This is a genomic window from Williamsia sp. z71 (assembly GCF_059553375.1).
Map to the genome: position 1 here is coordinate 1 of NZ_JCANWX010000002.1, position 115109 is coordinate 115109.

General features: G+C 65.9%; 106 protein-coding genes, 2 tRNA genes and 1 other RNA gene (1 of these 109 running past the window's edge). 74 read left to right on the top strand and 35 right to left on the bottom strand.

The annotated features are described in order from the left end of the window. Positions 1 to 20: 20 nt before the first annotated feature. Together AC51GR_RS04090 and AC51GR_RS04095 are read right to left on the bottom strand one after the other, a co-directional pair. Complete coding sequence (locus AC51GR_RS04090; RefSeq protein WP_496323328.1) at positions 21 to 1076, bottom strand: IS110 family RNA-guided transposase; 1056 nt, start codon at positions 1074 to 1076, stop codon at positions 21 to 23. 272 nt (positions 1077 to 1348) lie between these two features. Then, positions 1349 to 2902, bottom strand: a complete 1554-nt coding sequence (locus AC51GR_RS04095; protein WP_496323353.1) for a MinD/ParA family ATP-binding protein — start codon at positions 2900 to 2902, stop codon at positions 1349 to 1351. Between the two features lie 235 nt (positions 2903 to 3137). Between AC51GR_RS04095 and AC51GR_RS04100 the strand changes: the two genes are divergently transcribed. The 15 genes from AC51GR_RS04100 (at position 3138) to ahcY (ending at position 14371) form a co-directional block, all read left to right on the top strand. Then, a complete protein-coding gene (locus AC51GR_RS04100) occupies positions 3138 to 3449 on the top strand; it encodes a hypothetical protein (RefSeq protein WP_496323354.1) in 312 nt (103 codons plus the stop codon). Then, positions 3446 to 3766 carry a YbaB/EbfC family nucleoid-associated protein gene (locus AC51GR_RS04105; protein ID WP_496323355.1) on the top strand — a complete coding sequence of 107 codons (321 nt, stop codon included), beginning with the start codon at positions 3446 to 3448 and terminating at the stop codon, positions 3764 to 3766. Before AC51GR_RS04100 ends, AC51GR_RS04105 begins: the two co-directional genes overlap by 4 nt. A 149-nt stretch (positions 3767 to 3915) precedes the next feature. Next, complete coding sequence (locus AC51GR_RS04110) at positions 3916 to 4233, top strand: hypothetical protein (protein WP_496323356.1); 318 nt, start codon at positions 3916 to 3918, stop codon at positions 4231 to 4233. Positions 4234 to 4252: 19 nt separating this feature from the next. Beyond that, positions 4253 to 5602, top strand: coding sequence for a hypothetical protein (locus AC51GR_RS04115; RefSeq protein ID WP_496323357.1), 1350 nt, complete (start codon positions 4253 to 4255; stop codon positions 5600 to 5602). A 19-nt stretch (positions 5603 to 5621) separates the two neighbouring features. Next, on the top strand, positions 5622 to 5927 hold the full coding sequence (locus AC51GR_RS04120; protein ID WP_496323358.1) for a PE family protein: 306 nt from the start codon (positions 5622 to 5624) through the stop codon (positions 5925 to 5927). Between the two features lie 16 nt (positions 5928 to 5943). Then, the gene (locus AC51GR_RS04125) at positions 5944 to 6978 is read left to right on the top strand and encodes a PPE domain-containing protein (protein WP_496323359.1); all 1035 of its coding nucleotides are present in this window, start codon (positions 5944 to 5946) and stop codon (positions 6976 to 6978) included. Between the two features lie 5 nt (positions 6979 to 6983). Then, positions 6984 to 7826: an ESX secretion-associated protein EspG gene (locus AC51GR_RS04130; protein ID WP_496324073.1), complete on the top strand. Its 843-nt coding sequence runs from the start codon at positions 6984 to 6986 to the stop codon at positions 7824 to 7826. A 115-nt stretch (positions 7827 to 7941) separates the two neighbouring features. After that, positions 7942 to 8277, top strand: a complete 336-nt coding sequence (locus AC51GR_RS04135; RefSeq protein WP_496323360.1) for a WXG100 family type VII secretion target — start codon at positions 7942 to 7944, stop codon at positions 8275 to 8277. A 40-nt stretch (positions 8278 to 8317) separates the two neighbouring features. Then, entirely contained in the window at positions 8318 to 8602 is a 285-nt protein-coding gene (locus AC51GR_RS04140) for a WXG100 family type VII secretion target (RefSeq protein WP_496323361.1), read from the top strand. Between the two features lie 229 nt (positions 8603 to 8831). After that, entirely contained in the window at positions 8832 to 10373 is a 1542-nt protein-coding gene (locus AC51GR_RS04145; RefSeq protein ID WP_496323362.1) for an APC family permease, read from the top strand. Between the two features lie 193 nt (positions 10374 to 10566). Beyond that, positions 10567 to 11817: an alkane 1-monooxygenase gene (locus AC51GR_RS04150; protein ID WP_496323363.1), complete on the top strand. Its 1251-nt coding sequence runs from the start codon at positions 10567 to 10569 to the stop codon at positions 11815 to 11817. Continuing rightward, positions 11814 to 11984 carry a rubredoxin gene (locus AC51GR_RS04155; RefSeq protein WP_496323364.1) on the top strand — a complete coding sequence of 57 codons (171 nt, stop codon included), beginning with the start codon at positions 11814 to 11816 and terminating at the stop codon, positions 11982 to 11984. The genes AC51GR_RS04150 and AC51GR_RS04155 overlap by 4 nt, the downstream gene beginning before the upstream one ends. Then, positions 11981 to 12160 (top strand): rubredoxin, encoded by a 180-nt coding sequence (locus tag AC51GR_RS04160; protein ID WP_496323365.1) that lies wholly within the window; start codon positions 11981 to 11983, stop codon positions 12158 to 12160. The genes AC51GR_RS04155 and AC51GR_RS04160 overlap by 4 nt, the downstream gene beginning before the upstream one ends. A 35-nt stretch (positions 12161 to 12195) precedes the next feature. Beyond that, the gene (locus AC51GR_RS04165) at positions 12196 to 12855 is read left to right on the top strand and encodes a TetR/AcrR family transcriptional regulator (protein WP_496323366.1); all 660 of its coding nucleotides are present in this window, start codon (positions 12196 to 12198) and stop codon (positions 12853 to 12855) included. A gap of 40 nt (positions 12856 to 12895) precedes the next feature. After that, a complete protein-coding gene (gene ahcY / locus AC51GR_RS04170) occupies positions 12896 to 14371 on the top strand; it encodes an adenosylhomocysteinase (RefSeq protein ID WP_496323367.1) in 1476 nt (491 codons plus the stop codon). A gap of 91 nt (positions 14372 to 14462) precedes the next feature. Here ahcY and AC51GR_RS04175 read toward each other — a convergent pair whose 3' ends face one another. The 4 genes from AC51GR_RS04175 to AC51GR_RS04190 form a co-directional block, all read right to left on the bottom strand. Then, positions 14463 to 15182: a hypothetical protein gene (locus AC51GR_RS04175; protein WP_496323368.1), complete on the bottom strand. Its 720-nt coding sequence runs from the start codon at positions 15180 to 15182 to the stop codon at positions 14463 to 14465. A 43-nt stretch (positions 15183 to 15225) separates the two neighbouring features. Next, entirely contained in the window at positions 15226 to 15933 is a 708-nt protein-coding gene (locus AC51GR_RS04180; RefSeq protein WP_496323369.1) for an Rv0361 family membrane protein, read from the bottom strand. A 185-nt stretch (positions 15934 to 16118) separates the two neighbouring features. Beyond that, positions 16119 to 16634, bottom strand: a complete 516-nt coding sequence (locus tag AC51GR_RS04185) for an Rv0361 family membrane protein (RefSeq protein ID WP_496323370.1) — start codon at positions 16632 to 16634, stop codon at positions 16119 to 16121. A gap of 119 nt (positions 16635 to 16753) precedes the next feature. Then, entirely contained in the window at positions 16754 to 17389 is a 636-nt protein-coding gene (locus AC51GR_RS04190) for a dTMP kinase (protein WP_496323371.1), read from the bottom strand. A 103-nt stretch (positions 17390 to 17492) separates the two neighbouring features. On the opposite strand from AC51GR_RS04190, the gene mtrA reads away from it, so the two are divergent. The 10 genes from mtrA (at position 17493) to AC51GR_RS04240 (ending at position 30631) form a co-directional block, all read left to right on the top strand. Continuing rightward, positions 17493 to 18170, top strand: coding sequence for an MtrAB system response regulator MtrA (gene mtrA / locus AC51GR_RS04195; protein WP_496323372.1), 678 nt, complete (start codon positions 17493 to 17495; stop codon positions 18168 to 18170). Further along, positions 18167 to 19810 (top strand): MtrAB system histidine kinase MtrB, encoded by a 1644-nt coding sequence (mtrB, locus tag AC51GR_RS04200; RefSeq protein ID WP_496323373.1) that lies wholly within the window; start codon positions 18167 to 18169, stop codon positions 19808 to 19810. The genes mtrA and mtrB overlap by 4 nt, the downstream gene beginning before the upstream one ends. Before the next feature lie 49 nt (positions 19811 to 19859). Further along, entirely contained in the window at positions 19860 to 21632 is a 1773-nt protein-coding gene (gene lpqB, locus AC51GR_RS04205; protein ID WP_496323374.1) for an MtrAB system accessory lipoprotein LpqB, read from the top strand. A gap of 117 nt (positions 21633 to 21749) precedes the next feature. After that, entirely contained in the window at positions 21750 to 22433 is a 684-nt protein-coding gene (locus tag AC51GR_RS04210; RefSeq protein ID WP_496323375.1) for a ComF family protein, read from the top strand. Between the two features lie 403 nt (positions 22434 to 22836). Further along, positions 22837 to 23496 (top strand): ribosome hibernation-promoting factor, HPF/YfiA family, encoded by a 660-nt coding sequence (gene hpf / locus AC51GR_RS04215; RefSeq protein WP_496324074.1) that lies wholly within the window; start codon positions 22837 to 22839, stop codon positions 23494 to 23496. A 201-nt stretch (positions 23497 to 23697) separates the two neighbouring features. Next, positions 23698 to 26544 (top strand): preprotein translocase subunit SecA, encoded by a 2847-nt coding sequence (gene secA, locus AC51GR_RS04220; RefSeq protein ID WP_496323376.1) that lies wholly within the window; start codon positions 23698 to 23700, stop codon positions 26542 to 26544. 181 nt (positions 26545 to 26725) lie between these two features. Beyond that, complete coding sequence (locus tag AC51GR_RS04225) at positions 26726 to 27271, top strand: Rv3235 family protein (RefSeq protein WP_496323377.1); 546 nt, start codon at positions 26726 to 26728, stop codon at positions 27269 to 27271. 90 nt (positions 27272 to 27361) lie between these two features. Continuing rightward, the gene (locus AC51GR_RS04230; RefSeq protein ID WP_496323378.1) at positions 27362 to 28798 is read left to right on the top strand and encodes a wax ester/triacylglycerol synthase family O-acyltransferase; all 1437 of its coding nucleotides are present in this window, start codon (positions 27362 to 27364) and stop codon (positions 28796 to 28798) included. 34 nt (positions 28799 to 28832) lie between these two features. Then, positions 28833 to 29366, top strand: coding sequence for a DUF6912 family protein (locus AC51GR_RS04235; RefSeq protein ID WP_496323379.1), 534 nt, complete (start codon positions 28833 to 28835; stop codon positions 29364 to 29366). Positions 29367 to 29509: 143 nt separating this feature from the next. Beyond that, on the top strand, positions 29510 to 30631 hold the full coding sequence (locus AC51GR_RS04240; RefSeq protein ID WP_496323380.1) for a ferredoxin reductase: 1122 nt from the start codon (positions 29510 to 29512) through the stop codon (positions 30629 to 30631). 72 nt (positions 30632 to 30703) lie between these two features. Here AC51GR_RS04240 and AC51GR_RS04245 read toward each other — a convergent pair whose 3' ends face one another. Further along, positions 30704 to 32140: a DEAD/DEAH box helicase gene (locus tag AC51GR_RS04245; protein WP_496323381.1), complete on the bottom strand. Its 1437-nt coding sequence runs from the start codon at positions 32138 to 32140 to the stop codon at positions 30704 to 30706. A gap of 418 nt (positions 32141 to 32558) precedes the next feature. On the opposite strand from AC51GR_RS04245, the gene AC51GR_RS04250 reads away from it, so the two are divergent. Both AC51GR_RS04250 and AC51GR_RS04255 read left to right on the top strand, forming a co-directional pair. Further along, positions 32559 to 33860 (top strand): fatty acid desaturase family protein, encoded by a 1302-nt coding sequence (locus AC51GR_RS04250; RefSeq protein ID WP_496323382.1) that lies wholly within the window; start codon positions 32559 to 32561, stop codon positions 33858 to 33860. Positions 33861 to 33972: 112 nt separating this feature from the next. Continuing rightward, the gene (locus tag AC51GR_RS04255) at positions 33973 to 35226 is read left to right on the top strand and encodes a fatty acid desaturase family protein (protein ID WP_496323383.1); all 1254 of its coding nucleotides are present in this window, start codon (positions 33973 to 33975) and stop codon (positions 35224 to 35226) included. Positions 35227 to 35317: 91 nt separating this feature from the next. Here AC51GR_RS04255 and rsgA read toward each other — a convergent pair whose 3' ends face one another. Beyond that, positions 35318 to 36310, bottom strand: a complete 993-nt coding sequence (gene rsgA, locus AC51GR_RS04260) for a ribosome small subunit-dependent GTPase A (protein WP_496323384.1) — start codon at positions 36308 to 36310, stop codon at positions 35318 to 35320. Beyond that, complete coding sequence (aroA, locus tag AC51GR_RS04265; protein ID WP_496323385.1) at positions 36307 to 37569, bottom strand: 3-phosphoshikimate 1-carboxyvinyltransferase; 1263 nt, start codon at positions 37567 to 37569, stop codon at positions 36307 to 36309. The genes rsgA and aroA overlap by 4 nt, the downstream gene beginning before the upstream one ends. Positions 37570 to 37702: 133 nt before the next feature. Between aroA and AC51GR_RS04270 the strand changes: the two genes are divergently transcribed. The 4 genes from AC51GR_RS04270 (at position 37703) to AC51GR_RS04285 (ending at position 41018) form a co-directional block, all read left to right on the top strand. Then, the gene (locus AC51GR_RS04270; protein ID WP_496323386.1) at positions 37703 to 38449 is read left to right on the top strand and encodes a hypothetical protein; all 747 of its coding nucleotides are present in this window, start codon (positions 37703 to 37705) and stop codon (positions 38447 to 38449) included. 97 nt (positions 38450 to 38546) lie between these two features. Then, a complete protein-coding gene (locus tag AC51GR_RS04275) occupies positions 38547 to 39287 on the top strand; it encodes an SOS response-associated peptidase (protein ID WP_496324075.1) in 741 nt (246 codons plus the stop codon). Next, complete coding sequence (locus AC51GR_RS04280) at positions 39284 to 39679, top strand: DUF5313 family protein (protein ID WP_496323387.1); 396 nt, start codon at positions 39284 to 39286, stop codon at positions 39677 to 39679. Before AC51GR_RS04275 ends, AC51GR_RS04280 begins: the two co-directional genes overlap by 4 nt. A 10-nt stretch (positions 39680 to 39689) precedes the next feature. Beyond that, positions 39690 to 41018 carry a diacylglycerol/lipid kinase family protein gene (locus tag AC51GR_RS04285; RefSeq protein WP_496323388.1) on the top strand — a complete coding sequence of 443 codons (1329 nt, stop codon included), beginning with the start codon at positions 39690 to 39692 and terminating at the stop codon, positions 41016 to 41018. Between the two features lie 3 nt (positions 41019 to 41021). Here the strand turns inward: AC51GR_RS04285 and AC51GR_RS04290 are convergent, their stop codons facing one another. Next, positions 41022 to 41924, bottom strand: coding sequence for an NADP-dependent oxidoreductase (locus AC51GR_RS04290; protein ID WP_496323389.1), 903 nt, complete (start codon positions 41922 to 41924; stop codon positions 41022 to 41024). A gap of 125 nt (positions 41925 to 42049) precedes the next feature. Here AC51GR_RS04290 and AC51GR_RS04295 point away from each other — a divergent pair, with 125 nt between their 5' ends. After that, entirely contained in the window at positions 42050 to 42460 is a 411-nt protein-coding gene (locus tag AC51GR_RS04295) for a winged helix-turn-helix transcriptional regulator (protein ID WP_496323390.1), read from the top strand. A gap of 12 nt (positions 42461 to 42472) precedes the next feature. On the opposite strand, the gene AC51GR_RS04300 is transcribed toward AC51GR_RS04295, so the two are convergent. Further along, positions 42473 to 42955 (bottom strand): aminoacyl-tRNA deacylase, encoded by a 483-nt coding sequence (locus tag AC51GR_RS04300; RefSeq protein ID WP_496324076.1) that lies wholly within the window; start codon positions 42953 to 42955, stop codon positions 42473 to 42475. Between the two features lie 148 nt (positions 42956 to 43103). Between AC51GR_RS04300 and AC51GR_RS04305 the strand changes: the two genes are divergently transcribed. Together AC51GR_RS04305 and rsrA are read left to right on the top strand one after the other, a co-directional pair. Further along, on the top strand, positions 43104 to 43838 hold the full coding sequence (locus AC51GR_RS04305) for a sigma-70 family RNA polymerase sigma factor (protein ID WP_496323391.1): 735 nt from the start codon (positions 43104 to 43106) through the stop codon (positions 43836 to 43838). Continuing rightward, positions 43835 to 44146 (top strand): mycothiol system anti-sigma-R factor, encoded by a 312-nt coding sequence (gene rsrA / locus AC51GR_RS04310; RefSeq protein ID WP_496323392.1) that lies wholly within the window; start codon positions 43835 to 43837, stop codon positions 44144 to 44146. Before AC51GR_RS04305 ends, rsrA begins: the two co-directional genes overlap by 4 nt. A 52-nt stretch (positions 44147 to 44198) precedes the next feature. Here rsrA and AC51GR_RS04315 read toward each other — a convergent pair whose 3' ends face one another. After that, the gene (locus AC51GR_RS04315) at positions 44199 to 44273 is read right to left on the bottom strand and encodes a 50S ribosomal protein bL37 (protein ID WP_369758845.1); all 75 of its coding nucleotides are present in this window, start codon (positions 44271 to 44273) and stop codon (positions 44199 to 44201) included. Between the two features lie 121 nt (positions 44274 to 44394). Here AC51GR_RS04315 and AC51GR_RS04320 point away from each other — a divergent pair, with 121 nt between their 5' ends. Together AC51GR_RS04320 and AC51GR_RS04325 are read left to right on the top strand one after the other, a co-directional pair. Then, entirely contained in the window at positions 44395 to 44613 is a 219-nt protein-coding gene (locus tag AC51GR_RS04320) for a biotin/lipoyl-binding carrier protein (RefSeq protein WP_496323393.1), read from the top strand. A gap of 37 nt (positions 44614 to 44650) precedes the next feature. Continuing rightward, the gene (locus AC51GR_RS04325; protein WP_496323394.1) at positions 44651 to 46147 is read left to right on the top strand and encodes a sensor histidine kinase; all 1497 of its coding nucleotides are present in this window, start codon (positions 44651 to 44653) and stop codon (positions 46145 to 46147) included. Positions 46148 to 46306: 159 nt separating this feature from the next. Here the strand turns inward: AC51GR_RS04325 and AC51GR_RS04330 are convergent, their stop codons facing one another. Together AC51GR_RS04330 and AC51GR_RS04335 are read right to left on the bottom strand one after the other, a co-directional pair. Next, the gene (locus AC51GR_RS04330; protein ID WP_023955875.1) at positions 46307 to 46561 is read right to left on the bottom strand and encodes a WhiB family transcriptional regulator; all 255 of its coding nucleotides are present in this window, start codon (positions 46559 to 46561) and stop codon (positions 46307 to 46309) included. A gap of 267 nt (positions 46562 to 46828) precedes the next feature. Beyond that, on the bottom strand, positions 46829 to 47896 hold the full coding sequence (locus tag AC51GR_RS04335) for a diacylglycerol/lipid kinase family protein (RefSeq protein ID WP_496324077.1): 1068 nt from the start codon (positions 47894 to 47896) through the stop codon (positions 46829 to 46831). Between the two features lie 118 nt (positions 47897 to 48014). Here AC51GR_RS04335 and AC51GR_RS04340 point away from each other — a divergent pair, with 118 nt between their 5' ends. Then, positions 48015 to 48494 carry a hypothetical protein gene (locus tag AC51GR_RS04340; RefSeq protein WP_496323395.1) on the top strand — a complete coding sequence of 160 codons (480 nt, stop codon included), beginning with the start codon at positions 48015 to 48017 and terminating at the stop codon, positions 48492 to 48494. A gap of 31 nt (positions 48495 to 48525) precedes the next feature. On the opposite strand, the gene AC51GR_RS04345 is transcribed toward AC51GR_RS04340, so the two are convergent. Beyond that, a complete protein-coding gene (locus AC51GR_RS04345; protein WP_496323396.1) occupies positions 48526 to 49179 on the bottom strand; it encodes an acid phosphatase in 654 nt (217 codons plus the stop codon). Positions 49180 to 49269: 90 nt separating this feature from the next. Between AC51GR_RS04345 and AC51GR_RS04350 the strand changes: the two genes are divergently transcribed. Then, positions 49270 to 50061, top strand: coding sequence for a ParA family protein (locus AC51GR_RS04350; protein WP_496323397.1), 792 nt, complete (start codon positions 49270 to 49272; stop codon positions 50059 to 50061). Positions 50062 to 50064: 3 nt separating this feature from the next. Here the strand turns inward: AC51GR_RS04350 and AC51GR_RS04355 are convergent, their stop codons facing one another. Continuing rightward, on the bottom strand, positions 50065 to 51291 hold the full coding sequence (locus AC51GR_RS04355; RefSeq protein ID WP_496323398.1) for an Rv3212 family protein: 1227 nt from the start codon (positions 51289 to 51291) through the stop codon (positions 50065 to 50067). A 6-nt stretch (positions 51292 to 51297) separates the two neighbouring features. Beyond that, the gene (locus AC51GR_RS04360) at positions 51298 to 52926 is read right to left on the bottom strand and encodes a DEAD/DEAH box helicase (protein ID WP_496324078.1); all 1629 of its coding nucleotides are present in this window, start codon (positions 52924 to 52926) and stop codon (positions 51298 to 51300) included. Between the two features lie 316 nt (positions 52927 to 53242). Here AC51GR_RS04360 and AC51GR_RS04365 point away from each other — a divergent pair, with 316 nt between their 5' ends. Together AC51GR_RS04365 and AC51GR_RS04370 are read left to right on the top strand one after the other, a co-directional pair. Next, positions 53243 to 53938, top strand: a complete 696-nt coding sequence (locus tag AC51GR_RS04365) for a ferritin-like fold-containing protein (protein WP_496323399.1) — start codon at positions 53243 to 53245, stop codon at positions 53936 to 53938. A gap of 87 nt (positions 53939 to 54025) precedes the next feature. Further along, positions 54026 to 54259 (top strand): DUF3107 domain-containing protein, encoded by a 234-nt coding sequence (locus AC51GR_RS04370; RefSeq protein WP_496323400.1) that lies wholly within the window; start codon positions 54026 to 54028, stop codon positions 54257 to 54259. Positions 54260 to 54271: 12 nt separating this feature from the next. Here AC51GR_RS04370 and fasR read toward each other — a convergent pair whose 3' ends face one another. Beyond that, entirely contained in the window at positions 54272 to 54952 is a 681-nt protein-coding gene (gene fasR / locus AC51GR_RS04375) for an HTH-type transcriptional activator FasR (RefSeq protein ID WP_496323401.1), read from the bottom strand. A gap of 297 nt (positions 54953 to 55249) precedes the next feature. Here fasR and AC51GR_RS04380 point away from each other — a divergent pair, with 297 nt between their 5' ends. From AC51GR_RS04380 to AC51GR_RS04425, 10 genes are all read left to right on the top strand, one after another. Continuing rightward, entirely contained in the window at positions 55250 to 56251 is a 1002-nt protein-coding gene (locus tag AC51GR_RS04380; RefSeq protein ID WP_496324079.1) for a DUF3152 domain-containing protein, read from the top strand. 162 nt (positions 56252 to 56413) lie between these two features. Then, positions 56414 to 57580: an adenylyltransferase/sulfurtransferase MoeZ gene (gene moeZ, locus AC51GR_RS04385; RefSeq protein WP_496324080.1), complete on the top strand. Its 1167-nt coding sequence runs from the start codon at positions 56414 to 56416 to the stop codon at positions 57578 to 57580. Positions 57581 to 57686: 106 nt separating this feature from the next. Beyond that, the gene (locus tag AC51GR_RS04390; RefSeq protein WP_496324081.1) at positions 57687 to 58541 is read left to right on the top strand and encodes a TIGR02569 family protein; all 855 of its coding nucleotides are present in this window, start codon (positions 57687 to 57689) and stop codon (positions 58539 to 58541) included. Between the two features lie 199 nt (positions 58542 to 58740). Further along, the gene (locus AC51GR_RS04395) at positions 58741 to 60195 is read left to right on the top strand and encodes a nitrate/nitrite transporter (RefSeq protein WP_496323402.1); all 1455 of its coding nucleotides are present in this window, start codon (positions 58741 to 58743) and stop codon (positions 60193 to 60195) included. Beyond that, a complete protein-coding gene (locus AC51GR_RS04400; protein WP_496323403.1) occupies positions 60192 to 62330 on the top strand; it encodes a molybdopterin oxidoreductase family protein in 2139 nt (712 codons plus the stop codon). Before AC51GR_RS04395 ends, AC51GR_RS04400 begins: the two co-directional genes overlap by 4 nt. Continuing rightward, complete coding sequence (locus AC51GR_RS04405; protein WP_496323404.1) at positions 62327 to 63793, top strand: FAD-dependent oxidoreductase; 1467 nt, start codon at positions 62327 to 62329, stop codon at positions 63791 to 63793. The genes AC51GR_RS04400 and AC51GR_RS04405 overlap by 4 nt, the downstream gene beginning before the upstream one ends. Before the next feature lie 68 nt (positions 63794 to 63861). After that, the gene (gene nirB / locus AC51GR_RS04410; RefSeq protein ID WP_496324082.1) at positions 63862 to 66375 is read left to right on the top strand and encodes a nitrite reductase large subunit NirB; all 2514 of its coding nucleotides are present in this window, start codon (positions 63862 to 63864) and stop codon (positions 66373 to 66375) included. Beyond that, positions 66359 to 66724: a nitrite reductase small subunit NirD gene (nirD, locus tag AC51GR_RS04415; RefSeq protein WP_496323405.1), complete on the top strand. Its 366-nt coding sequence runs from the start codon at positions 66359 to 66361 to the stop codon at positions 66722 to 66724. Before nirB ends, nirD begins: the two co-directional genes overlap by 17 nt. A gap of 19 nt (positions 66725 to 66743) precedes the next feature. Further along, positions 66744 to 67910 carry a uroporphyrinogen-III synthase gene (locus AC51GR_RS04420; RefSeq protein ID WP_496323406.1) on the top strand — a complete coding sequence of 389 codons (1167 nt, stop codon included), beginning with the start codon at positions 66744 to 66746 and terminating at the stop codon, positions 67908 to 67910. Continuing rightward, on the top strand, positions 67907 to 68608 hold the full coding sequence (locus AC51GR_RS04425) for a sirohydrochlorin chelatase (RefSeq protein WP_496323407.1): 702 nt from the start codon (positions 67907 to 67909) through the stop codon (positions 68606 to 68608). The genes AC51GR_RS04420 and AC51GR_RS04425 overlap by 4 nt, the downstream gene beginning before the upstream one ends. A gap of 59 nt (positions 68609 to 68667) precedes the next feature. Here the strand turns inward: AC51GR_RS04425 and AC51GR_RS04430 are convergent, their stop codons facing one another. Both AC51GR_RS04430 and AC51GR_RS04435 read right to left on the bottom strand, forming a co-directional pair. Continuing rightward, the gene (locus tag AC51GR_RS04430; protein WP_496323408.1) at positions 68668 to 68967 is read right to left on the bottom strand and encodes an MGMT family protein; all 300 of its coding nucleotides are present in this window, start codon (positions 68965 to 68967) and stop codon (positions 68668 to 68670) included. Position 68968: 1 nt separating this feature from the next. Continuing rightward, the gene (locus AC51GR_RS04435) at positions 68969 to 69748 is read right to left on the bottom strand and encodes an alpha/beta fold hydrolase (protein ID WP_496323409.1); all 780 of its coding nucleotides are present in this window, start codon (positions 69746 to 69748) and stop codon (positions 68969 to 68971) included. 64 nt (positions 69749 to 69812) lie between these two features. On the opposite strand from AC51GR_RS04435, the gene AC51GR_RS04440 reads away from it, so the two are divergent. Next, a complete protein-coding gene (locus AC51GR_RS04440) occupies positions 69813 to 73178 on the top strand; it encodes an ATP-dependent helicase (protein WP_496323410.1) in 3366 nt (1121 codons plus the stop codon). Beyond that, on the top strand, positions 73171 to 76551 hold the full coding sequence (locus AC51GR_RS04445; RefSeq protein ID WP_496323411.1) for an ATP-dependent helicase: 3381 nt from the start codon (positions 73171 to 73173) through the stop codon (positions 76549 to 76551). The genes AC51GR_RS04440 and AC51GR_RS04445 overlap by 8 nt, the downstream gene beginning before the upstream one ends. Before the next feature lie 5 nt (positions 76552 to 76556). Here the strand turns inward: AC51GR_RS04445 and AC51GR_RS04450 are convergent, their stop codons facing one another. Next, complete coding sequence (locus AC51GR_RS04450) at positions 76557 to 76970, bottom strand: DoxX family protein (protein ID WP_496323412.1); 414 nt, start codon at positions 76968 to 76970, stop codon at positions 76557 to 76559. Positions 76971 to 77103: 133 nt separating this feature from the next. On the opposite strand from AC51GR_RS04450, the gene AC51GR_RS04455 reads away from it, so the two are divergent. Further along, positions 77104 to 78174 (top strand): potassium channel family protein, encoded by a 1071-nt coding sequence (locus AC51GR_RS04455; protein ID WP_496323413.1) that lies wholly within the window; start codon positions 77104 to 77106, stop codon positions 78172 to 78174. Here AC51GR_RS04455 and AC51GR_RS04460 read toward each other — a convergent pair. Further along, positions 78171 to 78377, bottom strand: coding sequence for a hypothetical protein (locus AC51GR_RS04460; protein ID WP_496323414.1), 207 nt, complete (start codon positions 78375 to 78377; stop codon positions 78171 to 78173). The genes AC51GR_RS04455 and AC51GR_RS04460 overlap by 4 nt on opposite strands. A gap of 303 nt (positions 78378 to 78680) precedes the next feature. On the opposite strand from AC51GR_RS04460, the gene AC51GR_RS04465 reads away from it, so the two are divergent. After that, on the top strand, positions 78681 to 80690 hold the full coding sequence (locus tag AC51GR_RS04465) for an aconitate hydratase (protein ID WP_496323415.1): 2010 nt from the start codon (positions 78681 to 78683) through the stop codon (positions 80688 to 80690). Positions 80691 to 80868: 178 nt separating this feature from the next. Next, positions 80869 to 81813, top strand: a complete 945-nt coding sequence (gene nudC / locus AC51GR_RS04470) for an NAD(+) diphosphatase (RefSeq protein ID WP_496323416.1) — start codon at positions 80869 to 80871, stop codon at positions 81811 to 81813. A 21-nt stretch (positions 81814 to 81834) separates the two neighbouring features. On the opposite strand, the gene AC51GR_RS04475 is transcribed toward nudC, so the two are convergent. Then, positions 81835 to 82059, bottom strand: a complete 225-nt coding sequence (locus tag AC51GR_RS04475; RefSeq protein ID WP_496324083.1) for a mycoredoxin — start codon at positions 82057 to 82059, stop codon at positions 81835 to 81837. A gap of 155 nt (positions 82060 to 82214) precedes the next feature. On the opposite strand from AC51GR_RS04475, the gene AC51GR_RS04480 reads away from it, so the two are divergent. Both AC51GR_RS04480 and AC51GR_RS04485 read left to right on the top strand, forming a co-directional pair. Beyond that, positions 82215 to 84299 (top strand): ATP-dependent DNA helicase UvrD2, encoded by a 2085-nt coding sequence (locus tag AC51GR_RS04480; protein ID WP_496323417.1) that lies wholly within the window; start codon positions 82215 to 82217, stop codon positions 84297 to 84299. A 510-nt stretch (positions 84300 to 84809) separates the two neighbouring features. Next, complete coding sequence (locus AC51GR_RS04485) at positions 84810 to 85133, top strand: WhiB family transcriptional regulator (RefSeq protein ID WP_496323418.1); 324 nt, start codon at positions 84810 to 84812, stop codon at positions 85131 to 85133. A gap of 74 nt (positions 85134 to 85207) precedes the next feature. On the opposite strand, the gene AC51GR_RS04490 is transcribed toward AC51GR_RS04485, so the two are convergent. From AC51GR_RS04490 to AC51GR_RS04500, 3 genes are all read right to left on the bottom strand, one after another. After that, on the bottom strand, positions 85208 to 86524 hold the full coding sequence (locus tag AC51GR_RS04490; RefSeq protein ID WP_496323419.1) for an ABC1 kinase family protein: 1317 nt from the start codon (positions 86522 to 86524) through the stop codon (positions 85208 to 85210). A gap of 48 nt (positions 86525 to 86572) precedes the next feature. Beyond that, on the bottom strand, positions 86573 to 87469 hold the full coding sequence (locus AC51GR_RS04495; protein ID WP_496323420.1) for a hypothetical protein: 897 nt from the start codon (positions 87467 to 87469) through the stop codon (positions 86573 to 86575). A gap of 121 nt (positions 87470 to 87590) precedes the next feature. Further along, positions 87591 to 88952 carry a zinc-dependent metalloprotease gene (locus AC51GR_RS04500; protein ID WP_496323421.1) on the bottom strand — a complete coding sequence of 454 codons (1362 nt, stop codon included), beginning with the start codon at positions 88950 to 88952 and terminating at the stop codon, positions 87591 to 87593. 138 nt (positions 88953 to 89090) lie between these two features. Here AC51GR_RS04500 and AC51GR_RS04505 point away from each other — a divergent pair, with 138 nt between their 5' ends. Continuing rightward, the gene (locus AC51GR_RS04505) at positions 89091 to 90146 is read left to right on the top strand and encodes a YlbL family protein (protein WP_496323422.1); all 1056 of its coding nucleotides are present in this window, start codon (positions 89091 to 89093) and stop codon (positions 90144 to 90146) included. A gap of 18 nt (positions 90147 to 90164) precedes the next feature. Here AC51GR_RS04505 and AC51GR_RS04510 read toward each other — a convergent pair whose 3' ends face one another. Further along, complete coding sequence (locus tag AC51GR_RS04510; protein ID WP_496323423.1) at positions 90165 to 90770, bottom strand: PPA1309 family protein; 606 nt, start codon at positions 90768 to 90770, stop codon at positions 90165 to 90167. A gap of 261 nt (positions 90771 to 91031) precedes the next feature. Between AC51GR_RS04510 and AC51GR_RS04515 the strand changes: the two genes are divergently transcribed. The 4 genes from AC51GR_RS04515 (at position 91032) to AC51GR_RS04530 (ending at position 95113) form a co-directional block, all read left to right on the top strand. Continuing rightward, complete coding sequence (locus AC51GR_RS04515) at positions 91032 to 94043, top strand: UPF0182 family protein (RefSeq protein ID WP_496323424.1); 3012 nt, start codon at positions 91032 to 91034, stop codon at positions 94041 to 94043. 86 nt (positions 94044 to 94129) lie between these two features. Then, a tRNA-Met gene (locus AC51GR_RS04520) sits at positions 94130 to 94203 on the top strand. Between the two features lie 206 nt (positions 94204 to 94409). Beyond that, positions 94410 to 94483, top strand: a tRNA-Met gene (locus AC51GR_RS04525). 147 nt (positions 94484 to 94630) lie between these two features. Further along, on the top strand, positions 94631 to 95113 hold the full coding sequence (locus AC51GR_RS04530; protein WP_496323425.1) for a DUF5709 domain-containing protein: 483 nt from the start codon (positions 94631 to 94633) through the stop codon (positions 95111 to 95113). A 170-nt stretch (positions 95114 to 95283) separates the two neighbouring features. On the opposite strand, the gene AC51GR_RS04535 is transcribed toward AC51GR_RS04530, so the two are convergent. The 4 genes from AC51GR_RS04535 to AC51GR_RS04550 form a co-directional block, all read right to left on the bottom strand. Next, on the bottom strand, positions 95284 to 95616 hold the full coding sequence (locus AC51GR_RS04535; RefSeq protein WP_496323426.1) for a transglycosylase family protein: 333 nt from the start codon (positions 95614 to 95616) through the stop codon (positions 95284 to 95286). Positions 95617 to 95951: 335 nt separating this feature from the next. Beyond that, positions 95952 to 96299 carry a hypothetical protein gene (locus AC51GR_RS04540; RefSeq protein WP_496323427.1) on the bottom strand — a complete coding sequence of 116 codons (348 nt, stop codon included), beginning with the start codon at positions 96297 to 96299 and terminating at the stop codon, positions 95952 to 95954. Between the two features lie 178 nt (positions 96300 to 96477). Then, the gene (locus AC51GR_RS04545; RefSeq protein ID WP_496323428.1) at positions 96478 to 97701 is read right to left on the bottom strand and encodes an acyl-CoA dehydrogenase family protein; all 1224 of its coding nucleotides are present in this window, start codon (positions 97699 to 97701) and stop codon (positions 96478 to 96480) included. A 64-nt stretch (positions 97702 to 97765) separates the two neighbouring features. Continuing rightward, the gene (locus AC51GR_RS04550; protein WP_496323429.1) at positions 97766 to 99133 is read right to left on the bottom strand and encodes an acyl-CoA dehydrogenase family protein; all 1368 of its coding nucleotides are present in this window, start codon (positions 99131 to 99133) and stop codon (positions 97766 to 97768) included. Between the two features lie 284 nt (positions 99134 to 99417). Here AC51GR_RS04550 and AC51GR_RS04555 point away from each other — a divergent pair, with 284 nt between their 5' ends. Together AC51GR_RS04555 and AC51GR_RS04560 are read left to right on the top strand one after the other, a co-directional pair. Next, entirely contained in the window at positions 99418 to 99837 is a 420-nt protein-coding gene (locus AC51GR_RS04555) for an NINE protein (RefSeq protein ID WP_496323430.1), read from the top strand. Then, positions 99834 to 100280, top strand: a complete 447-nt coding sequence (locus AC51GR_RS04560; protein ID WP_496323431.1) for a DUF2752 domain-containing protein — start codon at positions 99834 to 99836, stop codon at positions 100278 to 100280. Before AC51GR_RS04555 ends, AC51GR_RS04560 begins: the two co-directional genes overlap by 4 nt. Before the next feature lie 85 nt (positions 100281 to 100365). Here AC51GR_RS04560 and AC51GR_RS04565 read toward each other — a convergent pair whose 3' ends face one another. Beyond that, the gene (locus AC51GR_RS04565; protein WP_496323432.1) at positions 100366 to 101028 is read right to left on the bottom strand and encodes an MBL fold metallo-hydrolase; all 663 of its coding nucleotides are present in this window, start codon (positions 101026 to 101028) and stop codon (positions 100366 to 100368) included. Between the two features lie 27 nt (positions 101029 to 101055). Further along, positions 101056 to 101862 (bottom strand): histidinol-phosphatase, encoded by an 807-nt coding sequence (hisN, locus tag AC51GR_RS04570; RefSeq protein ID WP_496323433.1) that lies wholly within the window; start codon positions 101860 to 101862, stop codon positions 101056 to 101058. 67 nt (positions 101863 to 101929) lie between these two features. Here hisN and AC51GR_RS04575 point away from each other — a divergent pair, with 67 nt between their 5' ends. The 7 genes from AC51GR_RS04575 (at position 101930) to smpB (ending at position 107361) form a co-directional block, all read left to right on the top strand. Next, entirely contained in the window at positions 101930 to 102337 is a 408-nt protein-coding gene (locus AC51GR_RS04575) for a hypothetical protein (RefSeq protein ID WP_496323434.1), read from the top strand. A 48-nt stretch (positions 102338 to 102385) separates the two neighbouring features. Continuing rightward, the gene (prfB, locus tag AC51GR_RS04580) at positions 102386 to 103498 is read left to right on the top strand and encodes a peptide chain release factor 2 (protein ID WP_496323435.1); all 1113 of its coding nucleotides are present in this window, start codon (positions 102386 to 102388) and stop codon (positions 103496 to 103498) included. A 68-nt stretch (positions 103499 to 103566) separates the two neighbouring features. Then, positions 103567 to 104511 carry a mechanosensitive ion channel family protein gene (locus AC51GR_RS04585; RefSeq protein ID WP_496323436.1) on the top strand — a complete coding sequence of 315 codons (945 nt, stop codon included), beginning with the start codon at positions 103567 to 103569 and terminating at the stop codon, positions 104509 to 104511. Beyond that, positions 104508 to 105002, top strand: coding sequence for an Rv3103c transmembrane domain-containing protein (locus AC51GR_RS04590; RefSeq protein WP_496323437.1), 495 nt, complete (start codon positions 104508 to 104510; stop codon positions 105000 to 105002). The genes AC51GR_RS04585 and AC51GR_RS04590 overlap by 4 nt, the downstream gene beginning before the upstream one ends. An 82-nt stretch (positions 105003 to 105084) precedes the next feature. Beyond that, positions 105085 to 105774, top strand: coding sequence for a cell division ATP-binding protein FtsE (ftsE, locus tag AC51GR_RS04595; protein WP_482135295.1), 690 nt, complete (start codon positions 105085 to 105087; stop codon positions 105772 to 105774). 97 nt (positions 105775 to 105871) lie between these two features. Continuing rightward, positions 105872 to 106777, top strand: coding sequence for a permease-like cell division protein FtsX (gene ftsX / locus AC51GR_RS04600; RefSeq protein WP_496323438.1), 906 nt, complete (start codon positions 105872 to 105874; stop codon positions 106775 to 106777). Positions 106778 to 106887: 110 nt separating this feature from the next. Next, complete coding sequence (gene smpB / locus AC51GR_RS04605; protein WP_495515097.1) at positions 106888 to 107361, top strand: SsrA-binding protein SmpB; 474 nt, start codon at positions 106888 to 106890, stop codon at positions 107359 to 107361. A gap of 34 nt (positions 107362 to 107395) precedes the next feature. On the opposite strand, the gene AC51GR_RS04610 is transcribed toward smpB, so the two are convergent. Then, the gene (locus AC51GR_RS04610) at positions 107396 to 111307 is read right to left on the bottom strand and encodes a WD40 repeat domain-containing protein (protein ID WP_496323439.1); all 3912 of its coding nucleotides are present in this window, start codon (positions 111305 to 111307) and stop codon (positions 107396 to 107398) included. Between the two features lie 426 nt (positions 111308 to 111733). Between AC51GR_RS04610 and AC51GR_RS04615 the strand changes: the two genes are divergently transcribed. The 3 genes from AC51GR_RS04615 to AC51GR_RS04625 all read left to right on the top strand — a co-directional run bounded on the left by AC51GR_RS04615 (position 111734) and on the right by AC51GR_RS04625 (position 114868). Then, positions 111734 to 113266 (top strand): cutinase family protein, encoded by a 1533-nt coding sequence (locus AC51GR_RS04615; RefSeq protein WP_496323440.1) that lies wholly within the window; start codon positions 111734 to 111736, stop codon positions 113264 to 113266. Between the two features lie 210 nt (positions 113267 to 113476). Then, positions 113477 to 113844, top strand: a transfer-messenger RNA (tmRNA) gene (gene ssrA, locus AC51GR_RS04620). A gap of 178 nt (positions 113845 to 114022) precedes the next feature. Further along, on the top strand, positions 114023 to 114868 hold the full coding sequence (locus tag AC51GR_RS04625; protein ID WP_496323441.1) for an aldo/keto reductase: 846 nt from the start codon (positions 114023 to 114025) through the stop codon (positions 114866 to 114868). 112 nt (positions 114869 to 114980) lie between these two features. Here AC51GR_RS04625 and AC51GR_RS04630 read toward each other — a convergent pair whose 3' ends face one another. Next, on the bottom strand, positions 114981 to 115109 hold the final stretch of the coding sequence (locus AC51GR_RS04630) for an alpha/beta fold hydrolase (RefSeq protein WP_496323442.1). 459 nt of this gene lie beyond the right edge of the window; only the last 129 of its 588 coding nucleotides appear in the window; its start codon lies off the right edge, out of view — the gene reads right to left on this strand; the stop codon is at positions 114981 to 114983.

A 115109-nucleotide genomic window follows, 5' to 3' on the forward strand; every position in this document is an offset into this window, starting at 1 on the left:
CGCCAAAAGTTGCTCCTATGTCAAGCGGCGGCGGTCTGAATGGCTCGTGGTTGGGGCGCAGTGTCGGTGATCAGGCGTTGATAGACGGTGCGGACCAGGCGGCGTCGGAGTGCTCGGAGGGCTGCGGTGGTGGAGTCGCCGGCGGCGCGGCGTTTGCGGTAGTAGGTGTAGCCGTCGCTGTCTTCGAGTCGGGTTTGGGTCAGGGCGATGCGGTGCAGGGCGGTGGTGAGTTGTCGGTTGCCGCAGCGCGGTAGCCGGACGCGGCCGGCGGTGTTGCCGGACCAGACCGGGATGGGGGCGGTGCCGGCGTAGTTGGCGTAGGCGTCGGCCGAGTGGAAGCGGGCGATGCCGGCGGTTTCGCCGACGATTTTGGCTGCGGTGAGTTCCCCGCAGCCGGGTAGCTGTAGTAGCGAGGGAACCAGTTCGCGGACTCGTTTGCCGATCTCGGTGGCCGTGGTGTTGATCCGGGTGGTCAGGGAGATGATCTCGTCGAGTTCTTCGCGGGCGATGTCGGCCAGCAGTCCGGTCTCGGTGGCCAGCTGTGCGGCGAGGATCTGTTGGTGTTTGTGCATGCTCAGCGAGCGTGGTTTGGGGGCGTAGGCGGGGTTGATTTCATGGACTCGCCACAGCAGTCGGTTGATTGTTGAGGTGCGTTGTGCGACAAACACTTCGCGTCGATCGACTAGTAGACGTATCTCGCGGGATCGGGGGTCGGCGCCGGCGGCGGGCAGGTTCGGTTCGCGCAGCACTGCCCGCGCGACGGCCAGAGCGTCGATGGGATCTGATTTGCCGCGGGTACGTGCCGAGGCACGGGTGTGGGCCATCATTTTGGTGGGTACCCGCACGGCGGTCTGGCCGGCGGTGAGTAGGTCGCGTTCGAGGCGGGTCGACATCTGTCGGCAGTCTTCGATGCCCCAGAGCAGGTCGGTACCGAACTGGGTGTGGGCCCATCGCATCGCGGCATGATGGCCGGCGGTGGTGGCCGGGGCGGTGAGTTGGCCTAGCTTTTTGCCGACGGGATCGACGGCAACAAATGTGTGTGAGCTCTTGTGTACATCGACTCCAACTACAACCATGGTGGTTGCCTCCTGATTTCAGAAACAGGGACCAGGGACGGTTGGGCCGGTCGGTGGGCAATCCTCAGTTGGGGGCGTTGCCACGCTCCTATCAAGCCACATCGGCCGGTCCTTCCCACCTGGTGTTGGCATAACTTTTGCAAGACCAGACATGCGCATCAATGCGATGCCGGCAGGCACATCAAGAGCCAAACACCAGGTGACCAGGACCCAACCACCGCTCAGGCGGCAACACAAGAGTCACACTGAGGGCACATCATCGGGGGGCGGGGTCAGGATGTGTAGTACGGGTCGCCGCGTCGCATCGTGGTGGACGGGAAATCATCGGCCACGGTCGCAGCCATCTCCACCAGTGCGCGACGGGTGTCCTTGCCCAGGAGGTCGAGATCGACCTCAGCGCCCTCGGCGAGGTGATCGTCGAACGGGATCTGCTGTACTGCACGACATCTGGTGAGGAAGTGGGCGCTGAGCTGATCGGTGTCGATGGTCGACGCGCCGGGTCGTGCCGAGCTCAGCACCACCACCGCCCCCGACACCAGGTGCCCGAATCCGTGGGCACAGAGCCAGTCCAGTGTCGCTGCCGCGCTGCGTGCCCCGTCGATGGCGGGGGAGGTGACCAGGATCAGCGAGTTGGCCATGTCGAGCACACCGTTCATCGCCGAATGGCTCAGTCCGGTTCCACAATCGGTGATGATGATGTTGTAGAAACGCTGCAGCACCGTCATCACGCCGCGGTAGTCCGCTTCGCTGAACGCCTCGGCCTTGGCCGGATCCCTTTCGGATGCAAGGACTTCCAGGCGACTCGGCGCCTGCGAGGTATGTGCCCGGACATCGGAGTAGCGATAGATGGATTCATCGGCGAGCAGGTCGCGAACCGTCGATCGTGTCTGCTGCGGAATGCGCTGCGCGAGAGTGCCCAGGTCGGGATTGGCGTCGACGGCGATGACCCGATCGCCGCGTAGTGATGCGAACGTGGAGCCCAAACCGACTGTGGCCGTGGTCTTTCCGACGCCACCCTTGAGGGACAGGACGGCGATTCGGTAGTCGCCGCGGACGGGCTGATTCACGCGTTCGAGAAGTTGCTTGTACACCAGGTCGTCAGGCGACTCGCCGGGATTGATGGTCCCCGCCGACAGCTTGTGTACCGTCCGTCGCCATCCACTGGCCGGTGCGCGACGGGCCTTCCGGAGCAGTGCCACCTCGTCGAGGCTGGACGGTGCGGGTGCCGGCGGTTGCCCGGGGGCGTACTGCTGGTGCGCGGGGGCGTACTGCTGGTGCGCGGGCATCGGCTGCTGACCCGGGAAATATCCGGGCGGTGGCATCTGGTTGCCCTGCGGTGGGATTCCGGCAGGCGGAAAGCCCTGGGGCGGAATCGATTCACCGTACGGATTGGAACCCCCGTAGGGGCCCGGTCCGGTCGGATGGCCGGGTGTGGGCGGTTGTTGACGCGGCGCCGGGGACGGATGACCTCCGGCAGCGGGGGCCCAGAACTGCGGCTCGACCGGATGCTGTTGGCCGACCGTGGCCGCCGGTGTGGGTGGGGGCTGTGGTGGTTCGGTGTCGAAGGAAGCGGGGGCGTGGCCGTGACGGCCGGTGTGCGCCGGTGCCCTGTCGGGGTCCGGTGCGTTCTCCGGTGGCGTCGCAGCCTCGGGTGGTGCCGGTCGCTGAGGTGGCGGTGTCTCGGAGACCGATGGCGTCGGCGGTGTGTCCGGAGACGTGGGCGCCGTTGGTGTTTGATTCGGGCGCTCGAAAGATGCGACGTCGACGTCCGCCGCGGTCTGAAGCCACGGTGGTGCCGCCGGCACGTCGGCATTGTTGTAGCTCACAGAACAGCCCCCCGTTGTTGCACTTCGTCTGACCGGTTGCAGGTGGTCTTGCCAGTGGTTGACGCCCCAGGTGTTTCTCTTATCGAACCACCCCGCCACCCCCGAATACGGCGATGATAGACCACCATGATCGCCCGTGGTCGGAAGGAGCGGATGTCGACTCCGGTGCTGCGACCCGCAGTGTCGCAAGTTGTGGGTACTATCTGTCGCCAAGGGGAGTTCTTGAGGGGGAACCATGGCCACTGCTGCATCTCGCACCGGAGGCCTGTCCGTCGTCACGACGGAACAGGGCCTACCGCTCTCTGTACGGATCGAACCTGCCGAATTGCACAAAGATCCGGCTGTTCTCGCCGCCGAGATACTCCGGTTGTGTCGGCAGGCGGCGATGCACGCCGGGGTCGCGCGCCGGGAGGAGTTGCGCGCTGCGGGGGTCGGCGCGGACATCATCGAACAGATGAATCTGCCGCGGCCCGATGATCTGGCCCGGGCGGAATACGAGGACGACGTCGCTGCGGGCGCACCGGGCAGCTGGATGAGGTCGGTATGAGCTCGGCGATGGATGAACTCGAGGCCAGGGCCCGGACCCAGCTCGACCGGTTGCGCGAGGTCAACGAACGTTTGGCCGCCGTCTCGGCGCGCGAGACCTCACCCGGCGACCACGTCACCGCGGAAGTGAACGGTGTCGGCGAGCTCACCGGATTGTGGTTGGCCCCAACAGCTCCCCGCCTCGGGGCCGGTCCGCTCTCGGATCTGATCGTCACGACGGCCGGCGTCGCGGCCGGCCGCGCATTTGCACGCCGCGGTGAGATCGTCGCGGAATTCAACGAATCTTTTGCCGATCTGGTGAACAGCCGGCCGACATGACCATGTCGTCGGCCGGTTCTCCGCAACCGGAGGGAACCATCTCCCTGCGGTAGGCGTCCTATCGTCGGACCGGGGGAGTGACGGGGTTGCCAGGGTCGGCTACCCGAGGTTTGGGGCTGTACGCATGTTTTCGAACAAACGGGGGAAAAATGTCTGAGGTCACAGCGGTACCGGCGGCTATCGAGGCGTACGGCGACACGGCCGCATTGATGTCGGCGGCGGTTGCCAGTGCCGGTTCCATCAACGCCGCCGCGAACATCGCTCAGATGGTGCCGGTATTCGGGTTGATCGGCCAAGAGTTCCTGCTGGCCTTCGCCCAGGCGCAGGCAAGTCATCTGTTCGGGGTCGGGCAACTCGCCGCGGTCCACGCCGGCAGTGCGGCAGCCGCGTTCGCCACGGCAGCCCAGCTCGCCGAGGCAGACGATGGCAGCGGCCGAGGTTTTGCCGCCGTGCAGGCCGCGCTGTAGTCACCGGCAGCCCAGCCACGTGAGTTTTCCGACGATGCCATCGGCCGCGCCACCGCCGCTCGATCCCACCATTCGGCAACTGGTCGAATCGAGTCCGCTCGGGCCGATTCTCGACACCCCGGTCAGCCAGGTCCTCAAAGAACTTGGCCTACCCGGGCTGCCGACTCTCCCGGGCATGCCGCCCTTGCCCGATCTGCCGCCACTACCGCCACTGGATCTCGACCTCCTGCTCAAACCGCTGACCGATCTGCTGGGTGGTTTCGGATCGGGCAATCTGGGTGGCGGTGACTTCGACCCCACCATGATATTTGAGGCGCTCTCGCAGATTCTGGACACATCGATGTCGATGGGTTCGGGTGCGTTGAAGGTTCTCGATCAGGTGTGGAGCGGGCAGTCCGCCACGGCGGCGACCGTCAAAGGTGTTCAGGCGGGCACCGATACCGCGGCCCTGTCGACGCAGGGCACGACGATGTCGGCCGACACACAAGGGGCTGCGGCGATCGTTGGCGTCGGTCTCGGACTGGTCCAGGGGATCATCGCGAAAACCGTCGGCATCATCACCGCCTCGGCGCCATTCCTCGTGACACCACCCGGACAGGCCGTTGCGTTGGCTGCGGCCGCCGATGGTCTGGCCGAGGCGACCGCGGTGGTTGCGGCCACCCGAGCACAGTTGCTGGCACCGACAACACACATGATGGCGACCGGACAACCGGTCCCGGTGACAGGTGCCCCCGCGGCGGGCGCATCCCCGTTCTCGATCGCCAGTACGGTGCTCGACTCGGTGGGCAAACCGATGCTGACCGGTGTCGGCCAACTCGGCACGATGTCGTCCAAGGCCGCGACCGAACTCATGAAAACGCATCAGGCCCAACTACAAACCGCATACGAGGGCGAAGACATCGATGACGCCAAGACCGTGCCGGCCGCACTCGGTGGTGCGATGGCCGCGGGCCGTGGGGGCGGCGGCGCAGGAGGGGGCGGCGGAGGCGGAGGAGGCAGCGGCCCGAGCCCGCTGAGCGCGCGGACAACGCCGGGACTGCTCGGCGGAACAGCTCCGGAGTCAGGCGGCGGACCGGTCAGCAGGAATCAGAACACGGTGGTCCCGGCAGGCATGACCGGACCGATGGCACCGATGGGCGGGGCGGGGATGGGAGCCGGACGGGGCGCCGGCGCGTCTGATGATCAGCACGAAGCGGCCGACTACCTCGTCACCGAGCTCAACGGAACCCGGATCATCGGCGAGATGCCGGCGGTGGCCCCGGCGGTCCTGGGTGAAACCCCGACACCGGAGGCGACCCCGACACCGGACGTCCGTCTGCGGTTGGGTCCGCCCGACCGTGATCAGCCCGACCACAATCTACAAGCCTGACGCGAACATGGGGGAAACGATGTCCACAGGAGAGTTGAACGTCGACGCGGGCGAATTACTGCGTGCCGCAGGTGGTCTCGACCGGCTGGCGAATGAGCTGGAACAGGGTGTGGCCGTCCATCGCCCCACTCTCGTGGTGCAGGCAGCCGGTCGAGACGAGGTCTCGACGACCGCTGCCGCCACCTTCGGTGCCGTCGCCGAGACGTTCACCGACACGGCGGCGGCCGGCGTGCACGAGCTTCGCAAGATCGCTGCGGTGCTTCGTGCCCAGGCCCGCAATTTCGGTACAGCCGAGGACAACATCGAGGAGACATTCCGGCTCTGACGCCGGGGACACGATCATGACCGGATTCACGAACGTGGTGTGGCAGGCCCGCCCCGCCAAGCAGCTGGCAACTGATCTGTGCGCCGGTGCCGGTGACGGTCCGCTGATCGCTGCTGCGCTCGGCTGGACGCAGGTCTCGGCGCTGCTCACCGATGCCGGAATCGACTACGTTCGCATCCTGGCCAGGCTCGGCATCTCCTGGGAATCGGTGGCGGGCGATGAGGCTTTCGGGAAGCTGGCTTCGTTCGCCGACTGGTTCTCCGATGCCGCCGCGTCCGCGGCGGACACCGCGGCTCGCGCGGGGGCGCAGGCTGCGGCCACCACAGTGGCCAGGATCAGCATGCCGGGACTGCCGGAAATGCAGATCACCGAGGACATCCACACCGCGGCCGTGGCAGTCGGGGCCGCGACGGGTGCCGCCATCGGCGGCGTGGCAGCCGACGCCGAACGTGCCGCCCTTGATCAGAAGCAACGTGCGGCACGGGTGATGGAAAGCTATGAAGCGGCCACCGAGCCCGTCGCCCGCGGGTGGTCGACACCGCGCCCGGCCGAGATCGTCTCGTCCGATGCGCTCGCTGCCGAACAGGCGATTCGCCAGGCAGCCCGGGCGATCCCGGCTCATCCTGAACCCACGGCCGGGGCAGTGCCTGGTGGTATTGGTGGATACGCGCCGGTTTCCGGTGCACTCCGGCAGACGCGTTTTGCCACCACCATTCTGGCCGGGTCGTCGGCTTCGGCCGGGACGGCGCAACCGGTGTCGCCGTCGGCAGGTGTCCGGCCGTCTGTCCCCGCGGCGCCGATGGCCCCCATGATCGGGGCTCCCGGTCAGGGTGGGGATTCCGTCGCACGGAGAAGCCCGGCCAATGCCGGGGCCGGCATCGACCCTGCATCCGCATCCGCGTCGGGCGTCGAGAGTTTTGATGACGTGCCGGTCGCTGCCGCGGTCGCCCTCGGCGATCATCCCGACCCGCGGTACCGGAGCGGAACTCTCGACCTGCCCCACGCAACGTCGGTGCCGGCTGTACTCGGCGCCACGGAACACGAGGGGTGAACGAGATGTGGGCAACCCCGGTGGAATGCGAGTTCGACCTCTCGGATGACCAGATCGATTATCTGGCAGGTCTTCTCGATCTTCAGACGTGGCCGGCGGTACTCGCCGGCGGACCTCGCCACGAGTTCGTCGATGAGCGTGAGAATGCGTGCGCCGCCGCAGCGGCGGAGTTGAGCACTGCCGGGTGGCTGTCCGACGACCCGCACTCGGCTGCCGGGGTGGGTGTCACCGAGGCCCTGGCCGAGGCGCTGGTCATCCTGTCCGCACCCGATGTGGTGCTCGAGATCCGCTGTCACCGTGAAGCTTCCACCGGCCGGATCTGTCTTGCGCGGCGCGGTGATCACCATGTGCTGGCGACCAGGACCGAATCCGGACTTGTGCTCCGCGACATCGCGATCGGCAGCGACCTGGAGGTGGGTCAGCTCGTTGCCCGTCTGCTCGAACCCGCCGACGCCACGCATGCTGTGCCGTTGAGTGTTTCGTCGGTCAGTGTGCCCGCCGGTGAACTGCAGAACCGGCTCGATGGGGCGCATTCGGCAGCCGACTACGCAGATGCACTGCACGCGATGGGGGTGGCGTCGGCTGACGCGGCGACCTATGCCGTTGCGTTTGATGCCTGCTGTGGGCACACGGAGATCGTTGCCATCGAATGCGTCCCGGGGCGGTTGCGGCGCTCGGAAGGCGCGGTGGCGGTCTACGACACAGCCAGGGGCCGGATTGTCGCCGGCCCCAGTATGTCTCCCGATGGCAGGGTCTGGTCGACGTTGTCGCCGGGCACCGGTCATCGGATCTCCCAGGCCGTCACGCTCCTGATGGAGACGTTGCCGGCCCGGAGGTGGTTGCCGTGATTCGGCCAACCGGAGGGGGCCCACCCGGTGACACGCCGGAGTGGTACCGGAGGAGATTACAGAACCCGCGGACATCATCCGATATCGCGGCAATCGCACAAGAAGGGGGATCGCCATGACCGACGGCGGTAACAGTGGCTTGAAACTCGACGTCCCAGACGCGCTGATCACGACCAAATCGGTGGGGCAGATCATCGAGGACATGGGTGTTGTCTTGCAACGCCTGAACAAGAATGCCGAAGACGCGCAAGCGATGTGGCAGGGCACCGCCAGCAAGGCATTCCAGGATGCGGCGGCGGCGTGGCAGGCCGAAGGCGCTGCGCTCAAGGCGGCTCTCGACGGATTGAAGGCATCGTTGGAGAGTGGCTTCACCGGTTACGACAACGAAGACCAGGACCTCGCGGGGACCATCGGCTCCGTCATGGGTGGCGGATCCGGTCTGAGTCTCTGAGCCTGCGCCCTCCACCACCAACCAGAAAGGTCACATCACGATGATCAAGTACAACTTTGCCGCGATCGAAGAGCTCTCGGCCCAGCTCGATTCCGATTTCAGGCAGCTCGAGGAACTGGCCGGAACGCTCAAGTCCGAAGTCGTTCGGCTGCACTCGAACTGGGAATCACCCCAGGGTGCCGAGGCCTACGCGGTGGCGCAGCAGCGATGGGATACGAGCTTCTCGGATTCCCGTCTGTTGCTGAACAACCTGTCGACGAAGGTACGTGAAGCAGGATCGACGATGCAGGGCGCCGACAAGCGCACCGCGGGCTACTTCAGCTAGATCGCGCAGCCCGCGATCTGTCGACCCCGAAACCCGCCGGACGAACGGACCGGCGGGTTTCGGCGTTTCAGAGGGTTCGGGAGGATCACCCTGGCCTGCATCTTTCGCCAGGCAAACAAACTGATCGCGCCATCCCGGGTGGATTAACCAGTGTTGGCTGGGTTGGTCGGATAGTTTCTCAGGCAGGCTGCATTCGCCGCAATGCACGCAAGTCACTTGAGGAGCTGTGATGGGCAATCCGCTGACACGGACAAAATCCGTGGAGCAATCGATGGCTGACACCGAAGAACCCGGTTCGCAGCTGAAAAAGAGTTTGACCTGGTGGGACCTGACCATCTTCGGTGTCTCGGTGGTCATCGGCGCCGGTATCTTCACCATCACCGCGTCGACGGCCGGGGACAAGGCCGGGCCGGCCATCTCGCTGTCCTTTGTGATGGCTGCGGTGGCCTGCGCGCTGGCTGCACTCTGCTACGCCGAGTTCGCCTCGACCGTCCCGGTGGCGGGATCTGCTTACACCTTCGGCTACGCCACCTTCGGTGAGTTCCTGGCCTGGATCCTGGGCTGGGATCTGATCCTCGAATTCGCGGTCGGTGCGGCCGTTGTCTCGAAGGGCTGGTCGAGTTATCTGGGCACCGTCTTCGGATTCTCCGGTGGCACAACCGAAATCGCAGGTCTCGACGTCGACTGGGGTGCGCTGGTCGTGGTCGCCACGATCACGGTGTTGCTGGTCATCGGCACCAAGTTGTCCTCCCGGTTCAGTGCCGTGGTCACGGCCGTCAAGGTCGCGGTTGTGCTGTTGGTGATCGTTGTCGGCTTCTTCTACATCGACACCGACAACTACAAGCCGTTCGTGCCGGAGGCGGAGCCGTCGGAGTCCGGCGGCAGGTCCGTCGAGTCGACCCTGTTCTCGCTCATGACCGGCGGCGGCGACTCCAGCTACGGCTGGTACGGCATCCTGGCGGCGGCCTCGATCGTGTTCTTCGCCTTCATCGGCTTCGACGTGGTCGCGACCACCGCCGAGGAGACCAAGAATCCCAAAAAGGACGTCCCGCGAGGGATTCTCGGCTCGTTGGCCGTCGTCACGGTGCTCTACATCCTGGTCACGATCGTTGTCACCGGCATGGTCAGTTACAAGGACCTGGCGACGTCCGCCGGCGACGGGGAGCCCAAGAACCTCGCGTACGCGTTCGGTCTGAACGGCGTGACCTGGGCCGAGAAGGCGATTTCGATCGGTGCTCTGGCCGGTCTGACCACGGTGGTCATGGTGCTGATGCTCGGTCAGTCGCGAGTGCTGTTCGCGATGTCCCGAGACGGTCTGTTGCCCAGGTCGTTTGCGAAGACCAGCCGGTTCGGGACCCCGGCGCGGATCCAGATCCTGGTGGGTGTGGTCGTCGCGGTGGTGGCCGCATTCTTCCCGATCACCAAACTGGAAGAAATGGTCAATGTGGGCACGCTGTTCGCGTTCGTGGTCGTCGCGGCCGGTGTCATTGTGCTGCGGAAGACCCGGCCGGATCTGCCACGTGGATTCAAGGTTCCCTGGATGCCGGTGATCCCGATCCTGGCGATCATCGCCTGCGTGTGGCTGATGCTGAACCTGTCGGCGCTGACCTGGCTGCGATTCCTGGTCTGGATGGTGATCGGTGTCGCCTTCTACTTCCTGTACAGCCAGCGCCATTCGCTGGTCGGGAAGCGGGCCCGGGGCGAGATGCCCGATCAGGTCGGCGACGAAATCCGCGCGGGTGCAGCCAAGGACCGCACCGCGCCGGAATGAGTTGTCACGCGGCGCCCGTTCGCGACCGCTGACCCAATTCTCCAGACGACGACCCCGGTCCGGGACTTCCCGGACCGGGGTTTTGTCGCTCCACAGCCGCTTTACAAATCCATTGTTATGTATAGACACGTGACGTAGATCGCAGTAGTGTCAACAACAGGTTCCAGTTTGAAGATCAGCCAGGAGGACGATGATGAGCACTGCGGAATCGCCGACCGACGAACAGTCGGTGGCGCAATGGCGCGACAAGAAACGGCACCTGTGGCTGCTCGGTCTCATCCCGCCCACGGCACTGTTTCTCGCGACCGGAATGGTGGCCGGCTTCAATTGGCTGGGCGCGGGCGCCGTTGCGCCGGTCTGGTGGTGGATCGGTCCGCTGCTCGTCTACGGACTGCTGCCGATCCTGGATCTGTTCTTCGGGCCCGACGGACAGAACCCGCCCGAGGAATTGATGGAAGAGCTCGAGAACGACAAGTACTATCGCTATTGCACCTATGCGTTCATCCCCTTCCAGCTCGCGAGCGTGGTCTTCGCCTGCTACCTGTGGACCGCAAACGACCTGAGCTGGCTGGGAATCGATGGTGGCCTGGGGCTGGTCTCGAAGCTGGGCATCGCCCTGACCGTCGGTGTGATGGGTGGAATCGGTATCAACACCGCCCACGAGCTCGGACACAAAAAAGACTCGCTCGAACGGTGGCTCTCGAAGGTCACTCTGGCGCAGACCTTTTACGGACACTTCTACATAGAGCACAATCGCGGCCACCACGTGCGGGTGGCCACTCCGGAGGACCCGGCCAGCGCCAAATACGGCGAGAGTTTCTGGGCATTCCTCCCACGGAGTGTGTGGGGGAGTCTGAAGTCGGCGTGGAATCTCGAACGCACCCGCATGGGGCGGTTGGAGCGCTCGGTCTGGGACATCCGCAACGACGTGCTCAATGCCTGGCTGATGTCGGTGGTCGGCTGGGGCATCCTGACCGCGATCTTCGGCTGTCAGATCCTGCCGTTCATGGTGATCCAGGCGGTGTACGGATTCGGTCTGCTGGAGACGGTCAACTACCTCGAGCACTACGGACTGCAGCGGCAGAAGACGGCCAGTGGCCGATATGAGCGCGCCCGTCCCGAACACAGCTGGAACTCGGATCACATCTGCACCAACATCTTCCTGTACCACCTGCAGCGGCACAGCGATCACCACGCCAATCCGACCCGCCGCTACCAGGTGCTGCGCAGTTTCGACGACGCACCCAACCTGCCCAGCGGTTATGCCAGCATGATCACGCTGGCCTACTTCCCGCCGCTGTGGCGAAAGGTGATGGACCACAGGGTGACCGAGCACTATGAGGGCGACCTGTCGTTGGCCAACATCGTGCCCCGCCGCCGCGAGAACATACTTGCCGCGCACCGGCTGTCGATGCTCGGCGAAGCGAAGGGCGCCGCGAAATGAGCGCATACCGTTGCCCGGTCTGCAGCTTCGTCTACGACGAGACGACCGGTGCCCCGCGCGAAGGATTCCCCGCCGGGACCGCGTGGGCCGATATCCCGGACGACTGGCCATGTCCCGACTGTGGCGTCCGGGAGAAGATCGACTTCGAGGAGGCGGTGTCGTCATGAACTTCAAGTTGTACGTCTGCATGCAGTGCGGATTCGAATACGACGAGGAGAAGGGCTGGCCCGAGGACGGGATCGCCCCGGGGACGCGCTGGGAGGACATTCCCGACGACTGGAGTTGCCCGGATTGTGGGGCGGCCAAGTCGGACTTCTATATGGAGGAAGTGACCCGCACGTGATCCCGGTGGCCGGCGCGACCGATACCCTGGCCGACATGTCAGAGGTTTCGGAACCCGCGCCGGCCACCGTGGGCGTGGGCTCGCCGGTTCCGTACGCGCAGGCCACCAAACGTCTACTCCGGGGCGGCCTGCTCGACGGAATGCGGGAGTTGTTGCGGTCGAAGGACTGGTCGGCGGTCACGATGGCCGACGTCGGGGCCGCCGCGGGGGTCAGTCGGCAGACCGTCTACAACGAGTTCGGTTCTCGGCAGGGGCTCGCCACGGCATATGCACTCCGCTTGGCCGATGAGTTGGTGGATTTGATCTCAGAGGCCATCGCCGCTCGCGAGGGTCAGGTCAAAATCGCTCTGGCCGAGGGTTTTTCGGACTTCTTCGCCTCTGTCGCCACCGATCCGCTGATCCAGTCCTTGCTGACCGGGCAGGCGAAGCCGGATCTGCTGCGGCTGATCACCACCGATGCCGGGCCGTTGATCGATCAGGCCAGCAGTCGGATCAGCGAACTCCTGCAGCACAGCTGGGTCGGAGCCGACGAGGCGGCCGCGATACGGATCGCTCGCGCAATGGTCCGGATGGCGCTGAGCTACGTCTCGATGCCGCCGGAAACCGATCGCGATGTCGCCGATGATCTGGCCGAGATCTTCGGGCCGGTTGTCGATGCCGCGGCCGGGGGTGGCGCTCCTTCGTCCAGGGGTTAGCCTGGTAGGCAATATCCAGTGGGACTTTGAGGAGTGGTATATGACATCGGTCCAGAACGGCCCGCTCACCGCGGACAGCCGCAACGGCATCGACTTCAAGGTGGCGGATCTTTCGCTGGCCGAATACGGACGCAAGGAGATCGGGCTCGCCGAGCACGAGATGCCGGGTCTGATGGCGCTGCGTCGGGAATATGCGGATGTGTTGCCGCTCAAGGGCGCTCGTATTTCGGGCTCGCTGCACATGACGGTGCAGACCGCGGTGCTGATCGAGACCCTGGTGGCCCTCGGCGCCGAGGTGCGCTGGGCGTCGTGCAACATCTTCTCCACCCAGGACGAGGCCGCCGCGGCCATCGTCGTGGGACCTCACGGCACCGTCGAGGAGCCCAGGGGTGTGCCGGTTTTCGCCTGGAAGGGTGAGAGCCTCGAAGAGTACTGGTGGGCCGCCGAGCAGATGCTCACCTGGCCCGGTGAACCGGCCAACATGATCCTCGACGACGGTGGCGACGCGACCATGCTGGTTCTGCGCGGCGCGCAGTTCGAGAAGGCCGGCGTCGTGCCTCCGGTCGACGAGAACGACTCGGCCGAATACAAGGTATTCCTCTCGCTGCTGCGCGAGCGTTTCGAAACCGACAACAGCAAGTGGTCGAAGATCGCCGAATCGGTCCAGGGTGTCACCGAGGAAACCACCACCGGTGTGCTCCGGCTGTACCAGTTCGCCGCAGCCGGCGAACTCGTGTTCCCGGCGATCAACGTCAACGACTCGGTCACCAAGAGCAAGTTCGACAACAAGTATGGCACCCGTCACTCGCTGATCGACGGGATCAACCGCGGCACCGACGTACTCATCGGTGGCAAGAAGATCCTGATCTGCGGTTACGGCGACGTCGGCAAGGGTTGTGCCGAGTCGTTGGCCGGCCAGGGTGCACGTGTGCAGGTCACCGAGATCGATCCGATCAACGCGCTGCAGGCGCTGATGGACGGCTATGACGTCGTCACCGTCGAGGAGGCGATCGGCAATGCCGACATCGTCATCACGTCCACCGGCAACAAGGACATCATCACCTTCGAGCACATGAAGCAGATGAAGCACCAGGCGATCCTCGGCAACATCGGTCATTTCGACAACGAGATCGACATGGCCGGCCTCGAGTCGTCGAAAGAGGTCAAGCGGATCAACATCAAGCCGCAGGTCGATCAGTGGATCTTCCCGAATGGCCGTTCGATCATCGTGCTGTCGGAAGGACGTCTGCTGAACCTGGGCAACGCCACCGGACACCCGTCGTTCGTGATGAGCAACAGTTTCTCCAACCAGGTGATCGCCCAGATCGAGCTGTGGACCAAGAAAGACGAGTACGACAACGAGGTCTACCGCCTGCCCAAGGCACTCGACGAGAAGGTCGCCAAGATCCACGTCGAGGCGCTCGGTGGCACCCTGACCAAGCTCACCAAGGAGCAGGCGGAGTACCTCGGCGTCGACGTCGAGGGCCCGTACAAGCCCGAGCACTACCGCTACTGATACATCTGCGGCCGTGAAGTCGGCGAACAACTGACAACGGTGGGTACGGGCATTTGCCCGTACCCACCGTTGTGCGTTCTGGCGTCGTGGTTCAGCCGGTGATGATGTCGTCGTCGCCACCGCTGCCCGACGACGGACTCTGGGACAGGCTGGGGCAGAACCGCCACTCGCCGTCCTCTTTCTTGAACGGCCACGTGACGTCCCCGCTGTCCCGATCGATCGACATCACACCGGCGACCGTGCCGACGGGTCCGGTGACCACCACGTCCCGGACGTCGATGGATGCCGAGACCGGCCCGTTCTCGTCGAACAGGCTCTGATAGCCGGCGGTGGATTCTGTGCGGGAGTCGGCCTCGCAGGCCATCCGGTGCAGGCCCACCGCATCCTGGGTGTTGATCAACTCGACGCGTTTCTCGGCGGCGGCCCGGACGTCACCCTCGTCCGCGGACGCGCGGGGACTGCTCGCGGTCGAGGGGGCCGTGGAGGTTTCTGCCACCACCTCGTCGTCGGTGTTGCCGGAGTTCGACAGCACGGCCACTGAGATCACCACACCGACGACGACCACGACAACAGCGACAAGCGCGCCGATGATCAGCCCGGTCGGGTTCCGATTCGGCGGCGGGGGAGGTGGTGCACCCCACGACCCGGATGGACCGGGCTGCGTCCACTGCTGGGCTCGCTGACCCGGACCCCACGGTCCCGGTTGGGGATGCGGCGGTTGCGATCGCTGATACGGCGGTTGCCCGGGCTGCGGACCGTGACGTGGGTCGGGGCTGCCCCACCCCGATGGGCCGGTCGGCGGATAACTCAAGAATTCCCTCCCCTGGGGGGTTTGCGGTGTAGATCCTGGTGGGTCAGATCTCTCGGGTGTCGCAGATCTTCCAGGTGCCGGATCGATTCTCCATGGTGAAGGTGAAGCGACTGGTCTCGACCGGACTCTGATCGGTCGGGTCGACGTATGTCAGGGACACCGTGGCCTGCGCGGTGATGCCGTCGACCTCGATGGCGGTCACCGAGTTCAGCTTCATCCCGTTCAATTCGACATCGGTGTCCGACTGGAGATCCCGGATGATGTCCTGCTCGGCGCCGCAGGTCACCGACAGTGCGGTCTCCCAATCGCCGTCCGTGAAAGCGGTTGTGTACGTCCGGATCGATTCCTCGATCTGTTCTTCGGCCGCTGTGGCCGACGACTGCGACGACGTCGTGGTCAGCGGTCCGGGGTCCACGATCGGGTCGTTGTCATCGTCGCCACCGAGGGTCATGAACAGCACCACCGCGAGCACCACAACCACCACTGCGGCGGCTGCGATCCCGGCGATCCACGGTGTCTTACCCGGTGGTTTCGCACCCTGCGGTGGGGGACCGTATCCGGGCGGTCCCGCCGGCGGCGGCGTCGCACCACCCCACGTCTGTTCCGGCCATGCCTGCCCGCCCCAGGTGGGTTCGGACGGAGATCGATCGCCGCGACCGGGCTGATTCGCCCCGTCGCCCGGCCCCCGGCCCCAACCGGAGTCGTCCCGGTCGTCGCCGGATCCGTACGGACCGCTGGGTGGTTGCGTCATCGAGGCCTCCGGTCGGATTCACGGGCAGACGGATTCACGGGCAGGCAACATCGGCGCATGTGCATCGGGACGATTGCTGACTGGGAACTCTACGGCGCAAGGCCCAGGTCGAACAGCATCCCGAGCCCCCCTGAGGGTGGTACCGGGGTCGTCGGCCATCTGTATCGGCGAGGGTGCTCAGGCGATCAAAGATGTCGTGTGACCTGTTGCAGATCGTTCTGACGGCACACCTTCCAGCCGGTTTTCTCGCGTTTGAAGTACGAGAGGTCCCCCGGCGAGGTGGTCAACGCCGCGTTTTGATTGCCCACGACGGTCAGGGTGATGTGCGCGGTCGCCAGATCGGCCGGCGGTGAACCGATGAATCGAATGTCGGTTATCTGGGCGACAGCGATCGTGCTGCGGGCGTCGGCGGGACCGAGGCCCTCGACGATCCGGGCGGCGATCGGTCCGCTCTCGGCGCAGTAGGTGAGCTGCAGCGCGGCCACGTCGCGGTCGTTCAGTGCGGTGATCTGTCGATGGACGAGTTCTTCGATCTTCTCGGCATCGGTCGTCGGGCCGGAGCGCAGACCGAAGGCAAGCCAGAGAAGAGCGATGTTGACCACCAGCACACCCGCCGCGATCGCGGCGCTGGGACGCACGGGTATCGGCGGGATGGTGTGTGAGCCACCGTGGGGACCGACATGCATCGGGAGATGAATCATCAAAAACCTCCCATCCACGTGACTGCACCTGACGTTAGTGAGGTGTGATGGTCTAACCGCGCACGTCACGGTGAGCGTTACGCTCTCTTTATGGGGTTGTGACCAAAACCCGGTGGATCTCAGAGGGAGATGAGCCGATCGGCCAGAGTGGGGTCGGGTTCGGAACCCTGGCGTGACCACGGGGACATCCAGCCTCGCTCGGCGAGTCCGCGGTACACCTGCGCGGTACGTTCCTGCAGATCGTGATCGCGTTCGTAGTGGTCCCTGGTGCGGGAGACGTCGGCCTCGGCGCGGGACTTCGCCCGGCCGATCGCGAGCTCGGTGGGGACGTCGAGCAGCAGGTGGTGGTCGGGCACGGCCAGACCGAACCGCCCGAACTCGAGAGTGCTCACCCATTCGACCACGTCGCCGTCGGCATCTTGACCGAGTCGTGCCGCGCTGTATGCGGCGTTGGAGGCAACATAACGGTCGAGGATCACTGCGTCGTTGGCGGACAACAACTTCCGCAACTCGGCATCGGCGTCACGGCGATCGAGCGCAAACAGCAACGCCATTGCGTTGACGCTGGATCGCAGATCACCGTGTTCGCCGTGCAATGCCTCCGCGGCGATGTCGGCGGTCACTGATTCGGAATACCTTGGGAAGGTCATTGTTGCCACGCGATATCCCTCTGTGGCCCAACGGTTTACGAGACCGGTGACCAGAGTGTTCTTACCGGCGCCATCCAAGCCCTCAACTGCTATCAATACGCCCACGCCACCGAGCCTAACCGTCGGGGGACGTCGTGTGGCGCAGCCGGGCCGTTGAAAATCGGCGCGTCAACCACACATTGCAACGATTCGGTGACACGATATGCCAATGAAACCCAGGATTCTGGTTGTGGACGATGATGCGGCATTGGCGGAGATGCTCACCATCGTGTTGCGCGGAGAGGGGTTCGAGCCTTTTGTCGTCGGCGACGGCACCCAGGCCCTCACCGCGGTCCGAGAGATCCGGCCCGATCTGGTGTTGCTCGACCTGATGCTGCCCGGGATGAACGGCATCGATGTGTGCCGGGTGTTGCGCGCGGATTCCGGTGTTCCGATCGTGATGCTGACGGCGAAGTCGGACACGGTGGACGTTGTCCTCGGGCTCGAATCCGGCGCCGACGACTACATGATCAAACCGTTCAAGCCCAAGGAGCTCGTCGCCCGGGTCCGCGCGCGGTTGCGGCGCACAGAGGACGAACCCGCCGAGTTGCTGTCCATCGGTCCCATCGAGATCGACGTGCCCGCGCACAAGGTGACCCGCGACGGTGTGCCCATCTCCCTGACCCCGCTCGAGTTCGACCTACTCGTGGCGCTGGCGCGTAAACCGCGGCAGGTCTTCACCCGTGACGTGCTGCTCGAGCAGGTGTGGGGCTACCGGCATCCGGCCGACACTAGGCTGGTCAACGTGCACGTGCAGCGCCTACGGGCCAAAGTTGAAACAGATCCGGAGAACCCTGAGGTCGTCCTGACCGTGAGGGGGGTCGGCTACAAGGCCGGACCGCCGTGATCGGACGCCCGCGGCGTCGCATCAACGGGACCTTCGGACCGGCGATGCGCCGGGTGGGCTCGGTCGGCAAGTTCGTCGGTCAGCTCTGGCGTCGATCGCTGCAGCTGCGGGTGGTCGTGTCGACCCTCGTGCTGTCGTTTGTCGTGGTGTTGATCCTGGCCTTCGTGCTGACCAGCCAGATCACCGATCGCCTGCTCGACCTCAAGCTCCAGGCCGCCACCGAAGAACTGGAACGCACCCGACTCGCCGTCGAGCGTGATCTCTCGGGAGCGGACAGCGATGCGTCGTTGCTCAACCGTCTGCGCCAGACCCGATCCATCCTGACCGACCGGGGTATCGACTCCGGGGACAGCTCCGGGGTCGTCGGTACCTTCGACACGGTGTTGCTGGTGCCCAGTTCGGGTCCGACCGGTCCGACCGGTGTCGGGCCGATCGGTGAGATACCCGAGAACCTTCGCCAGATGGTCCAGGGTGGCCAGATGGCGTACCGGTATTCGTCGGTCACCGGGTCTGACGGACAGCAGAATCCCGCGCTGATCATCGGTACCCCGACCAATACCGACATCCCCGGCCTCGAGCTCTATCTGGTCTTTCCGCTGACCAACGAGGAGAGCACCGTCTCCCTGGTCCGGGGCACGATCTTCACCGGATTCATGGTGTTGCTCGGTCTGCTGGCCGCCATCGCCATCCTGGTCTCCCGCCAGGTGGTGATCCCGGTCCGGTCCGCGTCGCGGATCGCGGTTCGTTTCGCCGACGGCCGCCTCAAGGAACGGATGCCGGTGCGGGGTGAGGACGACATGGCCCGGTTGGCGATGTCGTTCAACGACATGGCCGAGAGCCTGTCGAAACAGATCTCCCACCTCGAAGAGTTCGGCGGATTGCAGCGGCAGTTCACCTCCGACGTCTCCCACGAACTCCGGACGCCGCTGACCACGGTCCGGATGGCCGCCGACGTCCTGTTCGAGAGCCGTGAGGAACTCGAACCGGTACTGAAACGATCCGTCGAGTTGCTCGACATGGAGCTCGAACGGTTCGAGACCCTGCTCGGCGAACTGCTGGAGATCTCCCGCCACGACGCCGGTGTCGCGGAGCTGTCCGCCGACCGCCTGAACATGACCATCCCGATCGATGCGGCGGTGAAGACCGTTCGGCATCTGGCCGAGGAGACCAACACCGAACTGATCCTGGATCTCCCGGACGAACCGGTCATCGCCGAGGTCGACCCGCGTCGTGTCGAGCGGATCCTCCGTAATCTGCTGGCCAACGCCATCGATCACGGCGACCAGAAACCGGTGACGCTGACCATGCGAACCGACGGCGACGCGGTGGCGATCACGGTGCGTGACGGTGGCATCGGTCTGCGGCCGGGGGAGGAGAAGCTCGTGTTCAACCGATTCTGGCGGTCCGATCCCTCCCGGTTCCGTCGGTCCGGCGGCACCGGACTGGGGCTGGCCATCAGCGTCGAGGACGCGCGGCTGCACCAGGGCCGTCTCGAGGCGTGGGGCGAGCCGGGTAAGGGCGCGTGCTTCCGGTTGACCCTGCCCCTGGTCCGCGGACACAAGGTCTTGGGGAGTCCATTGCCGCTCAAACCGCCGGGCTCTCGCCGCGCACCACGCGATCCGGGGCCCACCGATGAGTGAGGTTCAGCCAGATGTGGCAGCCGGAGGAACAAGGCGAGGTGGGGTGTCGATGAGTGGTGTGGCCCGTCACCGCGCCGGTCGGGCAAGACTGTGCGCCGGTGTGGTGGCGGTGATCCTGGTCGCCCTGCTGTCGGCCTGCGTGTCGATCCCGAACAACTCGAGCCCGCAACCGCTCGGTTCGCTCGAACGCACGCCACTGAGCACCAACATCCCGACCCCGAGCCCCGGGATGGACCCCGAGTCGCTGGTCCGGAGCTTCCTCAAGGCGTCCGCGCAGCCGGGGTCGGGTCACCTCGCGGCCCGGCAGTTCTTGACGCAGGACGCCTCGGACTCCTGGGACGACCAGGGTGGGGCCCTGTTGCTCGACGAGATCAACGTCCTGAGCGACAAGCGCACCGACGACACGATCACGGTCCGCGTCAACGGGGAGGACACCGGCGAACTGCAACCGAGCGGTCAGCTGATCCCGAGTTCGGGTCGCATCGAGATCCAGTTGTCGCTGACGCGGGTCGACGGCGAATGGCGGATCAACGGGCCGTTGCCTGCCGGTGTCCTGATGGACCGCGAGCAGTTCGAGCTGTCGTATCGGCCACACGCGCTCTACTACCCGAGTTACGACGACCAGCATCTGGTCGTCGATCCGCGCTGGTTCTACACCGGCGGGGACCAGTTGGCCGATCAGCTGATCGGTTTGCTGATCGCCGGACCCGTCGACGATCTACGCGGTGCGGTCATCAACGAGTTCCCGGCCCGGTCGTCGTTGCGCGGGTCGATCGAACCGCTCAGCGGCGGCGGTATCCGGATCGATCTGGTGGGCCTCAGTGGCCTCGGCGGTGCCGAACGCAACCGCTTGGCAGCGCAGATCATCTGGACGCTCAGCGACGCCGACATCAGCGGCCCGTACGTGATCGACGCCGATGGTGCACCGCTGAACGAACGTCACGCGGGCGGATGGCAGACCACCGATGTGGAGTCACTCAATCCGAATCCGCCGACCAGCCCGGTCGGTCTGCACGTCGTCGAGGGCGGTTCGTTGCAGGTGGTCGCCGACAACGCGCTGACCCCGGTTCCCGGCACGCTGGGCGAGACCCGCAATCTCGTCTCGGCGGATCTCTCGGCGGACGGTGGCCGGGTGGCGGCGGTGTCGCAGAACCCCGCGCCGGGTCCGGCGCCGGCGTTGGCGCTCTCGATCGGTGACTACGGTGCCGGGGTGACCCCGGTCATCGAGGGCGGCAAGATCACGCGGCCGTCGTTTGCCGGCGACTCCCAGACGGTGTGGGCGGTGGTCGACGACACCCGGGTCACTCAGGTCACGCAGATGTCGGGCAACAGCCAGGTCACCGAACGGGAAGTGGATTCGTCGGCGATCCGGGCGGTGGCGCAGGGCCCGATCACCGAATTGCAGGTCTCGCAGGACGGCGCCCGTGCGGCGTTGATCGTCGGCGGGCAGGTGGTGCTCGCGATCATCGAGGACCGCACCGACGGACGGTTGCTGTTGTCCAACCCGCTCGGCGCCGCGGCCCTGAACATCGTCGGTGCGGTGTCGCTGGATTGGCTGAGCAGCGAGATGCTGGTGGTCGGACGCAGCTCGGCCGAAGGCCCGGTGGTGCAGCTGCGGATCGACGGGATGCCACCGGGAGCGTTGCCCAGCGGCAACCTCACCCCGCCGGTGACGGCGGTGGTGGCCAGTCCGTCGACGATTTATGCGGCCGACAGTCGCGGCATTCTGCGACTCGGCGGCACCAGCGACGAGCCCGACCAGTACTGGAGCGAAGTCGCCCCGACGATGGGTACGTCGGCGATACCCGTTCTGCCGCACTAGATCTGCGTCAGGACCCCCCGCGCACCTGTGGATCGCGCCGTGGACTGTGGATGAATCCGTGGCAGGCGGCCGTCGCGCATCGGCGGCCGATCTCCGGTGCGGGCATCATCTCCGACCATGGTCGAGCGTGTGTGGCCGGCCCTGGTGGATCTGGTGGTCCCGTTGCACTGCGGCGGATGCGCCAGACCGGGGACCCGGTGGTGCCGGGCGTGCGCCGGCCAGATCTCCGATGCCCCGATCGAGGTCCGGACCCGTGTCGCCCTGTCGGTTCCCGCGTACGCGCTGGGCCGGTACACCGGCGTGCGCCGACAGGCGATTCTCGAGTTCAAGGAGCGTGGTCGCGGTGACCTGTCCGTCCCGTTGGGCCGGGCCGTGGCGGCCGCCCTGCTCTGCCTCGACCGCTGGTCGGAACTACCTGCCGCCGATCGCCTGGTGCTGATACCGGCGCCGACCCGGTCGATGTCGGCCCGTCGGCGCGGCGGCGACCCGGTGACGGCGATCGCCGTTGCCACCGCGGGGGCGCTCGGTGGTGGCACCGCGGTGATGCCGGCGCTCGTCACGTCGATGTGGGCGCGTGACTCGGCGCGCCTGTCGGCGGGGCAGCGAGGTGACAACCTGGCCGGCGCGATCAGGCTCCGTCGGGGCGTCGATCCGCACACCATGGCGGCGCGCACTGAGGGCGCCGCGGTTGTCCTGCTCGACGACGTGCTGACGACGGGCGCGACCGCGTCCGGGTCCGTGGCGGTCCTGCGTCGCGCCGGGGTCGAGGTGCACCTCGTCCTCGTGGTCGCCGCGGCGTGAGTCGCACGTGGTCGTTGCCGGACATGACCGCCGAAACAAATTGGTGGCCAAAGCCATTCGGGTCGACGCAAAGCGGTCGAACCGGATCAAGCGGTCAACACGCCGATGAATGGTCGGGGGTCGATATGTGGCGAACAAGTGGCCGGAGGACTACGGTCGAAGGTGCGTCAGTTAGCCGTACAAAGGTTGCCGAAGCAATTGGTGGCCGGGGGGAGGTGAGAGCCCAACTCAAAGACCGGTTGCCTGAGCGCATGCGCTGCCGGTGGCCGGGATCTCTAGTTCACCGATCCAGGAGGTATCGCAAGTGACGACAAGCGTCGGCAAAGTAGCCGTTTCCGAATCTGGCGAAAGCACAGATTCCAGCACGAGTCCCGACACCCGAACCGACCCATTTGATCCGGGCATATACGTCCGAACCGATTCGTCCGATGAACTGTCCCGCCCTGACGCCGAAGTACAGGTCAGCGGCCGCAACGTCGAAATCCCCGACCACTTCCGCATACACGTGATGGACAAGTTGTCCCGTGTGGAACGGTTCGATCCGACGATCTTCCGGTTTGACGTCGAACTTCACCACGAGCGAAATCGCCGTCAGTCCAAGATCTGTCAGCGGCTCGAGATCACCGCAGTGGGCAAAGGCCCGGTGGTGCGAGGCGAGGCCTGCGCAGACAACTTCTACGCCGCGCTCGATGCCGCGCTTGCGAAACTCCAGTCGCGGCTTCGCCGGACCAAGGACCGCCGCAAGGTCCACCACGGACTGCGAACACCCATATCCGTCGCCGAGGCGACCGCTGCGTCCGATCCGACGCTGAACGGCCAGGCCTCGGAGCAACAGAGCGAGGAAGACCGCTGGGCCGCGGAGAATCCCGAGGTGGCCGGTCCAGGACAGGTCGTCCGCGTCAAGGAGCACCCCGCCGTGCCGATGACGGTCGATGACGCGCTCTATGAAATGGAACTGGTCGGGCACGACTTCTTCCTCTTCCACGACAAGGAAACCGACAAGCCGACCGTCGTCTACCGCAGGCATGCGTTCGACTACGGCTTGATCCGCCTGTCCTCCTGAAGCTCGGCGGTGGGGGCCTGATCCACCTCACCGAAAGCACCGCGGGGCGGGCCCGGATCACCTGCTCTGAAAGCGTGACGGAATGCCCTGATTCGCCTCGCGTGAGTCAGGTGGCCGAGGCGCTCGCTACCATGGAGTCCGACCTGCGGGAATCTGCAGGTCGGATTTCGTGTGTATTCGACCGGATCGAGGGAATTACCAGTGCTCAACAAGCTGCTGCGCGTCGGCGAAGGCCGGATGGTCAAACGCCTGGATGCAATCGCTACGCATGTGGAGACGCTCGACAAAGCGACCGAGGCCTTGTCAGACGCCGAACTCCGGGCAAAAACCGATGAGTTCAAGGAACGTCTTGCCGACGGTGAGACCCTCGATGACCTGCTGCCGGAGGCCTTCGCCGTTGCTCGCGAAGCCGCATGGCGGGTGTTGTCCCAGAAACACTTCCACGTCCAGATCATGGGTGGTGCCGCTCTGCACTTCGGCAACATCGCCGAGATGAAGACCGGTGAGGGCAAAACCCTGACCTGTGTTCTGCCCGCATATCTCAATGCCCTGGCGGGCGAGGGCGTCCACGTCGTCACCGTCAACGACTACCTGGCCAAACGCGACTCCGAATGGATGGGCCGCGTCCACCGCTTCCTGGGTCTGGACACCGCGGTGATCCTGACCGGGATGACCCCGGCCGCGCGTCGTGAGGCCTATGCCGCCGACATCACCTACGGCACCAACAACGAGTTCGGGTTCGACTACCTGCGCGACAACATGGCCCATTCGCTCGGCGATCTGGTCCAGCGGGGCCACTCCTTCGCGGTCGTCGACGAGGTCGACTCGATCCTGATCGACGAGGCCCGGACCCCGCTGATCATCTCGGGTCCGGCCGATTCGTCGAGCAAGTGGTATGCCGAATTCGCCCGCATCGCACCGCTTTTGAAGAAAGACGTCCATTACGAGGTGGACATCCGCAAGCGCACGATCGGTGTGCATGAAGCGGGTGTCGAGTTCGTCGAGGACCAGTTGGGCATCGACAACCTGTACGAGGCCGCCAACTCGCCGCTGGTGAGTTACCTGAACAATGCGATCAAGGTCAAGGAACTCTTCGAGCGCGACAAGGACTACATCGTCCGTAACGGTGAGGTCCTGATCGTCGACGAGTTCACCGGCCGCGTGCTCGAGGGTCGGCGCTTCAACGAGGGACTGCACCAGGCCATCGAGGCCAAGGAGCGCGTCGAGATCAAGGCCGAGAACCAGACCCTGGCCACGATCACCCTGCAGAACTACTTCCGGATGTACGAGAAGCTCTCGGGCATGACCGGTACGGCCCAGACCGAGGCCGCAGAGCTCGACCAGATCTACAAGTTGGGTGTGCTGCCGATCCCGACGAACAAGCCCATGCTCCGGGTGGATCAGACCGACCTGATCTACAAGACCGAAGAGGCGAAGTTCGACGCGGTGGTCGACGACATCACCGAGCGCCACCAAAAGGGTCAGCCCGTCCTGATCGGTACCACCAGTGTGGAACGGTCGGAGTATCTGGCCCGCCAGCTCAAGAAGCGTGGCATCCCGCACAACGTGCTCAACGCGAAGTTCCACGAACAAGAAGCCCAGATCATCGCCGAGGCCGGCCGCAGTGGTGCGGTCACCGTCGCCACCAACATGGCAGGCCGTGGTACCGACGTCGTGCTCGGCGGTAACCCCGACATCCTGGCCGACATCCGCCTGCGCAAGGCCGGTCTGGATCCGGTGGAGACCCCGGACGAGTACGAGGCCGCCTGGGACGAGGTGCTCGCAGCGGTCAAGGCCGAGGTCGCCGAGGACGCGGAGAAGGTGAAGGCAGCCGGCGGCCTGTACGTGCTGGGCACCGAGCGCCACGAATCACGGCGTATCGACGATCAGCTCCGTGGCCGCTCCGGCCGTCAGGGCGATGCCGGCGAGTCCCGGTTCTATCTCTCGCTCGGTGACAGCCTGATGCGCCGGTTCAACGGCGCCGCCCTCGAATCGATCATGAACCGGGTGAACCTGCCCGACGACGTCCCGATCGAGGCGAAGATGGTCACCAAGGCCATCCGCAGCGCGCAGACCCAGGTCGAGCAGCAGAACTTCGAGATCCGCAAGAACGTCCTCAAGTACGACGAGGTGATGAACCAGCAGCGCAAGGTCATCTACGCCGAGCGTCGCACGATCCTCGAGGGTGAGGATCACAGCGAACAGGTCAAACGGATGATCGAAGACGTTGTGGGAGCCTACGTCGTCGGCGCCACGTCCGAGGGTTACACCGAGGACTGGGATCTCGATCAGCTCTGGACCGCTATGCGGACGCTCTACCCGATCGAGCTGGACTACAAGGTCCTGTTCGAGGAGAACGAGTTCGGTGAACGCAAGGACATCACCTCAGAGGAACTGCGCGAGATCCTGGTGACCGACGCCCTGGAGGCGTACGCGAGGCGCGAGAAGGAAATCGAATCGATCGCCGGTCCCACTGCGATGCGTCAGCTCGAACGCACCATCCTGCTCAGCGTTCTGGACCGCAAGTGGCGTGACCACCTCTACGAGATGGACTACCTGCGGGAAGGTATCCACCTGCGGTCGATGGCGCAGCGCGACCCGGTGGTGGAGTACCAGCGCGAAGGGTACGACATGTTCATCGGCATGCTCGACGGACTGAAGGAGGAGTCGGTCGGATTCCTGTTCAACGTCAGCGTCGAAGCCACCCCGGCACAGCCGGCGGCGGCCGCGGCCGCGGCTCCGCCGTCGATGTCGAAGGCACCGGCCGCCCCGGCGCCGTTGCCCACCGAGCAGGCCGCTCCGGCTCGCCCGGTCGCACCGGCGGCCCCGGCAGCGTTGCGGGCCAAGGGAATCGACGACGGCTCGGCCAATGCCGGTCTGACGTTCAGCGGTCCGTCCGAAACCGGTGGCACCACGGTGCGCCGGTCCAGCGGAACCGCCGGCGGTTCCACCGATGGACAGGCCGGTACCCGCAAGGAACGCCGCGCAGCTGCGCGGTCGGGATCCAAGGGTGGCGCGAAGCCGCCCAAGACCCGCAAGAAGCACTGACACCCGCCAACAACGCGCGGAACGACCAGCGCTGGGCGTGAACGCCCCGTAGAACCCGGATACCCCCGTTCCGGTTCCGAAGGAACCAGGAACGCGCAGTGCACGTCGTACTGCTGGTATCCGGGTTCTCCGGCTATCGGGCCGGGTTGTCGCCGGTCGCAGACACGGCCCGGGGGGCGCCATGACAACAACCGATATCGCCGAGACCGACGAGGACGCGGTCGGGGGGATCGGTGGTCTGCGGATCACCCGGGTGCCCTTCAGCGAGACGCCGCCGCTGGGTCTCGGGCCTGGTCCGGTGGTGCCGGAATCGGGTTCCGGAGTCGAAGTCCTCGCGGCCCGGCGCACCGCGGTAGCGCCGCCCGAACCCGTCGACGTCGAGCTGCGGCGCTTCGCCATCCACGCCACCACGGTCCTGCTGGAGGTCTTGGGCGGCAGGCGGCCGTTCGCTCATCTGGCGGAGGTGGCGGTACCGAAGATCGCCGATCAATTCCGGGTGTTGCTCGCCGATCAGGCGAGGGGACCGGCCTGCACGCTGCTACGCCTGCACACCCAGCACACCAGCTCGGACATCGCCGAGATCACCGTCGTGTACCGCCGGGGAGAGCGCGTCCAGGCGATGGGCGCTCGCGTCGAGCGTCGACTGATGCCCATCCGTGCGTCGACGCCCGGCGGCCCGCGGCGTAAGGCGCGACGATGCGTCCTGGTGTCGGTGAGTGTCGGATGAGGCCGGTCCGGGCCCGGGAGGTTCGATGACCGGCGCTCGGCAAGCGGTTCGCGGAGAGCGGGCGCGGACCCGCCGGTTACGATTGGCGCTGTGAACCGGCTCTCGCCTCAGGATTCGATGTACTACTACCTCGATGACCGCGGTTCGACCACGCAGGTGGGTTCTCTGCTGATCCTCGAGCGCCGGCCGGATGGCCTGGACTACCAGGGATTGCTGCGTACCGTCGAGAGCCGATTGCAGCTCGTCCCGCGGTATCGGAAGAAGATCCGTGAGGTCACGCTCGGTCTGGCCCGCCCGGTGTGGGTCGACGACCACGAGTTCGACATCACCTACCACGTCCGCCGCTCCGCACTGCCCAGTCCGGGCGCCGACGACCAGCTCCACGATCTGGTCGCCAGGCTGATGTCGCGCCCGCTGGAGCGCACCCGGCCGCTGTGGGAGATGTACCTGGTCGAGGGATTGTCCGATGACCGGATGGCGGTCCTGACCAAGACCCATCGCTCCCTGGTCGACGGATCCGAGGCCTTCGAGATCAATCAGATCATCGTCGACGACACCCGCGAGCCACCACCGATGCCCGAGGACCTGTGGCTGCCCGACCGTGAGCCGGGTTCTCGCGAACTGGTGGTCGGTGCGATCACCGACGTCGTGACCCGGCCCTGGGAGATGGTCGACCAGGTGCGGGCGGCGTCCAATCAGCTGGCCTCGGCGGGCCAAGCGCTCGCCGGTGCGTTCCGCCGCGTCGAATCGGTGATGAAGATGGCCACCACCTCCGCCCCGTCGAGCCCACTGAACGGTGCCACGGCCCCCACCCGCCGGTTCACCGTCGCGTCCTGTTCCGCCGAGGACTGTGTGGACATCGCCGAGCGTCACGGTTGTACCCCCAACGATGTGCTCCTCGCGGCCATCGCGGGTGCGATCCGGCGCTGGCTGCTCTCGCGGTCACTGGCCGTCGATCAAGTGGAGACCGTGCGTGTCATGGTGCCGTTGTCGGCGTACCCGGCGGGGGCGGACGAACCCGAGTTCGATTCCGATCTCGATGCGCAGGGGGAGTCCTCGTCCGCATCGTGGATGGTCGGCGGACTACACGGCTTCGTCACGGATCTGCCGGTGGGAGAACCGAATCCGGCGGTTCGGCTCTCACAGGTCGCGCAACTGGCGGAGCGGCACTCACACTCGGGCCGCAACTGGTCGGCGGCGGTCGAACCGTGGATCCCGGAGATCGGGCCTGCCACGTTCCATGCGATGAGCGCGCGGGCGGCGGCGTCGTTGTCGCGCCGATCCTTCAATGTTCCGGTCACCATCGCCCGCGGTCCGCGCTCGGCACAGTACCTCGGTGGCAACGAGATCCTGGCCATCTATCCCGTCCCGTCCCTGGTCCGCCGGCGTGCGCTGGCCATCGGGCTCACGTCGTACAACGGCCGGATCTTCTTCGGTTTCAACGCCGATCGCCGGGTGATGTGGGATCTCGGCGCGATGGCCGAGTACCTCACCGACTCGTTCGAAGAATTGCTCCCACAACGGTGACATCCCCACCGCGTTCCCTCCCTGGAAAGGCCCGATGAGAATCTATCTGCCCGCCACCCTGTCGATGCTGACAGAACTGAACACCACCGGTGAGTTCGTGCCGGTCGGCGGAACGGCGTTTGCGCTCACACCTGCGCTGCGTGAGTCGTACCTCGACGGTGACGACGAGGAGCTCGCCGAGGCGGCGATCCGGGAGGCCGCGCGTGCCTCGCTCCGGCTTCTGGCCGCCGAACAGGACGAGGACGGTGACAAGGACGACGACTCCGAGAGCGCCACGCCGCTGCCGCCCCGGCGGGTGGTGATCGCCGCCGACGTCGACGAGGTGAAGCTTCGTCCCGATCTCGATGTCGCGGTGGTGAAAACTTCTCGGGTGGTTCCGCTTTCGGCGGTCGCATCCCTGCTGGTCGATGGCAGCGACGCGGAGGAGAAGGTGCTGCGGGCCATGGAGGTCGTCGATGCCGCAGATCTCGGTGACGAGGATGCCGAACTCGCCATCGGCGATGTCGAAGATTTCGACCTGGGCTGGTACGCCACCCAGGAGCTCCCTTTCCTGCTGGAACTGCTCTGAACGGAATGCTCGTCCGCGCAGTGATGCGAGCCTCTCGCGCTGTGTTCGGACCCTAACCTACGGTAGCGTAAGTTAGCAGCAAAATGGAGCCGAGACGAAGCCGAAGGCGGAGCTCGCAACAGCTTGTCGAATGGAGATATCTGATGGGTTGGCGTGAACGATTCGAGGAGCCGGTTCGCGATATCGCGAGCCGTAGCCGAGCGGTGAATCTGGTTCGTGCCGCAGCGGCGCGGGTCACCACACCGCTGCTGCCCGACGACTACCTGCATCTGGCCAATCCGTTGTGGTCGGCGCGGGAACTGCGCGGCAAGATCGTCGAGGTCCGGCCCGAAACCGATGATTCGGCAACACTTGTCATCAAGCCGGGCTGGGGATTCTCGTTCGACTACCAGCCCGGCCAGTACATGGGTATCGGTGTCCTGGTCGAGGGCCGCTGGACCTGGCGGTCGTACTCGCTGACATCGGTACCGCAGACCACCTCCGACACCCATGGCAAGGTCGTGTCGATCACGGTGAAGGCGATGGCCGAGGGTTTCCTGTCCGGACACCTGGTGAACGGTCTCGCGCCGGGCACCGTGGTGCGGCTGGCCCCGCCCCAGGGGGAGTTCGTCCTTCCGGCGGAGCTCCCGGAGAAACTGTTGTTCGTCACCGCGGGCAGCGGCATCACGCCGATCATGTCGATGCTGCGGACGATGGCATCACGCAAACAGCACACCGACGTCCAACTGATCCATTCGGTTCCGACCGACAAGGACCTGATGTTCGCCGATGAGCTCAAGCAGTTCGAGGCCGACGGTCTGCTGCGGGTGCACATCCAGCGGACGCGTGCCGAGGGCAAGATCGATCCGGCGGCGCTCGACACACTGTGCCCCGATTGGGCGCAGCGACAGACGTGGGCATGTGGTCCGGCGGCCTTGCTGGATTCGCTGACCCAGAAGTGGACACAGGCCGGCCTGCGTGACCATCTGCACATCGAGCGATTTGCTCTCGAGCGCGGTGAGGTCGGTGCCGAAGGCGGCACGGTCACCTTCTCGAAGACCGGGCGTACCGCGAGTGTCGACGGTGCGACCACATTGATGACCGCCGGTGAGGACGCCGGTGTCCAGATGCCGTTCGGATGCCGGATGGGTATTTGTCAGAGCTGTGTGGTGATGCTCGACAAGGGCGTCGTCCGGGACCTGCGCAGCGGTGCGGAACATGTTGCCGGAGAACGAATCCAGACGTGTATCAGTGTTGCGGCCGGGGATTGCACCCTCGAGGTCTGACCTGACACCGACAAAAAAGTGGGGCCCGAGTTCTTCAACTCGGGCCCCACTTCTTTGAGATTTTCCGAAAGACTAGCGGGCGCTGCTCGAATGCGGCTGGCTGCGACGTGCGCCGCCACCCTGCGACGATCCGCGGCTACGGCCACCTTCCGAATGACCTGCTGCGCGGCCGGCCTGCGAGCGGGCGCTCTGGCCGCGGCCGCGGCCCTCGTACGGTGCCGATCCGTCGGCGGTGGGACGCGGGCGGCGACCGGCGGTGCTGCGGCTGCCCGGCGACTTCACCGAACGGTTGGGAACCGAGGTGACCGCAGGCGGGGCGATCAGATCGGCGGTCTCGCCGACCAGGGTCTTGAGCTCTGCCGACTCGGCGGTCACCCGGATCGGGGTCGCCTTGATGGCGGCCTTGCGCAGCAGCTGCGACATGTCGCGACGCTGCTCCGGCAGGGTCAGGGTGACGACGTCACCGGCGCTGCCCGCACGAGCGGTACGGCCCGAACGGTGCAGGTACGCCTTGTGCTCGGCCGGCGGGTCGACGTGGACGACGAGTTCGACGTCATCGACGTGCACGCCACGGGCAGCAACGTCGGTGGCGACCAGGACGCGTGCCTTGCCGCTGGAGAACGCGAGAAGGTTGCGGTCGCGGGCACCCTGCGAGAGGTTGCCGTGTAGGTCGACGCTGGGGATGCCGGCGTCGGTCAGCTGCTTGGCCAGCTTGCGGGCCTGGTGCTTGGTCCGCATGAACAGGATGCGACGGCCACGGCCGGAGGCGAGTGCGAAGACGACGCCCTTCTTGGCATCGGCACCGGCGACCTCATAGATGTGGTGCGTCATCGCCGAGACGTGCGAGGTGGCCTCGTCGACCGAGTGCATGACCGGCTGGTTCAGGAAACGCTTGACCAGCTTGTCGACGCCGTTGTCGAGCGTTGCCGAGAACAGCAGCCGCTGGCCGCCTTCGGGGGTGGCGGTCAGGATGCGGGTGACGCCGGGCAAAAAGCCCAGGTCGGCCATATGGTCCGCCTCGTCGAGGATGGAGATCTCGACGCGGTCCAGACGCACGAGGCGCTGGCGCATGAGGTCTTCGAGGCGGCCGGGGCAGGCCACCACGATGTCGACGCCGGCGCGCAGTGCCGAAGCCTGGCGACCCTGGGGGACGCCACCGAAGATGGTGGTCACGGTCAGGCCGAGGGCCTGGGCCATCGGCTGGACCACGGCGGTGATCTGGGTGGCGAGCTCGCGGGTCGGGGCCAGGATCAGGCCGCGGGGGCGGCCGGCGCCGGCGGGTGCTCCGGCGGAGAGCCGGGCGACGAGCGGGATGGAGAAGGCGAGCGTCTTGCCACTGCCGGTCTTTCCGCGGCCGAGGACGTCGCGTCCGGCCAAGCTGTCGGGAAGGGTGTCGGCCTGGATCGGGAACGGGGCGGTGATGCCACCGGCGGTCAGTGCCTTGACCAGGCGCGGGGGAACACCGAGCTCGGCGAAAGTTGTTGTGGCAGGACTGGATACAGAATTCAAAGAATCACGTTTCTGATTTACGCGGCGTCTCGAGCACGATTCACCGCTGGGTGGCGCGACTGCCCTGATCTGCTGGCCGACGGATGTCGGACACCGCAGGCCGGTGGGCAGTAACGATCGCCGTGTGAATAGCTCAGTGGGGTTGATCAACTCGCGATTGAGTGTGGTCCGGGTTTCCCTGGGGGCCACATCGCGAGGAAGCAGTTCCACGACGGTTCCGCGCATCTTGCGCGAAGTACTCAGTCAGCATAGCCCGGATGCCCGGTTTCTTGCCCACCCGGGGACAGGTGAGATCAGTCTCACCTACCTCTGGACACCTCCCGGACCGTAACCTACGATTGCGTAAGTTACCAGTCCGTAGGTTCGTTGCCATAAGCACTGACCTCGGATTATTACCCCCGACGAGAGGTTCGAAGCGGTGGCAATTACCGACATTCCGGAGTACGCGCACCTGACCGAGGCCGACGTGGAGGCACTTGGTCGTGAGCTCGACGCCATCCGCCGCGACATCGAGAACGAGCGCGGTGAGCGTGACGCCACCTATATCCGCAATGCCATCCGCTTCCAGCGCGGACTCGAGCTGTCCGGCCGTGCGCTGCTGTTCGGCGCCGCCAACCGTAAGGTCTGGGCCCTGGGCGCCGGCGTGCTCGGCGTCTCCAAGATCGTGGAGAACATGGAGCTCGGCCACAACGTCATGCACGGGCAGTGGGATTGGATGAACGATCCGGAGGTGCACTCCACCGGATGGGAATGGGACAACACCGGTCCGTCCGCGCACTGGAAGCACACCCACAACTACATCCATCACAAGTACACCAACGTGCTCGGGATGGACGACGATGTGGGCTACGGCCTGATCCGGGTCACCCGCGACCAGCGTTGGAAGCCCTTCAATCTCGGCAACATCGCCTACAACACCCTGCTGATGCTGTTCTTCCAGTACGGCGTTGCGGTGCAGCATCTCGAGCTCGGCCGGGTGGCCGCGGGCAAGCACCCGGACAAAGAAGCCTTCAAGAAGGATCTGCGCGACGTCGGGATCAAGGTCGGCCGTCAGGTCGGCAAGGACTACGTGGTCTACCCGGCCATGGTGGGTGCGGTGACGCGTTCGCGCAAGAGCTGGGTCCGGGCGATCACTGCGACGTTTGCTGCCAACACGATTCGCAACATCTGGACCAACGCGGTCATCTTCTGTGGACATTTTCCCGACGGGGCCGAGAAGTTCACCAAGCAGGATCTCGAAGACGAGTCGCAGGCCCACTGGTACCTGCGGCAGATGCTGGGCAGCGCGAACTTCAACTGCGGCAAGCCGTTGGCGTTCATGAGCGGAAACCTCAGCTACCAGATCGAGCACCACCTGTTCCCCGACCTGCCGTCCAACCGGTACGCAGAGATCGCCGTCCGGGTTCGGGCCCTGTGCGACAAATACGATCTCCCGTACACCACCGGCCCGTTCCTGCTGCAGTACGCGAAGTCCTGGCGGACGATCGCGAAGCTGTCGCTGCCGAACAAGTACCTGAAGGGCACCGTCGACGACGCCCCCGAGACGGCATCGGAGCTCCGGTTCAAGACCGACCCCGAGCAGCGGCTTGCTGCGACGATCGACCCGAGCACGGGTCGTCGGAAGGGACTGCGCACCGCGATGGACAGGCTGCGTCGGCGTCGCTCACCGGTGGCGGGCATCATCGGTCAGGGCCGGCCGAAGGATGCGCGGGCTGCCTGATCGGCCTGCCGCGTCCGAAGGCCGTACGCTGAAGAAGAACTATGGCGTATGGCCGTGAGCGCGATGCTCACCCGGCCCGGGGATCAACGCCAGCAAGGAGTTACCAGGCACGATGGCAATCAGTGATATCAACGAATACACACATCTGACCGAATCGGATGTGGAGGCGCTCGGCGCCGAACTGGACGCCCTGCGACGGGAGATCGAATCCGATCGCGGCGTTCGGGATGCGACATATCTGCGGCGCACCATCATGGCCCAGCGTGTGCTCGAGGTGAGTGGCCGGATTGCGTTGTTGGGCAGCCGGAACCGGTTCTTCTGGTGGTCGGGCACGGCGCTTCTCTCGGCTGCGAAGATCATCGAGAACATGGAGCTCGGCCACAACGTCATGCACGGCCAGTGGGATTGGATGAACGATCCCGAGGTCCACTCCACGTCCTGGGAATGGGACATGGTCTGTTACTCGGGTCACTGGAAGCACTCCCACAACTACATTCATCACAAGTACACCAACGTGATGGACATGGATCACGACATCGGCTATCGACTGCTGCGGGTGACCCGCGACGAGGAATGGCAGTGGAAGCACTCCTACCAGGTGCTCGCGAACCTGTTCCTGGCCGCCACCTTCGAGTGGGGCATCGGGCTGCACGACATCGAGCTGAAGGACTATCTCGAGGGCAAGAAGCCGGCGGAGATCGCGGTCCCGCAGATCAAGGACTTCAGCAAGAAGATCATCCGGCAGATGGCCAAGGATTTTGTGATCTTCCCCTTGCTGTCGGGCAAGGCGGCGCGAAAGACTCTGACGGCCAACCTGACCGCCAATCTCGCCCGCAACCTATGGGCCTATCTGGTCATCTTCTGTGGGCATTTCCCCGATGGTGCGGAGAAGTTCACCGAGGAGTCACTGGTCGACGAGACGCAGGGCCAGTGGTACCTGCGGCAGATGCTGGGATCGGCGAACTTCAATGCGGGCCCGGCGATGGCGTTCATGAGTGGCAATCTCTGCTACCAGATCGAACACCATCTCTTTCCCGACCTGCCGTCCAACCGGTACGCCGACATCTCGGTGCGGGTGCGCCAGTTGTGCGAGAAGTACGACCTGCCGTACACCACGGGTCCGATCCTGGTGCAGTACTGGCAGACATTCCGGACGATCGCGAAGCTGTCGCTGCCGGACAAGTACCTGATCGCCACCGCTGATGACGCGCCGGAAACGGCCTCGGAGAAGAGGTTTGCCGGTCTCCGGGCGGCTGCGGCCGACCGTGGAAAGCGGATCGTGGCGGCCGGCGAAGGCAGACGTGAGGGCCTCAAGACCGCTATCGCCGAGGTCAAGGCGCGTCGAAAGACATTGCGCGCCAGTTAGTCTCCGCGAACCCACCTGTTCCGGTCCCATCCACCTGTCATGACAGGTGGGTAGGGCCGGAACAGGTGGGTTTGTGCGTTGTGGGAGCCGGTCAATCCCAGTGGTTGGCCACGCTCAGTGCGCTGATGAGTTCGCGAACTGCCATGGCCCGGCGATGGTGTTGGCCGGTCAGGGAGTCGAGGGCGCACTCGGGGTCGGCGGGCGGTCCGAGATGCGTGCAGCCGCGCGGGCAGTCTTTGATCGTCTCGCTCAGATCGTCGAACGCCTTGATCACGTCCTCGGGGCCGATGTGCGCCAGGCCGAACGAGCGGATGCCGGGGGTGTCCACCACCCAGCCACCGCCGGGCAGTGGCAGGACGACCGACTGGGTGGACGTGTGCCGTCCCTTGCCGACGCCGGACACGACAGCCGTGGCCCGATAGGCGTCGGGCACAAGACGATTCACCAGGGTCGACTTGCCGACCCCACTGTGGCCGATGAGCGCGGTGACCTTACCCGCGAGCAGTTTCTGGGCCGGCTCAAGCGGATCGTCGCGGCCGGCGATCAGTACCGGTAGATCGAGGTCGGCGAAGGACGACCGGAACGATTCCGGGTCGGCCAGGTCGCTCTTCGTCAGACACAGAACCGGCTGCAGTCCGCCGACATAGGCTGCGGCCAGCGCTCGTTCGACAAACCCGGTCCGCGGTGGGGGATCGGCCAGGGCCGTGACGATCAGCAGTTGATCGGCGTTGGCCACCACGATCCGTTCATACGGATCGGTGTCATCGGCGGTGCGCCGCAACACGGTTCGCCGCGGGGCGACCCGCACGATCCGGGCCAGCGTATCGGGTTTGCCCGACAGGTCACCGACCACCGACACGTCGTCGCCGACGACGATCGGGGTGCGGCCGAGCTCTCGGGCGCGCATGCAGACGACCCGGGTGTCCTGGTTGTCTTCGAGCACGACACCCCACCGGCCGCGGTCGACGGAGACCACCATCGCGGTGGCCGCGTCGTCGTGGGTGGGGCGGGTCTTGGTGCGCGGCCGACTACTCCGGCCCGGGCGTATCCGGACGTCGGATTCGTCGTACTCCCGTTTGCTCAAGCGCTGATCATCCTCGCCCACATGGCCGGAAAGTCCGGCAGTGTCTTGGCCGTGGTCTCGATGTCGTCGACGTCGACGCCCTCGGTCACCAACCCGATCAGGGCTCCGGCAGTTGCCATCCGATGATCGGCGTACGAATGCCAGAGGCCACCGTGCAATGGTGCCGGTTCGATGATCAGCCCGTCGTCGGTCTCGCGGCAGGCCCCCCCGAGGCGGTTGATCTCGGTGCGCAGCGCATACAGCCGGTCGGTTTCGTGTCCGCGGAGATGTGCCACGCCGGACAGTGTCGAGGTGCCCTCGGCGAGTGCGCAGAGCGCGGCCACCGTTGGGGTCAACTCTCCGATGGCGCTCATGTCCCAGGTGATGCCTTGCAGCACTTCGGGTCCGGTGACGGTCAGCAGTCCGGCGGCCAGGCCGGTGACACAGCCCATCGCCTCGAGGATGTCGACGATCGCGGCTCCGGGCTGGGTGGTGGCACTGGGCCACCGCGGAACGCTGACGCTGCCGCCGGCCACGGCTGCGGCGGCGAGAAAGGCTGCCGCGTTCGACAGATCCGGTTCGATCTGCCAGTTCACCGCGCGGACCGGACCCGGAGCGATGTGCCAGCGGTCGGGGACCGAGGTGTCCACGACAACCCCGGCCTCCGCGAGCATCTCGATGGTCATCTCGATGTGGGGCATCGACGGAACGGGCGTGCCCGAGTGGGTGATCGTGACGCCTTCGGTGAAGCCCGCGCCGGAGAGGAGCAACCCGGAGACGAACTGCGAAGAGGCGGACGCGTCGATGGTGACCGGACCGCCACGGACTGATCCGGTGGCCTCGATGGTGAACGGCAGGGCATCCCCGTCGACCTTGACATCGAGGTCGCGCAGCGCGTCGAGAATGGTGTGCAGCGGCCGTGACCGGGCCTGCTCGTCGCCGTCGAAGTGCACCGGCCCGCGCGCCGAGGCGGCCAGGGGCGGCACGAAGCGCATGACGGTTCCGGCCAGACCGCAGTCGATCGTCGCGGCGTGCAGCGGGCCGGGTGTGATCCTCACCGTGGTCGGATCATCGGGGTCCGCCTCGACCCCGACCCCGAGGGCGGCCAGTGCGTCGAGCATGAGGTCGGTGTCGCGACTGCGGAGCGTGCCGGAGACGGTGGACGGACCGTCGGCCTGTGCCGCCAGCACCAGGGCACGGTTGGTGATCGACTTGCTCCCGGGCAGGGTCACCGTCGCGTGCAACGGGCCCGGTGCCAGTGGTGCGTTCCATGAAGTCACCCGACCAGTCTTTCATGTTGTCCGCGACCGGTTGTTTCCCCTGTTCACGGAGGGTGTTTCCGGGCCACCCGTGCGGTCGGTCATTCAACGGACATCCGGTGTCCGGGGCCGTTTCGGTCGCTATGTTCGATCCATGAACCTCAGACTTTCCCACGGCGGAGCAGCGGTGACGCTTTGCGCGGCAGCGCTTTTGGCACTCTCAGCATGCACGGACGACTCGAACGGCGACGCGGAATCGTCCACCGGTGCCGCGGAGTCGTCCGCTGTCGAAGCCACCCCCGCGCAGCCCGATGTCCGTGTCGAGGATCTGATGCTCTCGGAATCGGACTTCCCGGGCACCGGTGAGTACGTCATCCTCGACAAGGCCGCCATCGACGCCGACCAGTCGAGCGATCCCGAGGTCACCCCGGCCAACTGTGCGGCGATCGTCGAGGAAGAGGACAGCACAGACGAGTACGACCGCGCTCGGGTCGAGTACGAGATGGAGGACGGGACCTCGATCGAGACCCAGGTGATCATGGGTGAGACCAGTGACCTTGAGACGGTGGCGGGCCAGGTCGAGACCTGCCCGGCGATGACCATGCGGGGTCCGATCGAGGACGGCACCGAGCTCGTTGCCGAGATGGAGAACTCGGTGCAGGACGTCGAAGGTTCCACCGTGCCGGCCAAGACCATCATCAGCACGGGTACGGCGACGGTGGGAGAGCAGACGGTTCCGATCACCATCCGGTCCACCGGCGCGTACGTCGACGGCACCACCGTGAGCGTTCAGATCACCCTCACCGGTGAGAACGCCGCGAACTGGAACAACTCGGACGAGGCGGTCATGGTCGAGCTGCTCAACAAGCAGATCGCGCTGGTGCAGGACGCTGCGGCGTAGTCGTCGGGCACGGTCAGCCCGCCGCGCCCGGTGGATGACCAGGAGGCCGGTCCGATTGCTGCCGGCTCGCGGCCGTCGATGGGTGATAATGACCGCCATGTGTGGGCGATATGCGACAACGGCGAGTACCTCGGATCTGGTTGCGGCGTTCGACGCCGCGCTGGCGGAGGATGATGCGGGCAAACTGCAGAGCCCTTCCTACAACGTGGCCCCCACCCAGACGGTGCCGGTCATCCTGGAACGGCCGTCCCGCCGTGACCCCGACAGCCAGGAAGACGCCGAACCCGAGCTCGTCCGTCAGCTACGGGCCGTGCGGTGGGGACTCGTTCCGAGTTGGGCCAAAGATCCGGGTATCGGCAGCCGGATGATCAATGCGCGCTCGGAGACCCTGACGGACAAGCCGTCCTTCAAGGTCGCCGCGGCCCGGCGGAGGTGCATCCTGCCCGCTGCCGGATTCTTCGAATGGACGAAGGACCCGGAGGGAAAGAAGCTGCCGTACTTCCTGCACGACCCCGACACCCCGATCCTGGGATTTGCCGGCCTCTACGAACTGTGGCCCGACCCGGCCAAGGCCAAAGACGATCCGGATCGCTGGCTGTGGACCACCACGGTGATCACCCGTCCGGCAACCGACGCGCTCGGCCACATCCACGACCGCACCCCGGTGATCGTGACGCCGGACCTGCGTGACGACTGGCTCGACTGCACCAGCGGAAAGCCCTCGGTGGCAAAGGATCTGCTCGAAGCCCTGCCGGAGCCCCATTTGGTGCCGTATCGCGTGTCGACCGAGGTCAACAGCGTTCGCAACAACCGCGCCGATCTCATCGAGCCGGTGTGAGCGGCGACGAGAGCCGGGCTCGCCCCAACCTTTTCGAGGTGATCAAGTACCTGCTCGGCCGGCCGTTGCCGGAATCGATGCGGGACTGGGTGATCCGGGACGTGACCGGTCCCGGATGTATGCGCCGCTACATCATCCGCGGGGTCGTGCCGTTCCTGCCGATCTTCGTCGCCTTCTCGTTCGTGCCCGGGCCGGTGGCGTATCGACTCGGAATGATTGCGCTGTTGCTCATCCCGCTGGTGTACTTCGAGATCGCGCTGATGAGCATCTACCGACGGCACCTGCTGACCACCAACGGCATCGACGGTGACTTGATCGGCGTCAAACATCGTGCCCGGCAAGAGATCACAAAAACCGAATACGAGGCGAAATACCCGCGAACGCCCAACTGAACGGGACGCAATGGCACAAGAACACCAGAAGTCCGAGCCGCAGATCGACACCGAGAGCCGTCGGCGGCAATGGCTGGCGCGGGCCGCGCTCGCGGCCGTGTTCGCCGCGATCATCGTGCTGGTGGTGTTCGCCGGCTTCAAGACCCTGCTCGTGTTCCTGGCGACGGTGGGTGCGCTGGTGATCGGCCTCGCCTCGGTCTTCTGGTTTCTCACCGTGCGCGGCCGGGTCCGGTGGCTTGCGCTGGCGATGTCGGTCGTGATCCCCATCGCCCTGCTGTTCTTCCTCGTCAACGAGCATCTGCTGTGGGTGGTGCTGGTGGTCGTGGCACTGGCGATGCTGGCCACCGCCTGTGCCCGCGCCGCGCTGGTGCGCGACCGCGACGACTGGATGATGCCCGAGCGTGACGTGCCACCGCCCGAGCACCCATTCGTGGTGATGAACCCCCGCTCGGGTGGCGGAAAGGTGGAGAAGTTCGACTTGCGTAGGCGCGCCGAGGCATTGGGCGTGGAGGTGGCCGTGCTCGACGGCCCCGAGATCGTCGACATCGCGGCCCTGACCCGGCAGGCGGTCGAGCGCGGCGCCGACCTGCTGGGGGTGGCGGGCGGCGACGGTACCCAGGCATTGGTGGCCGGGATCGCCGCCGAACACGACCTGCCGTTCCTGGTGATCAGCGCCGGAACCCGCAATCACTTCGCGCTCGACCTGGGCCTGGACCGCGAGGACCCGGCCTCGTGCCTCGACGCGCTCACCGACGGGGTGGAGGTCAGGGTGGATCTCGGCTCGGTCAATGACCGGACGTTTGTCAACAATGCGTCCTTCGGTGCCTACGCGGAGGTCGTGCAGAGCCCGGCCTACCGCGATGACAAGACCGGCACGATGCTGGCGATGCTCCCGGACCTGATCGCCGGCACCCGTGGCCCACGGCTGTTCGTCCGCACCGGGGAGGTGACCATCACCGAGCCGCAGGCCGTATTGGTGAGCAACGGCGCCTACGAGATGCACGACCTGGCCGGGCTGGGCCGACGGCCGCGACTGGACACCGGAACCCTCGGGATCGTGGTCGTGTCGGTGAGCACCACCCTGCAGGCGGTCGGCCTGCTGCGCCGGACCCGGCAGCACGGTCTGACCCAGTACACCGGACCGGAAGTGGTCATCGATGCCGACCAGCCCCAGATCCCCGTCGGGGTCGACGGGGAGGCGCTGATCCTCTCGACCCCGGTGCAATGCACGATCCGCCCACAGGCGTTGCGGGTTCGGGTGCCCCGGGATCGGCCCGGTGTCAGGCCGCCCAAGCGTCCGCTGGACTGGGTGCGGCTGCGACAGCTGGCGTGGCTCTGACGATCAGGGCCTGATCAGCCACCGGCCGGGCGCCGACTTGTCCTCGAACGCGCGGTGCGCCTTGGCCGCCTCGTCGAGCGGGACGTCGCCGGCGATGCGCGACGGGAGTCGACCCGCTGCCACGTCACCGAGGAGTTCGGCCAGTTCGGCACCGTCGGCCTGCACCTCGATCCAGCCGCTGGTGATCCCGCGGGTGGGTGCGGGTGCATTGCGTGGAGCGGTGCCCAGATACCGGCCTCCCTCGACGATCAGGTCGAGCAACGGGGCACCGACCCCGGCCGGGTCGAAGACGGCATCGAAAAGCGTGTCGCCCAGATCGGCGACGGTCGTCGTGACGGTCGCGGCGCCGCGGTCGCGTAGGTCATCGACATTTTCGGGTTTGCCGACGGCCGTGACGGTGGCGCCGCTGCGGGCGGCCAATGGGACGGCCGCGTTGCCGACCCCGCCGGACGCCCCGACGATCAGCAGACGCCGCCCACCGGGATCGAGCAGTGAGATCGACTGGGACGCGGTCAGGGAGACCAGCGGCACCGCGGCGGCGGCCACCGGATCGAGCCCGTTCGGCAGCGCAGCGACGGCGTCGGCGGGCAGCACCACGTACTCGCCGTAGGTCCCGATGGCCGGGCCGATCCCGACCCGCAGTCCGGCGACCGCTGTCCCGACGGCCGGTTCGGTGACGTCCGGTCCGAGCGCCTCGACAACCCCGGAGACGTCCCAGCCGAGCCCCACCGCGGCGCCCGGGGGAATGATCCCGAGGCGGTGGAAGACGCCGTGTGCCGCGCCGATGTCGACCGGGTTGACCGATGCCGCGCCCACCCGGATCCGGACTTCGCCCCGGCCCGGTTCGGGCGTGCGCCGGTCGGCGATCGTGAGGTCGTCTGTGCCTGTGGTGATGATCGTTCGCATGAGCTCGTCCCATCTCGTGTCGGCGGTTGTCTGAAGAGCACCTTGCGATCTCCACGATGCCGATGGCACTCTCTAATGGGAAGTAGGCACCTCAAAGTGCGTAACAACCCAGGAGGTGGGCTCCGATGCCGACGACGACAGCCGCCGATCGCCGCGGACAGGCCAAGCAGGAATACGACGTGTACGTCGCGAACTGTCCGAGCCGCATGCTGCTCGATCGGATGAGTGATAAATGGGTGGCGTTGATCCTGGTCGCGCTGGGGGACCGGACGATGCGGTATTCAGAGCTGTCCCGTGCGGTGGCCGGCGTCAGTCAGAAGATGTTGACCCAGACACTGCGGACCCTCGAGCGAGACGGTCTCCTCACCCGTGAGGTGACGGTGAGTGTTCCGGTGCGGGTCGACTATTCGCTGACGCCGCTGGGACTCTCGCTCCGAGAGCTGATGCGCGGGGTGAAGGACTGGGCCGAGTCACATATGGACGAGGTCTTCGAGGCCCGCGAAGATTACGACCACAGGCAGCACGAGGGACGGTAGGCCGGGCGGTCCTCAGGCGAGGACGTCCGCGACCACCGCGCCGGTGACCGCGACCAGGTCGGCCGGGGCCAGTTCGATCTCCAGACCCCGTTTGCCGCCGCTGCAGAACACCGAATCCCACAGATCGACCGTCTCGTCGATCACGGTGGGCAGTGGCTTCTTCTGGCCGACCGGCGACACCCCACCGAGCACATAGCCGGTGACCCGCATGACCGCCGCCGGATCGGCCATGACGGCCTTGCCGCTCATACCCAGCGCACTGGCCGCGGCCTTGGGGGACAGGCGCTCGGGAACCGGGATCACCGCCACCGCCAGGGTGCCGCCGACATCGATCACCAACGTCTTGAAGATCTGTTCCGGCTCGGCGCCGATCGAGCGCCGCAGGTGTTCGGCGGCCTCCGGCCCCCAGTCGCCGTCGGAGCGGGTCTCGTACTTGTGGACCTGGTGCCGGACCCCGGCCTTTTCCAGAACGCTGATCGCCGCGGTCGCTGCCATGGCTGTCGATTCTCTCAGGTCGGTCCGATCTCGGGCCGACCAGACCGCGGTCGACGTGGCAAGCATCGACCCAGGGTGGGTGTAAGCGAGGCGCCGGCGGAACAAGTCGCTCAGAGTCGTTGTTGACTCCACCTGAAGGAGGTGTGGTGTGTACAGCAACTCGCAGCAGCGCGGGTCGGTAGGCTTGCTCGACAGACCTGATTTTCCCGCAGGTCTCGAAGGGATTGTCGTGACCGAAGCCGAAACACCCGAAGTCAACCCAGAGACCTCGGAAGAGCGATTCGCGCGGTTCGAGCGTGATGCATTGCCGTTACTCGATCAGTTGTACGGCGGCGCACTACGCATGACGCGGAATCCAGCCGATGCCGAGGACCTCGTCCAGGAGACGTATGTGAAGGCCTTCTCGGCCTTCAAGTCGTTCAAGGAGGGGACCAACCTCAAGGCGTGGCTCTACCGGATCCTGACCAACACATACATCAACGGATACCGCAAAAAACAGCGTCAACCTGCGCAGTATCCGACGGATGAGATCACCGACTGGCAGCTGGCCGCCACGGCCGAACACACGTCGCAGGGTCTGCGGTCCGCGGAGATCGAGGCGCTCGACGCACTGCCCGATGACGAGATCAAGGCGGCGCTGCAGGCGTTGCCCGAAGATTTCCGGATGGCGGTCTACTACGCGGACGTCGAGGGACTGCCGTACAAAGAAATCGCGGAGATCATGGACACCCCGATCGGGACCGTGATGTCGCGACTGCACCGTGGCCGCAAACAGCTGCGGGAACTGCTCGGCGACGTGGCGCGCGAGCGTGGATTCAACAGAGGAACTCCCGGCCAGTCGGCCGATGGCCAGTCCGGCCACAAACAGGAGGTTGCCGGATGAGTACCGGAGAAGTAGCCGGCGGGACCAACGCCGAACGAGAATTCGACGAAGCCGATCGGCTCGATTGTTCGGCCGTCATCGCCGATGTGTGGCTGTTGCTGGACAACGAGTGTGATGCACATGCTCGTGCTCGTCTGCAGTCGCATCTCGATGGGTGCACGCCCTGTCTCGAGCACTACGGCATCGAGCAGCAATTGAAGTCTTTGGTCAACCGCAAATGCGGTGGAGATCAGGCGCCCAAGGGATTACGGGAGCGGTTGACCCTGGAGATCCGGAAGACGGTCATCGTCCGCGACACGCACGGATAAACCACACTTTCGAATCCGCCAGGGATCCAAACCCCGGTAAGGGCCTCAACGCTCAGGCGTTGGGGCGCTTGCCGTGGTTGGCCGCATTCTTCTTGCGAGCCCGCTTCTTGCGTCCACGCTTTCCCATGGCAGTCTCCTTTCGACAGCGCTCCATTGTGACACGAAGCCTGCCGTTGGTCAGAATCGCCCGGGCGCAAGGTGCTGCGCTAGGTTGATAGCCGGCGTAACCGAACACCTGGAGGATGGCGATGGCAGAAGAAGTTGTGGCGGAAATCGTTGCAAGCGTTCTCGAGGTGGTTGTCAGCACCGGTCAGACGGTGGACGTCGGTGACACGCTGGTCCTGCTGGAATCCATGAAGATGGAGATCCCGGTGCTGGCCGAAGAAGCCGGCACGATCACCGAGGTCAAGGTCAACGTCGGGGACGTGATCCAGGCCGGTGACCTCATCGCGGTCATCGACAACTGATCCTGGGACAATCGGCCGGTAGACGGGCTCGGCGCTGATGTCGACTCTTTCGGAGTTGCTCGCAGAACACACGGAATTGTCCGGCGCTGCCGGCGGCCACCTGCAACGTGTGGTGGCCGAATGGCAACTGCTCGCCGACCTGTCGTTCGCTGATTTCCAGATGTGGGTGCAGTCGCAGCACACAGTTGATGACGACTCCGGTGTAACCGGCTCCCAGATGGTCTGTGTGGCCCAATGTCGGCCGAATACCGCACCTACAGTCTTTCCCGTCGACGGCGTCGGCACGTTGATCTCAGAGGCGGATAATCCCCAGGTCTTCGGCGCCCTTGCGCAGGGCCGGATCCTTCGGGAGGAAGATCCGACGTGGGTCGGATCGGTGGCCATCAGACGTGAAGCCATCCCGGTTCGCTTCGAAGGTGAAGTGGTGGCGGTCCTGGCCCGCGCGATCAACCTCACCCAGCCGCGGATGCCATCACCGCTGGAACTCGCGTACCAGGATTGCGCATACGACCTGTGCCAGATGGTGTCCGAGGGGACATTCCCGCAGAACGAGGGCAATCCGCGAGGGCTGTCGACGCCTCGGGCGGGCGACGGATTCATCCGGGTCGACGAGCACGGCACCGTGCAATACGCGAGTCCCAACGCGCTGTCGGCGTATCACCGCATGGGCTGGACGTCGGAGCTCAGCGGCAACGATCTCGCCGAGGTGACGGTGAGCCTTCTCAGTGACCCGTTCGAGTCGGAGGAAGCCGCTGCGATGCTGCGGGCCGCGGTCGCGGGTGAAGCGGGGATGCGCATCGAGGCCGACGCCCGCCGGGCGACCGTGCTGATCCGGGCGGTGCCGCTGCGGCCCCGCGGTGAGCTGGTCGGCGCCATAATCCTGGTGCGCGACGTGACCGAGGTGAAACGTCGTGATCTGGCGTTGATAAGCAAGGACGCGACCATCCGCGAAATCCATCACCGGGTCAAGAACAACCTGCAGAGTGTGTCCGCGCTGCTGCGACTGCAGGCGCGGCGAACCACCAATGACGAAGCCCGGCATGCGCTGGGGGAGGCGGTCCGGCGGGTTGCGGCCATCGCCCTTGTGCACGAACTGCTTTCGGGCAGTGTCGATGAGGAAGTCGATCTCGACGTGGTCATCGACCAATTGGTCCCCGTGATGGCCGACGTGGCATCGGGTGGGACCGCGGTCACGGTACGGCGGGTCGGCACAATCGGTGTACTCAAGTCTGATTTGGCGATGCCGGTGGTGATGGTGCTCACCGAATTGATACAGAACGCCGTCGAACATGGTTTTGCGCCAGAAGAATCCGGCCGGGTGTTGATCGACACGTCCAGGAGCACAAGGGAACTCGTGATCACGGTGCATGACAACGGCATCGGCATCGACCCGGACTTCGATCCGAAGCAGTCCGACCGGCTGGGTCTGCAGATCGTCCACACGCTGGTGCGGATCGAGCTGGCGGGCGAACTGGAACTACGCCCGGGTGCCACCGGTGGCACCGACGCGATCCTGACCGTCCCGCTGAGCTGACGCCGAAATTCTTGCGCCGCAGCGAAATTCGTGACGACCGCCACCTTGTGTCCTCAGTCTCCAACTGCCCCTTGACAACACAAACCCGGTGGCAGATGCCACCGGGTTGGTTTGTCGTCGAGGTGGTCGCCGGGAGTGACCGCCTTGATTTCTGGGGTCTTAGACCGAGCTGCGAGTGCGGCTGCGGGCATTTCGCCGCTTGAGGGCGCGTCGCTCGTCTTCGCTCATTCCGCCCCAGACGCCTGCATCCTGTCCCGACTCCAGTGCCCACGTGAGGCAATCTGCTGTAACCGGGCAGCGGTTGCAGACGAGCTTCGCATCAGCAATCTGCGCGATGGCCGGTCCACTGTTTCCCACCGGGAAAAACAGCTCCGGATCCTCGTCGCGACAAATTGCGTTGTGACGCCAGTCCATCCCACTGCTCCTTCAGGCGCTTCACTGCGCCACTCGTAACCGTTTGTTCATATGTGCGTAGGTATTGTTTCCGCACTGTTGCTTGTGAATACTTTCACGAATCCAGATGATGTCAATGATGTTCCCTTAACACGTGGGCAACATCACTGTGTAGGGGGTGCCTATGTATGCCCCTACACCGTTGTACTACTCTGCGGCCAACTTATCCTGAGAATCACATGCGAATGTCGATGTGACCTGGATCTCTCGTGTTCGTAGGACTGAAATCTACGATTTGGGAGAAATGACCTCTAGTACGGCGGGACGGCAACCGAACTGCAATGCCGTCCGGGTGCCAAGGTATTCGCCATCCATCTGCATGTCGATGGGTTCGGAGCTGAGAATCTCGACATATGCGACATCGTCGGCGCGCAACAAGTGTTTCGCCTGCGGCTTTGCTTTTGCCGACAGCAATTGGCGGACCAGCGGCAGATTGCGGAGCGGGGCCATCGACGTCGAGGCGAACACACCGAGCCGGCCATCGAAACTGGTGTCGGGATTGGTCTCGATCGGACGGGCGCCCAGATATGTCCACGGGCTGGCGTTCGAGATGAAGGCGAAGTGTGCGCCTTCGAGGGGTTCGGCGTCAGGGATGGTGACGGTCAACGTTGGTTTGCTTCGTGCTGCGCCGATGAACGTCCGTACCGCGGTCCACAGATAGCGGGTGGCGGTCGCCCGGTGTCCGGCACGGCGCTGCTCCTCGATGGACTTGACCACCTGAGCGTCGACCCCCAACCCGGCATTGAACAGGAACCATCGATTGTCGGTGTGCCCCAAGCTGACTCGGCGACGCTGGCCGGTCGCGAGAAGGTCGACGAGTTGTCCGGTCGCCTTGAGGGGATCAGGATCGATACCCAGTGCGCGCGCGAAGACGTTGGCGCTGCCACCGGGGACCACCGCCAGTGCCGGCGAAGGGAAACCGCTCTCCGGCGCGGACGGGGGGTCGAGCAGACCATTGACCACCTCGTTGACGCTGCCGTCGCCGCCGTGGACCACCACCACGTCGTATCGCTCCGCGCGGGCCTGTGCGGCGAGCTCTCCGGCATGTCCGCGGTGGGTGGTGTGCTCGACCCGGACATCTACATACTCAGGCCGAACTCCGCTGCGCTTCGTATTCGCCTGATCTGGTCGAGCTCCGCTGCGCTTCGTCTCCGCCTGATCTGGTCGAGCTCCGCTGCGCTTCGTCTCCGCGTCCCCAGTGCCTTCGGGGCGGCGAAGTGACACAGAGAGGGTGTTCAGCAGCGCGTCCCGGCCGGCCTCGGTGGTCGAGGTGGCAAAGGGATTGACGATCAGCATCGCGCGCACGAGAACTGAGCCTAGCGTCAGAAGGGCCGATGTCGCCCTTTGAGCCGGTCACCGGGGCGTGGGAAGGACCTGGCAGAGACTCGGCGCGGGCGACCATTAGGCTGGCCGGGTGTCTGAATCCTCTCCACCGATCAATGTTCGTCGAGCCGGCGCGATAGTCGCACTCGAGGGCGCACTGGGCGTCGCGGCCGCGATCTACATGGTGATCCGGGGGTTGATGGGTCACGAAGACGGTGACTTCATCAGTGGCTACGGCACCGCGGCATGGTTTGCGATCCTCGGCGGCGGTGTCCTGGCCGGAGGTGTGGCGCTGATTGTCGGTCGTCGGTGGGGCCGGTCGATCGCGGTGATGACCCAGGTGCTTTTGGTTCCGGTGGCTTTTGCCTTGATCACAGACAGCGAGCTCCCGATCATCGGTACGCCGGTGCTGGTCATCCTGGTGATCGCGCTGTATTTCCTGTTCAGCCCGTCGTCGATGAAGTGGTTCGCCAAGGCCTACGAGATCAACCCGGGTGAGGAAGACGAAGCGGACGTCGAACCCAAGCCGGTGGCCAAGACCTTCGAGCGGCGTAAGAAGAAGCGTCGCTGAGCGCATCGCTGCCGGCCACCGAGGACCCGGATCAGTCCCCGGTGCGAACGTGCGCGGGACGGCCGGCGTCGACGTAGTCGGCGCTGCGGTATCCGGTGATGCCCAGGGATTGGATCTGCCGGGTCTCACCGTCGAAACCGAGCACCGCGATGGAGGCGGGCAGCATCGAGAAATGCGCCCCGAACTGTATGGGAGCACCGATCCAACGGGCCAGCAACGACCTCGACAGGTGACCGTGTCCGATGAGAACCACCGATCGGCTGCGCAGCTCGCCCAATAACTCGGCGATCACCGTATCGATCCGGTCGCTCATCTGCTGGGACGATTCGCCGCCGCGCCCGCCCTGGGCCCACACCGTCCAGCCCGGTTCGGTCTCCCGGATCTGGGGTTTGGTCAGACCCTCGTACAGGCCGTAGTCCCATTCGGCGAACTGTTCATCGGTGTGCGCGATGGGCAGTCCGGCCAGTTCTGCGGTGTGAATGGCCCGGATACGTGGTGACGACAGCACCAGGGGGTCGGTCAGCAGCAGGTCATCGAGCGGTTTGCGCAGTCCGGCCGCCTGCTTCTCGCCGAAGGGTGTCAATGGGATGTCACTGACGCCGGTGTGTCTTCCCGTCTTCGACCACTCGGTTTCGCCGTGCCGGATGAGGATCAATCGGTGGATTGCCGAGTTCGTGGTGCGCACCCCAGACATTCTGCACTGCCTGCGCATAGGGTCAATGGCAAGCGAACTGCGGTAGAGCGTTCTGCATGCTCGACTTGGAGGGAGTCAGCGATGAGCAAGGTTCTTGCGGTGGCCAATCAAAAGGGGGGCGTCGCGAAGACGACAACGGTCGTCTCTCTGGGCGCGGCGTTGGCGGCCAAAGGGTTGTCGGTTCTGGTGGTGGATCTCGATCCGCAAGGCTGCCTTACCTTTTCGATGGGCCACGACCCGGACAAGCTGACGCTTTCCATCCACGATGTCCTGCTGGGGGAGGGGACTCTGGCCGAAGTGCTGCTCAACACCGACGACAACGTGACGTTGCTTCCGGCCACCATCGACCTCGCCGGGGCCGAAGCATTGCTGCTCATGCGCCCGGGTCGCGAGTACGCGCTCAAACGTGCCCTCAAGACCGTCGAGGAGGACTACGACGTCATCATCGTCGACTGCCCGCCCTCGCTCGGGGTTCTCACGCTCAACGGGCTGACCGCCGCCGACGAGGTGGTGGTGCCACTGCAGTGCGAGACGCTGGCCCATCGGGGGGTGGGGCAGTTGCTGCGCACGGTCACGGAGGTGCAGCAGATCACCAATCCCGATCTCAAGCTGCTCGGCGCCCTGCCCACCCTCTATGACGCCCGCACGACCCACAGTCGCGACGTCATCGCTGATGTCGCCGACCGTTACGACCTGCCCGTGCTGTCGCCACCGATCCCGCGCACCGTCCGTTTCGCAGAGGCGTCGGCGTCCGGTGCGAGTCTGCTTGCCGGGCGAAAGAGCAAGGGCGCGCAGGCATATCGGGATCTCGCCGACAACCTGTGGAACCATTGGAACGACGGCTCCGAACTGAAAACATTCGAGGCGATCTGAGGCTTACTGCGTCGGTGCGAGCACCGACACGGTGGAACCCCACTGCTGCACAATGTGATCGCCGATGTCGGCCAGTGTGATGATGCCGCCGATGTAGCCGGCGCGCTCCACCGGAATCGATGCGATCGGCTGGCCGTCGGCGAGATTGTGCACGCTGATGCCCGTGACGCTCGGCAGCAACAGTGATCCGGCCATCACGACCCCGGGACCGAGTGTCTCGGGGACCTGGAAGCGGGCGGCGAGGTTGGTGGGATCGATGACCACCGTGGACTTGCCCGTCCAGAACGTGATCACGTCGCCGCTGGCGATGGGCTTGCTCTCGATGCCGACCGCGTCACCGAGCACGGTGGTCCGGTTCTTGATCGTGCCGTCGATGCCGTAGGTCTCGAGCACGGGAGCGGGCGACGACAGATAGATCGCCACGCCGGTTTGATCGACGGCAACGATCCGCGGCGGAGTGCCCAGCTCGCCGGTGATGATCGTCGAGGCGAACTCCTCGAGCTTCTCTTCGCTGTCGAGGGTTGCGCCGAGAATGGTCAGACGATAACCGGGTTCGATGCCGCAGCGTTCGATGATCGCGACCCGGGAGTCGCCGATCCCGCTGGAGACGAACTCGCAACCCGATCTGGGTTGGGTCCCGGGATTCACCGGGGCGTCGACACGGCCGTACTCGATCGTCCGGACGAGATCGGTGCGCCACACTTCCAGGCGGGTATCGCCTTGTGCGAGAGCGTAATCCCGGCCGGTGCTGATCTCGAGGGAATTGTCGGCATCACTGGTCCGCGACGACGCTCGCGTGCCGTCGGCGGCGTTGAGTGCGGTCACCTCGCTGCAGCCACGGTCGTTGCGATAGATCGCGAGTGCGTAGTTGCGACCCCCGGCATCCCATCCGGTGACGGTGCACAGCGGCAGGTCCCGGGTATAGGACCAGAGCGCTACGCCGGTGGCCGCGTCGTGACCGACCACGGCTCCGCCGTCCCCGGTCACCACCACCCCGCCGATCGCAACCGGCGACGTGGTGGCCGAACTGGTGGCGCGCCAGGCCTCGGTGACATCGCGCGGAACCTCGGTGGCGCCGGCGATCGGCTTTGCGGGCACCGCTGCCGGGTCCGACTCGGTGTTCTTTGCCGAACTGGTTGCCCAGATGGCCACGGCCGAAACCGCGACCACCACAACCAGGACGACGACCACCACGATGTCGAGCGGTGTCCGCCGCTCTGGCCTGAGCACCGTCAGTTACTCCGAAGCGGTACCCGTGGTGTCGGTGCCGCTGCCCGCGTTCGACCGGCGACGACGTCGACGACGGGGACGATCGCTGCTCTCTGCACCGTTGGGTGCCGGAGCCGGGCTCTCGGTTGCCGAGGTGACGGTGGCGTCGTCGGTGGTGCTCGCGGTGGCGGTGGATACGCTCGCGTCGACAGTTGCTCCGTCGCCTTCTCCGGCGCGGGTTCGACGACGCTGGCGGGACGGACGTTTGGCCGTATCCCGGCGTCCTGCGACCACGCGCGTCTCATCGTCGGAGGAACGTCCGCCCGAACGCGGTGCGCGCTCTTCGCGGTCCGGCTTGGCCGAACCGATACGTCCGGTCTTCGACTCGGAAATGCTCAGCTGCTCGCGCAGATGCGGTGAGCTGGAATAGGTTTCGACCGGTTCGTCCATGCCCAGGTCGAGTGCCTTGCTGATCATCTCCCAGCGGTGGAGTTCGTCCCAGTCGACGAGGGTGATCGCGATACCGGTGCGTCCGGCGCGGCCGGTGCGACCGATCCGGTGCACATAGGTCTTCTCGTCGTCGGGGCACTGGTAGTTGATCACGTGGGTGACGTCATCGATGTCGATGCCGCGGGCGGCGACGTCGGTGGCGACCAGGACATCGACGCGACCCTCGCGGAAGGCTGTGAGCGCCTTCTCGCGGGCCACCTGACCGAGGTCGCCGTGGACGGCGCCGACAGCGAATCCGCGCTCGGCGAGATCGTCGGCGACCTTCTGGGCGGTCCGCTTGGTCCGCGTGAAAATCATGGTGGCGCCGCGACCTTCGGCCTGCAGGATGCGGGCGACGAGTTCGGCCTTGTCCATCGCATGGGCGCGGTAGACGTACTGGGTGGTGCGGTCGTGGATGGCCGAGTCGTTCGCGTGCTCGGCCCGGATGTGGGTCGGTTTCGTGAGGAACGTGCGGGCCAGGGTGACGATCGGTCCGGGCATGGTGGCCGAGAACAGCATCGTCTGGCGGGCGTCGGGCAGCGAACTCATGATGCGTTCGATGTCGGGCAGGAAGCCGAGGTCGAGCATCTCGTCGGCCTCGTCGAGGACGAGTACCTGCACCTTGCCCAGGATCAGATGGCCCTGGCGGGCGAGGTCGAGCAGGCGGCCGGGGGTACCGACAACGACATCGATACCGATCTTCAGTTCGCTGATCTGATGTTCGAACGGGCGTCCACCGAAGATCGAGAGCAGCCGAAGCGGCCGGTTCTGGCCGTCGACGGTGTCGACGTGCAGGCCTTTGGCGGCGATCTCGAGGTCGTCGGTGACCTGGATGCAGAGTTCGCGCGTCGGCACGATGATGAGTGCGCGAGGGGTTCCGTCGGGCTTGCGGATCCCGGGTTCGCCGGGTCCGGCAGTCGCCTGGGATACCCGCTGCAGCAGCGGGACGCCGAAGCCGAGGGTCTTGCCCATGCCGGTTCTGGCCTGGCCGATGAGGTCCTCACCGGCCATCGCCAGCGGCAAGGTCAGTTCCTGGATCGCGAACGTATTGACTTTTCCGTCGGCGGCAAGCGCGTCGACGATCTCCTTGCGGACGCCGAGTTCGGCGAACGTGGGGGAGACGTGGTCCTCCGCGACGATGACGTGCGCTTCTTCAGCGACGTCCAGTACGGGGTTCTGGGTGTCATTTTCGATGTTCAGTTGATTGCCTTTCGCAATGTGCTCCCGCGCGCACTGCAAGGGTCAACCAAACAGGTCAGCATCCATCCTCGAACAACCGAGGACTCGGGCAACCGGTATCTGGCCGAATCGGGTCCGATCGATATCGGGCCGCCGTCCGTGCGCGCACAAATTCGGTGCAGGTCAGCGTCTGAGCATGACCCACCCCTGGCAGTGTACGTGTCGTTTGACAGTCTCGAAGAATCGACCTCTCGCGGAATGCGCCGGCGAAGCGCCGATGGGCGGGCGCACTACACTCGACCGCATGTCTTCTGGTTCACAAACCGAACCGCCTGCGGCCGCGGTCTCGACCTCGGTGTCGGCCGATCATCCCGGGATCACCGAGCTCTTCGGTGTGCTGGCGTGCGGCGAGTTGGCCGCGTTCTATCGCCTGACGTCCGAGGCGCTGATGGCTCCGGACGTCCGCGGCCGGGTGGCCATGGCGAGCATGGCCGCGGCGGAGATGTCGCACTTCGAAACCCTGCAGGAAGAGTTGCAGCGCCGCGGGGCCGATGTCTATCGGTTGATCGCCGCGTACGAGGAGGTGCTCGACCGCTATCACGCGTCGACGGTGCCCAGTACGTGGGAGGAATCGCTGGTCAAGGTGTATGTCGGCGACGGGCTGGCCGCAGATTTCTACCTCGAGATCGCCGGGACGTTGCCGCCGGGTTCCGAGGCCGTCGTCCGCACGGTGATGGCCGAGACCGGACATTCGGACTTTGCCGTGGCGGCGATCCGCGACGCCGTTGCCGCCGATCCGAACCTGAGGTCGCCGCTGACGTTGTGGGGACGCCGTCTGCTCGGCGAGGCGATCACCCAGACCCAGTACGTCCTGGCTGGACAAGAGGATCTGACGGAGCTGCTCTTCTCCGTCGAGACCGACCTCAACGGAATCGCCGGATTCTTCGATTCGATCCAGGAACGTCATGCCCGCCGGATGGCGGACATGGGGCTGGCGTAAACCCCGTTCGGCCTGAATGCAGGTCCGGCCGGACCGGCGGATAGATTCACACCTGTATGAAGTACACCGCTATCTATGGAGGATTCTGTGGCCGTTGATGTGAAGATCGGGATCACCGACAGCACGCGCGAGCTGGTTGTGCACATCGACCAGGACAGCGACGAAGCCCATGCCGCGGTCGAGGCCGCCCTGTCGGGGAGCGATCAGATTCTGCGTCTGCAGGACGACAAAGGTGCGCGGTATCTGATCCCGGTCACCAGGATCGCCTATGTCGAGGTCGGCACCTCCGAATCCCGCAAGGTCGGGTTCGGCGCCATCTAGATCAGATTTGTTTCAGCCCTCTGGGTCGAGTTCGGAGTCGTTCGCGTGCTGCATCGGCACGCGGGCGAGTCCGCCCCAGAGCATGGTGACAGTGATGTCGATCGCTTCTTCTTTGGTCATCGGCCGCTTGGCGTCGAGCCAGTGACGGGCATTGACCTGGCTCAGGCCCACCAGTCCTGCGGCGAGCATGCGGGATCGGTGCGGGTCGAGTCCCGAATCGTGCATCACCAGGCCGTATACGGCGTCGACACACGCCTCGGTGGCACCTTCGACACGACGGATCGCCGCCGGATCGAGAGCATCGGACTGGAAGATCAGCCGGTATCCCTGATTGTCCTCATCGATGAAGTCGAAGAACGCCTCCACTGCCGAGCGGACGCGGTGCCGGTTGTTGGTGGAGGTCAGCAACGCTGAGGTGACCCGGTTGACCATGGACTCGGCATGCAGGTCCAGGACCGCGAGATAGAGGTCCAGTTTGCTCGGAAAATGTTGGTAGAGAACGGGTTTGCTGACGCCTGCATGTACCGCGATCTCGTCCATGCCGGCCGAGTGATAACCGCGTTCGACGAAGATCTCGCTGGCCGCATCCATCAACTGCAGGCGGCGTGCGCTGCGTGGCATCCGGACGCTCCGGCGTCCGGCATTGGCTGAGCTCGCCTTCACCCCTGTGCCCGCTGCGACCGTTTCATCCATGGATCGAGGGTATATCTGTCTTGACAGGCCGCCACCGGTGGTTGCCTACAGCTGATTCACCGATGGCTGTGAGAAGGTTGAGCCGTGACTGATGCGGGAGGCTCGGGGACCAGAGGGACGCGACGTTCGCCGCGGGTGACCTCGGACCGCTCCGGCCGTGCAGACGAGACGCCCAGTCGTCGCTCATCTGGTCGTCGAACGTCCGTCGCAGGCGGAAATGAACACTCCGACCAGGCGCGACGTGCCGCCGAGCGGGCCCGCCGGCTTGCCCGCGCCGAGGCCGAGGCCCAGGCACGACTGGCCAATCAGCGCACCGACATCCATCCTCCCGTGTCGTCGGGACGTCCCGCGCCGGACCAACCGCTCCGGGCCCGCTGGGATCCCACCGGTGACCCCGGCCGGCAGCGGGCCGAACGGGACACCGAACGCAAGAAGCAGACCGCGGTGGGCCGCTTTGTCACCACCTATGGCTGGCGCGCGTACGCGATCCCGGTTCTGGTGGTGCTCACGATCGTGATGATCGTGTCGACGGTGCAATCGGAGCAGGGGAACTCGCCCGGCACGACCGCCGCCGACTCCGATCCCGATGCGGCCCGCAACACCGACGTCAAGAACGTCACCACCGCGATCGGTGCGCCACCGGCCGAGGTGCAGGCCGACCAGCTGCCCGCCGGCACCCTGCCGCAAGGGGGCCCGTTCACCGAGAACGGCGACCGCACCTACCGGATCGTCCCCGGAACCACGCCGCCGATCGGTGGCGGTGGCCAGGAGTACACGTACACCATCGAGGTGGAGAACGGGCTGACCTCAGGCGATTACGGTGGCGACCCGACGTACGCCAAATTGGTCGACGCCACCCTGTCGAATCCGAAGAGCTGGATCGGCGACGGGCAGTTCTCGTTCCGGCGGATCGACGAGGGCACGCCGGACTTCCGCGTCACACTCACCTCCCCGGGGACCACGCGCGAGCTGTGTGGCTATGAGATCCAGCTCGAATCGTCCTGTTACTACCCGCCGGAGGGCCGGGTGACACTCAACGAGGCCCGCTGGATCCGGGGGGCGCTCTCGTATCAGGGTGATGACCTCGGTTACCGGCAGTACCTGATCAACCATGAGATCGGTCACGCGATCGGATTCGTCGGCCACGAGCCGTGCAAGGTCAACGGGGGACTGGCCCCGGTCATGATGCAACAGACCTTCGGTACCGCCAACAGCGAGATCATGGCACTGGATCCGGAAATGAAGGCCGACCGGAGCTATGTGTGCCGGCCCAACCCCTGGCCGTTCCCCGAGCGGTGAGGCGGATCCGCCGTACCGATGCCCACGGTGATCCTCGCTGGTGAATCGCCGGCGGTGGAATCTTCGTCCCCGCCTGCTCGTTGCAGGGAGAGCAACAAAGGCCGATGGCCGCCGCAGGGCCGTCGCGTGTTGCGCTGATCGTGAGGAGAGTTCGTGTCACATTTGCCGCCGTTGGTCGAGCCCGCCGCAGAGCTGACCCGCGAAGAGGTGGCCCGCTACAGCAGGCACCTGATCATTCCCGACATCGGTGTCGACGGGCAAAAACGTCTGAAGAACGCGAAGGTGCTGGTCATCGGGGCCGGCGGTCTGGGATCGCCCACGCTGCTGTACCTGGCGGCCGCCGGGGTCGGGACCATCGGGATCGTCGAGTTCGATGAGGTCGACGAATCCAACCTGCAGCGTCAGGTCATCCATGGACAGTCGGACGTGGGTCGTCCAAAGGCCGACTCGGCGAAGGATTCGATCCTCGAGATCAATCCCCATGTCACGGTGCACACGCACAAGTTCCGGCTCGACAACAGCAACGCCGTGGAACTCTTCGAGCAGTACGACCTGATCCTCGACGGCACCGACAACTTCGCCACCCGCTACCTCGTCAACGACGCCGCGGTGCTCGCGCACAAGCCGTACGTGTGGGGCTCGATCTATCGCTTCGAGGGTCAGGCGTCGGTCTTCTGGGAGGATGCGCCGGACGGGCTCGGTCTCAACTACCGCGACCTGTACCCGGAGCCGCCGCCCCCGGGCATGGTGCCGTCCTGCGCCGAAGGTGGCGTGCTGGGCATCCTGTGCGCCTCGATCGGGTCGATCATGGGTACCGAGGCGATCAAGCTGATCACCGGTATCGGCGAGACCCTGCTCGGTAGGCTGATGGTGTACGACGCCCTCGACATGCGCTACCGGACCATCAACCTGCGCAAGGACCCGGACGCGCCGAAGATCACCGAGCTGATCGACTACGACGCCTTCTGCGGCGTGGTCTCCGATGAGGGTGTCTCGGCGGCGAAGGACTCGACCCTGACCGCAGTCGAACTCAAACAGCGGCTGGATTCCGGCGAGAAGATCGCCCTGATCGACGTCCGGGAGCCGGTGGAGTGGGAGATCGTCAAGATCGAGGGCGCCACCCTGATCCCCAAGGGCGACATCGAATCGGGCGAGGGCCTGGCGAAGCTCCCACAGGACCGGCCCGCGGTCCTGTACTGCAAGACCGGCATCCGGTCCGCCGAGGCGCTGGCCGCGGTCAAGAAAGCGGGTTTCGCCGACGCCACCCATCTGCAGGGCGGTATCACCGCCTGGGCCAAACAGGTGGACACGGCCCTGCCCGTCTACTGATTTCCGGGCTCCCCGAGGGGTCGCGGCGTTCCGGCGCCGCGACACCGGGATGTCGTGCAGTGATTCTCGCGGTCACGCCGGTAACCTTGGCCACGTGATCTCTGACTTGACCTCCGTCGAGCCGCCCGAGCATGTCCTCAAGACCTTCGGGTTGACGGAACAGCCCGTGGTGGCATTGGGCGACGGGTGGGAGGGCGGCTGGCGGATCGGCGAAACGGTCCTGTCGCTGGTACCCGATCACGCCAGGGCGGCGTGGTCGGCGAAGGTCCGCGAGACGCTCTATGTCGATGGTGTCCGGGTGGCCCGCCCGATCCGCTCGTCCGACGGCCGGTACGTCGTGTCGGGGTGGCGGGCCGACACCTATATCGCCGGAACCCCCGAACCCCGCTTCGACGAGGTCGTCTCACTGGCCGACCGTCTCCATGAGGCCACCGCCGAATTGGAGCGTCCCCGATTCCTGATGCAGCCGCCTGCGGCGCCGTTCAGCGATGTCGACGTGTTCACCGCTTCCGATCGCGCTGCCTGGGATGACGTCCCGATGCGATCGGCCCGGGCCGCCGGGATGGGCGACCCGACCTCCCCGGACGGTGTGACCAGCCTGGCAATGCTCCAGACGCTGTCCACACTTCGTAAGCCAGTGGAATCGCCGTCGCAACTCGTCCACGGTGACCTGTTCGGCACGGTCCTGTTCGCCGGCGCCGCGGCACCTGGGATCACCGACATCACCCCGTACTGGCGTCCGGCCGGGTGGGCCGCGGCGGTGGTCGTGGTCGATGCCCTGGCCTGGGGTGGGGCCGACGACGGTCTGATCGACCGCTGGGCCGACACGCCCGAATGGCCGCAGATGATGTTGCGGGCCGTCATGTTCAGGTTGGCCGTTCACGCGCTGCACCCACGGTCGACGTCGGGCGCACTGCCCGGTCTCAAGCGGGTCTCCGACATGGTCAGATTCCTCGTTTAACGCTACTGATCAGGCATTTCGGCGCACGTGAGTGCGCTGTTCGATCTTGTGGTCGAACACTTCTCACGATCTGGTGGCGTGAGTTGTGAGAACACTGTGATTGTTCGGTCACTGGTTGCAAAACTGCGGCAACACCAATTTTCTACGGTCTCTCCAAGTCATCCGGTAATTGACCCGGACATACGAGGAGGGGCTCGACGTGACTGCCAAGGCCACCAAGCGTAAGCACTACATCACCGACTGGGATCCGGAGGACGTGCAGGCGTGGGACAAGGGCAACGCCGCCATCGCCAAGCGAAACCTTGTCTGGTCCATCATCTGTGAACACGTCGGCTTCTCGATCTGGTCGATGTTCTCCGCCCTCGCCCTGCTGATGGGCCCCGAATACGGCATCTCCCTCGACCAGAAGTTCGTCATCGGCGCCACCGCCACGTTTGTCGGTTCGTGCCTGCGCATCCCGTACACCCAGGCGACCGCCATCTTCGGTGGCCGCAACTGGGCCATCTTCTCGGCGTTCGTCCTGATGATCCCCACCGGACTCACCCTCATGCTGATGATGAACCCCGGCGACTTCGGATTCGGCTGGTTCCTCTTCGTGGCCGCACTCACCGGTTTCGGTGGCGGTAACTTCGCGTCCTCCATGACCAACATCAACGCCTTCTACCCGCAGCGACTCAAGGGCTGGGCCCTCGGACTCAACGCAGGCGGTGGCAACATCGGTGTCCCGGCGATCCAGCTCATCGGCCTGCTGGTGATCTGGCTCGCCGCCGATCGACCCGAGATCGTCTGTGCGATCTATCTCGTGCTGCTGGCGATCGCCGGCATCGGCGCTGCGATCTACATGGACAACCTCGACCACCAGACCTCCAGTGGCAAGGCGATGCTGGAAACCCTCAAATACCGTGACACCTGGATCATCTCGATCCTGTACGTCGGCACCTTCGGGTCGTTCATCGGCTTCGGATTCGCGTTCAGTCAGGTCCTCAACATCTCCTTCACCTCCTCCGGTGCTGCCAAGCCGGCCCTCGCCGCAGCCCAGATCGCCTGGATCGGACCGCTTCTCGGGTCGATCAGCCGACCGTACGGTGGCAAGCTCGCCGACAAGATCGGTGGCGGCAAGATCACCATGTACTGCTTTGCCGCCATGGTCGCCGCGTCGTCGATCCTGGTCGCCGCGAGTGCGTTGTCGGACGCCAACGACAAGAAGATCACCGGTGGCACCCTGACCGCCTTCGTGATCGGATTCGTGTTGCTGTTCGTCATCTCGGGTATCGCGAACGGTTCTGTCTACAAGATCATCCCGGCCATCTGGGAGCACAAGTCCAAGATCAACCCCGGACTCAACGCGGTGGGTCAGGCCAACTGGTCCCGGTCGATGTCGGGGGCGCTGATCGGTATCGCCGGCGCGTTCGGCGGCCTCGGCGGGGTGGCCATCAACCTGGTGCTGCGGGACAGCTACAAGTCCAATCAGTCTGCGACCCAAGCCTTTGTGATATTCCTGGCGTTCTACATCATCGCCGGAATCATGACGTACTGGTTCTATGTCCGCCGTTCGATCGAGATCCCGGCAGCCGTCGCCGCCGCACCGGCCGAATCGGCACCGCAACCCGGACCGGCGCCGGCCGCATCGGCCGCGCCGGTGGTGCAGCCGTGAGTACGCAGACGATCCCGCTGCGCCGCAACGCCGATGGGTCGGTCGGAACCCGGACCCATTGCCCGTACTGCGGACTGCAGTGTGCGATGGCCATCACCGGTGCCGACGCCTCCGATGCCGAGATCACGCCCCGGCAATTCCCCACAAACAAGGGCGGGCTGTGTCAAAAGGGCTGGACGGCAGCCGAAGTACTCCGCAACCCGAACCGGCTCACCGAGCCACTGGTGCGGGTCGACGGCGAGCTGGTGCCGACGACCTGGGACAACGCTCTGGACATCGTGGCGCGGGGGTTCGCCCGAACCCGGCGTGAGCACGGTGCCGACGCGGTGGGGATCTTCGGTGGTGGCGGGCTGACGAATGAGAAGGCATACCAGCTGGGCAAGTTCGCGCGGGTGGCCCTGCAGACCTCGAACATCGACTACAACGGCCGGTTCTGCATGAGTTCGGCGGCCGCCGCCGGGATCAAGTCCTTCGGACTCGATCGGGGCCTGCCGTTCCCGTTGGCCGACATCGGATCTGCGGAGTGCATCGTGATGCTCGGCGGCAATGTGGCCGAGACGATGCCGCCGATGGTCGCCCACCTGATGACGGCAGCGCGGGCCGGCGGACTCGTCGTCGCCGATCCGCGCCGGACGGCAACGGTGGAACGGGCGGTCGCCGATGGCGGCGTCCATCTGCAGCTCTCGCCCGGAACAGACCTCCCGCTGGTCTTGGGCATGGTTCATATCGCGGTGACCGAGGGGTACGCCGATCTGGACTACATCGCCGACCGCACCAGCGGATTCGACGAGTTCTGGCGGATCGCCGGGCAGTGGTGGCCCGAACGCGCAGAACGGACCAGTGGCGTCCCGGTGAGCGCGATGCGGCGTACGGTCGCGTTGCTGGCCGCGTCCCGTGATCGAGGTACCGGCGCGTACGTGCTCACCGCCCGTGGCGCCGAACAGCATTCGACCGGCACCGACACCGTCAGTGCCGTGATCGGACTGGCGCTGGTGCTCGGCTTGTGTGGCCGCAAGGGCAGTGGCTACGGCTGCATCACCGGGCAGGGCAACGGTCAGGGCGGTCGCGAGCACGGGCAGAAGGCCGACCAGCTGCCGGGCTACCGGAAGATCACCGACCCGGCGGCCCGTGAGCATGTCGCCGGGGTCTGGGGCATCGGCCCCGACGACCTGCCCGGCCCCGGTCGCAGCGCGTACGAACTGCTCGAATCACTGGGCCGGCCCGATGGTCCGAAGATGCTGATGGTCCATGGTGCCAATCTCGCGGTGTCGGCGCCGCGCGCGGGGCACGTCGTCGAGCGGTTGCAGTCGCTGGACATGCTGGTGGTCAACGACTTCCTGCTGTCCGAGACCGCGGCGATGGCCGATGTTGTTCTGCCCGTGCTGCAGTGGGCAGAGGAAGAGGGAACGATGACCTCCCTCGAAGGGCGATTGCTGCGCCGACGTCAGGCGGTGTCGATTCCCGATGGACCCCGCAGTGAACTGGAAGTGCTCTCGGAGTTGGCGATCCGCCTCGGTCAGCCCGCCGAGCGTTTCAAGACCGATCCGCGTGAGGTCTTCGACGAGTTGCGCCGGGCCTCTGCCGGAGGCCCCGCCGACTACACCGGGATCACCTACGAACGGCTCGACAACGATGAGGCGATCCATTGGCCCTGCCCGCAGCCCGGTCACCCCGGGACGCCGCGGATGTTCCTGGACCGCTTCGCCACCGACGACGGGCGGGCCAGGTTCGTGGCCGTCGACCATCACGGACCCACCGAACCGGTGACCGCCGATTACCCGCTGATCTGCACCACCGGACGGGTTCTCACGCACTACCAGTCGGGAGCGCAGACCCGCCATGTGGAGGCCTTGTCCGAGGCCGCCGGTCCGATGTTCGTGGAGGTCAACTCCGATACCGCCGAGCGGCTGGGGATTGCGAACGGGGACGAGGTGCGAGTGACCTCGCGCCGCGGCTGCGTGGTTGCCGCGGCCCGGTGCATCGACTCGCTGCGGCCCGACACCGTGTTCCTGCCGTTCCACTATGCCGGCGAGGGACGCGCCAACCTGTTGACCAACCCCGCGCTCGATCCGACCAGCCGCATGCCCGAGTTCAAGATCTGCGCCGTGCGGATGGAACCGACGGAGTCCACATGACCAAGCGTGTGGTGATCATCGGCAACGGTATGGCCGGTGCGCGCCTGCAGGAAGAACTGCACCGGCGCGACCCCGACGGCAGCCGCATCACCAGTGTCGTCATCGGTGAAGAACCGACGTCGGCGTACAACCGGATCCTGATGTCGAATGTGGTCGCCGGCCGGATCAGCCCGGCCGACACCATGATCCGCGGGACGAACTGGTACAGCGAACGGAACCTGCAGACCCACACCGGTGTGCGGGTCGAGCGCGTCGACCGCACCGATCAGACGGTGCACTGCAGCGACGGAACCGTCCACCGCTACGACAAGCTCGTATTCGCCACCGGTAGCCGGGCGTTCATCCCGCCGATTGCCGGCGCCCTCGACGACGAGGGCCGGACACTGCCCGGTGTGGTCGCCTTCCGCAACCTGCGCGACTGCGAGACGATCGTCTCGGCGCTGGGGGAATCGGCGTCCGGCAGGAGTATTCGGGTGGTGGTGGTCGGCGGCGGTCTGCTCGGCCTCGAGGCGGCCCGCGGCGCACTCCTGCAGGGTGCCGCCGTGACGGTTGTGCATCCGCGCTCGCACCCGATGGAAAAGCAGCTCGACAGTGCAGGCGGGGCGGTGCTGACCCGGATCCTGCGTGAGATCGGGATGGACGTGGTGCTCGGCGGACGGGTCAGCGCCATCCGCGATGACCCGCGGACCGGTCGTGAGGTGGTCCTGACCGACGGCTCGACCCTGGGCGCCGACCTGATCATCGTGACCGCCGGGATCGCCCCCAACGTCGACGTCGCCGCCGACGCCGGGCTGGCGGTGGAGCGCGGAATCGTGGTCGACGACGAACTCCGCACCAGCGACCGGTCGGTGTACGCGATCGGCGAATGCGCCCAGCACCGGGACATCGTCTACGGACTGGTGCAGCCGGGTTGGGAGATGGCAGAGACCGTGGCGCAGAACCTGATCGGCGACACCGAGGTCCGATACGAGGGCACTCAACAGATCCTGCGCCTCAAGGCACATGACATCGACCTGGCGTCCATGGGTGAGGTCGACACCGACCCGAATGACCTCGAGGCCGAGGTGCTGACGTTGTCCGATCCCCATCGCGGCCGTTACGCGAAGGTGGTCGTCCGCAAGGATCGGGTGGCCGGGGCGGTGCTCCTGGGCAACCCCGAGGTGGTCGGGACCATCTCGCAACTGTTCGACTCGGGGGCGCCGGTGCCGAGTGACCGGATGCGGTTGCTGCTCGGTCATCTCACCGGGGGTGCCACCGAATCGGCGAGTCCGGCGCAGATGCCCGGCGATGCGATCATCTGCCGGTGCAACACGGTGTCGAAGAAGAACCTGACCGACGCCTGGCGCACAGGTGCCCGCAGCACGGGCGCGATGGCCGAGGCAACGCGCGCGACAACCGGTTGTGGCAGTTGCGAATCCGTGGTCGAAGGCCTGTGTGACTGGCTCAAGACGGCGGACGCATGACAGAGACAACAGATGTGAGAGGGAGGGCCCACGTGTCCGCTAAAACCGTTGTGGTGGTTGGTCATGGGATGGTCGGCCATCGCTTTGTGCAAGAACTGCGTCAGCGCGACGTCACAGATCAGTGGCGGGTCGTGGTGGTCTGTGAGGAACCCACCGCGGCCTACGATCGCGTGGGATTGTCGTCCTACGTGAACAAGTGGGACCCACAGGCGTTGGCACTGGACGGCAACACCTATCCGGGAGACCCGCTGGTGTCCCTGCTCCTGGGCCGATCGGTGAAGCGGATCGATCGGGTCGCCCGCACCGCCGTCCTGGACGACGATTCCAGTGTGGTCTTCGACGCGCTGGTCCTGGCCACGGGTTCGTATCCCTTTGTGCCACCGGTCCCCGGCAAGGACTCCGAGAACTGCTTCGTCTATCGCACACTGACCGACCTCGACCGGATCCGGGCCGCCGCCGAGGCCGCCCCGGCCGGAGCGACGGCCGTTGTGGTCGGTGGCGGACTGCTCGGCCTCGAGGCGGCGAACGCGCTCAAACTCCTCGGACTCAGGCCACATGTCGTCGAGTTCGCGCCGCGGCTGATGCCGCTGCAGGTCGACATCGGTGGCGGGGCGCTGCTGGCGAACCTGGTCGAAGAACTCGGGGTCACCGTCCACACGGGGGTGGGGACCGCGGCCATCGAACAGGTCGACGGTGGTCGCCTGAACATCACACTCTCCGACGAGAGCACCATCGACGACGCTGCGCTGCTGGTCTTTTCGGCCGGAGTGCGACCACGCGACCAGCTCGCCCGGGACGCCGATCTCGCGGTCGGGGAGCGGGGCGGGGTTCTCGTCGACAGCAGTTGCCGCACCGATGATCCGGACATCTACGCGATCGGTGAGGTCGCGGCGGTGGACGGTCGCTGCTACGGGCTGGTGGCGCCGGGCTACAGCACCGCCGAGGTGGTCGCGGATCGGCTGCTCGGGGGCCGGTCGGAGTTCGCCGGCGCGGACATGTCGACCAAGCTCAAGCTCCTCGGGGTCGACGTCGCGAGTTTCGGTGACGCGATGGGTGCCACGCCGGGCTGCCTGGAGGTCGTCTTCAACGACCCGGTGGCCGGAACCTATTCCAAAGTTGTTGTCAGCGACGACGCGAAGACCCTCCTCGGTGGTGTGCTCGTCGGTGACGCCACGCAGTACGCCTTGCTCAAGCCGATGGTCGGGAGTCCGTTACCCGGCGACCCGGCGGCGCTGATCGCTCCGGCGGCCGGTGAGGGCGTGGGCCTGTCCGCCTTGCCCGACAGTGCTGAGATCTGTTCGTGCAACGGGGTCGACAAGGGGACCATCTGCGGCGCGATCGCACATGGTGCGCAAGACGTCGAGGCGGTCAAGGCCTGCACGAAGGCCGGCACCACCTGTGGCGGATGTGTGCCGTCGATCACCCGGTTGCTGGCCGATTCGGGTGTCGCGATCTCGAAGTCGCTGTGCGCGCACTTCTCACATTCGCGGGCCGAGCTCTTCGAGATCGTGCAGGCGACCGGCATCCGCACGTTCAGTGAACTCGTCGCCAAGCACGGGTCCGGGCTGGGTTGTGAGATCTGCAAACCCACCGTCGCATCCATCCTGGCATCGACCTCGAGCGACCACATCCTCTCGGATGAGCAGGTGGCGCTACAGGATACGAACGACCGATTCCTGGCGAACATGCAGAAGAACGGCACCTACTCGGTCGTCCCGCGGATGCCCGGCGGCGAGGTGACCGCCGATCAGCTGATCGTGATCGGACAGGTCGCCAAGGACTTCGATCTCTACACCAAGGTCACCGGCGGTCAGCGGATCGACCTGTTCGGTGCCCGGGTCGAACAGTTGCCGCTCATCTGGAAACGGCTGGTCGATGCCGGGATGGAATCCGGACATGCCTACGGGAAGAGTCTGCGGACGGTGAAGAGTTGTGTCGGCACCAGTTGGTGTCGGTATGGCGTCCAGGATTCGGTGGGGATGGCCGTCGACCTCGAAAACCGTTATCGCGGACTGCGATCGCCGCACAAGCTGAAGTTCGGAGTCTCCGGTTGCGCCCGGGAGTGTGCCGAGGCCCGCGGCAAGGACGTCGGCATCATCGCCACCGAGCACGGCTGGAACCTCTATGTCGGTGGCAACGGCGGCCAGAGTCCGGTGCACGCGCAATTGCTGGCCTCGGGGATCGATGATCAGACGCTGGTCAAGTACATCGATCGCTACCTGATGTTCTACATCCGTACCGCCGATCGGCTGCAACGCACGGCGCCGTGGCTCGCGTCGCTCGAAGGTGGCCTGGAACATCTCAAAGAGGTTGTGTGTCAAGACAGTCTCGGTATCGCCGCCGAGCTGGAGGCGGCGATGGCAGCACACGTCGCCGGATACAAGGACGAGTGGGCGGGTGTGCTCGAGGACGAGGACAAACTGGCGCGCTTCGTGTCCTTTGTGAACGCGCCCGAACAGCCCGATCCCACCATTGATTTCTCGGAGAGTGGCGGACGCAAGGTGCCGGTACTCTTGGGGACACCGCAGCCCGGCGCAGTCCGCCGGGGAACGGAGGAAGCACACGATGAGTCTCGTCGATGACACCCGCGTCGATGCGCTCGACACAACCTGGACCGCGGCCTGCCCCTTCGACCGGCTCGTCCCGGGCTTCGGGGTCGCGGTCCTGCTTCCGGGCGGCGCGCAGGTGGCGCTGTTCCGGATGGTCGACGGCACGCTCTACGCCGTGGACAACATCGACCCGTTCGGGCATGCGGCAGTGATGTCGCGCGGACTGGTCGGTGACCGCGACGGTGAACCCACCGTCGCTTCACCCCTGCTCAAGCAGGTGTTCTCCCTGGTCGACGGACGCTGCTTGGGTGATGAGAATGTATGGTTGCCCGTCTATGAAGTACGGCAACACGCCGGCCTGGTACAGGTTCGGCCGCGATAGCGTGACACATGGAGGCGTTGTGAGTTCGGGTCGTCGCACGCAGGGTGAAACAGGCCCGTTGACCGGCTTCACCATCGGGATCACGGCGGCGCGCCGGGCCGATGAGTTCGCGGCTCTGCTGGAGCGACGTGGTGCGGTGATCGAGCGGGCGCCGGCCATTCAGATCATTCCACTCGCCGACGACGCGGAATTGCGGGCGGCGACCGAGAATGTTGTTGCCGATCCACCCGAGATCGTCGTCGCCACAACGGGTATCGGGTTCCGGGGGTGGCTGGAGGCAGCAGAGGACTGGGGGATGGCCGAGACGCTCGTCGAGGCATTGGGCCGGTCCCGGGTCCTGGCCCGAGGTCCGAAGGCCAAGGGCGCGATCCGGGCCGGTGGCCTGCACGAGGAATGGTCGCCGCCGAGCGAATCGTCGAGCGAGGTACTCGAGCACCTGCTCGCCGAAGGGGTCGACGGTGTTCGCGTCGGTGTCCAGTTGCATGGCGCGACCACCGAGTGGGAACCGTTGCCCGACTTCTGTGAGGTGCTCCGGGAGGCCGGGGCCGAAGTGCTCGCGATTCCGGTGTACCGGTGGTTGCCACCGAACGACACGACGGATCTCGATCAGATGATCTCGCAGATCATCAACTTCGACATCGATGCCGTCTCGTTCACCAGTGCACCTGCGGCGGCCTCGATGCTCGGCCGGGCGCACGACACCGGTCGCCTCGACGATCTGCTCGCAGCACTGCGCTCGGATGTCGCGGTGATGTGCGTCGGGCCGGTTACCGCGGGACCGCTTGCCGCACTGAAGGTTCCGAAGTCGAGGCCGGGGCGGTTCCGGTTGGGAGCGTTGGCCCGGCACATCGCCGAGGAGATGCCGCGCCGGGTGCCCACCATGCGGGTTGCCGGGCATGACATGAGTATTCGGAGCCGGGCGGTCCTGGTCGACGGTGAGCTGCGGCCGCTGTCGCCTGCCGGGCTGACCTTGCTCAAGGCGCTGGCGCAGAACCCGGGCCGGGTGGTCTCGCGGCAGGCACTGTTGACGCAGTTGCCCGGTGGGGGCGGGGACACCCATGCGGTCGAGACCGCGATGGCCAGGCTGCGGGCCGGGCTGGGCGACTCACGCATGATCCAAACCGTGGTGAAACGCGGATACCGGTTGTCGATCGATCTCGAATACGAGGAGGGCGAGAACGCATGACGATCAATCGTCTTGGTGCGCAGCCCATCCTGGTTGCCCATGGAACACGATCTGAACACGGGGTGGCGATGATCGCGGATCTGGCCGACAAGGTCTCGGCGCAGATCGGCCGGACCCGGGTGGCATTCGTGGACGTGCTCGGACCGTCGCCGTCGGAAGTGTTGTCCGGCGTCGACGGACCGGCGGTGGTGGTCCCGGCGTTCCTCGCGGAGGGCTATCACGTCCGGCAGGATCTTCCCGAACACGTCGTGGCCAGCGGCCATCGCGCCACCACGGTGTCCCGGGCATTGGGGCCCGATCCCGAACTCGCCCGGGTGCTGGCCCAGCGCCTGGCCGAATGTGGTTGGAAGCGTGGTGATTCGGTGGTGCTCGCGGCTGCGGGATCATCCGATGCCTATGCGCTCGGCCAGGTGCGCCGGGAGGCGAACCTACTCGGTTCGATGCTCGGCGAGCGGGTGCCGGTGGGTTATGTCGCCACTGCGCAGCCCTCGATCGCCGACGTCGTCGCGCAGACCCGGGCAAAGACCGGCCGCCGGGTCTTCATTGCCTCATATCTGTTGGCGCATGGGCTTTTTCATGATCGACTGGCCGGGGCCGGGGCTGATGGTGTCGGCGCGCCACTGGGCGCCGACCCCCGAGTCGTCGACCTCGTCGTCCGCCGCATGCGCTCGGTCCGGATCCCTGTCGCCCCCCGATGATGTGCCCTTTTGGCGGCGCTGACCTGGGCTTTTGTTCGCCAAAAGGGCACATTATCGGGTTAGGGGAGCGGTTGTCGGGCGGTTTTCATGTCGACTCGGCCATCGAAGACTCGAACGCCTTCGGCCTGAAGGCGTTCGAGTTGACCGGTCCGTAGATGGGGCGCGGGACGACCGCTGACCGCGATGACGCGGTGCCAGGGCAGATCCGCCGAATCGGTGCGCATGATCCATCCGACGATGCGGGCGCTGGACAATCCGGCAGCCGCGGCCACATCGCCATAGGTGGCCACCTTGCCCGCCGGCACCGCGGCCACGATCTCGCGAACCCGTTCGACCTGTTCTTCCGTCACCGCCGCCATGTCAGTCGCGGGCGAGCGCGCGGGCGACCAGGTCGGCGGTCAGCTCGGCTCGGGAAAACGGGACCATGTGGTCGCAGTCCTCTTCGAACACGGTCAGCAGATCACCCTGCTGCTCGGCAAGCGCCGCCCGGAACTCGGCGGTGACATAGGGCGGCTGCACGCGCATCGCCTGCACCAGGTCGACGGGTATGCCCGTGGGAGGAAGCACAAACGGGAGGCTCAGCTCGCCCCAGGTGGCGACGACCATCGCCGGGTTGATGCGCCAGTTCACCCGATCGCCGACCGGGATCAGGTGATCGGCGATCTCTCGATCGAGGATCTCCGGAGCGAGTTCGGACCACGATCCGCCGAGTTTCTCCTCACGGGCCGCGGCCTCGTCGGGGTAGTCGTAGTGCGACAGGTAACTCTCGGCCACCTCCTGCAGCCATTGCGGATCGAGCCCGATGGCCGGATCCAGCAACACCATCGACCGGATCCGGTCTTCGAGCGCCTGTGACAGATGCAACGCCAGCGCCCCGCCGTAGGAATGGGCCACGACCACCATCGGTCCGTCGATGTACTCGTCGGCGACCTCGCGCAGCGCCGAGACCTGGGCCTGAATCGACCACGGCGGGGTCCACGGCGAGAAACCGTGGCCCAGGAGGTCCGGTGCCACGATCCGGGCGTTCGGCAGGGCGTCGGCGAGATCGGCCCAGCGCTTGCCGTGGCCGGTCAGGCCGTGCAGTGCCAGCACGGGCGGGCCGTCGACGGGTCCGAACAGTTCCACATTGAGTGCAGACATGGCCGCAATCTTGCCTGACGGCCCGGCGTTCTGCCTGCGGGCCTTCGCCGGCTGTCGGAGGCACATGACACCATCGACCACAGTCGAGAGAAAGGACGTGTGCGTGCCCGCATTGACCACGCGATTGGTATCCGCGCCGATCGCCGCTGCGCTCCCACGCACCTGGCCTTCCCACGTACAGGCGCTCATCGACGGTGACTTCACCGCCACCGGGCAGTTCCGCCCCTACCGGGTTCATGGTGGTCCGGGCACCGGCAAGACGTCCCTGATCGTCGACATCGCCGTGGCGCGACTGTCCGACCCGGACACCGACCCCGAATCGATCCTGGTACTCGCCTCGAGTCGGCGGGCGGCCACCGAACTGCGTGAGCAGATCACCTCCCGATTGCTGTCGACGGGCACGGGTCCGGCGCGGACGCCGCGGGCCACTCGTGAGCCGATCGTCCGTACCCTGCACTCCTACGCGTTCGCTGTCTTGCGTCTGCAGGCCGCCGCCCACGACAACCCGCCGCCGCGGCTGATCACCGGAGCCGAACAGGATGCCGTGCTGCGCGAACTGCTCGCCGGCGACATCGAGGACGGCGCCGAGTACTGGCCTGATCGGTTGCGGCCGGCATTGGGCACCAACGGTTTTGCCCAGGCCCTGCGCGACATGATGATGCGCGCCGCCGAACGGGGCGTCGGTCCCGAAGATCTGATCGCGCTGGGTCGCACCCATCGCCGCCCGGAATGGCAGGCGGTGGGCAGGGCGTACCGCCAGTACGAGCAGAGTGGTCTGCTGCGCGGCGCGGTCGGGCTGGAGGCCCCGCAGGCCACGGCCCCCGCGGTGGATGCGGCCGAGCTGGTCGGGTCGGCGTTGACCGCGTTCGCCACCGACCCGGAACTGCTGCGCAGCGAGCGCGCCCGGGTGCGGTACCTGTTGATCGACGACGCCCAGCACCTCGACCCGCAGGCGGCCACCCTGATCAAGCTGGTGGGCGCCGGGACCCGGCAGGCCGTGGTCGCCGGCGACGGCGACCAGTCGATCTACGGTTTCCGCGGTGCCAGCGCGCGGTTTCTCGACGAACTCGACGACCCCGAGCGGGACATCCTGCTGGACAACAACTTCCGGTCGACCGCGCCGATCAGCAATCTGGGCGGTTCCATCGCGGCCCGGCTGCCGGGCCGCCGCCGGCGTAAGTCGGAAGCCGATCATCCCGACGCCCCGCCCCCGGTGGTCCGCATCTACGGCTCGGCCGCGAAGGAAGCCACCGCGATCGCCGACATGATGCGCCGCGCCCACCTCTACGACGACGTGCCGTGGTCGCAGATGGCGGTGATCGTGCGGTCGGTTCCCCGGGCGATGGCACCGCTGCGCCGGGCCCTGCGGTCGGCCGGTGTGCCGGTGATGACCCCGGCCAGTGAGATACCGCTGGCCCTGGCCCGTTCGGTGTCGGCCATGTTGCTGGCGCTGCGTGCGGTGGAGACGCCCCTGGACCCCGACGCGGCACTGGAGTTGCTGTCCGGTCCGATCGGCGGTGCCGATCCGGCGGCGTTGCGGCGCCTGCGACGCGGCGTGCGGCGGGTCGAGACCGAGTCCTCCCGCGACCGTGATTCGGCCACCGTGATCGCCGAACTGGTCAGCGCCCGCCCCGCCGCCCAGGGTTCGGATTCCGATGGCGACCGGCCCGCCATCGACGTCGAGCACTACCTCGGTGGATTGACCGACGCCGAGAAGCAGCCGCTGGTGCGGGTGCTGACGGTCATCCGGGCGGCGCGTACGGCGGCGGCGAGCCGTCGCAGCATCGAGGAGATCCTGTGGGAGGCCTGGCAGGCAAGCGGATTGGGGCCGCGCTGGGCCAATCAGGTGATGCGCCGCGACCACGGTCCCGGCGGTGCACAGGCGGACCGGGACCTCGATGCGATGGTGGCGCTGTTCGACGCCGCCGCCAACTTCGCCGACAGCTTGCCCGCGGCCACCCTCGGCGGATTCATCGACTACCTCAGCGCCCTGCAGATCCCCACCGAATCGCGGATGGCCCAGACCTCGTCCGATTCGGTGACGGTGCTCTCGGCGCATGCCGCCGCCGGTCGTGAATGGGATGTGGTCGCGGTGGCCGGCGTGCAGGACGGCCTGTGGCCCAGTCTGCGCAGCCGCGGCAGCATCCTCGGTACCGGTCAGCTCGTCGACCTGCTCGACGGAGTGTCGGCCGATGCGATCGACACCATCTCGCGTACCGCGGTCGCGTTGGCCGAGGAGCGGCGGCTGTTGCTGGTCGCCTGCAGCCGGGCCCGTCGCCGGTTGATGGTCAGCGCGGTCGACGACGGCAGTGGTGACGCGGCGCCGTCCCGGTTCATCGGTGAACTGGCGGCGGTCGTGGCCGGCGCCGACGAGGACGAACCCGAACTGGAGCTTCCCGTCGAACCGGGTCTGCGACGGGTGCTTTCGTTGTCGTCGCTGGTCGCCGAACTGCGGGCCCAGGTCTGCGACAGCAGCGACCAGGACGATCCGCGGACGCAGGCCGCCGCCGAGATGCTGGCCGAACTGGCCGACGCGGGTGTGCCCGGCGCGCATCCCGACCAGTGGTACGGGCTGGCCGGACCGAGCAGCACCGAGCCGCTCTGGTCCGAGTCGTCGGGTCCGCTGACCCTGTCACCCTCGAGCGTCGAATCACTGGGGACCTGTTCGCTGCGCTGGATGCTCGAGCGCTACGGCGGTCGCGACGGGGACTCGCGTCCGGCGGTCGCCGGAACGCTGGTGCACACCCTCGTGCAGGCCGTGGCAGGCAAGATCCCGCCGGAAGACGTCACCGCGTCCCTGCGGCGGGTCTGGGATCAGGTCGACGTCGGCGCGCCCTGGTTCTCGCGCCGTGAACTCGAGCGCACCGAGGAGATGCTGACCAACTTCCGGCAGTGGCTGAAGATGTCCCGAGAGGGATTGACCGAGGTGGCCGTGGAGATAGACGTCGATGCCCGGGTGGAACCGGCGAAGGTGACCGGTGCCGACGGTGAGGTGATCGACGTCCCGGAAGTGCGCCTGCGTGGGCGCATCGACCGGCTCGAGGCCGACAGCAAGGGCCGCCCGGTGGTCGTCGACGTCAAGACCGGCAAGAACACGATCTCGGTGGCAGCCGGACAGGACCATGCGCAGCTGGCCACCTACCAACTGGCGCTGGCACTGGGCGGGGTCCCCGAGCTCGGCAACGTCGAACCGGGCGGCGGGACACTGGTCTACGTCAACAACGCCAACGGCAAGACCGGTGCGGCCCAACGCAATCAGGACCCGCTGACCGAGGAGCAGATCGATCAGTGGCTGGCCGTGGTCCGGTCGGCGGCCTACCGCAGCATCGGGCCCAGCTTCGAGGCGACGATCAACGAGGGCTGCGGGCACTGTCCGCTGACCGCGAGCTGTCCCGCCCAACTCGACGGACGAATGGTGACCGATGGCTGAAACTGCCGTGCACACAAGGATTTCCGCGCGGGTGCTGGCCGGTGCGCTGGATCAGCCGCCCCCGACCGATGAGCAGGTCGAGGTCATCGAGGCGCCGCTGGAACCGGTGCTGGTGGTGGCCGGTGCCGGGGCGGGCAAGACCGAGACGATGGCCTCCCGCGTGGTCTGGCTGGTCGCCAACCGCCTGGTCGAGCCCGACGCGGTCCTGGGCCTGACCTTCACCCGAAAGGCCGCACAGGAGCTGGCCGCGCGGATCCGGCGCCGGTTGTCGATGCTGGCCGGTTCGTCGGCGATGTCACGCTGGGATCCCGACGGTGAGCTGCGCGTCAAATTGCGCTCGGCCGATCCGCAGGTCAGCACCTATCACGCGTATGCGGGCCGGTTGATCGCCGACTACGGTCTGCTCCTGCCGGTGGAACCGTCCGCAAGATTGCTCAGCGAAACGGAGCTGTGGCAACTCGCGTTCTCGGTGGTCGGCGGCTGGTCCGAGGATCTCGACACCCCCAAAACGCCGGGCGGAGTGACGGAATCGGTGCTCAAGCTGTACGGAGAGCTGGCCGAGCACCTGGTAGACCTCGAACAACTCGCGGCCGCAGGCGACGACCTCTACCGGTTGATCGACACACTGCCACCGGTCGGGCGGCAGAAACCGACACCGCCGGCGAAGTTGCGCGACATCCAGGCCGCGATCGATGAACGCCGGCAGTTGGTGCCACTGGTGGCGGCGCTCGGTCAGGCGATGATGGATGCGAACGTGCTCGACTTCGGCAGTCAGATGTCGCTGGCGGCCAAGCTTGTCACCGCGCATCCGGAAGTCGCCCAGGCGGAACGGGCCGCGATCGGGGCCGTGCTCCTCGACGAGTACCAGGACACCGGGCATTCGCAGCGGGTGTTGCTCTCGCAACTGTTCGGAACGCCGCGCGGGGTTCTCGCCGGCGCCGGGATCGCGGTCACCGCAGTCGGTGACCCGATCCAGTCCATCTACGGGTGGCGTGGTGCCTCGGCCGCCAATCTGCCCCGGTTCACCACGGACTTCCGGTGCAGTGACGGCACCCAGGCGCCGCGCCTGGAACTGCTCACCAGCTGGCGCAACGCGCGCCACGCCCTCGACATGGCCAACGCCGCCTCCGAAGAACTGCGTCGACGGGGTGTTCCGGTGAGCATCCTGCGGCCCCGCGTCGACGCCCCGCGCGGAACCATCGACATGGCGCTCACCGACACCGTTGCCGATGAACGCACCTGGATCGTCGATCAGATCGAGCGCGAGTACAACCAGGCCGACGGCAAACCGCCGACCGTGGCGATCCTGGTGCGGCGCAACCAGGATTCGGCACCGTTGGCCGCGCAGCTCGCCGATCGAGGGATCGCCGCCGAGGTCGTCGGCATCGGCGGGTTGCTCGGCGTGCCCGAGGTCCAGGACGTCGTCGCGATGCTCCGGCTGATGTCCGACCCGATGGCGGGTACCGCCGCGGTCCGGTTGCTCACCGGACCCCGCTGGCGCATCGGCGCCCGGGATCTCGCCGCGCTCTGGGCGCGGGCGCGGGATCTGGCCGCCGGCGCAAATGCCGTGTCGGGCACCATGACCAGTCTCGAAGAGCTCGACCGCGCGCTCGACTCGGCGGTCCCGTCGGAGACGGTGGATCAGGCGGGGTTGGGCGATGCCCTCGCCGATCCCGGTCCGGCGGCGCGCTATTCGCCGGACGGCTACCGCCGGATCAAACTGCTCGGACACCAATTGTCGGTGCTGCGGGCACGGATGGGCGGGCCACTGCCCGAACTGGTCGCCGAGGTCGAGCGGGTCACCGGCGTCGATGTCGAGGCGCAGATCCGGGCACGGGGACTGCGCGGCAACATCACCGGGCGCGAACATCTCGACGCCTTCGCCGAATATGTCGCGAACTATGCGGAGCGTTCCGCGGCCACCCTGCCCGGGCTGCTGGCGTTCCTGGCATCGGCGGCCGACATCGAGAAGGGGCTCGAGCCCGGCAAGGTCGAGATCGCCGAGGACCGGGTGCAGATCCTGACCGTGCATGCGGCCAAGGGGCTCGAGTGGGACGTCGTGGTGATCGCACACCTGTGTACCAACATCTTCCCCGGCGGCAAGGCCGAGGGCACCTGGCTCAAGAGCGCCCGGGAACTGCCCGCCGAATTGCGCGGTGACCTCGCGGATTCGTCTGAAGGTGAAGGCTTTCCGCCGCTGGTGCTCGACGGGCTGGAGAACCGCAAGGAACTCGAGGAGTCGATCGAAGCGCACCAAGAAGCGTTGCGCGGACGCAAGCTCGAAGAGGACCGCCGGCTCCTGTACGTGGCACTGACCAGAACCAAACGGGCGCTGATCATCAGCGGGCACCACTGGTCGGCCGCCGGTGACAAACCCAAGGGGCCGTCGGTGTTCCTGACCGAACTCCATGACATCGCGCAGCAATTGATCGAGACGTCGCCGGACGGCGCACCGGGACTGACCATCGCGCAGTGGGCCGCCGAGCCCCAAGAGGGGGCCGAGAATCCGCTGGCGATGCTGGCGGCCGGGGCGCCCTGGCCCGCTGATCCGCTGGGGCCGCGGCGACCGGGCACCGAGCGCGGAGCCGACCTGGTCCGGGCGGCGTTGCGTGCGCGCGGCGAACCCGCGCTGTTCGACATGGGGGAGGAGACCGACACCGCATCGGGCTCCGAGGTCGACGAGGGTGATCCGCAGATCCGGGAATGGGCCAACGATCTGGCGGTGCTGTTGACCGAACGGTCCGAAGGCCTGGGTTCCGACATCGAAGTGACCATGCCGCAGCACCTTTCGGTGAGCCAGTTGGTCGAGCTCGACAAGGACGAAGATGCGTTCGCCCGACGCCTTCGCCGACCACTGCCGTTCAAACCGAACCCGCTGGCGCGCCGGGGTACGGCCTTCCATGCGTGGGTGGAACGTCGATACGGTGCCACCCGGCTTCTCGACATCGACGAGTTGCCGGGCGCAGCCGACGCCGAGGGCGGGTCCGATGCCGACCTCGAGGTCTTGCGAGAGGCGTTCCTGCGATCGGATTGGGCGGCCCGTAACCCGATCGAGGTCGAAGTGCCGTTCGAGACGGTCATCGCCGACACCATCATCCGCGGACGCATCGACGCGGTCTTCGCCGAACCCGACGGCGGGTACACGGTGGTCGACTGGAAGACCGGTGCGAAGCCGACACCGGCGCAGGAGCATTCGGTCTTCGTGCAGCTGGCCGCGTACCGGGTGGCATGGGCGGAGCTGACCGGCACCGACCTCGAGAAGGTCCGGGCCGCATTCCACTATGTCCGGTCGAACTCGACCCTGCGCCCGCGCGACCTACCGGACCGGGCCCGGCTCGCCGCGCTGATCCGCCGGGAGAAGGGTGCGTCCTGAGGAACTCATCGCTTCGGCGCGGACTTCCAGACCCGCCACCCGGCCCAGATCATCGGAACCTGAAGCGGCAACCGGCCCCACGCGACGGCGCGCTGCGGCAACGGCTTGTTCTTGTACAGCCGGACCATGTTGATGTTGCCCGGATACACACCGACGAACAACGCCGCGGCTGCCAGGCCGCCGTACCGGCGCGTCTTGGGAGCGAGCAGCGCCGCGCCCACCGCGAGCTCGACCACCCCGGAGCCATACGTGTAAGCGCGAGCGCTGCCCGGCAACTCAGCGGGAATCAGCTGGTCGAAGGGTTTCGGGGCGACGAAATGCAGAGTCCCCATACCCAGCAGTCCGAGGCCCATGCGGGTGGCCAGCTTCTGCGAGTCCGGAAACGCCAACTGCGGCAAGCTCTGTCTGGTTGCTGTCATCCCTCCACCATGCCTGATGATGTCCCGTCCTGTCCGTCGTTATGACCGCCGGCGGCTGATAGGACTACAGTCCCACTTTGTGCGTACGCAAACTCTGCAACCGGTAGGTCGCGGCGAGAGGTGGGTCGGATAGATGGCTGCGGGTCGGCTACGCCGGCGGTTCAAAGACGATGAGCTGACAGATATGCCCGACCACGCCCTGGTCGGTGTGGTCCGCATCCCGGAGATGCAGTCGAGCCCGGGCCGGGCGATCAGTCGCCGCGTCGTCTTTGCTCTGGCCGCGTTGTTTGCCGCGGTGTTCATCGTCTATCTCGACCGGGACGGCTACCGCGATGTGCAGGACAGCCCACTGTCGTTCCTGGACTGCCTCTACTACGCGACGGTGTCCCTGTCCACGACGGGATACGGTGACATCACGCCGTACACGCCATCGGCCAGGCTGATCAACGTGCTCGTCATCACGCCGTTGCGGGTGATGTTCCTGATCGTGTTGGTCGGTACCACCCTCGAGGTCTTGACCGAACGGTCGCGGCAGGCGCTCAAGATCCAGCGATGGAGGAACAAGGTGCGGAACCATACCGTGGTCATCGGCTACGGAACCAAAGGCAAGACCGCTGTGAAGGCGATGATCGCGGACGGACAGAAGCCCGCCGAGATCGTCGTTGTCGACGGTGATCAGGCCGTACTCGACAACGCCGCGGCCAAGGGGCTGGTCACCGTGCGCGGCGATGCCACCCGCTCGGATGTCCTCCGGCTGGCCGGTACCCAGCATGCGTCGGCGATCATCGTGGCGACGAACCGCGACGACACCGCGGTGTTGGCGACCTTGACGGCACGGGAACTGGCCCCCAAGGCGAAGATCGTCGCCTCGATCAGGGAGGCGGAGAACACCCACCTGATGAAGCAGTCGGGCGCCGATTCGGTGGTGGTCAGTTCGGAGACCGCGGGCCGTCTGCTCGGGCTGGCGACGATCACCCCGACGGTGGTCGAGGTGATCGAGGATCTCCTCACGCCCGACCAGGGATTCGCCATCGCCGAACGGGATGTCGAACCCGATGAATACGGCGGGTCACCGCGGCACCTGCCGCAGATCGTGCTCGGTGTGGTGCGGGACGGCAAGCTGCACCGCGTCGACGACAGCAAGGTCGATGCGATCGAGCAGGGCGACAGATTGCTGTACGTCCGGCAGGGCAGCGCGGACTAGCTGTTCGACGCCAACGGGGTGGGCGGCATGGATTCAGTGGCCTGTTCGACGAGGCGCAGCGGCAGGCTGAAGCGTTGTCCGCCCGCGAGTGGCTGCACCTCGGCAAACGAAACCGGATGGTGCCGTACGGCGATGACTTGCATGAGGACCGACAGCCCCGATGGTGAGGGCCAATGAAAGTGTTGTCCTGCGGTGACGGCCATATCGGATTCCCCTTGAACGTCAAGCACTGCTGTGGGGCCAGGTTTCTGCGGCGTTCGGCTGGATTAACCCAAGCTTTGGCATATTAAACCTCTGGGCAACATTTTTCGTGTCCACGCGGTTCGTCAACCCTCGGCGGTATTCGACATCGACTGGAAGACTTGGGACATCCGAGTGCACTGTGATCTCCTCTGGCGAACCCGGGTCGAGCCCAGCGGCCCACCGGTGTCGGTACGCAACCCTCCGCTCGGCCTCTGACGCCGGCGTTCAACGGAGACGTGGTCCGCATCGTAGGGAGATTGCGCATGCCGGCAAATGTTGCTCAGAAGTTGATCGAGTCGCATCGGGTGTCGGGGTCCACGAAGCCCGGTGAAGAGATCGCCCTGCGCATCGACCAGACCCTGACCCAGGACGCCACCGGGACCCTGGTGATGCAAGAACTCGAGGCGCTCGGTCTCGATCGTGCCCGCACCGAGGTCAGCGTGCAGTACGTCGATCACAATCTGCTGCAGACCGATGAGAAGAACGCCGAGGACCACGAATACCTGCGGACGGCGTGCGAACGGTTCGGTCTGTGGTTTTCCAAGCCGGGCAACGGCGTTTCCCACCCGACGCACATGCAACGGTTCGGGGCACCGGGCAAGTCGATGGTGGGATCTGATTCGCACACACCGGCCGCGGGGTCGCTGGGAATGCTCGCCATCGGTGTCGGCGGTCTGGAGGTCGCGTTGGCGATTGCCGGTCATCCCCTCAACATTCGGATGCCGCAGATCTGGGGCGTGCGGCTCGACGGTGAGCTGCCACCCTGGTGCTCGGCGAAAGACGTCATCCTGGAGATCCTTCGACGCCACGACGTCAATGGCGGCGTGAACAAGATCATCGAGTACCACGGGCCGGGGCTGGCGGGCCTGACCGCGATGGATCGCCACGTCATCGCGAACATGGGTGCCGAACTCGGCGCCACCACCAGTGTTTTCCCGAGCGACGACGTGGTTCGGGAGTTCTTGCGGGCTGAGGGCAGAGCCGATGACTGGGTTGAACTGGTCGCCGACGACAACGCCGGGTACGACGTGGAGGAGACCATAGATCTCTCGCAGATCGTGCCGCTGATCGCGAAGCCGTCCTCCCCGGGAAACGTGGTGCCGGTCCGTGAGGTCGCGGGTGAGGACGTCTCGCAGGTGGTGATCGGGTCGAGCGCGAACCCGGGGCTTCGGGATTTCGCGATCGCCGCCGCGATGGTCGCCGGCCGGCAGACCGGGCCCCAGGTCAGCTTCGACATCAACCCGACATCGCGCGAGATCCTCACCGATCTGACGAAGATGGGTGCGACCACCGAACTCATCGTCGCCGGTGCCCGCATCCATCAGGCCGGCTGTATGGGCTGCATCGGGATGGGACAGGCGCCGGCGACCGGACGCAACTCCCTGCGGACGATGCCGCGTAACTTTCCCGGACGCTCGGGCACCACGGAAGACGCGGTGTGGTTGTGTTCGCCCGAAACGGCGGCTGCCTCCGCGTTGACCGGCACCATCACCGACCCGCGTGACTGGGCCGCCGATGTCGGGATGGACCATCCGGCACTGGATCTGCCCCGGCAACATTCGATCAACACCGACATGCTGGTGCCGCCGCTCGACGCCGATGAGGCGGCACAGGTCGAACCCGTGAAGGGGCCGAACATCTCGAGCCTGCCCGAACTCGATGATCTTCCCGACGAACTCGAGGCCCCGGTCCTGTTGAAGGTCGGCGACAACATATCGACGGACGAGATCTCGCCGGCCGGCGCAAAAGCCCTCCCGTACCGCTCCAATATCCCCAAGCTGGCGATGTTCACCTTCACCCGCATCGACGAGACCTACCCCGAGCGCGCGCAGCAGGCCGGCGAGGCCGGGCACATCATCGTCGGTGGCGAGAACTACGGGCAGGGGTCATCCCGCGAACATGCCGCCATCGCCCCTCGATACCTGGGGGTGCGCATGGTCATCGCGAAGTCCTTTGCCCGTATCCATTGGCAGAACCTCGCCAATTTTGGTGTCCTGGCAGTCGAATTCGACGATCCGGCCGACTACGAGAAGGTCGAACAGACCGATGTCCTGCGGGTCGACGACCTGCGGAGGACGCTCGAAACCGGCGACACGTTCACCATCGACAACGTCACCAAGGGAGCCCCGATCACGGTGCGCCACCGGTTGTCCGAGCGGCAGGTCGCCGATGTCCTGGCCGGCGGCCTGATCCCACGTCTGGCGCGGGACGGGGAATCGGATGTGCAGGAGGCGAAGGAGACCGTCCTGCAGGACAGCGGCGAGATCAGCTAGCCCGGACAGTGCCGGCGCGGAGGCGGTCAGCCGTCGACACCGTCCGGGCGACGGCGGATGAGGCCTTATGGTGGGGTGTGGTCCTCACGGTGGGCCGGTGCCGAACGGTCTGCCACGTCCCTCGTCACCGAGGTCGGCGGGGTGATGGCCGAACAGTGGGATTCGAGAAGGGAAACCAGTGCGGCGCTTTGAATTCGAACAGCCCCCGATGCTGTCGCAGGCGGTCTACGACCGTGCCGACGAGATCCGCGAGGACCATCAGCGACTCAAGGACGGCTGGGCGCGGGCACTTCTGCTGCAGATCGACCCCTCCGGACGTTATCCGGTGGGGGAGGACGGCCTCGGCTGGATCATGGCGGTCGACGTCGACGACGAACCTCCGCCGGAAGCGGTGTTCCTCGGCCTGCATCCCGATGAGGGCCACGACATGTGGGCGATGCGGTTCGATGTCATCGACGGACCGAAGGACGATCCGCGGCGCGGTGCCCAGTTGCTCGGACCGAATGAGGCCGGGATCCTCTCGACCGCGCTCGGGGTACTGAATTGGCATGACACAGCCCGGTTCTCGCCGGTCGACGGTGCCCACACCGAGCCGGTCAAAGGTGGCTGGGCCCGCCGCAACGTCATCAGCGGTCGCGAGGAGTTCCCCCGCACCGATCCGGCGATCATCACCGTGGTCCATGATGGCGGTGATCAGATCCTGCTCGGCAGGCAGAAGCAATGGCCGGAGCGGTGGTTCTCGACGCTGGCCGGATTCGTCGAACCCGGGGAGTCGCTCGAACAGTGTGTGCTTCGCGAGGTCCACGAAGAAGTCGGTCTGGACTCCTGGAATCCGCAGTACATCGGGTCACAGCCGTGGCCGTTCCCACGGTCGCTGATGGTGGGTTTCGAGGTCACCGCAGACCCGGACCAACCACTCGACTTCATCGATGGTGAGATCGCGGCAGCCGAGTGGTTCAGCCGGGCGGAGGTGATCGAAGCGGTTGAGGCCCAGCAGGACTGGATGAGTCCGGACGGCGATCCGATCGTCGACAACGCGCGGTTGCGGTTGCCCGGATCGATCTCGATCGCCAGCGCGCTGATCCGGGCCTGGGCCTACACGCCGGCGACCGGGGTGCGCTGACTCACCGCGGGTGGGCGGAGGTCAGACGCCCAGCTTCTTGCGGACGTCGGCCACCGTCGGGTTGGTGGCGGTGCTGCCGTCGGCGAACTTGACGGTCGGAACCACGTGGTTGCCACCGTTGACACTGCCGACGAACTCGGCGGCCGACGGGTCCTGCTCGATATCGATCTCCACCCACTCGATTCCGGCGGACTTCAGGCCCATCTTGAGGCGTTTGCAATATCCACACCAGTTGGTGGTGTACATGGTCAGAGCAGCGTTGTCGGTAGTCACGCTTACATAACATCACGGGGGCCGACGGTGTTCCCGTCGTGCCTCGATGTCCCGCGCCGGCGGGGCGGGGTCCGGTGCGGGACCGTCCGGCCGCACGTCTGTCGGTGGACGTTGGGATACTGATCGCCATGGATGCCTCACTTGACCCGCAGCAGCAGGCCGCTGTGCTCGCACCCCGTGGGCCCGTCTGTGTCCTGGCCGGCGCAGGCACCGGCAAGACCCGCACCATCACGCGTCGCATCGCGCATCTGGTGGGTGACGGCCATGTCCGGGCAAGTCAGGTCCTGGCCGTGACGTTCACCTCCCGCGCTGCCGGTGAGATGCGCACCCGACTCCGTTCGCTGGGTATCTCCGGGCAGGGAAATGCGGTGCAGGCGTTGACGTTCCACGCCGCAGCGATGCGTCAGCTGCGGTACTTCTGGCCACAGGCGATCGGTGAGAACCAGTGGGAGTTGCTCGACAACAAGTTTCCGGTGGTCTCCCGCGCGGCCCGCGCTGCCGGAGCGCCGACCACCACCGAGTCGTTGCGTGACCTCATCTCGGAGATCGAGTGGGCCAAGGGCTCGTTGATCGGGCCCGCGGACTACCCGGCCGCGGTGGCCAAGAGCCGTCGCGAGTCACCCATCCCGCCCGAGCAGGTGGCGCTGGTCTACGAACGTTACGAGCAGGCCAAGGTGTCGCCGGCGGGCGATCAGCTCCTGGACTTCGACGACCTGCTGCTGATGACGCGCGCCATCCTCGACGATCATCCGCTGATCGCCGAGGAGTTCCGGGATCGCTATCGCTGCTTCGTCGTCGACGAATACCAGGACGTCACCCCGGCGCAGCAGGCACTGCTCAACGCCTGGGTGGGGCCGCGCGACGACCTGACCGTCGTCGGTGACGCCAACCAGACCATCTATTCGTTCACCGGGGCCACACCCCGCTATCTCCTGGATTTCTCGCGGCGGTTCCCCGACGCGACGGTGGTCCGTCTCGAGCGGGACTACCGGTCGACACCCCAGGTGGTGCAGCTGGCGAACAGCGTCATCGGGGCCGCTCGCGGGCGTATCGCCGGCACGCGCCTGCAGTTGATCGGGCAGCGAGATCCCGGCCCCGAGCCCGACTTCGCCGAGTACGACGACGAACCGGCCGAGGCGAAGGCCGTCGCCCGTTCGATCAAGCGACTGATGAACTCCGGTGTGCCCGGGTCGGAGATCGCGATCCTCTACCGGATCAACGCCCAGTCCGAAGCCCATGAGCAGGCGCTGACCGCGGCCGGGATCCCGTATCAGGTGCGCGGTGGGGAGGCGTTCTTCTCGCGGTCCGAGATCAGGCAGGCGATGCGAGCGGTCAGCCAGACCGCCCAGCGCGACGATCTGCCCGCCGAGGCGCAGACGCTGACGCTCCTGCGCGCGATCCTGGTCCCGCTGGGCCTGACCGACGAGCCGCCGGCCGGTGCACAGGCCCGCGAGCGGTGGGAGTCCCTGCGGGCGCTGGTGACGATGACCGAGGACATGCTGGCCGAGAATGCCGACCTGACCCTGACCGAACTGTCCCGCGAGCTCGCGGCGCGCGCCGAGGCCAGGCACCCACCGACAGTGCAGGGCGTGACGTTGTCGTCCCTGCACGCGGCCAAGGGCCTGGAGTGGGATGCGGTTTTCCTGGTCGGGCTCGTCGACGGCTCGATGCCGATCAGCCAGGCCATCAAAGCCGGCGAAGACGCCATCGAAGAAGAACGCCGGCTGCTCTACGTCGGCGTCACCCGGGCGCGCGAACACCTGCAACTGTCGTGGGCGCTGTCGCGGAACGAGGGTGGCCGGGCCTCGCGGCGCCGGTCGCGTTTCGTGATCAACCTGGTACCCGACGACTCGCCGGCATCCAAGATCGCCGAGCCCAAACGAACCCGCTCCGGACCGAAGTGTCGCGTCTGCGGAAAGCCGTTGCTGGGCAAGACCGCAGTGCTGCTGGGTCGTTGCGAGCGGTGCCCATCCGACCTCGACGAGGGATTGCTGCTCGCGCTCAAGGAGTGGCGCAGCGGGCGCGCGAAGGAACAAAAGGTCCCCGCCTACGTGGTGTTCACCGACAACACGCTGATCGCGATCGCCGAACAGCAGCCCGGGGATGTCTCGGCGTTGGTCGGCATCCAGGGGATCGGTCAGAAGAAGCTCGATCAGTACGGCGAGGACATACTCACACTCGTCCGAGGCGGGAAAACCGCAGGTCAAAAATAGCTTGTGCGTTTTCTGGGCAGCCCCTACTGTGGACAACAACATTGTGTGGCACGGAGAACAAAACGGTGTCACAACCAGGTGCACGAGACAACCGAGCGGGAGAGGAGAGGTCCGATGATTGATTTGTGCAGCGCCGAGAGCGCAGTCGACCATGCCGTCACGGCATGTGCCTCATGGCATCACGAACAGCCCCTCGCCCCTCGCCCCAAGGCCGTTCACACTGCGCACACCGCCGCCATCAAGCCGGGATTCCTGGCTATGACAGCAGCGATTCCGGCGTTCCTGCCGCCGACGGTGGTATCCGTCCGTCGCCGAACCCGCCAGGCGTTTCCCGTGTTCTCTCCACGAATAGAGATCTGACACAGTTCAGACTCCATGTGAGGCCACGGCGAATCGCGACAGCGAAACCGTGGCCTCTTTTGTGATCTGAGAACAATTTTTGTTCCACCACAGTCGAGGCCCGGTCCCAAATCAATCCGAGCAGCACATTCGACAGTGGAGGAAGACCCAATGACCGAGTTACTCGAGTCGTACCGCGACAGCAGGTCCGGCGACAACGGTTTCGGGGCCGGCGGACTCGCACTGGATGCATCCAAAACGGAGCTCCCGTGCCAGATGGTGGACAGCGACCTGTGGTTCTCCGAGAACCCCGGTCAACTCGAGCAGGCCAAGGCGCTGTGTAGCGATTGCCCACTGCGGCGCGAATGCCTGGCCGAAGCGCTCGAACGCGCTGAGCCATGGGGCGTCTGGGGCGGTGAGATCTTCGATCAGGGGGTCGTCATCGCACGCAAGCGTCCTCGCGGCCGGCCACGCAAGAACCCGACCGCGGCGTGATGCTCCACCGATCCCCAGCGAAAAGCGGGCGGACACAAGAACTCTGTGTCCGCCCGCTCTTTGTTGTCCGAACCCTACTCGGCCAGGCCCGGGACCCACTTCTCCATGATGGCGCGGTAGGGCGCTTCGGCATCGAGTTGTGCTGCGATACCGACACATCCACCGAGCACCCGGAACACCATCACATACTCCTTGGGGCAATTGAGGTTTCGCGAGGTCCGGTAGACATCTCCACGCGGGTCGGAGGCGGCACCCGCGGCGCGCTGCAGCCATTTCCTGGTGAAGTGGAACGACTCGCTGTAGAGCGGGTCGACGTAGGGACGCAGATACGCCTCGAGGTCGGCCGGGGTGACCTTGTCCTGGTGTGAACGCTGAATGAAGTTGGCCCGCACCATTTCTTCTTTGAGCTCGTCGTACTTCCGGTCCCGGCACAGACGCAGGATCGGGCCGGTGGCCGCCGGTAGACCGTTCGGGTAATGGCCGACGGCGCCGAAGTCGAGGATGGCCATCCGGCCATCCGCGAGGAATTGGAAGTTACCCGGATGCGGATCGCCGTGGACCAAACCGACCCGGGTGGGCGAGCTGACCTCGAACTCGGTCATCTTGGCGGCGGCGTCATTGCGTTCGTCGACCGTGCCGTTCTTGATCACCTTTGACATCGGAATGCCGTCGATCCACTCGGACACAACAACTTTGGGTGCAGATGCGACGATGCGCGGAACCACGAAGTTCGGGTCGCCGGCGAATGCCTTGGCAAAGGCGCGCTGGTTGTTCGCCTCGAGGGTGTAGTTCAGTTCGTCCTCGGTGCGCTCGATCAGCTCGTCCATCATCGACTTCACGTCGGTGCCGGGGGACAGGCGCTTGAGCAGGCCGGTCATCCGGGACAGCGTTTTCAGGTCGGCTTTGAGCGCGTGATCGGCGCCCGGGTATTGGACCTTGACGGCCACTTCGCGTCCGTCATGCCAGACCGCCTTGTGTACCTGGCCGATCGACGCCGAAGCCGCCGGCTCGTCGGAGAACTCCTTGAACCGTTCACGCCACTTGGTACCGAGCTGATTGTCGAGCACCGCGTGCACCTTGGCGGTCGGCAACGGCGGTGCCTCGGCCTGCAGCTTGGTCAGCGCATCACGGAAGGGCTCGCCGAACTCCTCGGGAATGGCGGCCTCCATGATGGAGAGCGCCTGCCCGACCTTCATTGCCCCGCCCTTGAGCTCACCGAGAACCGCGAACAGCTGCTGCGCTGCCTTCTCCATCATGTCCGCGGTGATCTCGTCCTTGTCCCCACCTGCGAGCCGCTTACCGAAGCCCGATGCGGCCCGCCCCGCCACCCCTAGCGGAAGCGCGGCGAGCTTGGCGTTTCGCCGTGCCCCGCCGCGTGTGATCTCAGCCATTGAGTTTCCCCTTTCCGATGGACCCGAGCTTAGTGGACGACGCCTGGTTCATTGCGGTAGACGACAGCCGCACAACGGATGTGGTGACCAGCCCCGGATGAGCAGCGATGACGGGTCCGCGCGAAACTCGATCGTGGCATCGAGGCTGGTCGGCGCCGCAGGCGTGCCGGTGCGGCGGTCGGGCCGGGTCGCCGCTGCCACGTGCTCGACTTCCGCCTGCACGATCGCGGCCGTTCCGGCAATGGTCGCCGACCCGGCCCAGCCACTGAGCCCCAGCAGCTGGGCACTGACGATCGGCCAGTCCCGGTCCCGGTCCCGGCGGTGATGGTCGGCGCAGTGCAGACAACTCGACAGCCCGGGCAACACCATCGGGCCGATCACACCGGTGCCGTCACGGAGACGGACCATCAGATGCGGAATCCGGTGCCGCATGAGGCTCGACACCAACCAGGGATCGTGCGCCAGGAAGTCGGTGAGGATCACCAGATCCGTGGCCCAGGTGACCATCCGGTCCTCGTGGGTGATCGGATCGACCTCGCCGTCGAACAGTCGTGGCCGCCGGACCGACTGTAGGACCGAGAACTCCGGCCGGGAAAGCGCCGAGGCCGTTGCGTCGGCGAGCGGCCCGGCACCATGGATCCGGATCTGCATCGGTGTGATCGCAGATCTGCCGTGGTGGGCGGTGCCGGCCTCGACCAGCGCGTCGAGCAACTCGCGGACCTCGTCGGTCGTCAGGCCCGCCGCCGCTGCCCGGGCGGCGGTGTCCTGCAGAGGCTGCGGCCCGGTCAGTGACCGCAACAGTGCGGCGAGCCGATCGGGGACGACATGGGCGGGCGGTTCGATGATCACCGCCCGGTCAGGGTCATGTCCGACCTGGATCCGGCCGCCGGGCCGGAGCAGGATCACTGCTCCGGCACGGAGCATCGGCAAAGGCGCGAGTGTCATGGCAACACCGAACCAGAACCGGTCACGCCCCAGGTGCCCTCAGCCGCCGGTTATCCACAGGTCGTCGTGACTGTGACCAGCGAGAACGCGGCGAGACGGCGTTGGTGCGAGGGATGGCTGATCAGATGGTCGGGGTGTCGCCGCCGGCGGGTCCCTTGCCCTCTTCTTCGCGCTTGCGGGCCTCGTCGGCCAGGGTCTTCTCGAGTTGCGCCATCGGATCGTCGAAAGCGTCGCTGCCGCCGCCAATCACCCGGTCGATGAACGCGGCCGGATGATCGAGGTCGTCGGCGTCGGGCATCAGATCGGGATGTGCCCAGACTCCGTCGCGGGCCTCGATGTCGGACGACTCGGCGAGCTTCCGCCACAGGTCGGCGGCTTCGCGTAGCTTGCGCGGACGCAACTCCAGTCCGATCAGCGTGGCAAAGGTCTCCTCGGCCGGTCCGCCGGTGGCGCGCCGGCGGCGCATGGTCTCGGTCAATGCGGCGACCGACGGGATCCGGTCGGACAGTGCTTGTGTGACAACGGTTTCGACCCAGCCCTCGATCAGTGCGAGGAGCGTCTCGAGGCGGGTGAGCGCATGTTGCTGCTGCGGCGTGGTCTTCGGTTCGAATGCCGCGCCACCTGACATCAGCTCTTCGAGCTTGCTCGGATCCGACAGCAGAGTGGCCGGATCGATGCCGGCGGCCGCGTCCTGGATACCGGAGAAATCGATGCTGATCCCGCGGGCGTATTCCTCGACAGTTGCGAGTAGTCGCTGACGCAGCCACGGAACGTGGGCGAACAGCCGGATGTGCGCGGCCTCCCGGGCAGCGAGGAAGACGAGGATCTCCTGGCTCGGCTGTTCGAGTCCCTCGCTGAAGGTGCTGATCGCCTCCGGCAGCAGGACCGCAGTTCCGGTGGGCGCCAACGGCAGACCGATGTCGGTGGAGGTGAGCACCTCCTGGGCGAGCTGGCCCAGGCCCTGGCCCAGCTGGGTACCGAAAGCCATGCTGCCCATCTGGCTGACCATGCCCATCATCGGACCGGCGAACTGCCGGGCCTCCTCAGGAAGGTTGGTCGACCAGCTGCCCGCGATCTGCTCGGCCACCGGGTTGCACAGCTGCTTCCACATCGGCAGCGTCTTCTCGAGCCAATCTACCGATGTCCACGCCTCGGTCGTGGTGACACCGGCGGGCAGCGTGGTCACGGTGTCGAGCCACACCTCGGCCAGGCGGACGGAATCGGTGATCGCCGACAGCTCACCCTGGCTGACCGGGGAGTGCTTGCCGATCTGCTGGCGGGCCAGGCTTGTGGCGACCTGGTAGTTGACCGGTTCGCCGGTGCCGCCCGAACCCATGCCTGCGCCCATGCCCGAGAGCATCTGGCCGAGCTGCGAGAGCATCTGGCCGAGCTGGTTGGGATCGAAGTCTCCGGGCTTCTTGCCAGGATCACCATCCCCGTCGTCGCCGGACGAAGCGGAGAAACCAAAGGGCAAGTCATTCATGCCTCCACGGTACCGGCGAATGGGGCAGTACCCCGAACGTCACAGATCCGCTCTGCGCGAAACCCGGGGCGCCGCCGGTCAACGCGCGGTTCGAGTGCATGGCGGGCACCGTGATGCCGACCCTCTACGCTGGGCCTGGTGAAACTGCAGTCCCTCAGAATCGGTCCGGGATACCGGCGGATTGTCACCCTCCTGGTCGCGCTCGCGTTCCTGATCGTGTTCGTGTTGATCGGAACCCTCGTGAAGGTGCCCTTCGTGGCACTCGGCCCGGGACCGACCGTCAACACCCTGGGGTCCGTGGATGGTCGCGAGGTGGTCTCGATCACCGGTGCCGATGTGGACCGGACCAACGGCAACCTCAACCTCACGACGGTGTCGGTGACCGACGGCCTGACCCTTTTCCAGGCGATCGGGCTGTGGGTGTCGGGCGATGACCAACTCGAGCCGCGGGATCGGGTCTATCCGCCCGGGAAATCCAATGATGAGGTCGACCAGGAGAACCGCCAGCAGATGACGGGTTCGGAGAATTCGGCCACCATCGCCGCGCTGGATTATCTCGACCGCCCCGTCGATCTCGAGGTCGCCGCAGTCGACGACGCGGGACCGTCCACCGGCAAGCTGCAGGACGGCGACGAGATCGTCGCGCTGAACGGCACAGCGGTCGCGACGTCCGTCGCGCTTCGTGAGGCTCTCGCCGAGATCCCGCCGGGAACGCCGGTCACCCTCGACCTCATCCGCGACGGTCAGCCCGTGACCGAGACGGTGACGCTGGGGGCAGATCCCGACGACCAGACCAGAGGGATCCTGGGGATCGCGCTGTCGGAACAGAACGGCGACCCCAACCTGGACATCAACTTCGATGTCGGTGACATCGGGGGACCGTCGGCAGGACTGATGCTGGCGCTGGCCATCATCGACAAGCTCAGTCCCGGTGAGCTCAACGGTGGGGAGTTCATCGCCGGGACCGGAACGATCGACTCATCGGGCGACGTCGGTGAGATCGGCGGCATCCTTCACAAGATGCGCGCGGCCCGGGAGGCCGGCGCCACCGCATTCCTGGTCCCGGCCGGAAACTGCGCCGAGGCCAAGACCGACGCACCGGATGGATTGACCCTGGTCAAGGTCGACACACTGCCCGACGCGATCAACGCGATGGCCGACATCGACGCCGGCCGGACGCCGCCGACCTGCTGATCGCCGGTGCGCGGTCGCTCAGTCGTCGAACGGGACGTTCTCGAGCGTCGCGGCCAGTGCGGCCACCAGGTTCGGGGCCAGGTCCGGATGTTGCAGCAGCTCTATCGGACCATCTGATTCCTCGTCGTCGTCCGGTGCCAGTTGCAGCAGGCACAGCGACCGGCCATCACGGAGGACCGCGGCAGCCAATCGGGCGGTCCGGCTGTCCGGGAGTGCTTCGGCGGCGCTCCGCGCGACGTGGTCGGCGGAATCGGGGTCGGATACCAGCGGCCCGACGGCTTCGTCGAGGTCGTGTTGTGCCTCGGGCGGCAGCACGATGATCTCCTGGACCAGCGCGCAACCTTCCACCTCGGACGGCCAGCTGGTGGTGGCCAGGACGTGTTCGAGCTCGGCCATCCCGCTTTCGGGGGAGACCGGCAGCGGCTCCTGCTCGATGAGCGTCAACTCGGAGGTGTCGTGGTCATCGACCCAGTCGGGCTGGGTGTCGGCGAGCAGCGCGGTGGGCACGAGGGCGAACAGCTGTGGGGGTTGCCCCCACCCGGCGGCGTCGACGAACTCGATCACTTCGCGGATCGCGCTGCCCAGGGCATCGGGGGAGAGTAGGGGTGGCTGCGGGTCGGTCACGTGTCCATAGTCGCATTGCCGACCGGGCTTTTATGCAACGCCCGGGAACCGGTGTCGCCGATCGACCGTTGGCAGTGACAAGCGGCACAGAAGCCCTCGCGAGTTCGCAGTCGAGGTCGGTCTGCTCGGGGATGGGTAGTGTTCTAAGCGAATGCACAGTACTTGCGCGCCGCCCGCCAGCTCCCCGGCTCTCACCACCTGCCGACTGCGGCTTTTCGCAAAGTAAAGTGTTCGTCAAGGACCGGCCGCGGTGCGTCCGGCATGAAACTGGGAGTAGTTCACGTGGGAATCCGGGGTCCGGCATCGATGCCAACGCTGTCGCGACGTAGCAAGGCGCTCATTGGAGTCGCTGTCGCAGTCTTGCTGATCTTGCTGGTGGGCCCGAGGTTCATCTCGATCTACACCGACTGGCTGTGGTTCGACGACATCGGCTATCGGTCGGTCTTCTCCAAGATCATCTGGACGCGGGTGGCCGTGTTCGGGATCAGTGCCGTCATCGCCGGCCTGATCGTCTTCGGAGCGCTCTGGCTCGCGTACCGCAGTCGGCCGGTGTTCGTGCCGACCAGCGGTCCGGGTGATCCGATCGCCCGTTACCGCACGGTCGTGATGAGCCGGATCCGCTGGTTCGCGATCATCCCGGCGGTGCTCGTCGGTCTTCTCGCCGGCCTGGTGGCACAGGGTTCGTGGGCGACGATCCAGGTGTTCCTGCACGGTGAGTCGTTCGGGATCAAGGACCCGGAGTTCGGACTCGACGTCGGCTTCTACGCCTTCGATCTGCCGTTCTACCGCTTTGTGCTGAACTTCCTGTTCGTCGTCGTGGTGATCGCATTCATCGTGAACCTGGTGACCCACTACATCTTCGGTGGGATCCGTCTGGCCGGACGTGGGGGATCGCTGACGAACGCGGCCCGCATCCAGCTCGCGGTCATCGCCGGAACCTTCCTGCTGCTCAAGGCGGTGGCCTACTGGCTCGATCGCTACACCCTGCTCAGCAGCACCCGAAAGCAAGAGATCTTCACCGGCGCCAGCTTCACCGACATCAATGCGGTGTTGCCGTCCAAGCTGATCCTGATGGCCATCGCCATCATCTGTGCGTTGGCCTTCTTCGCCGGCGTGGTGTTGCGGGATCTGCGTATCCCGGCACTGGCGACCGCGATGATGCTGCTCTCGGCGCTGGTCATCGGCGTCGGCTGGCCGGCTGCGATGGAACAGTTCTCGGTCAAGCCGAACGCGGCGGAGAAAGAAGCCGAGTTCATCAGCCGGAACATCACGGCCACCGAGCAGGCATACGGCATCGGTGCGGACAAGATCAATTACCAACAGAATTGGACCGGCCAGCCGGTCAACCAGGCCCAGGTCGATGCGGACGAGCCAACCCTGTCCAACATTCGAATCCTTGATCCCAATATCGTCTCGCCGGCATTCACCCAGCTCAAGCGCCAGCAGAACTTTTACGGATTCCCCAGCCAACTGGCCCTGGACCGGTACACCGTCGACGGGCAGCTGCGCGACTTCGTGGTCGCGGCGCGCGAGCTCGATCCCAGCAAGTTCGAGGCCAACCAGCAGAACTGGCTCAACAAGCACACCGTGTACACGCACGGCAACGGATTCATCGCGGCGCCGGCAAACACAGTCAATGAAGCCGTCTCGAACGAGAACGACGTCACCAGCGGTGGTGGCGAGCCGGTGTTCTACGTCAGCGACCTGAGCAACTACCAGACCGAGCAATACAAGGAGACCGCTCCGATCAAGGTCGCGCAGCCGCGGATCTACTTCGGCGAGCTGATCGCCAAGGTCAATCCCGACTACGCGATCGTCGGTTCGGACAACGGCCAGTCCCGAGAGTTCGACACGGCCGATTCGACCTACACCTATCAGGGCGCTGCCGGTGTGCCGCTGTCGAATTGGTTCAATCGGATGGCGTATTCGATCAAGTACACCGAGCGCAACATCCTGCTGTCCGGTGCGATCAACAAGAACTCGAAGATCATCTACAACCGTGACCCCCGCGACCGCGTGAAGAAGGCGGCGCCGTGGCTCACCGTCGATTCCAAGACCTATCCCGCCGTGATGGACGACGGATCGGTCAAGTGGATCGTGGACGGCTACACCACCCTCGACGCGTACCCGTACGCCCAGAAGATGTCGCTGGACGACGCGACTTCTGATGCGCAGGAACTGAATCAGGGCCAGACCGGCCGGTCCCAGGTCAACAAGCAGGTCTCCTACGTACGCAACTCCGTCAAGGCGACGGTGGACGCGTACTCCGGCGAGGTCAAGCTCTACCAATTCGACGAACAGGATCCGGTCCTCAAGACCTGGATGAAGGTCTTCCCCGACTCGGTCGAGTCGCGGGCGGAGTTCGACAAGAACGTGAGCTTGAGCGAGCATGTGCGGTACCCGGAGGATCTGTTCAAGATCCAGCGGTCGCTGCTGACCAAGTACCACGTGGACAATCCGCAGACCTTCTTCCAAGGTGACGCATTCTGGTCGGTCCCGGCGGATCCCACCGACAGTGCCGCCGTCACGCAGGGCCTCGATCAGCCGCCGTACTACTTCGTCGCCGCCGATCCGGAGTCGAAGGAGCCGTCGTTCCAGTTGACCTCGGTGTTCAACGTGCTCAAGCAGGAGTTCCTGTCGGCCTATCTGACCGTGTCGTCCGATCCCAAGAACTACGGGCAGATGACGATAAAGACGTTGCCGGCGAATACCCAGCGCGAGGGTCCGAAACAGGTGTTCAGCGCGATGGAGACCGACGGCCGCGTTGCCGAGAGTCGAAAGAACCTCGAGAACACCGCGAATGTCACGTTCGGCAACCTGCTGACGTTGCCGGTGGGCGACAACGGGATCCTGAGCGTGGTCCCGATGTACGCACAGGCCAAGAGCACCGCGGGTACCTTCCCGCGACTGTTCCGGGTGATCGTCCGGTACAACAACAAGATCGGGTACGCACCGACGGTTGCCGGTGCCCTGCGGGGTGTCGGGATCGATCCGTCGTCGGTGGCCGATATATCCGAGGCCGACGTCGAACCGACCACGCCTGCACCGGACGGCCAGACGCCGACACCCGAGCAGGCGCAGGCGCAGACGCCGGAGAGCACACAGGGCGCTGTCCCGGCCTCGCCGGAGCGCGACGCGGTCATCGATCGGATGAACACGGCCATCGAGGCGATGGAGCAGGCCATGCGGTCGGGCGATTTCACCGCCTACGGCAAGGCGCAGTCTGATCTGCAGACGGCCATCGCGGAATACGAGGCATTGCCCACGAGTTAGCGTCCGCGCAGCTCAGGGCAGGTGATGCGCGTTACAGGCCGGCGATTTGGAACTGAATGGGTCGGCCTGTAACGTTGTATTCACACCGCGGGGTGGAGCAGCTCGGTAGCTCGCTGGGCTCATAACCCAGAGGTCGCAGGTTCAAATCCTGTCCCCGCTACGAAGGTCAAGAGGCCCTCGAGACAATGTCTCGGGGGCCTCTTGCGTTGTCCGGTGACCAGGTAGCAAATCCCCGGCGTGCGGTCCGGGCGGGTGATGGGTTCTGTCCCGACGATGACTGTCTCCGGCGGCGGCCGGAAGCCGTTTACGTTGTCAGATAAGGCGATTTGGTTTCAGATGCCCTGCCCTGTAACGTTGTATTCACACCGCGGGGTGGAGCAGCTCGGTAGCTCGCTGGGCTCATAACCCAGAGGTCGCAGGTTCAAATCCTGTCCCCGCTACGAAGGTCAAGAGGCCCTCGAGACAATGTCTCGGGGGCCTTTTGCGCTGCTCTGCCGGTTGTTCTGTTTCGCAGCTGCGGGGTGTCTGCAGAATCCGCATCGGCAAGAGGGGTGCGCGGGGCCGGTCCTGGTGGCATCGTGAGAAGGATGACGAAGGAACTTCCCGACCACACGCCGGAGGGTTCGACCGGCGAATACAGCCTGGACGAGGACGATCAGCTCCAGCCCGGTGACACCCTCGATGACCGCGGCGTCGACGACGTCCTCGATGAGGGCTACTCGCCGCCGGAACGACCGTTGGGTACCGACAAGTTCGGTCTGACCCCCGCGGAGCAGGCCGCCGGGGAGAGCCTCGACCAGTATCTGGCGGAGGAAGAAGCGGATCCCGCTGCGCAGGCGTATCAGCCAGAGCCACCGAAAGACGATTGGCGCAGCGACGATTCCGACTACGATCCCGAGTTTCCGCTCGATGACGAGGTCGGCAACCGGCGGGCCGGGCGGCTGGTCGCGCCCGACGAGGGGACCGCGGTCCACGACGTTCAGGAACGGGTGGCGACCGACGCCGGAATCGACGGCGGCGCGGCCTCAGCCGAAGAAGCCGCCGTGCACGTCGTCGACGACGAGGACTGACCTCGGCCGCAACAAGCGTCTGGGGGTGCCCTCGGGTTCGGGGCACTGCCACCTCGCGGACGGGCCGATAGGCCGGTGTGGAGCCGTAGAAGGCCGGCAGTCGTGCATTGCGTGGTGGCCACCGCCGGAGCCAGGCGTTCGGCGCCGGCGGCGACCACTGATGGTTCTGGTCAGGCGTAGAGATTCTGCCCGCAGACCGGCCACGCGCCGACACCCTGTGTGGCAAGGACATTCTCGGCCACCCGGATCTGCTCTTCGCGGCTCGCATCGGATGCGACGCCGGCGCCACCATTGGCTTCCCAGGTCGACTGGCTGAACTGCAAGCCGCCGTAGTACCCGTTGCCGGTGTTGATCGCCCAGTCGCCGCCACTCTCGCACTGGGCGACTGCGTCCCAGTTGTGAGTCCCCTCCGCTGAGGCATTGGCGGCAAAAGCACCCAGTGGTGCCAGGGTCAGTGCACCGGCCACAGCGGTCCGCACCGCAAGTTTACGAATATCGGTCATTGGTTTCCTCCTCGCACCGCACCGCCCGAATATCGGGCAGCAGGGGGATCGGTGATCTTCCGTTGACGTACCCAGGTCCCTGAGCACGTTGGCGACAGTACGGGCGGATCGCAGAAAGATCACGGCGGAGGTGTTTCAGTGCTAAAAGAACAGTGCTGCTTGTGTTTTCGCTCGACGCAGGTCAGCGGGGAGAAATCCGCTGGAGTTCAAATGCGTGCTTGAACACCGATTGTGGCGGGGAACACAAAGACGCCGCCGGTTATGTCGGCTTGTTCTGCCGCCGAAAACCGTTGGGCCGCAAAGTTGGACCCGCCGCTTTATCGGTGGTGCTGCGGTCAGTAGTAGACCTCTTGCCGGACGATATGTGAAAACCGGCGGGCCTCGCGTTCACCGACTTTGTCCCAGAGGCTGAACGCAATTGGATTCAGTGTCAGGTCATAGGCGCCGAGGTGGTCGATGATATCGCCGAAGCTCCGTTTGAACTCGCCAACGCCGTGCAGTGGGTGCGTCCGGTCGCGGGCCTGCGCGAACTTCATCGCGAAGGCTCCGGCGATGACCCCGCCGCAGCTCCCACTGCGTGCGAAGAACAGTTGTCCGTCGCCCAGGGATTCGTATCCCGTCCAGCAGGAGGAGTAGTACTCGAAATCGCGGATCCGATACCGCTTGCCGGCCGTTGCCGTCATGAGGTCGTACGGGACGCGGCAGCCTCATCGAATCGGATTCTGGGCTCGACCTTGGCCTGACGTGCACCTCGGACCGACACTGAGGAATCTCCTGGCCGGGACAACGCAGAGAGTCCCGTCGGCAACCCCTCGATGCCGCGGGACTCTCTGCGATGGCGGTGCCCAATCGCCGCGATGCCTACTTGAGTTCGGCGCTGCTCTTGCCGAGAACCCGTCGGGCGATGATCAGGTTCTGGATCTGCTGTGTGCCTTCGAAGATGTCGAGGATCTTCGAGTCACGGGCCCACTTCTCGAGCAGGAGACGCTCTGAATAGCCCAGCGTGCCGGCGAGCTCCACGGTCTTGGTCGTCACGTCGGTCACGGTGCGACCTGCCTTCGCCTTCGACATCGAAGCCTCTTTCGAGTTCGGCTCCTTGTTGTCGGCCATCCACGCCGCCCGCAGCGAATGCAGGTATGCCGCTTCGTAATCCGATTCCATGCGGATGAACTCGGCCGCCGCGGCATGTTGGTTGTTGACCGGTTTGTCGTAGTCGATCTCGACGCCGGCTTCCTCGAGCAGTCTGCGTAGCTCTTCCAGTGCAGCGCGCGTGACACCGACAGCCATCGCGGCGACCAGCGGGCGGGTGTTGTCGAAGGTCTGCATGACCCCGCCGAAACCCTTCTTGACGTCGACGTCCGGGGAGCCGAGCAGGTTTTCGGCCGGGACCCGGACATTTTCGAAGCGCAGGACGGCGGTATCGGAGACCTTGATTCCGAGCTTGTGCTCGAGGCGTACGACCGTGAGGCCTTCGCTGTCGCGGGGCACCACGAAACTCTTGATCGCCGCGCGGCCCAGGCTCTTGTCGACCGTTGCCCAGACCACGATGTGGCTCGCGCGCGAACCGGCGGTGACGAAGATCTTCTCGCCGTTGATGAGGTAGTCGTCGCCGTCGCGGGTGGCCGTGGTCGACACCGCGGCCGAATCGGATCCGAAGCTCGGTTCGGTGATGGCCATCGCGGCCCACACCTTGCCGAACTTGGCGATCTGCTCATCGGTTGCGACCGCGGCGATGGCGGCGTTGCCCAGGCCCTGGTACGGAATGGTCAACATCATTCCGGCGTCGCCCCAACAGGTTTCGAGTGCGTTGAGCACCGACTGCATGTTGCCGCCGTTGACCACCGCGCCGGCGGGGAGTTCTTTCTTGTTCTTCTGCTGGCTGCGGCCACCATCGGCCCCGGCGCCGGCAGCACCGGCCTCGGTCAGCCCGTCGTACAGGCTCGCCAGGGTGTCGAGCTCGACCGGGTAGTCGTGCTCACGCAGGTCGTACTTGCGGGAGATGGGCCGGAAGATCTGGGCAGCGGCCTGGTGGGCCTGGTCGACCGTCGCGTTCAGCTTCCGGGGAAGCTCGAGATTGATAGCCATATCTGTTGTCTTTCAGATAGAGAGTGACGTCGGGGCGAATGGGGGAGCCGTGGGCGGGTGTCCGCTAGAGGACAACGATGCCCTCGCCGATGGCGGCGCCGCGCAGGTCGCGGAACCAGCGCTCCACCGGATGCTCCTTGGTGAATCCGTGTCCGCCGAGCAGTTGGACACCGTCCGAGCCGATCTGCATGCCCTTGTCGGCGGTGAGCTTGCGGGCCAGGGCGGCCTCGCGGGCGAACGACAGCCCCTGCTCGGCGCGGGCGGCACCGCGGAGGGTGACCAGACGAATCGAGTCGAGCTCGGTTGCCATGTTGGCCACCATGAATGCCACCGCCTGGCGATTGGAGATCGGTTCGCCGAAGGCTTCGCGTTCGTTGACGTAGGGGATGACGTAGTCGAGGACTGCGTGGGCGGTACCCACGGCCAGTGACGACCAGCCCAGGCGCGAGAGCCGGACGACGTCGCGGTAGGCCGCGGCTGCGGCCTCACCCTCTTCTTCGCCGAGCAGCGCCCCGGTGGGTACGACGACATCGGTCAGCAGCAGTCGGCCCATTCCGGCTGCGCGAACACCCATCCCCGGATCGGCTTCTACGACAAGGCCCTTGGTGCCGGACTCGACGATGAACAGTGCGGGACGACCGTCGAGCTGCGCACCGATGATGAACAACTCCGACGAAGCCGCGGCCGGGACGAACGACTTGACGCCGCTGAGCCGGTATCCGCTCGGGACGCGAGTTGCCTTGGTCTGCAATGACATTGCGTCGAACAAAGGCCTCGGCTCGGCGACGACAACTGCTGACTGTGGCACGTTCTCACTGGCGAAGGCGGGCAGGTAGGTCTTCTGCTGCGCGTCGCTGCCGAACTGGGTCAGGGTGGTGGCCACGCCGCTCGGGGCGAGCAGAGGCAGGGCCAGGCCCATGTCGCCGTACGCCATCGCCTCGGCGACCAGAGAATTGGTGACCACGCCGCGCTCGCCGGCGGCCCCGTCGAACTCCTCGGGGACGTTCACCATGGTGATGCCCAATTCCGCGCTGCGGGTGAGGATCTCAGGTGGCGTGGCAGCGGCGGCATCGGCGTCGTAGGCGGCCGGGCGCAGGATCTCGACCGCGAACTCCTTGACGGTGTCCGCGATCATCTTCTGCTCGTCGTCCGGATAGAGGTTGAAGTAATCCTTGGGGGCGGTGGTCAGCCGCTTGGCCTTGCCGCCACCCTGTGCTGCGGCGAACGCGCGGTTGGCGGCGCCGATCGTCTTGAATCCGGTTTTGGTGCCCTCGTATGCAATCCGGTTGAGTGGTTCGCGAATCTTGTACTTGTCGGCGAACTCGGAACCCGTCACCGTGGTCAGCACCCGCATTGCGGTACCGATCGCGGAGCGTCGACGGGGGTTCTTGCCAACAGCGGACGTGTCGCGGGGCTCGGTATGAGTACTCATTCTCACCAGCTTGTCTCGTGCGTGTACGGGCTGACTGCCGTCCGGACGGTGCCCGGACGGGGGCTGATCTTACTCAGCAGTAAGAACGACCTTACTCCGGAGTAAGGTGCTTTGTCACGCAGGCGGGAAGGGTACCGCGGCGGTGGAGTCCCGTGGACAGATAATGGGTCGGCGATAATCTCCATCGACGCTGGTCAGGCTAGTGATCCGTCGGCGTCATTCAATCAATGACATTTTTGGTCGCCGGGTGTCCAAGACCACCTTTGTGGCTTATCGTTCCTCCCATGACGCAACCTCCTCCCGGCTTCCCGCCGCCGCCGCCCCAGCCGATGGGCGGCCCCCAGAACGACACCTTCATCGTCTCGCTGTTCGGTCAGGAACAGGGCCCGATGGGCTACCAGGATCTGGCCGGGTTGGTCCGATCCGGTCAGGTCAAGCCCGAGACGCAGATTCGTACCCAGACCAGTAGCTGGTTCCCGGTTTCCCAGGTCCCCGGTCTGTTCTCCTCGAAGGAGTGGCTGACCGCCCTGTTGATCTCCGTGTTCGTCGGTGGCTTCGGTATCGACCGCTTCTACCTCGGATACACCGGCCTGGGTATCGCCAAGCTCCTCACCTGTGGTGGGCTGGGCATATGGACGCTCATCGACATCGTGCTCATCGCGATGCGCAAGGTCCCCGACTCGGACGGCCTGCCGCTGAAGTGACGGCCCTGCCGACGTTGCCGCACCGGCGACGACCCGAACGAACTGTTCGGGTCGCGGCCGGTGTCGGTGCCGCGGCGATCGTCACGGCGTTCGCCGTCACGCCGGCGATGAGTACCTCCGGTCCCACGATGTGTCCGATGCGTCTGGTGACCGGTCTTCCCTGTCCCGGTTGTGGTTTGACCCGCAGTTGGACCGCTGCGGCCCACGGGCATTTTGCCGACGCCTTCTCGTACAACCTCTTCGGTCCGATCAGCCTGCTTGCCGTCGCCGCGTTCGTGATCGCGGTGGCCGTGTTGCAGGTGCGCAAGCGGCCGATGACGCCGGTTGTCCGCGTTCTGCGGGATCCCCTCGTCATCGCTGTCGTGGCGCTGTGGGTGCTCTACGGGATCGCCCGCGTGATCGATCAACTCGCCGGTACCGGGATCTTCCTCGACATCGCATAACCCCCCTCGTCCGCCCGAATACGCACTGTCCTGGCGCAATTACGCCTGGACAGTGAAAATTTGGGTGGAGCATCGGCGGCTTGGCCTAGGTGAGAGTCAGTGCGTCCTGATCGGGGAGGACGATGAATTCGGTTGCCGGATCACTCATCTCGGACAGGCGGGCATAGTGCATGTTCAGCCCTGAGTTGTTGAGCAGACCCTGATGGATCGGGAAACTCAGGCGTGGGCTCACCGCGCGGAGGTAATCGATGGCCTCGCTGATCTTCATCCACGGCGCCATCGTCGGCATCGCGAGCACGTCGACCTTCTCGTCCGGGACGAACAATGAATCGCCCGGATGCATGAGTTGCGCCGGATTCTTGTTGTCGCCCAGCAGATATGCCACGTTGTCGATGGTGGGGATGTCCGGGTGGATCACCGCGTGGGTGCCGCCGGCGATGCGTGCGGTGAGCGCGCCGATGGCGAACTGCTGACCCGGGTGGGCGGCGGTCCAGGTGCCGGCGACGTCGTCGCCGTTGAGTTGTGCGGTCGTCTGTGGGTCGGCGTACAGCACCGCATCGGGATTGCCGGCCACCAGGTCCGGCAATGCCGCCACATCGACGTGGTCGGGGTGCTGATGGGTGATCAAGATGGCGTCGAGGCCGGTGACACCGGTGAATCCGTGCGAGAAGTTGCCCGGATCGAACAGCACCTTGGTTCCGTCGAGTTCGACGAGGATGCAGGAATGCCCAAAATGTGTGATCTGCATGAGATCAAGTATGCGCCCGGGCAGGCCTCACTTCGAAGTCAGTGCTGCCAGAACCGGCTCGTGCAGGAGCCCGTTGGAAGCCACCGCGCTGCCCTGATGTGGCCCGGTGATTCCGTCGAGACCGGTGAACGCGCCGCCGGCCTCCCGCACCAGGATGTCGAGCGCGGCCAGATCCCACAGCGACACCTCTGGTTCGGCGGCGATGTCCACGGCGCCCTCGGCAACGAGACAGTAGTTGTAGAAGTCGCCGTAACCCCGGACCCGCCAGACGGCGTCGGACAGGTCGATGAACTGATCGCGGATGCCGCGGTCGCGCCAGCCCGACAGGCTCGAGAAGGCCAGGCTCGCCGAGACGACGTCGGACACCCGGGACACCTGGATACGCCGAACCGAGCCGTCGGGGGACTGGGCGAAGGCCCCGTCCCCGGCGCTGGCCCACCATCGACGGCCCAGCGCGGGTGCGCTGACGACACCGACCTGGGGAACGCCGTCGGTGAGCAGCGAGATCAGGGTCGCCCATACCGGGACGCCGCGGACGAAGTTCTTGGTGCCGTCGATCGGATCGATCACCCATTGGCGTCCGGTCAGCGCCACGTCGCCACCGAACTCCTCGCCGAGGACCGCGTCGTCGGGCCGAATCTGCTGGAGCTCGTTTCGTACGCCCGTCTCGACCGCCAGATCGGCGTCGGATACCGGCGTGAGATCGGGCTTGGAATCAACGTGCAGGTCGATGGCGCCGAACCGGTCCATGGTGATGATGTCCGCGAGTTCGGCCAGCGACAACGCGAGCTCCAGATCGCTCGAAGCGTTCGGCAGGCCACTTGAGTCGGTCACGGTTTGCCACGCTACCCGGCACTAACCTGGTAGCCACCGACCCCACCACTTGAGGAGCCGACCGGCCATGTTCGAGATCATCATCATCCTCATGTTTGCGGCGATGCTCGGCGCCGTCCTCGTCCAGTGGCGGCGCTCGCGGCCGGGACAACCTGCCGCCGGTGCGGCGGGGGACCGCCGTTTCGTCGACCGCGTACCCGGCACGTTGACGGTGACGGGGGTTTCCGACAAGCCCGTCGAAGGGGACAGGAACAACCAGGTCTTCTGCACGGTCTCCGGCACCATCACCGGTCCGGACACGGCTCCGACCGAGGTCTACGGCCGTTTCGTGGTCACCATGGCGATGAGCTGGCCGTCGGTCGGGGACGAGATCCCGGTGACCTACAAACCCGGCAAGGCCGAGACGACGTGGGAGATCGCCGGGCCGATCGGGGACGAACCGGGCGGCGCCGGTCCCAACTTGCGCAAAGATTAGAAGTGCGCAGATAGGACTCTGTCCCCGCGACCGGTAACCTGAGTGACCGTGCATCCAGACGTTTCAGCAGACCTCGACGCCCTCGATTCGACCCTGACCACAGTGGAGAAGGTTCTCGACCTCGAGGAGCTCCGCCGACGGATCGACGAACTCGAGCATCAGGCCGCCGATCCGGAGCTGTGGAACAACCAGGAGCACGCCCAGAAGGTGACCAGCGAGCTCTCGCATGCGCAGACCGAACTGCGCCGGGTCTCCGAGCTGCGCCAGCGTGTCGAGGACATGCCGCTGCTCTACGAACTCGCCGAATCCGAAGAGGGTGACTCCCGGGTCGAGGCGCTCGCCGACGCCGACGCAGAGCGTGCCTCCCTGCGCACCGACATCGAGGCGATGGAGGTCAAGACCATGCTCGCCGGTGAGTACGACCACCGTGACGCACTGGTCAACATCCGTTCCGGCGCCGGGGGCGTGGACGCCGCCGACTGGGCGGAGATGCTGATGCGCATGTACATCCGCTGGGCCGAGAAACACGATCACAAGGTCGAGGTCTACGACACCTCCTACGCCGAAGAGGCCGGCCTCAAGTCCGCGACGTTCGCCGTGAAGGGGCCGTACATGTACGGCACGCTCTCCATCGAAATGGGCACCCACCGGCTCGTGCGCATCAGCCCATTCGACAACCAGGGTCGCCGGCAAACGTCCTTCGCAGAGGTCGAGGTGCTCCCTGTGGTCGAAACCACAGACCACATCGACATCCCGGAAACCGAACTGCGCGTTGATGTTTACCGATCGTCGGGCCCGGGTGGACAGTCTGTGAACACCACCGACTCCGCTGTGCGGCTCACACACATCCCGACCGGTATCGTGGTGACTTGTCAGAACGAGAAGAGCCAATTGCAGAACAAGGCAGCCGCCCTGCGGGTGCTGCAGGCAAAGCTTCTCGAACGTAAACGCAAAGAAGAGCGCGCCGAAATGGACGCTCTCAAGGGCGACGGCGGGTCCAGCTGGGGCAACCAGATGCGGTCATATGTGCTGCATCCGTACCAGATGGTCAAAGACCTGCGGACCGAATACGAGGTCAACAATCCGACCGCGGTGCTCGATGGTGACATCGACGGATTCATCGAGTCGGGCATCCGGTGGAGGATGGCTCAGAGCGCCTGATCGGCTGAGGCCGGCCGGGCGCGTACGTGAGCGGCCCGCAGTCACGCACGACGCGAAGGAGCAATTGAGTGGTGCATGACGTCAGCGCATTGACGACGACGGCCGCAAGCGGCGGTGTGGCCGGATCCGACCGGCTCATCCAATGGTTGTCGCTGCAGGGGCTGTCGATCCTGCTGTGGGTGGTCGGCGCCTTGTTGGCGACCCGGTTCATCCAGTGGATGGTCAACAAGATCACCACCCGGATCGACGCCGGTTTCACCGAATCCGACGCCCTGGTGCGATCGGAGGCCATCAAACATCGTCATTCGGTCGCGCAGGTGCTGGCATGGGGAGCCATCGCGGTCGTCTACATCATCGCCGGTTTCAGCATCGTCCGTGAGCTCGGCGTACCCATCACCGGGTTCGTGGCGCCGGCGACAGTGCTCGGTGCGGCCCTGGGTTTCGGTGCACAGCGCATCGTGCAGGACCTGCTCTCGGGTTTCTTCATCATCACCGAGAAGCAGTACGGCTTCGGCGACGTCGTCAGTCTGGCGATCGTGGGTTCGGCCGAACCGGCAGAGGGCACCGTCGAGGACGTCACCCTGCGGATCACCAAATTGCGCTCCGCCGACGGCGAGATGATCACCATCCCGAATGGGCAGATCGTGAAGGCCATCAACCTGTCGAAGGACTGGGCGCGGTCGGTGGTCGACATCCCGTTGCCGATCGGGGTGGACATGGGCCGGGTCAACGACCTGATCGCCCAGATCGGTCATCAGGCGTTCAACGACACCCGCATGCGCAAGCTGCTGCTCGACGAACCGACCGCGATGGGCGTCATCGACATCGAGGTCGACACCATGACCGTGCGGATCGTGGCGCGAACCCTGCCCGGACGCCAGTTCGAGGTCAGCCGTGATCTGCGATCGCGACTCGTCCGCGCATTCGGCCGGGCCGGGATCGCGCTGGCCCCCGGGTCCGCCATCGAAACCGATGCGGTTGATCCCGCCGTTGCGGAGGAGGCACGTCGATGAGCGACCACACGCCGACGAACCCGACCCCTACCAACCCGACCCCCGCCCACTCGGCCCCGCCGAGGAAATCGCTGTGGGATCGGATCCCGCGGCGGTTGTTCCGCGGGAAGGTCCGGACCACCACGGTCGTCTTGGTGGTGCTGTTCCTCGGGGCCCTGGCCCTGTACGGCCAGCGGTCCGAGCACTACGAAAAGATTGACGAGCAGAACCGGCAGGCCCAGTCCGAGCAGGTGCAGCAGCGCAGAACCCCCACCCCGGTCCCCGAGACGTCCACGCCGGAGCCGGAGTACAGCGAGACCCCGGAGACCACCTGGACGCCGTCGACCACCACGACGATCCCCGAGACCGACCAGCCCGTCGAGACGACGGAGCAGGAGCGAAACGGAAACGCGCCGCAGACCGGGACGATACCGCCGCCGACATCGACCTCTCAGTCGACGCGGGGATTGCTGCCCGGACTGGAACTGCCGACGACGAGCATCGCTCCGTGAATCGCGTCACCGGGAACTGCGCCCGGCCCGCCCGGGCCCGCCTGAGCGGGTTGTCGCAAATCCGTGGTTACACTGGCAGACCGTGATCAGCGTCAAGAATGTGACGATGCAGTACAAGGCATCGACCCGGCCCGCACTGCGGGATCTGTCCCTCGACGTCGACAAAGGCGATTTCACGTTCCTCATCGGGCCTTCGGGCTCGGGTAAGTCGACATTCTTTCGTCTGCTCCTGAAAGAGGACAAACCCACCACGGGTGATGTCTACGTCGGCGACTTCCACGTCAACAAGCTGCCCAGCCGCAAGGTGCCGAAGCTGCGCCAGTCGGTGGGATGTGTCTTCCAGGACTTCCGGCTGTTGCAACAGAAGTCGGTGGCCGAGAACGTGGCGTTCGCCCTCGAGGTCATCGGCAAGCCGCGCAGCACCGTCGACAAGGTCGTGCCCGAGGTGCTGGAATACGTCGGACTGTCCGGCAAGGCCGACCGCATGCCGTACGAGCTCTCCGGCGGTGAGATGCAGCGGGTGGCGATCGCCCGCGCCATTGCGAACCGGCCCCTGCTCCTACTCGCCGACGAGCCGACCGGAAACCTCGATCCCGACACCAGTCGCGAGATCGTCGAGGTCCTCGACCGGGTGAACCGCCGCGGGACCACCGTGGTGATGGCCACCCATGACCGGGCGATCGTCGATTCCATGCGCCGCCGGGTCCTCGAGTTCAGCAACGGCCGCCTCGCCCGCGACGACGAGCACGGCGTCTACGGCCTCGGCGGCTGACCCCGCGGCTCAGACGCAGCGCAGCAGAGCTCGACCCGTGTAACGACCCTCACGACTTCACTTCTGCAGTCCCGACCGGGAGGACACCCCAACTCACATGCGTGCGAGTTTCATATTGAGCGAGGTCCTCAACGGACTGCGCCGCAATATCACCATGACCATGGCCATGATCATCACCACCGCCATCACCCTGGGCATGTTCGGCGCGGGTCTGCTGGTGGTCCAGATGGCCGACAAGACGCAGGACATCTTCCTCGACCGGGTGGAGATGCAGATCTTCATCTCCGATGAGGTGACCGATGCCGACCCGAATTGTCAGACCGCTCCCTGCCTGACGTTGCGCGAACAGATCGAGGCGGCGGACGGGGTCGATTCGGTGCAGTACATCGACCGGGCCGCGGCTTTCCGTGACGCCACGACGAAGACCTTCGCCAACAACCCCGATATCGCGGCGTTGGTCCGCGAGGACACGTTGCCGGCATCGTTCAAGGTCCGGATGGCCGACCCGGATCAGTTCGGGGCCGTGCTCGACGAGTTCCGCGATGCCGAAGGCGTCGACAGTGTCCTGGATCAGCGAGAACTGGTGAGCCGGATCTTCAGCGTCCTCGACGGTGCGCGCAACGCCGCGTTCACCATCGCCCTGGTGCAGGCGATCGCGGCGATCCTGTTGATCGCGAACACGGTCCAGGTGGCCGCCTACACCCGGCGGACCGAGGTGGGCATCATGCGGTTGGTCGGTGCCACCCGCTGGTACACCCAGCTGCCGTTCCTGTTGGAGGCGGTGATCGCGACCCTGGTCGGTTCGTTGCTGGCGATCGCCGGACTCTTCGGGGCCAAGGCGTTGTTCTTCGATCGCGCCCTGCAGGACCTGTACGGGGTCAACATCCTGGCCAAGATCGAGATCTCGGACGTGCTGTTCGTCGCGCCGTGGCTGGTCATCATCGGTGTGGTGATGTCGAGCCTGACCGCCTACGCGACGCTGCGTTTCTACGTCCGAGAATAAGGATGCGACACCCCCGCCTGCTGCTGTGTATTGTTGCGGGGCCATCGATGACGCCGCCGCGACCCGGACGGGACCGCGGCCGATCGGCGAACTGAGAGTAGGTGACGAGGATGAAGGAAAAGGGCCGCAAGGCAATTGCCACGAACCGTAAGGCGCGGCACAACTACGCCATCCTCGACACCTATGAGGCCGGGGTCGCGTTGCTGGGCACCGAGGTGAAGAGCCTGCGCGAAGGCAAGGCCTCGTTGGTGGACGCGTTCGCGACCGTCGACAACGGTGAGGTCTGGCTCCGCGGCTTGCACATCCCGGAATACGGCAACGGCTCCTGGACCAACCACGCGCCGCGGCGCAGTCGCAAACTGTTGTTGCACCGCAAGGAGATCGACGGCCTGGTCGGCAAGATCCGGGACGGCAACCTGACCCTGGTGCCGCTGTCGATGTATTTCAACGACGGCAAGGTCAAGGTCGAATTGGCGCTCGCGCGAGGCAAACAGGCCCACGACAAGCGTCACGATCTGGCCAAACGCGACGCCGAACGCGAGGTCACCCGGGAGTTGGGTCGTCGCGTGAAGGGTATGCGCTGACCGACTGTCGGGACCTTCTGTCCTCGGCCCGATCTCAGCCCGGCACTGATTCGTTTCCCGCGCACGTCTGGCGGTAAGGGATGTCGGGCAGCAGATCTCGCCATTTGCTCTCGGTCATCCCGCCGGCCGTGGCCTGGCAGAGTCCGGTGTCTGCCTTGACCTGGTGAGTCCACCAGCGCAGTGCACCGTTCTCGCCCGCGCCTGCCAGATGTTTGCCGTCGGGGCTGAAGGTGACCTTCCAGCGCACCGTGCCCGGGGGCGTAACCGTCCGTCCGATCGCGGTGGGATGGGTCATCTCGCGCAGGTCCCACATGCGCACGGTCTGGTCGTCGCTGCCCGTGGCGAGCATGGCGCCACTGGGGTCGAAGCCCACCGATCGCACTGTCGACTCGTGTCCGGTCACCTTCACCGGACTCGAGTCGAGCGCATCGAGCTTCCACAGTCGTACGGTCTGGTCGTCGCTGCCGGTTGCCACCCACCGGGAGTCCGGGCTGATCGCCACCGCGTTGATCGGTCCACCGTGTCCGGGGTAGACCTGGGACAAGGGCGCCCCCCGCTGCAGGTCCCACAGGTGCAGGTTCTTGTCACTGCTCGCCGCGGCCAGATACCGGCCGTCGGGGGAGAAGGTCACATCGTTGATCCAGCCCTGGGGTCCGGTCAGGGGTGCCCCCGAGGTGACCGGCTCACGCCGATCGGCCAGATTCCAGATCTGCACACTCTGGTCGTCGAAGGCTGTTGCCAGCGACCGGGAGTCGGGGGAGAAGGCCAGTCCGTGGGTGTATCGCGCGCGGGTGATCAGCGGAGCATCGAGCGGCCGGGGGGAGGCCGGGTCGGAGACGTCCCACAGTCGCACCTGCCCGGTGCCCAGGCTGCTGTACGCCAGCGTTCGACCGTCGCCGGACAATGCGATGGTCTCGATCTCCTGTGGTCCGGCCGGGTCCTCGAGCAGCGCCACCGGGCGCGGGGCGGAGCCTTCGGTGGTGTCCCACATCCGCACCGTGCCATCGCGTGAACCGGTTGCCATCAGGGACCCGGACGCGTTGAAGGCGGGTTGCGCGACCCGCCCGGTGTGGCCGAGGACCGTTCCGGCGGGCAGCGTCCAGAACCGGATGGCACCGTCCTGACCGCCGGTGATCAGTCGTCCTCCCGGACCGCCGAATGCGACGGTGGTCAGTCCACCGCTGCTGCCGGTCAACGGCTGCCCGAGCAGCACCGGACGCGACGGGTCGGTCAGGCTCCAGACCTTGGCCGTGCCGTCCCAACTGGCCGTGGCCAGCAGCGAGCCGTCGTGATTGAACTCGAGTGACCAGATCGCCGCGGTGTGGGCTTCGGCGGGAGCGCCCATCGCCCGGGGTGCCGCCCGGTCGGCCATCGACCACATCCGGATGGTCTGGTCGTCGCTCGCGGTGGCCAGCAGTGATCCGTCCGGGCTGAATCTGACGGCGTGCACGGTCGCGTCGTACTCGGTGAGGGGCGTGCCGAGCTGCTGCGCAGCCGACGGGTCGCCGGTGTCCCAGACGATCGCGGTGCGGTCATCGCTGCCGGTGACCAGGGTGTTGCCGTCGGGGGAGAAGGCCAGGGTCCGAAGTGCGTCACCATGCGCGGCCAGGACCCGGGTCTGCCCGGTCTGAAGGTTCCACAGTCGTGCGGTGTGGTCGTCGCCCGCGGTGGCGATCCAGCGCGTCACTCCGTCGGCCTCGGGACGTACGGCTATCTGGTAGAGGGCCCCGCTGTGTCCGGTGAGTGGTGTGGCCGCGCGCAGGTGTGCCTGGGCCGGGTCCGTGACATCCCAGGCCTGGACGACGCCGTCACCGTCGCCGGAGAACAGGGTGTCACCGTCGGTGGAGTATTCGACGCTGGTGATCCACGACTGGTGTCCGGCCAGCGGCTGACCGATCGGGGTCGGCAGACCGGTTCCCGACTCCTGCCACAAACGGACGGTGCGGTCGTAGCTTGCGGTCGCGACCAGATCGCGATTGCTGATGGCGACGTCGTAGACGGCGCCTTGATGTCCGTCGACCACACTGGCCAGCGCGGATGTCTGGGTGCCCATCAGCAGTGCACTGGGCCGCGGGTCGTCGGGGCGTTGTTCGGCGGCGGCCAGGGACAGCCGCGCCGAGATCGTCGGATCGACCGACTGCGTCAGTGCGGCCTGCGCCAGCAATGCGTTGAACTGTGCGTCGGAGCGATCGGCGTCGGCCTGACGTTGTTGCTGCACCGCGAGCAGTGCCGCCATCGCGGTGGTGAGCAGCAGGATCACCAGCAGCAGGACCAGGCCGCGGCGCAGCCGGGAGACGCGGCGGGACGATTCCCGGGCGGCGCGCAGGAACTCGACGGTGGTCGGGGAGATCGGACTGCGGGCGTTCTTCTGCCACTCGGTCGCCGCTGCCAGCCGGGTGCCGCTGTAGAGCAGCGACCGATCGTTGTCGCCCGCTTGCCATTCGCGGGCGTCCGCGTCGACCCGTTGCCGGCGCAGGACGTCTTCGCGGTCGTCGTCGAGCCATTGCGACAGCCGTGGCCATGCTTCGATCACCGCCTCGTGGGCCAACGTGGTCCCGCGCTCGTCATGGACGATGATGCGTGCCTGGCCGAGCGCGTCGAGGATCGCCGGGGCCTGCGGATGCCGGTTGCGCAGTTCGAGCGTCGGGACGTGCCGCCGGGTTCCGCGCCCGTCCTCCCCGATGTGGATCATGTGCAGCAGCAGGTCGCGGGCGACCTCACGCTGGATGTCGGTGAACTGTGCCCAGCGCTCTTCGGCGCTCAGGGTGATGGCGCCATGGACACCGCCGGTCTCGCGGTAACCGGCCAGGGTGAGGACGTTGCCCGACCTGGCCTCCCAGGTGCGGTGCAGCGCATGCGCCAGCAGGGGGAGTACCCCCGGATCGGACGGGACCGCGGTTGCGCTCCGCGAGGCGACACCGAGATCGGACAGGATGACGTCGACGAGTCCGTCGGCCACGGAGAGCCCGACCGCGGCCGCCGGCCCGACGATGGCCGAGGTGAGATCGGCGCGCGACATCCGGCCGAGCACCATCTGGTTGTGCACCAGCGAATCGGTGAGTGCGGGTAGTTCGACACACTGCTGGTAGAAGTCCGAACGCACCGCGACGACCACGCCGGCGCAACTGCCCGGCGTGCCCGATTCTTTGCCCGGCAGTTCGGTCAGCATGGAGATGAATGCCGAGCGCTCGACATCGTTGCAGTTGGTGAAGACCTCTTCGAACTGGTCGACGGCCAGTACCCGCGGAGTGGGGGGAGCCTCCGAACCCAAAGCCTCGGTGAGCGCCTGGGTGGGTCGGGTGCCCGGGGTCATGGAGGTGACCGTGTGGTTGGCGCCGATCGCGACGGCGAAGCCGGCCTGCAGGAGCGAGGATTTACCCGACCCCGACGCGCCGACCACAAAGGTCAGTCGTCGGGATCCGAGGTTGGCGGTGAATCGCTCGACCAGGATCGAGACCGCCTTGGTCCGCCCGAAGTAGAAGTCGGTGTCGGAATCGGACAGGGCGGTCAGGCCGGGGTACGGGCAGACGTCCGGGCGCGCGGCAGCAGGCCCCTCCGCAGCTTTCGGGCGGGTCTCCTTGGCCCTTTCCGCGATCGCCGGTGAGGTCAACGCCTCGTTCCACAGGTTCTGCCATTCGACCATCGAGTACAGGCCGCGGGACGGCGGTTCGGGCCGTCGCTTCCGGGCGGCTGCGATGAGCACGCGGAGTGTGGCCGCGAGCCCGTCGAACCTGGCGGGGACGTTCCGGCCCGTTCGCCAATCCGACAGTCGTTGCGGGGAGACGGCACCGGCACGGGGTGAGTCCCCGATGAGCAGGGATGTGGACGCCCGGGAGGCGAGGGATTTGAGTGCCGGCGATCCGGCGGTCTCGTGCAACAGACGGAAGCGTGCCGCGAACTCCAGGCGAGCGTCGCGTGTGGCGATGCTCGGTGTGACGTCGTCCAACCCCGGTTCTGCCGATCTGTTCGAAGAGCTAAATGATTGTTGATCCTGCCAACTGCTTGCACAACCAAACGAGAGCCATGTCACACGATTTCCCCGCCCGGGCGGGCGCCGGTCTGGCTCGTACAGGATCCGGACCGGACAGGGATTCATGCCACGTGAACAGTACCTTTTCGGTCCGGCGAGTTCCCACAGGAGCCCAGACAGCGCTTTCACATAGAGGATTAGGTCTGCCTAACCAACTGCGAACTGGCCGTGGGTCCGGCCGGTCTCTGAGTTGGGGGCAATGCACAAGTCCCACGCTCGGTGTCCACATGGACATGAGCCTCAACAGGAGCATTCGAAATGACCCGAAAACGATCTAGGGCCGGGGGTGGTGCCACGATTGAGGCGGATCGTCGGCACCGTCGATGGCGCCCGGTGGCGGCGATGATGTTCGCCTCCGTCGCGGCGACCATGACAATGGGTGTGGTGCCGGCGCTGGTTCAGTCGAACGTGTCGGCACGACCGATCAGTGATTGCCCTGACCTCCACGTGGTGGCGGTCCCGGGAACGCTGGATTCGAGTGTCAACAGGGACCCGCATGATCAACGGAGCGTTCTGGCCCCGGTGATCGCGGACGCCGAGCGGGATGCGCCCGCCGGCTCGATGCAGACGACGTACGTGCCCTATCCGGCTGACTTCGGTTACTCGTCGGACGGCACGCCATATGCACTATCGGTCGACGCCGGTGTGGCGGCGACCGAGGCGCAGATCGCTCAGATCGCACAGCGGTGTGGTGCGGACACCGAGATCGCGATCGTGGGATACAGCCAGGGTGCCGATATCGCCAACCGGGTGGCGGCCGATATCGGTTCGGGCGATGGGCCGGTACCCGCATCGCGGGTGCGCGGCGTCTACCTGATCTCCGACCCCAACCGGGGTGTGGGCGCAGATCTGGTTCCCGGCGCGCCGGGACTGTCGGCACCGTTGAACGGTGCGCGGACCAGTGCGGCGAGTTCGGAGGCGGCTCTCGGTGCCGGTATCGGATCGGCACGTGGTGCCGAGTTCGGTCAGTTGACCGGCCGCGTTGTGTCGCTGTGTATGACCGGTGATTTCGCCTGTGCGATCCCGGACAATGCCCAGGTGGTCCGGATCGGGGCCAATGTGGCCGAGCAGATCCACATCGACACCACCGATCCGGCTCTGATCACGACTGACCTGGGGTCGGTCGTGCTGCGGTCGGCGCTGCTGACCGGACTCCATGTGGTGACGACCCCGCATTGGATGTTGTCGTCGGAGACGTTGGGCGATGTGGTCGCCACGACGACGAATCCGTATTACACGGCGCCGAACCATCGGGACCCGCTTGTGGTGCTGCGGTCGGCATACGGTGTGGCGACGTTCGCCTCGGAGTTCTCGAACGCCTGGGAAGCCAAGGTGGGGCAGGAGTTGGTCCTCGGTATCCACAACAACATCGGGGTGCTGCTCATGGCGGCGCATCCGGAGTACTGGTACCCGGGGCTCTCTCACACCAGCTACTTCACCGACCCTGACCAGTCAGGTATGACCGGCTCGAACTACGTCAGTTCGTGGCTCCGGGAGTCTGCGGTCAGCACCGCGCCGTCGGGGAGCGTCGAACCTGTTGCGGCTCCGGCCGCGACGACGTCATCGATGTCCGATCCGACCGCCAACCGGGTGGCCACGGCCATTGCGGTTGCCGAGGTCAACCGGGTGATGGCCAGGCAGCTGCCCAAGGTCGCCGACGCACTCACCGACGAGGTCGACAATGTTGCTCGCGGTTCGGCGATCGAAGCCCAGGTCACCGATGTGACGGGGACGATCGATCAGGGCGCGGCCGCGGTGGATCGGGTGATCGACGGTGTTGATCGGACGGTCGCGCCGCTCGTCGGGAAGGTCCAGCCTGTCATCGACGCCGTCGAGAAGGTCACCGAAATCGTCGACGCCGGGGTCGACAGCTGAGAGAAGAGATCGATCGGGACACCTCCCGATGAACTCTCGAGAGGGCCTCATCCCCGCCAGGTCGGCGGAGATGAGGCCCTTTTCATATGGGCTGCCCACCCGGCGTCCGACGTGGCCGGCGGTGAAGGGAATGACAAGGGCGAGGGTCTTGTTACAATGGATTGTCCGGTCGCTGCCAGCGGCTGGATCCTGCCAGAGATTCACCGACCAGGGGCTGAACGGTTTCGACTTGGTGCGTTGAGGTAGGGGAAGCGTGTCGGTGCAGGCTAGAGACCACCGTAAGCGTCGTAGCAACCAATTAAGCGCCGACAAAAATCAGCGCGACTACGCCCTCGCTGCCTAAGCGATTGCGTGTCTGTCGGCCCGGGTGTGTTCCCGCCCCGGGTACCGGCATCATTTAGGGAACTCACCACTGCGGTTGGTCGCGGACCACAGTGGGACACCCAACAGCGACTGGGATCGTCATCTCGGCTTGTTCGCGTGACCGAGAGATCCGAGTAGAGACTCAGCGAACTGCACACGGAGAAGCCCTACTGACACGGCGAAGGACCCGGGTTCGATTCCCGGCAGCTCCACCGTTGGAAACAGGCCAGAGCCCACAGCTCTGGCCTGTTTCTTTTTGCCAGGTGTCCATCGCGGAATCAGGGGCTGTTGGAATATCGGTGAGCCGCCGTCGTGTTGGACTCTCGAGGAACGACGACATGCCACTGTGAAGCCTTTCGCTTTGGCGCAGGCGAGATCAGACGAAGGATGACGATGACCCAGGTTCCGAACATCACTCTCAATGACGGCCACACCATCCCGCAGCTCGGATTCGGTGTGTTCCAGATCAAGCCGGAAGACACCGCCGACGCCGTGAAGACCGCACTCGAGGTCGGCTACCGGCACATCGACACCGCGGAGATGTACGGCAACGAGAGAGAGGTCGGCGAAGGGATCCGGGCGTCGGGAATCGCCCGTGACGAGATCTTCGTGACCAGCAAACTGAACAACACGTTCCACGAGCCCGATGCGGCCCGCAAGGCTTTCGACACCACGCTCAAGGAGCTCGGGTTGGAGCAGATCGACCTGTTCCTGATCCACTGGCCGCTGCCGACGCAGTACGGCGGCGACTACGTATCGACGTGGAACACCCTGATCGAGTTCGCCAAGGACGGTCGCTCGAAGTCGGTCGGTGTATCGAACTTTCAGCCCGCACATCTCGACCGACTCGCAGCCGAGACAGCTCTGGTGCCCGCGGTCAACCAGATCGAGGTACACCCGTACTTCACCAATGAGGCCGCCCGGCAGTACGGCAAGGACCACGGCATCGTGACCGAGGCCTGGTCACCCATCGCCCAGGGCAAGGTTCTCGATGACCCGGTGATCACGGAGATCGCGAACCGGGTCGGGAAGTCGACCGCACAGGTGGTCCTGCGCTGGCACATCCAGCGCGGCGACATCATCTTCCCGAAGTCGGTCACGCCGAAGCGCGTCGCAGAGAACTTCGCGCTTTTCGATTTCGAACTGGACGACGCCGCGATCGACGCGATCACTGCACTCGACAAGGGGGAGGCCGGCCGCAACGGCCCCAACCCCGACACGTTCGATTACATCGGCTGACCCATCGGCTGACCCATCGGCTGACCCCCGCCCCGCTGCGGAAATTCGCGCCACTTACCCCGAAACGCGCCGGTTGCAACCGGCGCGTTTCGCTGTAACCGGCGCGAATCTGCTAGCGGAAGCTGCGGACGAACTGCACTGCGGTGGACTGCCAGGTCCACACGTGGTCGAGAAGTGCGTGCCCGCCACCGTCGATCGGGACGTAGTCGGCCTCGACGCCGCGCTGCCGGAGCTCGTCGAT

Excerpts from the sequence above, each read along its gene's own strand:
- AC51GR_RS04090 (WP_496323328.1), bottom strand. The coding sequence starts at position 1,076 with ATGGTTGTAGTTGGAGTCGATGTACACAAGAGCTCACACACATTTGTT.
- AC51GR_RS04100 (WP_496323354.1), top strand. The coding sequence starts at position 3,138 with ATGGCCACTGCTGCATCTCGCACCGGAGGCCTGTCCGTCGTCACGACG.
- AC51GR_RS04105 (WP_496323355.1), top strand. The coding sequence starts at position 3,446 with ATGAGCTCGGCGATGGATGAACTCGAGGCCAGGGCCCGGACCCAGCTC.
- AC51GR_RS04110 (WP_496323356.1), top strand. The coding sequence starts at position 3,916 with ATGTCTGAGGTCACAGCGGTACCGGCGGCTATCGAGGCGTACGGCGAC.
- AC51GR_RS04120 (WP_496323358.1), top strand. The coding sequence starts at position 5,622 with ATGTCCACAGGAGAGTTGAACGTCGACGCGGGCGAATTACTGCGTGCC.
- AC51GR_RS04125 (WP_496323359.1), top strand. The coding sequence starts at position 5,944 with ATGACCGGATTCACGAACGTGGTGTGGCAGGCCCGCCCCGCCAAGCAG.
- AC51GR_RS04130 (WP_496324073.1), top strand. The coding sequence starts at position 6,984 with ATGTGGGCAACCCCGGTGGAATGCGAGTTCGACCTCTCGGATGACCAG.
- AC51GR_RS04135 (WP_496323360.1), top strand. The coding sequence starts at position 7,942 with ATGACCGACGGCGGTAACAGTGGCTTGAAACTCGACGTCCCAGACGCG.
- AC51GR_RS04140 (WP_496323361.1), top strand. The coding sequence starts at position 8,318 with ATGATCAAGTACAACTTTGCCGCGATCGAAGAGCTCTCGGCCCAGCTC.
- AC51GR_RS04145 (WP_496323362.1), top strand. The coding sequence starts at position 8,832 with ATGGGCAATCCGCTGACACGGACAAAATCCGTGGAGCAATCGATGGCT.
- AC51GR_RS04150 (WP_496323363.1), top strand. The coding sequence starts at position 10,567 with ATGAGCACTGCGGAATCGCCGACCGACGAACAGTCGGTGGCGCAATGG.
- AC51GR_RS04155 (WP_496323364.1), top strand. The coding sequence starts at position 11,814 with ATGAGCGCATACCGTTGCCCGGTCTGCAGCTTCGTCTACGACGAGACG.
- AC51GR_RS04160 (WP_496323365.1), top strand. The coding sequence starts at position 11,981 with ATGAACTTCAAGTTGTACGTCTGCATGCAGTGCGGATTCGAATACGAC.
- AC51GR_RS04165 (WP_496323366.1), top strand. The coding sequence starts at position 12,196 with ATGTCAGAGGTTTCGGAACCCGCGCCGGCCACCGTGGGCGTGGGCTCG.
- ahcY (WP_496323367.1), top strand. The coding sequence starts at position 12,896 with ATGACATCGGTCCAGAACGGCCCGCTCACCGCGGACAGCCGCAACGGC.
- AC51GR_RS04180 (WP_496323369.1), bottom strand. The coding sequence starts at position 15,933 with ATGACGCAACCACCCAGCGGTCCGTACGGATCCGGCGACGACCGGGAC.
- AC51GR_RS04185 (WP_496323370.1), bottom strand. The coding sequence starts at position 16,634 with ATGATTCATCTCCCGATGCATGTCGGTCCCCACGGTGGCTCACACACC.
- mtrA (WP_496323372.1), top strand. The coding sequence starts at position 17,493 with ATGAAACCCAGGATTCTGGTTGTGGACGATGATGCGGCATTGGCGGAG.
- lpqB (WP_496323374.1), top strand. The coding sequence starts at position 19,860 with ATGAGTGGTGTGGCCCGTCACCGCGCCGGTCGGGCAAGACTGTGCGCC.
- AC51GR_RS04210 (WP_496323375.1), top strand. The coding sequence starts at position 21,750 with ATGGTCGAGCGTGTGTGGCCGGCCCTGGTGGATCTGGTGGTCCCGTTG.
- AC51GR_RS04225 (WP_496323377.1), top strand. The coding sequence starts at position 26,726 with ATGACAACAACCGATATCGCCGAGACCGACGAGGACGCGGTCGGGGGG.
- AC51GR_RS04235 (WP_496323379.1), top strand. The coding sequence starts at position 28,833 with ATGAGAATCTATCTGCCCGCCACCCTGTCGATGCTGACAGAACTGAAC.
- AC51GR_RS04240 (WP_496323380.1), top strand. The coding sequence starts at position 29,510 with ATGGGTTGGCGTGAACGATTCGAGGAGCCGGTTCGCGATATCGCGAGC.
- AC51GR_RS04255 (WP_496323383.1), top strand. The coding sequence starts at position 33,973 with ATGGCAATCAGTGATATCAACGAATACACACATCTGACCGAATCGGAT.
- AC51GR_RS04270 (WP_496323386.1), top strand. The coding sequence starts at position 37,703 with ATGAACCTCAGACTTTCCCACGGCGGAGCAGCGGTGACGCTTTGCGCG.
- AC51GR_RS04275 (WP_496324075.1), top strand. The coding sequence starts at position 38,547 with ATGTGTGGGCGATATGCGACAACGGCGAGTACCTCGGATCTGGTTGCG.
- AC51GR_RS04285 (WP_496323388.1), top strand. The coding sequence starts at position 39,690 with ATGGCACAAGAACACCAGAAGTCCGAGCCGCAGATCGACACCGAGAGC.
- AC51GR_RS04290 (WP_496323389.1), bottom strand. The coding sequence starts at position 41,924 with ATGCGAACGATCATCACCACAGGCACAGACGACCTCACGATCGCCGAC.
- AC51GR_RS04295 (WP_496323390.1), top strand. The coding sequence starts at position 42,050 with ATGCCGACGACGACAGCCGCCGATCGCCGCGGACAGGCCAAGCAGGAA.
- AC51GR_RS04300 (WP_496324076.1), bottom strand. The coding sequence starts at position 42,955 with ATGGCAGCGACCGCGGCGATCAGCGTTCTGGAAAAGGCCGGGGTCCGG.
- rsrA (WP_496323392.1), top strand. The coding sequence starts at position 43,835 with ATGAGTACCGGAGAAGTAGCCGGCGGGACCAACGCCGAACGAGAATTC.
- AC51GR_RS04320 (WP_496323393.1), top strand. The coding sequence starts at position 44,395 with ATGGCAGAAGAAGTTGTGGCGGAAATCGTTGCAAGCGTTCTCGAGGTG.
- AC51GR_RS04325 (WP_496323394.1), top strand. The coding sequence starts at position 44,651 with ATGTCGACTCTTTCGGAGTTGCTCGCAGAACACACGGAATTGTCCGGC.
- AC51GR_RS04330 (WP_023955875.1), bottom strand. The coding sequence starts at position 46,561 with ATGGACTGGCGTCACAACGCAATTTGTCGCGACGAGGATCCGGAGCTG.
- AC51GR_RS04335 (WP_496324077.1), bottom strand. The coding sequence starts at position 47,896 with ATGCTGATCGTCAATCCCTTTGCCACCTCGACCACCGAGGCCGGCCGG.
- AC51GR_RS04350 (WP_496323397.1), top strand. The coding sequence starts at position 49,270 with ATGAGCAAGGTTCTTGCGGTGGCCAATCAAAAGGGGGGCGTCGCGAAG.
- AC51GR_RS04365 (WP_496323399.1), top strand. The coding sequence starts at position 53,243 with ATGTCTTCTGGTTCACAAACCGAACCGCCTGCGGCCGCGGTCTCGACC.
- fasR (WP_496323401.1), bottom strand. The coding sequence starts at position 54,952 with ATGGATGAAACGGTCGCAGCGGGCACAGGGGTGAAGGCGAGCTCAGCC.
- AC51GR_RS04405 (WP_496323404.1), top strand. The coding sequence starts at position 62,327 with ATGACCAAGCGTGTGGTGATCATCGGCAACGGTATGGCCGGTGCGCGC.
- nirB (WP_496324082.1), top strand. The coding sequence starts at position 63,862 with ATGGTCGGCCATCGCTTTGTGCAAGAACTGCGTCAGCGCGACGTCACA.
- nirD (WP_496323405.1), top strand. The coding sequence starts at position 66,359 with ATGAGTCTCGTCGATGACACCCGCGTCGATGCGCTCGACACAACCTGG.
- AC51GR_RS04425 (WP_496323407.1), top strand. The coding sequence starts at position 67,907 with ATGACGATCAATCGTCTTGGTGCGCAGCCCATCCTGGTTGCCCATGGA.
- AC51GR_RS04430 (WP_496323408.1), bottom strand. The coding sequence starts at position 68,967 with ATGGCGGCGGTGACGGAAGAACAGGTCGAACGGGTTCGCGAGATCGTG.
- AC51GR_RS04435 (WP_496323409.1), bottom strand. The coding sequence starts at position 69,748 with ATGTCTGCACTCAATGTGGAACTGTTCGGACCCGTCGACGGCCCGCCC.
- AC51GR_RS04440 (WP_496323410.1), top strand. The coding sequence starts at position 69,813 with ATGACACCATCGACCACAGTCGAGAGAAAGGACGTGTGCGTGCCCGCA.
- AC51GR_RS04445 (WP_496323411.1), top strand. The coding sequence starts at position 73,171 with ATGGCTGAAACTGCCGTGCACACAAGGATTTCCGCGCGGGTGCTGGCC.
- AC51GR_RS04450 (WP_496323412.1), bottom strand. The coding sequence starts at position 76,970 with ATGACAGCAACCAGACAGAGCTTGCCGCAGTTGGCGTTTCCGGACTCG.
- AC51GR_RS04455 (WP_496323413.1), top strand. The coding sequence starts at position 77,104 with ATGGCTGCGGGTCGGCTACGCCGGCGGTTCAAAGACGATGAGCTGACA.
- AC51GR_RS04460 (WP_496323414.1), bottom strand. The coding sequence starts at position 78,377 with ATGGCCGTCACCGCAGGACAACACTTTCATTGGCCCTCACCATCGGGG.
- AC51GR_RS04465 (WP_496323415.1), top strand. The coding sequence starts at position 78,681 with ATGCCGGCAAATGTTGCTCAGAAGTTGATCGAGTCGCATCGGGTGTCG.
- AC51GR_RS04475 (WP_496324083.1), bottom strand. The coding sequence starts at position 82,059 with ATGTACACCACCAACTGGTGTGGATATTGCAAACGCCTCAAGATGGGC.
- AC51GR_RS04480 (WP_496323417.1), top strand. The coding sequence starts at position 82,215 with ATGGATGCCTCACTTGACCCGCAGCAGCAGGCCGCTGTGCTCGCACCC.
- AC51GR_RS04485 (WP_496323418.1), top strand. The coding sequence starts at position 84,810 with ATGACCGAGTTACTCGAGTCGTACCGCGACAGCAGGTCCGGCGACAAC.
- AC51GR_RS04490 (WP_496323419.1), bottom strand. The coding sequence starts at position 86,524 with ATGGCTGAGATCACACGCGGCGGGGCACGGCGAAACGCCAAGCTCGCC.
- AC51GR_RS04495 (WP_496323420.1), bottom strand. The coding sequence starts at position 87,469 with ATGACACTCGCGCCTTTGCCGATGCTCCGTGCCGGAGCAGTGATCCTG.
- AC51GR_RS04500 (WP_496323421.1), bottom strand. The coding sequence starts at position 88,952 with ATGAATGACTTGCCCTTTGGTTTCTCCGCTTCGTCCGGCGACGACGGG.
- AC51GR_RS04515 (WP_496323424.1), top strand. The coding sequence starts at position 91,032 with ATGAAACTGGGAGTAGTTCACGTGGGAATCCGGGGTCCGGCATCGATG.
- AC51GR_RS04530 (WP_496323425.1), top strand. The coding sequence starts at position 94,631 with ATGACGAAGGAACTTCCCGACCACACGCCGGAGGGTTCGACCGGCGAA.
- AC51GR_RS04535 (WP_496323426.1), bottom strand. The coding sequence starts at position 95,616 with ATGACCGATATTCGTAAACTTGCGGTGCGGACCGCTGTGGCCGGTGCA.
- AC51GR_RS04540 (WP_496323427.1), bottom strand. The coding sequence starts at position 96,299 with ATGACGGCAACGGCCGGCAAGCGGTATCGGATCCGCGATTTCGAGTAC.
- AC51GR_RS04545 (WP_496323428.1), bottom strand. The coding sequence starts at position 97,701 with ATGGCTATCAATCTCGAGCTTCCCCGGAAGCTGAACGCGACGGTCGAC.
- AC51GR_RS04550 (WP_496323429.1), bottom strand. The coding sequence starts at position 99,133 with ATGAGTACTCATACCGAGCCCCGCGACACGTCCGCTGTTGGCAAGAAC.
- AC51GR_RS04555 (WP_496323430.1), top strand. The coding sequence starts at position 99,418 with ATGACGCAACCTCCTCCCGGCTTCCCGCCGCCGCCGCCCCAGCCGATG.
- AC51GR_RS04565 (WP_496323432.1), bottom strand. The coding sequence starts at position 101,028 with ATGCAGATCACACATTTTGGGCATTCCTGCATCCTCGTCGAACTCGAC.
- AC51GR_RS04575 (WP_496323434.1), top strand. The coding sequence starts at position 101,930 with ATGTTCGAGATCATCATCATCCTCATGTTTGCGGCGATGCTCGGCGCC.
- AC51GR_RS04590 (WP_496323437.1), top strand. The coding sequence starts at position 104,508 with ATGAGCGACCACACGCCGACGAACCCGACCCCTACCAACCCGACCCCC.
- ftsX (WP_496323438.1), top strand. The coding sequence starts at position 105,872 with ATGCGTGCGAGTTTCATATTGAGCGAGGTCCTCAACGGACTGCGCCGC.
- smpB (WP_495515097.1), top strand. The coding sequence starts at position 106,888 with ATGAAGGAAAAGGGCCGCAAGGCAATTGCCACGAACCGTAAGGCGCGG.
- AC51GR_RS04615 (WP_496323440.1), top strand. The coding sequence starts at position 111,734 with ATGATGTTCGCCTCCGTCGCGGCGACCATGACAATGGGTGTGGTGCCG.
- AC51GR_RS04625 (WP_496323441.1), top strand. The coding sequence starts at position 114,023 with ATGACCCAGGTTCCGAACATCACTCTCAATGACGGCCACACCATCCCG.